This window comes from Herbaspirillum chlorophenolicum (genome assembly GCF_001189955.1).
GTDB classification, from domain to species: domain Bacteria; phylum Pseudomonadota; class Gammaproteobacteria; order Burkholderiales; family Burkholderiaceae_D; genus Herbaspirillum; species Herbaspirillum chlorophenolicum.
This window is the reverse complement of the sequence record NZ_LFLT01000010.1, coordinates 57,237-145,890: the sequence shown is the minus strand read 5'-3', so window position 1 is coordinate 145,890 and position 88,654 is coordinate 57,237. Positions and strand designations below refer to the sequence as shown.

The 88,654-nt window shown below is 61.8% G+C and carries 79 protein-coding genes, 1 tRNA gene and 1 riboswitch (1 of these 81 running past the window's edge); of the genes, 39 read left to right on the top strand and 41 right to left on the bottom strand.

Translation table 11 applies throughout. From position 1 onward, the window contains the following. The first annotated feature begins 87 nt into the window (after positions 1-87). Both AKL28_RS09145 and prmC read left to right on the top strand, forming a co-directional pair. Positions 88-561, top strand: a complete 474-nt coding sequence (locus tag AKL28_RS09145) for a disulfide bond formation protein B (RefSeq protein WP_050467809.1) — start codon at positions 88-90, stop codon at positions 559-561. A 10-nt stretch (positions 562-571) separates the two neighbouring features. Next, on the top strand, positions 572-1,408 hold the full coding sequence (prmC, locus tag AKL28_RS09140; protein ID WP_050467808.1) for a peptide chain release factor N(5)-glutamine methyltransferase: 837 nt from the start codon (positions 572-574) through the stop codon (positions 1,406-1,408). Positions 1,409-1,475: 67 nt separating this feature from the next. Here prmC and AKL28_RS09135 read toward each other — a convergent pair whose 3' ends face one another. The 7 genes from AKL28_RS09135 to AKL28_RS09105 all read right to left on the bottom strand — a co-directional run bounded on the left by AKL28_RS09135 (position 1,476) and on the right by AKL28_RS09105 (position 12,339). Further along, entirely contained in the window at positions 1,476-5,096 is a 3,621-nt protein-coding gene (locus AKL28_RS09135) for an indolepyruvate ferredoxin oxidoreductase family protein (protein ID WP_050467807.1), read from the bottom strand. A gap of 535 nt (positions 5,097-5,631) precedes the next feature. Beyond that, a complete protein-coding gene (gene phhA / locus AKL28_RS09130; protein WP_050467806.1) occupies positions 5,632-6,513 on the bottom strand; it encodes a phenylalanine 4-monooxygenase in 882 nt (293 codons plus the stop codon). A gap of 88 nt (positions 6,514-6,601) precedes the next feature. Continuing rightward, on the bottom strand, positions 6,602-7,342 hold the full coding sequence (locus tag AKL28_RS09125) for a GNAT family N-acetyltransferase (RefSeq protein WP_156226280.1): 741 nt from the start codon (positions 7,340-7,342) through the stop codon (positions 6,602-6,604). Between the two features lie 4 nt (positions 7,343-7,346). Next, positions 7,347-8,585: a multifunctional CCA addition/repair protein gene (locus AKL28_RS09120; RefSeq protein WP_050467822.1), complete on the bottom strand. Its 1,239-nt coding sequence runs from the start codon at positions 8,583-8,585 to the stop codon at positions 7,347-7,349. Then, positions 8,585-9,286: a glutathione S-transferase family protein gene (locus AKL28_RS09115; RefSeq protein ID WP_050467805.1), complete on the bottom strand. Its 702-nt coding sequence runs from the start codon at positions 9,284-9,286 to the stop codon at positions 8,585-8,587. The genes AKL28_RS09120 and AKL28_RS09115 overlap by 1 nt, the downstream gene beginning before the upstream one ends. A gap of 49 nt (positions 9,287-9,335) precedes the next feature. Beyond that, positions 9,336-10,304 carry a complex I NDUFA9 subunit family protein gene (locus tag AKL28_RS09110; protein WP_050467804.1) on the bottom strand — a complete coding sequence of 323 codons (969 nt, stop codon included), beginning with the start codon at positions 10,302-10,304 and terminating at the stop codon, positions 9,336-9,338. A 52-nt stretch (positions 10,305-10,356) separates the two neighbouring features. Beyond that, complete coding sequence (locus AKL28_RS09105; protein WP_050467803.1) at positions 10,357-12,339, bottom strand: lytic transglycosylase domain-containing protein; 1,983 nt, start codon at positions 12,337-12,339, stop codon at positions 10,357-10,359. Positions 12,340-12,380: 41 nt separating this feature from the next. On the opposite strand from AKL28_RS09105, the gene AKL28_RS09100 reads away from it, so the two are divergent. Then, positions 12,381-12,983 carry a 5-formyltetrahydrofolate cyclo-ligase gene (locus AKL28_RS09100; RefSeq protein WP_231602376.1) on the top strand — a complete coding sequence of 201 codons (603 nt, stop codon included), beginning with the start codon at positions 12,381-12,383 and terminating at the stop codon, positions 12,981-12,983. Between the two features lie 72 nt (positions 12,984-13,055). Here AKL28_RS09100 and metF read toward each other — a convergent pair whose 3' ends face one another. The 4 genes from metF to metK all read right to left on the bottom strand — a co-directional run bounded on the left by metF (position 13,056) and on the right by metK (position 17,235). Beyond that, a complete protein-coding gene (gene metF, locus AKL28_RS09095) occupies positions 13,056-13,898 on the bottom strand; it encodes a methylenetetrahydrofolate reductase [NAD(P)H] (RefSeq protein WP_050467801.1) in 843 nt (280 codons plus the stop codon). Further along, complete coding sequence (locus tag AKL28_RS09090) at positions 13,895-14,251, bottom strand: phage holin family protein (RefSeq protein WP_050467800.1); 357 nt, start codon at positions 14,249-14,251, stop codon at positions 13,895-13,897. The genes metF and AKL28_RS09090 overlap by 4 nt, the downstream gene beginning before the upstream one ends. 118 nt (positions 14,252-14,369) lie before the next feature. Next, on the bottom strand, positions 14,370-15,794 hold the full coding sequence (gene ahcY, locus AKL28_RS09085; RefSeq protein WP_050467799.1) for an adenosylhomocysteinase: 1,425 nt from the start codon (positions 15,792-15,794) through the stop codon (positions 14,370-14,372). 29 nt (positions 15,795-15,823) lie between these two features. Next, positions 15,824-15,917, bottom strand: a riboswitch (S-adenosyl-L-homocysteine riboswitch). A 154-nt stretch (positions 15,918-16,071) separates the two neighbouring features. Continuing rightward, entirely contained in the window at positions 16,072-17,235 is a 1,164-nt protein-coding gene (gene metK, locus AKL28_RS09080; protein WP_050467798.1) for a methionine adenosyltransferase, read from the bottom strand. A gap of 194 nt (positions 17,236-17,429) precedes the next feature. Here metK and AKL28_RS09075 point away from each other — a divergent pair, with 194 nt between their 5' ends. The 3 genes from AKL28_RS09075 to dapF are packed head-to-tail and all read left to right on the top strand — an operon-like array spanning position 17,430 to position 20,073. After that, positions 17,430-18,275: a lysophospholipid acyltransferase family protein gene (locus tag AKL28_RS09075; RefSeq protein ID WP_050467797.1), complete on the top strand. Its 846-nt coding sequence runs from the start codon at positions 17,430-17,432 to the stop codon at positions 18,273-18,275. Then, positions 18,272-19,159, top strand: a complete 888-nt coding sequence (locus AKL28_RS09070; protein ID WP_050467796.1) for an LpxL/LpxP family acyltransferase — start codon at positions 18,272-18,274, stop codon at positions 19,157-19,159. Before AKL28_RS09075 ends, AKL28_RS09070 begins: the two co-directional genes overlap by 4 nt. Before the next feature lie 56 nt (positions 19,160-19,215). Beyond that, entirely contained in the window at positions 19,216-20,073 is an 858-nt protein-coding gene (gene dapF / locus AKL28_RS09065; RefSeq protein ID WP_050467795.1) for a diaminopimelate epimerase, read from the top strand. An 83-nt stretch (positions 20,074-20,156) separates the two neighbouring features. Here the strand turns inward: dapF and AKL28_RS09060 are convergent, their stop codons facing one another. Next, positions 20,157-21,782, bottom strand: coding sequence for a tetratricopeptide repeat protein (locus AKL28_RS09060; RefSeq protein WP_050467794.1), 1,626 nt, complete (start codon positions 21,780-21,782; stop codon positions 20,157-20,159). Between the two features lie 367 nt (positions 21,783-22,149). Between AKL28_RS09060 and AKL28_RS09055 the strand changes: the two genes are divergently transcribed. The 4 genes from AKL28_RS09055 (at position 22,150) to AKL28_RS09040 (ending at position 26,024) form a co-directional block, all read left to right on the top strand. Continuing rightward, positions 22,150-23,316, top strand: a complete 1,167-nt coding sequence (locus AKL28_RS09055) for a porin (protein ID WP_050467793.1) — start codon at positions 22,150-22,152, stop codon at positions 23,314-23,316. Positions 23,317-23,615: 299 nt separating this feature from the next. Further along, entirely contained in the window at positions 23,616-24,284 is a 669-nt protein-coding gene (locus AKL28_RS09050; protein WP_050467792.1) for a DUF484 family protein, read from the top strand. A 75-nt stretch (positions 24,285-24,359) separates the two neighbouring features. Then, positions 24,360-25,349 carry a tyrosine recombinase XerC gene (locus tag AKL28_RS09045; RefSeq protein ID WP_050467791.1) on the top strand — a complete coding sequence of 330 codons (990 nt, stop codon included), beginning with the start codon at positions 24,360-24,362 and terminating at the stop codon, positions 25,347-25,349. A gap of 111 nt (positions 25,350-25,460) precedes the next feature. Next, the gene (locus AKL28_RS09040) at positions 25,461-26,024 is read left to right on the top strand and encodes a Fur family transcriptional regulator (RefSeq protein WP_156226279.1); all 564 of its coding nucleotides are present in this window, start codon (positions 25,461-25,463) and stop codon (positions 26,022-26,024) included. Between the two features lie 30 nt (positions 26,025-26,054). Here the strand turns inward: AKL28_RS09040 and AKL28_RS09035 are convergent, their stop codons facing one another. Continuing rightward, complete coding sequence (locus AKL28_RS09035) at positions 26,055-26,798, bottom strand: pyrimidine 5'-nucleotidase (RefSeq protein ID WP_050467789.1); 744 nt, start codon at positions 26,796-26,798, stop codon at positions 26,055-26,057. A gap of 95 nt (positions 26,799-26,893) precedes the next feature. Between AKL28_RS09035 and AKL28_RS09030 the strand changes: the two genes are divergently transcribed. After that, on the top strand, positions 26,894-27,796 hold the full coding sequence (locus tag AKL28_RS09030; RefSeq protein ID WP_082221426.1) for a TraB/GumN family protein: 903 nt from the start codon (positions 26,894-26,896) through the stop codon (positions 27,794-27,796). A gap of 158 nt (positions 27,797-27,954) precedes the next feature. Here AKL28_RS09030 and argB read toward each other — a convergent pair whose 3' ends face one another. The 4 genes from argB to AKL28_RS09010 all read right to left on the bottom strand — a co-directional run bounded on the left by argB (position 27,955) and on the right by AKL28_RS09010 (position 31,464). Continuing rightward, positions 27,955-28,848, bottom strand: coding sequence for an acetylglutamate kinase (gene argB, locus AKL28_RS09025; protein ID WP_050467787.1), 894 nt, complete (start codon positions 28,846-28,848; stop codon positions 27,955-27,957). Positions 28,849-28,958: 110 nt separating this feature from the next. Then, positions 28,959-29,756 carry a hypothetical protein gene (locus AKL28_RS09020; RefSeq protein WP_050467786.1) on the bottom strand — a complete coding sequence of 266 codons (798 nt, stop codon included), beginning with the start codon at positions 29,754-29,756 and terminating at the stop codon, positions 28,959-28,961. Positions 29,757-29,803: 47 nt separating this feature from the next. Continuing rightward, positions 29,804-30,574 (bottom strand): type III pantothenate kinase, encoded by a 771-nt coding sequence (locus AKL28_RS09015; protein ID WP_050467821.1) that lies wholly within the window; start codon positions 30,572-30,574, stop codon positions 29,804-29,806. 11 nt (positions 30,575-30,585) lie between these two features. Then, entirely contained in the window at positions 30,586-31,464 is an 879-nt protein-coding gene (locus AKL28_RS09010; RefSeq protein WP_050467785.1) for a biotin--[acetyl-CoA-carboxylase] ligase, read from the bottom strand. A 147-nt stretch (positions 31,465-31,611) separates the two neighbouring features. Here AKL28_RS09010 and AKL28_RS09005 point away from each other — a divergent pair, with 147 nt between their 5' ends. From AKL28_RS09005 to AKL28_RS08990, 4 genes are all read left to right on the top strand, one after another. After that, entirely contained in the window at positions 31,612-32,748 is a 1,137-nt protein-coding gene (locus AKL28_RS09005) for a VanZ family protein (RefSeq protein WP_169801837.1), read from the top strand. A 107-nt stretch (positions 32,749-32,855) separates the two neighbouring features. Then, a complete protein-coding gene (locus AKL28_RS09000; RefSeq protein WP_050467820.1) occupies positions 32,856-33,176 on the top strand; it encodes a (2Fe-2S) ferredoxin domain-containing protein in 321 nt (106 codons plus the stop codon). 22 nt (positions 33,177-33,198) lie between these two features. Further along, positions 33,199-33,861, top strand: coding sequence for an alpha/beta hydrolase (locus AKL28_RS08995; protein WP_050467783.1), 663 nt, complete (start codon positions 33,199-33,201; stop codon positions 33,859-33,861). 249 nt (positions 33,862-34,110) lie between these two features. Continuing rightward, positions 34,111-35,265 (top strand): D-alanyl-D-alanine carboxypeptidase family protein, encoded by a 1,155-nt coding sequence (locus AKL28_RS08990; protein WP_050467782.1) that lies wholly within the window; start codon positions 34,111-34,113, stop codon positions 35,263-35,265. A gap of 278 nt (positions 35,266-35,543) precedes the next feature. Here the strand turns inward: AKL28_RS08990 and ahpF are convergent, their stop codons facing one another. Both ahpF and ahpC read right to left on the bottom strand, forming a co-directional pair. Next, entirely contained in the window at positions 35,544-37,142 is a 1,599-nt protein-coding gene (ahpF, locus tag AKL28_RS08985) for an alkyl hydroperoxide reductase subunit F (RefSeq protein ID WP_050467781.1), read from the bottom strand. A 142-nt stretch (positions 37,143-37,284) separates the two neighbouring features. Continuing rightward, positions 37,285-37,848 carry an alkyl hydroperoxide reductase subunit C gene (ahpC, locus tag AKL28_RS08980; protein WP_050467780.1) on the bottom strand — a complete coding sequence of 188 codons (564 nt, stop codon included), beginning with the start codon at positions 37,846-37,848 and terminating at the stop codon, positions 37,285-37,287. Positions 37,849-38,219: 371 nt separating this feature from the next. Between ahpC and AKL28_RS08975 the strand changes: the two genes are divergently transcribed. Beyond that, positions 38,220-38,663, top strand: a complete 444-nt coding sequence (locus tag AKL28_RS08975) for an acyl-CoA thioesterase (protein WP_050467819.1) — start codon at positions 38,220-38,222, stop codon at positions 38,661-38,663. A gap of 99 nt (positions 38,664-38,762) precedes the next feature. Here the strand turns inward: AKL28_RS08975 and AKL28_RS08970 are convergent, their stop codons facing one another. Beyond that, positions 38,763-40,631: a phosphoenolpyruvate carboxykinase (GTP) gene (locus tag AKL28_RS08970; protein ID WP_050467779.1), complete on the bottom strand. Its 1,869-nt coding sequence runs from the start codon at positions 40,629-40,631 to the stop codon at positions 38,763-38,765. An 845-nt stretch (positions 40,632-41,476) separates the two neighbouring features. On the opposite strand from AKL28_RS08970, the gene AKL28_RS08965 reads away from it, so the two are divergent. Further along, entirely contained in the window at positions 41,477-42,463 is a 987-nt protein-coding gene (locus AKL28_RS08965) for a D-2-hydroxyacid dehydrogenase family protein (protein WP_050467778.1), read from the top strand. Here AKL28_RS08965 and AKL28_RS08960 read toward each other — a convergent pair. Further along, positions 42,441-43,205, bottom strand: coding sequence for a hypothetical protein (locus tag AKL28_RS08960; RefSeq protein WP_050467777.1), 765 nt, complete (start codon positions 43,203-43,205; stop codon positions 42,441-42,443). The two genes, AKL28_RS08965 and AKL28_RS08960, sit on opposite strands and share 23 nt — an antisense overlap. 327 nt (positions 43,206-43,532) lie before the next feature. Between AKL28_RS08960 and AKL28_RS08955 the strand changes: the two genes are divergently transcribed. Next, positions 43,533-46,130, top strand: a complete 2,598-nt coding sequence (locus tag AKL28_RS08955; protein WP_050467776.1) for a chemotaxis protein CheW — start codon at positions 43,533-43,535, stop codon at positions 46,128-46,130. An 86-nt stretch (positions 46,131-46,216) separates the two neighbouring features. Then, a complete protein-coding gene (locus AKL28_RS08950; RefSeq protein ID WP_050467775.1) occupies positions 46,217-46,705 on the top strand; it encodes an asparaginase domain-containing protein in 489 nt (162 codons plus the stop codon). A 21-nt stretch (positions 46,706-46,726) separates the two neighbouring features. On the opposite strand, the gene AKL28_RS08945 is transcribed toward AKL28_RS08950, so the two are convergent. Further along, a complete protein-coding gene (locus AKL28_RS08945) occupies positions 46,727-47,629 on the bottom strand; it encodes a LysR family transcriptional regulator (protein ID WP_050467774.1) in 903 nt (300 codons plus the stop codon). 133 nt (positions 47,630-47,762) lie between these two features. Between AKL28_RS08945 and AKL28_RS08940 the strand changes: the two genes are divergently transcribed. After that, positions 47,763-48,803 (top strand): YeiH family protein, encoded by a 1,041-nt coding sequence (locus AKL28_RS08940; RefSeq protein ID WP_050467773.1) that lies wholly within the window; start codon positions 47,763-47,765, stop codon positions 48,801-48,803. A gap of 81 nt (positions 48,804-48,884) precedes the next feature. Here AKL28_RS08940 and AKL28_RS08935 read toward each other — a convergent pair whose 3' ends face one another. Next, on the bottom strand, positions 48,885-49,355 hold the full coding sequence (locus tag AKL28_RS08935; protein WP_050467772.1) for an SRPBCC family protein: 471 nt from the start codon (positions 49,353-49,355) through the stop codon (positions 48,885-48,887). Between the two features lie 117 nt (positions 49,356-49,472). On the opposite strand from AKL28_RS08935, the gene AKL28_RS08930 reads away from it, so the two are divergent. The 7 genes from AKL28_RS08930 to AKL28_RS08900 all read left to right on the top strand — a co-directional run bounded on the left by AKL28_RS08930 (position 49,473) and on the right by AKL28_RS08900 (position 57,125). Then, on the top strand, positions 49,473-51,545 hold the full coding sequence (locus AKL28_RS08930) for a UvrD-helicase domain-containing protein (RefSeq protein WP_050467818.1): 2,073 nt from the start codon (positions 49,473-49,475) through the stop codon (positions 51,543-51,545). A 216-nt stretch (positions 51,546-51,761) separates the two neighbouring features. Further along, complete coding sequence (locus AKL28_RS08925; RefSeq protein WP_050467771.1) at positions 51,762-52,568, top strand: basic amino acid ABC transporter substrate-binding protein; 807 nt, start codon at positions 51,762-51,764, stop codon at positions 52,566-52,568. Between the two features lie 71 nt (positions 52,569-52,639). Then, entirely contained in the window at positions 52,640-53,383 is a 744-nt protein-coding gene (locus AKL28_RS08920; protein ID WP_050467770.1) for an amino acid ABC transporter permease, read from the top strand. A 37-nt stretch (positions 53,384-53,420) separates the two neighbouring features. Further along, on the top strand, positions 53,421-54,704 hold the full coding sequence (locus tag AKL28_RS08915; protein ID WP_050467769.1) for a TIGR03862 family flavoprotein: 1,284 nt from the start codon (positions 53,421-53,423) through the stop codon (positions 54,702-54,704). Between the two features lie 29 nt (positions 54,705-54,733). Further along, positions 54,734-54,910, top strand: a complete 177-nt coding sequence (locus AKL28_RS08910; RefSeq protein WP_402700285.1) for a SlyX family protein — start codon at positions 54,734-54,736, stop codon at positions 54,908-54,910. Between the two features lie 35 nt (positions 54,911-54,945). Next, a complete protein-coding gene (locus AKL28_RS08905) occupies positions 54,946-56,100 on the top strand; it encodes a Y-family DNA polymerase (protein ID WP_050467767.1) in 1,155 nt (384 codons plus the stop codon). Positions 56,101-56,198: 98 nt separating this feature from the next. Next, complete coding sequence (locus AKL28_RS08900; RefSeq protein ID WP_050467766.1) at positions 56,199-57,125, top strand: recombination-associated protein RdgC; 927 nt, start codon at positions 56,199-56,201, stop codon at positions 57,123-57,125. An 85-nt stretch (positions 57,126-57,210) separates the two neighbouring features. Here the strand turns inward: AKL28_RS08900 and AKL28_RS08895 are convergent, their stop codons facing one another. Beyond that, on the bottom strand, positions 57,211-57,888 hold the full coding sequence (locus AKL28_RS08895; protein WP_050467765.1) for a TetR/AcrR family transcriptional regulator: 678 nt from the start codon (positions 57,886-57,888) through the stop codon (positions 57,211-57,213). A 315-nt stretch (positions 57,889-58,203) separates the two neighbouring features. Here AKL28_RS08895 and fusA point away from each other — a divergent pair, with 315 nt between their 5' ends. After that, the gene (fusA, locus tag AKL28_RS08890; protein ID WP_050467764.1) at positions 58,204-60,309 is read left to right on the top strand and encodes an elongation factor G; all 2,106 of its coding nucleotides are present in this window, start codon (positions 58,204-58,206) and stop codon (positions 60,307-60,309) included. Between the two features lie 59 nt (positions 60,310-60,368). Here the strand turns inward: fusA and AKL28_RS08885 are convergent, their stop codons facing one another. Then, a complete protein-coding gene (locus AKL28_RS08885; protein WP_050467763.1) occupies positions 60,369-61,181 on the bottom strand; it encodes a class II aldolase/adducin family protein in 813 nt (270 codons plus the stop codon). A gap of 116 nt (positions 61,182-61,297) precedes the next feature. On the opposite strand from AKL28_RS08885, the gene AKL28_RS08880 reads away from it, so the two are divergent. Continuing rightward, on the top strand, positions 61,298-62,218 hold the full coding sequence (locus tag AKL28_RS08880; protein WP_050467762.1) for a LysR substrate-binding domain-containing protein: 921 nt from the start codon (positions 61,298-61,300) through the stop codon (positions 62,216-62,218). Positions 62,219-62,457: 239 nt separating this feature from the next. On the opposite strand, the gene AKL28_RS08875 is transcribed toward AKL28_RS08880, so the two are convergent. Further along, positions 62,458-62,534: transfer RNA gene (locus AKL28_RS08875), tRNA-Asp, on the bottom strand. Positions 62,535-62,633: 99 nt separating this feature from the next. Continuing rightward, the gene (locus AKL28_RS08870; RefSeq protein WP_050467761.1) at positions 62,634-63,227 is read right to left on the bottom strand and encodes a nitroreductase family protein; all 594 of its coding nucleotides are present in this window, start codon (positions 63,225-63,227) and stop codon (positions 62,634-62,636) included. 569 nt (positions 63,228-63,796) lie between these two features. Between AKL28_RS08870 and AKL28_RS08865 the strand changes: the two genes are divergently transcribed. Both AKL28_RS08865 and AKL28_RS08860 read left to right on the top strand, forming a co-directional pair. Continuing rightward, positions 63,797-64,210 carry a hypothetical protein gene (locus AKL28_RS08865; protein WP_156226278.1) on the top strand — a complete coding sequence of 138 codons (414 nt, stop codon included), beginning with the start codon at positions 63,797-63,799 and terminating at the stop codon, positions 64,208-64,210. Between the two features lie 34 nt (positions 64,211-64,244). Beyond that, positions 64,245-64,820, top strand: coding sequence for a hypothetical protein (locus AKL28_RS08860; protein WP_156226277.1), 576 nt, complete (start codon positions 64,245-64,247; stop codon positions 64,818-64,820). A gap of 98 nt (positions 64,821-64,918) precedes the next feature. On the opposite strand, the gene mnmE is transcribed toward AKL28_RS08860, so the two are convergent. The 6 genes from mnmE to AKL28_RS24370 form a co-directional block, all read right to left on the bottom strand. Continuing rightward, the gene (gene mnmE, locus AKL28_RS08855; protein ID WP_050467758.1) at positions 64,919-66,319 is read right to left on the bottom strand and encodes a tRNA uridine-5-carboxymethylaminomethyl(34) synthesis GTPase MnmE; all 1,401 of its coding nucleotides are present in this window, start codon (positions 66,317-66,319) and stop codon (positions 64,919-64,921) included. 174 nt (positions 66,320-66,493) lie between these two features. Further along, a complete protein-coding gene (gene yidC / locus AKL28_RS08850) occupies positions 66,494-68,188 on the bottom strand; it encodes a membrane protein insertase YidC (RefSeq protein ID WP_050467757.1) in 1,695 nt (564 codons plus the stop codon). Positions 68,189-68,204: 16 nt separating this feature from the next. After that, on the bottom strand, positions 68,205-68,552 hold the full coding sequence (yidD, locus tag AKL28_RS25375) for a membrane protein insertion efficiency factor YidD (RefSeq protein ID WP_082221425.1): 348 nt from the start codon (positions 68,550-68,552) through the stop codon (positions 68,205-68,207). Positions 68,553-68,565: 13 nt separating this feature from the next. Beyond that, positions 68,566-68,967 (bottom strand): ribonuclease P protein component, encoded by a 402-nt coding sequence (rnpA, locus tag AKL28_RS08840; protein ID WP_082221424.1) that lies wholly within the window; start codon positions 68,965-68,967, stop codon positions 68,566-68,568. A gap of 29 nt (positions 68,968-68,996) precedes the next feature. After that, entirely contained in the window at positions 68,997-69,134 is a 138-nt protein-coding gene (rpmH, locus tag AKL28_RS23865) for a 50S ribosomal protein L34 (RefSeq protein ID WP_006461360.1), read from the bottom strand. 780 nt (positions 69,135-69,914) lie between these two features. Continuing rightward, positions 69,915-70,244, bottom strand: a complete 330-nt coding sequence (locus AKL28_RS24370) for a hypothetical protein (protein WP_156226276.1) — start codon at positions 70,242-70,244, stop codon at positions 69,915-69,917. A 241-nt stretch (positions 70,245-70,485) separates the two neighbouring features. Here AKL28_RS24370 and AKL28_RS08830 point away from each other — a divergent pair, with 241 nt between their 5' ends. The 4 genes from AKL28_RS08830 to AKL28_RS08815 all read left to right on the top strand — a co-directional run bounded on the left by AKL28_RS08830 (position 70,486) and on the right by AKL28_RS08815 (position 75,990). Beyond that, the gene (locus AKL28_RS08830) at positions 70,486-72,408 is read left to right on the top strand and encodes a PrkA family serine protein kinase (protein WP_050467753.1); all 1,923 of its coding nucleotides are present in this window, start codon (positions 70,486-70,488) and stop codon (positions 72,406-72,408) included. Positions 72,409-72,525: 117 nt separating this feature from the next. Further along, the gene (locus tag AKL28_RS08825) at positions 72,526-73,791 is read left to right on the top strand and encodes a YeaH/YhbH family protein (RefSeq protein WP_050467752.1); all 1,266 of its coding nucleotides are present in this window, start codon (positions 72,526-72,528) and stop codon (positions 73,789-73,791) included. Further along, positions 73,788-75,317, top strand: coding sequence for a SpoVR family protein (locus AKL28_RS08820; RefSeq protein ID WP_050467751.1), 1,530 nt, complete (start codon positions 73,788-73,790; stop codon positions 75,315-75,317). The genes AKL28_RS08825 and AKL28_RS08820 overlap by 4 nt, the downstream gene beginning before the upstream one ends. A 28-nt stretch (positions 75,318-75,345) precedes the next feature. After that, positions 75,346-75,990, top strand: a complete 645-nt coding sequence (locus AKL28_RS08815; protein ID WP_050467750.1) for an LON peptidase substrate-binding domain-containing protein — start codon at positions 75,346-75,348, stop codon at positions 75,988-75,990. 27 nt (positions 75,991-76,017) lie between these two features. Here AKL28_RS08815 and AKL28_RS08810 read toward each other — a convergent pair whose 3' ends face one another. The 4 genes from AKL28_RS08810 to metH all read right to left on the bottom strand — a co-directional run bounded on the left by AKL28_RS08810 (position 76,018) and on the right by metH (position 82,426). Then, positions 76,018-76,707, bottom strand: a complete 690-nt coding sequence (locus AKL28_RS08810; protein WP_050467749.1) for a MarC family protein — start codon at positions 76,705-76,707, stop codon at positions 76,018-76,020. Between the two features lie 124 nt (positions 76,708-76,831). Next, positions 76,832-78,013 (bottom strand): MFS transporter, encoded by a 1,182-nt coding sequence (locus AKL28_RS08805; protein ID WP_082221427.1) that lies wholly within the window; start codon positions 78,011-78,013, stop codon positions 76,832-76,834. Between the two features lie 320 nt (positions 78,014-78,333). Then, the gene (locus AKL28_RS08800; protein ID WP_050467747.1) at positions 78,334-78,630 is read right to left on the bottom strand and encodes a WGR domain-containing protein; all 297 of its coding nucleotides are present in this window, start codon (positions 78,628-78,630) and stop codon (positions 78,334-78,336) included. A 52-nt stretch (positions 78,631-78,682) separates the two neighbouring features. Continuing rightward, positions 78,683-82,426: a methionine synthase gene (metH, locus tag AKL28_RS08795; protein WP_050467817.1), complete on the bottom strand. Its 3,744-nt coding sequence runs from the start codon at positions 82,424-82,426 to the stop codon at positions 78,683-78,685. Between the two features lie 187 nt (positions 82,427-82,613). Here metH and AKL28_RS08790 point away from each other — a divergent pair, with 187 nt between their 5' ends. Further along, a complete protein-coding gene (locus AKL28_RS08790) occupies positions 82,614-83,204 on the top strand; it encodes a phosphorylase family protein (RefSeq protein WP_050467746.1) in 591 nt (196 codons plus the stop codon). Positions 83,205-83,207: 3 nt separating this feature from the next. Here the strand turns inward: AKL28_RS08790 and AKL28_RS08785 are convergent, their stop codons facing one another. Both AKL28_RS08785 and rocD read right to left on the bottom strand, forming a co-directional pair. Next, entirely contained in the window at positions 83,208-84,089 is an 882-nt protein-coding gene (locus AKL28_RS08785; RefSeq protein WP_050467745.1) for a dimethylarginine dimethylaminohydrolase family protein, read from the bottom strand. After that, positions 84,086-85,327 carry an ornithine--oxo-acid transaminase gene (gene rocD / locus AKL28_RS08780; protein ID WP_050467744.1) on the bottom strand — a complete coding sequence of 414 codons (1,242 nt, stop codon included), beginning with the start codon at positions 85,325-85,327 and terminating at the stop codon, positions 84,086-84,088. The genes AKL28_RS08785 and rocD overlap by 4 nt, the downstream gene beginning before the upstream one ends. A gap of 162 nt (positions 85,328-85,489) precedes the next feature. Between rocD and AKL28_RS08775 the strand changes: the two genes are divergently transcribed. From AKL28_RS08775 to AKL28_RS08765, 3 genes are all read left to right on the top strand, one after another. Next, positions 85,490-85,957 carry an Lrp/AsnC family transcriptional regulator gene (locus AKL28_RS08775; protein WP_050467743.1) on the top strand — a complete coding sequence of 156 codons (468 nt, stop codon included), beginning with the start codon at positions 85,490-85,492 and terminating at the stop codon, positions 85,955-85,957. Between the two features lie 138 nt (positions 85,958-86,095). After that, positions 86,096-86,707 carry an isochorismatase family protein gene (locus AKL28_RS08770; protein ID WP_050467742.1) on the top strand — a complete coding sequence of 204 codons (612 nt, stop codon included), beginning with the start codon at positions 86,096-86,098 and terminating at the stop codon, positions 86,705-86,707. A gap of 60 nt (positions 86,708-86,767) precedes the next feature. After that, positions 86,768-87,226 carry a cupin domain-containing protein gene (locus tag AKL28_RS08765; RefSeq protein ID WP_050467741.1) on the top strand — a complete coding sequence of 153 codons (459 nt, stop codon included), beginning with the start codon at positions 86,768-86,770 and terminating at the stop codon, positions 87,224-87,226. 74 nt (positions 87,227-87,300) lie between these two features. On the opposite strand, the gene AKL28_RS08760 is transcribed toward AKL28_RS08765, so the two are convergent. Together AKL28_RS08760 and fmt are read right to left on the bottom strand one after the other, a co-directional pair. After that, entirely contained in the window at positions 87,301-88,206 is a 906-nt protein-coding gene (locus AKL28_RS08760) for a LysR family transcriptional regulator (RefSeq protein WP_050467816.1), read from the bottom strand. Between the two features lie 82 nt (positions 88,207-88,288). Then, positions 88,289-88,654 carry the end of a methionyl-tRNA formyltransferase gene (fmt, locus tag AKL28_RS08755; RefSeq protein WP_050467740.1) on the bottom strand. The gene runs 588 nt beyond the window's last position, so the window shows 366 of its 954 coding nt (coding positions 589-954); the start codon falls outside the window, past its right edge; it ends in the stop codon at positions 88,289-88,291.

Below are 88,654 nucleotides of genomic sequence, written 5' to 3'. Positions count from 1 at the left end.
CATTTGGACGCCCCGGTGAGATCGTGAACAGGTTCTCAGTCTCTACTACAATCCCTGTCAGCCCTCTTCTTTCAAGGTGAACGCCTCATGAAATCATCCAAATCGGTCTTCCTGCTGGTGGCGCTGGTGTGCATCGCGCTGCTCGGTTTTGCCATGTACCTGCAAATCGTCGAAGAAATGCAGCCCTGCCCGCTGTGCGTGATCCAGCGCTACATGTTCGTGCTGGTCGCGGCATTTTCGCTGATCGGCTATTTCATGCCGGCCCCGGCACGCCGCGCCAGCGCCGCGCTCGGCTTGCTGGCCGCGCTGTGCGGCGCCGGCACCGCCATCTGGCACCTGTACGTGAAGGCGCACCCGGGCGTGTCCTGCACCACCGACCCGCTGGAAACCGCGCTCAATCAACTGCCCACCGCCAAACTCTTGCCGCAGATGTTCACCGCCGACGGTTTTTGCTCGGCGCCGTGGCCACCGATATTCGGCCTGCAGATCCCGACCTGGTCGCTGATCTGGTTCGTCGTGCTCGGCCTGGTGCTGCTGCGCCTGGTGTTCAAGCGCAACTGAACCCCTTCCCATGAGCGGACATGCATCCAACCTGGCCGGCTGCAGCCTGGCGACGGTGTTGAAGGTGGCGCCGCTGGATGCGCTCGAAAACCGTATCCTGCTGTGCCACGCGCTCAAGCTGACGCGGGTGCAGCTGATCACCCAGTCTGAACGGCGGCTGGATATCGCCGAGGCGGATGCCTTGGCAACCCTGTTCGAGCGCCGCTTGCACGGCGAGCCGATCGCCTACATCGTCGGCGCGCGCGAATTCTATGGGCTGGACTTCCGCGTCACGCCGGATGTATTGATTCCCCGCCCCGATACCGAACTGCTGGTGGAGCTGGCGCTGGAACGCCTGCCGCCCAATGGCCGATTGCTGGACATGGGCACCGGCTCGGGCGCCATCGCAGTGGCGGTTGCCCACACCCGGCCCGATGCCTGGGTGGCCGCGCTCGACGCCAGCGCCGCCGCGCTGGAGGTGGCGCGCGGCAATGCGCTGGCGAACGGCACACGCGTGGATTTCATGCTGAGCGACTGGTATCAGGCGCTGGACACCGCCGCATCATTCGATGTCATCGCCTCCAACCCGCCCTATATCGTCGAAGGCGACGCCCACCTGTCGCAAGGCGACCTGCGCTTCGAGCCGGTCGATGCGCTCACCGATCATGCTGATGGCCTGTCGGACCTGCGTAGCATCATCAGCGGCGCATCCGCGCACCTGAGGGCCGGAGGCTGGCTGCTGATGGAGCATGGTTACGACCAGGCGGCCACCGTGCGGGCCTTGCTGTCCGGAGCCGGCTTTGCCGAGGTGCAGAGCTGGCGTGACCTGGCAGGAATTGAGCGGGTGACCGGCGGCAGGCTGGCTTAGACGAACAAAAGCCGCCGGGTCCCGACTTCCATCAGGCCCCGGCGGCTTGCAACGGCGCGTCAAATTCTCACGCCGCTTTCTTTCCTCCTCCGTCCGGTCCGGATGGCGCATCCACTATCGCGATGTCCCGTAACTCCGGATGTTCGATCATCTTCAGCAACGACGCTTCCTTCTGCTTCGCCGCCTTCAGGTGGCGTTCCTTCACGTGCCCATAACCGCGAATATCTTCCGGGATGCGCGCCACCGCAATGACCTGTGCCAGGTTACCCGCTGTGAGCTTGCCCAGCAGCCGCGACATAGTCGTGCGGTACTCATCGATCAGCGCCCGCTCCTGCTTGCGCTCGGCGGTATAGCCGAAGGGATCGAAGGCGGTGCCGCGCAGGAAGCGTAATTTCGCCAGCACGCCGAAGGCCGGCATCATCCATGAACCGTACTGCTGCTTGACCAGGTGGCCGTCAACGTCATGCTTGGCCAGCAGCGGTGGCGCCAGGTGGAATTTGACCTGGTAGTCGCCTTCGAACATGGAAGCGATCTTGTCGTGGAAAGCGCCATCGGTGTAAAGCCGTGCGACCTCGTATTCGTCCTTGTACGCCATCAGCTTGAACAGGTATTGCGCCACGGCCTGGGTCAGCCTCAGCCCCTTTCCGGCGTCGCCCAACGCACTCTCGGCGCTGCGCACTTGCTGCACGAAATCGCTGTAGCGGCGCGCGTAGGCGGCGTTCTGGTAGGACGTCAGGAAGCCGATACGACGCTCCACCGTCTCCTCCAGCGTCGGCGCACGCTTGAACTCGATGACCTGCGCCGTCATGCCGTTGCGCTTGGCGGCGTTCAACACGGTATCGATATCGTGCGCGGCCACGCGGCCCCAGGCGAAGGCCTGCTTGTTGAAGTCCACCTGCAGCGCATTGAGCTCGATGGCGCGCAGCAAGGCGGCTTCCGACAGCGGCACCCAGCCCTTCTGCCAGGCGTAGCCCAGCATGAACATGTTGGTAGCGATAGCGTCGCCCATCAGCGCAGTGGCGATATGGCCGGCATCGACCAGCGCCACGTTATCGCGCCCGCAAGCCTTGGAGATTTCCCCTTCGCTGGAAGCGGCCGGGAATTGCCAGTCGGGGTTGCGCACGAAAGCGGCCGTGGGCATCTGGGTCGAATTGACGGCCGCATGCGTGCGTCCTTCGCCCATGCGCGACAAGGCATCGCGTCCGGCGGTGACGATCACGTCGCAGCCGATCACCAGGTCTGCCGCGCCGGTGCCCACGCGGGTCGAATAAAGATGGTCGGGACTGTCGGCCACGCGCACGTGCGACATCACCGGCCCGCCCTTCTGCGCCAGCCCGCTCATGTCCAGCACCGAGCACACGCGCCCTTCCACATGCGCAGCCATGGCGATGATCTGGCCGATGGTGATGACGCCGGTGCCACCCACGCCGGTCACCAGGATGCCGTAGGGATCGGCCAGCGACGGCAGTACCGGTTCAGGCAGTTTGGGCATGGCCGGCGTTGCCTCCGCACCCGGCTGCACCCGCGCCGGCTTCTTCAGCTTGCCGCCTTCGACGGTGACGAAGCTGGGGCAGAAGCCGGTGACGCAAGAGTAGTCCTTGTTGCACGAGGACTGGTTGATCTGGCGCTTGCGGCCGAATTCGGTTTCCAGCGGCTCCACCGACAGGCAATTCGACTGCACGCTGCAGTCGCCGCAGCCTTCGCATACTGCCTCATTGATCACGGCGCGCTTGGCGGGGTCGGGATAGGCATTGCGTTTGCGGCGGCGGCGCTTTTCCGAGGCGCAGGTCTGGTCGTAGATCATGGCCGAAACGCCCGTCACTTCGCGCAATTCGCGCTGCACGGCGTCGAGTTCGCTGCGGTGGCGGATGGTGATGCCTTCGGCCCATTTGGTATCGGCTGGGTACTTGTCGGGTTCGTCGGTGACGACGATGATCGGGCTGACATTCTCCGCCGCCAGTTGCCGCGAGATCATCGCGGGATCGAGCGGGCCGTCGAACTCCTGGCCGCCGGTCATGGCCACCGCATCGTTGTAGAGGATCTTGTAGGTGATGTTGACCTTGGCCGCGACCGAGGCGCGCACTGCCAGCAAACCCGAATGGAAATAGGTGCCGTCGCCGAGATTGGCGAACACGTGCTTCTCGCTGGTGAACGGCGCCTGGCCAACCCAGGTCACGCCTTCGCCGCCCATGTGGGTGAAGATGCTGGACTCGCGATCCATCCAGGTCACCATGTAATGGCAGCCGATGCCGGCCAGGCCGCGGCTGCCGTCGGGCAGCTTGGTCGAGGTATTGTGCGGGCAGCCCGAACAGAAATGCGGGATGCGGTCCTTGTTGGGATCGGGCTTGGTGCTGATGTTGAGCGTGGCTTCCTTGGCTTCAAGGAAGGCGACACGGGCGCGCACACGCTGCTCGACCGGATGGCCGGCGAAGTAGCGCGAGATGCGCGTGGCGATGGCGCGCGCGATCTGCGCCGGGTTCAGTTCGTAGGTGGCCGGCAGCAGCCAGTTGCCATGCCCATCGCGCTGCGAGCCGCTCCATTCGCCGGTGTCGTCGAACTTGCCGACCACGCGCGGGCGCACGTCGTCGCGCCAGTTGTAGAGTTCTTCCTTCAGTTGGTATTCGAGGATCTGGCGCTTCTCTTCCACCACCAGGATCTCTTCCAGCCCCTGCGCGAACTCACGCACGCCTTCGGCTTCCAGCGGCCAGGTCATGCCGACCTTGTAGAGGCGGATGCCGATATCGCGCGCGACCTGTTCATCGATGCCGAGGTCGTCCAGCGCCTGGCGCGTATCGAGGTAGGACTTGCCGGCGGTGATGATGCCGATCTTGGCGCGCGGACTGTCCCAGACGATCTGGTTGAGCTTGTTGACGCGCGCGTAGGCCAATGCGGCATACCACTTGTAGTTGTTCATCCGCGCTTCCTGCGCGAGCACGGTGTCGGGCTGGCGGATGTTGAGGCCGTCCGGCGGCAGCGCGAAGTCTTGCGGCAACTGGATCTGCACGCGGTCCGGATCGATCATCACCGACATGCCGGATTCGACCAGGTCGGTCACGCATTTCATCGCCACCCACAGGCCGGTGTAGCGGCTCATGGCCCAACCGTGCAAGCCGTAGTCGAGGTACTCCTGCACCGTGGACGGATACAGCACCGGGATGCCGCAGGCCTTGAGGATGTGCTCGCTCTGGTGGGCGGTGGTGGATGACTTGGCGGCGTGGTCGTCGCCGGCGATCACCAGCACGCCGCCGTGCGCGGAGGTACCGGCCATGTTGGCGTGCTTGAAGACGTCGCCGCAGCGGTCCACGCCCGGCCCCTTGCCATACCACAGCGAGAACACGCCGTCGTGCTGCGCGCCGGGGAACAGGTTGACCTGCTGCGTGCCCCATACGCTGGTGGCGGCAAGGTCTTCGTTCATGCCCGGATGGAACTTGACCTGGTGGGCATCGAGATATTTTTTCGCCTTCTCGGCGGTCTGGTCAACCGAGCCCAGCGGCGAGCCGCGATAGCCGGTGACGAAGCCGGCAGTGTTGAGGCCGGCGCGGCGGTCGGCCTCACGCTGCAGCATCGGCAGGCGCACCAGCGCCTGGATGCCGGTCATGAAAACGCGGCCGCGTTCGAGGGTGTATTTGTCGTCCAGCGTGACGTCTTCCAGCAATAGACGCTGGCTGGATGGTAGGGGTGCGTTCATGCGGTCTCCGTGCCAAAAATCGTGTTCTTGGTTTCACATGCGCCTGTGCCGCTGAGCTTGGTGTGGGCCTGGCTTCACGGGCGGTCAAAACGCCGGCGCCTTGTGGGCGCAGGTTTATTTCTATTTATGAAATCAAGGTAGCACAACGATGAAGGGCCCGCTACGCGCGTCGCAGCAGGGTTTCCGGCGTTTTTGAGCGTTCTTTTGGCAAGCCGGAAACAATTCCGCAAGTCCTGCGGGAAGAGGGAGTTTGCAAAGAAGAAAATGCCGGAAAGAGGAAAACAACAATATTTCCGGCTGTGAAAAAAGAGGCAAGTTGTTACAACCAAGACGTGAATGTAACAACCGGTAAAAGAAATTGGACGGGCGACGCGACTGGCGTTTAATAAGAATCACTTGAACAGCGATTGAATGGTATCCACTCTCTGTGCAAGGTTCCTCCCCTCTAGTGTTGAAAGCACCACTAGCTCGCGGATCTGGCCTCCCCTGTCAGATCCGCTTTTTTATTCCCGCCGCTATTCTTCGTGCGCCCGGATCAGCGGTTCGGCGGCAAATTGGTCTCGCCCGCCAGCAGCGTATCGGCCGGCAGCGCCTGCCGCGTTTTCAGCCGTTCGTAGAAAGGCGTGAAATCGGGTTCGGTATCGTTGAACAGTTGCTCGAAATCACGGATCACGAAATAGGTTTCCTGATACGAGTCGATCTTGTACTGCGTGCGCATGATGCGCTCGACCTGGAACGGGATGCGGCGCGGCTGGTCGCTGGACAGGCAATACTCGACCTCGCCGCCCGAGGAGAGGATGCCGGCGCCGTAGATGCGCAGCCCCTGCTCGCTCTGGATCAGGCCGAACTCGATGGTGTACCAGTACAAGCGCGCCAGATAGGCCAAACCATCCAGCTTGAGCGCCTTCAGGCCGCCCTTGCCGTATTCCTGCAGATGGTCGGCGAAGATCGGGTTGAACAGCAGCGGCACATGGCCGAAGAAGTCGTGGAAGACGTCCGGCTCGACGATGTAGTCGAACTCACGCTCTTCGCGCAGCCAGACGGTGACCGGGAAGCGTCGGTTGGCCAGGTGTTCGAAGAAGGTCTGGTCCGGCACCAGGCCGGGCACGGCGACCAGTTGCCAGCCGGTCGCCTTGTACAAGGCTTCGGTGGTACGGTCGAAGCGCGGGATGCCTTGCGAGACATCAAGCGCCTTCAGGCTGTCGATAAAGACATCGCAGGCGCGGCCGGGGATCAGTTTGGCCTGGCGCTCATACAGGCGGCGCCAGCGGGCGTGCTGCTCAGGGGTGTAGCTGTCCCAGTTCTGCGCCACCACGTAGTTGGCATCTGCCTGGCTGTAGTCGCCGCGCAATGCGCCGCTGTCGGATTTTGTCGCGACAGTGGCGAAAAAGTCGTCGGTGTTGGGATTGGTGCTCATGGCAAATCCGTTTTGAATCAAAGTGAAGTGGATATTATGCGCCGCATTGCGTCTCCGGTCATGCGGACGACGCAATGCGCTGGCGGAATCAGGTCTTGCCGCCGCTCCCTTTATCCTTGCCGCCAATGCCCGTCACGCGCGCGCCCCATTTGAGCAAAGCCTTGAAATTGGCCTTGATGATGTAGTCCAGCATGGCGGCCTGTTCTTCCATCGCCTCCTGGAACACGGTGGCCGAATTGGCGGGGCTGATCTTAAGGTAGGCATCGGCCTCGCCGTAGTCGCGATGGATGTCCATCCCGGCCTTTTGGGCAATGTGCATCATCACCTTGTTGGATGACAGGCAGTGCATGTAGAGCGTGTCGACGTCGGCGTTGCGGCAGCGCATGGACGCCCGCAGGAACAGTTTGGTGCCCACGCCCAGGCCGCGTGCGGCAGCGGAAACGGAGACGCCGAACTCGGCCACCACCGGCTTGATGGTGGCGCCGCTGATGCGCGAACTCTCGCGCGGCGCGAATGCCAGGTGGCCCACGCCCAGCAGGCGCAGCCTGCGGTCGTACACACCGAACACGGTATCGCGCGCGAAGTCGATGTTCTCCACGTAGCGGGTCACCATGTCGTCCGACAGCTTGGAACCGAAACGCAGCAGCCGGTCCTTGTCCTCCAGTGCCAGGAAGTGGCGCAGCAGGTGGCGGCGCGACTTCGGCGACAGCTCCTTGACGAACACCATCGGCCTTTCGGCCTTGTGCTGCGGGTCGGCATGCGGCGCAACGCCGTCAGCCTCTTGCTTGCCGCCCAGACGCTTGAGCCAGGAGAAAAAGGAATCAGCCATATTCTCAGCCCTGTTCCGGCGGCCGGTGGGCGGCGACGAAAACCTCTACCTTCGCGCTGCGCGCGGCATGGATCGCCTCCTGGATCTTCTGCGGCTGCGCCTGGTACTGGCCTGCGATGGCGCCGGCATCGATGTCTTGCGCCGCCTTCAACGCCCCTTCCAGGTAAGCGGCCTGCGGAAAAGGCTTGCCCTCGAAACCGGTGCGGCCACGGTGGTCGGCTTCCGACGCACGCAGCATATCGGCGAAGCGCTGCGGCTTGCGGAATGCATCGCAGCGCGAAAACAGCGTCACCAGCGTCGCCGGGCGCATCTCGAAAGCGCGGCCGACATTGCCGTGCTCGCGCGCGGTCATCAGCGCCAGGTCGCGGCAGTCGCCCGGCACCTTCAGGCGTGCGCAGACCTGTTCTGCCAGCTGCACGCTGCGCGCCTCATGGCCATGGTGGCGCGGCCACATCTCGGGCGGCGTGGCGCCCTTGCCCAGGTCGTGCATCAATGCGGCGAAGCGGACCGGCAACGCATAGCCTTGTCCGGCCGCCCAATCGATGACCAGCATCACATGCACACCGGTATCGATCTCGGGATGCCATTTCTCCGGCTGCGGCACGCCCCACAAGGCATCCAGTTCCGGCATGATGCGCGCCAGCGCACCGCAGCCGCGCAGCACCTCGAACATGCGCGAAGGCTTGGCCTCCATCAGGCCGCGTGCGATCTCCTGCCAGACGCGCTCGGGCACCAGGGCATCGACCTCCCCATCGTCGACCATCCGGCGCATCAGCGCATTGGTTTCAGGCGCCACGCTGAAATCGGCGAAGCGGGCGGCAAAACGCGCCAGGCGCAGGATGCGCACCGGGTCTTCGATGAAGGCGTCGGAAACATGGCGGAAGATGCGGCGCTCGATGTCCGCCTGGCCATGATAGGGATCGACCAGCGTACCGTCCTCGTCCTGGGCGATGGCGTTGATGGTGAGGTCGCGCCGCGCCAAGTCGTCTTCCAGCGTAACGTCGGGCGCGGCATGGAAAGCGAAGCCCTTGTAGCCGGGCGCGGTCTTGCGCTCGGTGCGCGCCAGCGCGTACTCCTCATGCGTATCCGGATGCAGGAACACCGGGAAATCCTTGCCCACAGGGCGAAAACCCTGCGCCAGCATCTCCTCTGGCGTGGCGCCGACCACCACGTGGTCGCGGTCCTTCACCGGCAAGCCGAGCAAGCCGTCGCGCACTGCGCCGCCGACGGTGTAGGTCTTCATCATTTGTGGTTGGGAAGGATTTCCTTCTCGGCCAATGCCTCGGCAATCCAGCGCGCCACGGCAGGATGCGCCTTGACGCGGTCGGCGTAGGCTTGCAGCGCCGGCGCCAGGGGTACCTGGTAGCTGGTGAAGCGCATCACCACCGGCGCATAGAAAGCGTCGGCAATCGAGAAGTCCCCAAACAGGAATTCATGGTGGCCGAACTGCGACAGGCATTCTTCCCAGATTTCGCAAACGCGGCCGATGTCGGCCTGCGCTTCGGGCGTGCGCCCCTGGCCCGGATAGCGGCCGCGGATATCCATGCTCATGGCGCTGCGCAGGCCCATGAAGCCGGAGTGCATTTCGGCACTGATGCTGCGCGCAATGGCGCGCGCGTCGGTGCGCCCGGGCCACAGGCTGCGGTCCGGGAATTGCTCGGCCAGGTATTCGCAGATGGACAGCGAATCCCAGATCGCGATGTCGCCATCCAGCAGTACCGGCACCCGGCCGGAACCGGTATAGCGGGCGATCTCGGAGACAGTGTCGGGCTGGTCCAGCAGCACGCGCACTTCCTTGAAGGGAATGTCGAAAGCGGTCATCACCACCCAGGGACGCATCGACCACGACGAGTAATTCTTGTTGCCGATCACCAGCGTGGGCATATGGCGGCCAGCCTTGCGCAGCGTTTCGGACAATACCGGATCGAGTTCTGTGTCTTGCATAAGGGCTCTTTTCTTTGGATCGAAAAATGGCGCAAATGGCGCGAATGTCTCAGCGCCTTGCGTTGCTGCGAAAAATGTCGAATTGGCGCTGCGCGTCGCGCGGTGCAAGGCAGGCCTGCGCAACGTCTTCCAGCGCCGTGGGAACCAGTCCCAGTTCCGGCGCGATGGGTCCGGACATGACATTGTCTACCCGCATCGAAGCGACATTGTCGCGGCTCATCAGCTTGCCGGGCAAGTGTTCCAGCATCCAGGCCTGCAACAGGCCCAGCGCCGTCGGCAAGGCGACAATGGGGCGCATATGGCCGCAATACCAGCCGGCCAGCTGTACCAGTTCGCGCAGGCTGTACTGATTCGGCCCGGCCAGCGCATATACCTTGCCGCCGATATGCGGCAGCGTGATCGCTTTCCCGAAAGCCTGTGCCACATCGCCTACGTAGACCGGCTGAAAACGCGCCTCGGCGCTGCCCAGCGGGATCACCGGAAAACGCCGCTGCAGGCCGGCGAACAGGTTGAGAAAATGGTCGTCCTCGCCGAATACGACAGAAGGCCGGAAGATGGCGACCTCCAGGCCGGACGCCGCCAGCGCTTCACGCTCGCCGGCCGCCTTGGAGCGCTGGTACATCGACGGGCCATGCGCATCGGCGCCCAGCGCACTCATGTGCAGGTAACGCGGCACGCCGTGCCGCACGCAGGCGGCGACGATGCGGCGTGGCAGGATCACGTGCTGCCGTTCGAAATCCGGGCCATAAGGCTGGCCGCGGCGTGCCGGCCGCGAATGCAGGATGCCGACCAGGTTGATGACCACGTCCGCCTCGGCCACCAGTTGCGACAGCACGGCATCGTCGTGGATATCGGCCTGCACCACCGACACCACCGGTGACACCAGCAGGTGCTTGGCGCGCTCGTAGCGGCGCGTGGGCACCATGACGCGGTAATCGGTGGTGCTGCCCAACAGCCGCACCAGCCGTGTGCCGATGAAGCCTGAGCCGCCAATGACGAGGATTTTGCGTACTGCCATGTTGCGCCTCCTGTATCCGTACGCCGTCGGCGTTGCTGCGGCCCGGTTCGAATCAGGGCAGGTCGGTGGCGACGTTGGAGTTAGGCGCCACCGTGCCCATGCGTTGCTTGAGCGATTGCGGACGGTTCTCAAACATGGCCGCATAGTACGTCGCATTGGACATCACGTTCTTGACATAGCCCCGGGTTTCGTTGAATGGGATGATCTCGGCGAAGATCGCCCCCTCGACCGTGCGCGGCAACGTCGCGCGCCAGGTGCGCGGACGTCCCGGCCCCGCGTTATAGCCGGCGGTGGCCAAGGTTTCGGAACCGTCCAGGTTGCTCAACACCATGTTGAGATAACTGGTGCCCAGCAGCAGGTTGGTGTTGATATCGTTGACCTGGTCCGAGGTGAATTCGGTCATGCCGATCTTCTTGGCGACGAACTTGGCGGTGGCAGGCATCAACTGCATCAGGCCGGAGGCGCCGACGTGCGAGCGTGCGCTCTTGATGAAGCGCGACTCCTGGCGGATCAGGCCGTAGATCCAGGCATTTTCCATCCCCAGCGGACGCGTCGCCGCGTTCATCTCCGGCAAATGCGGCGCAGGGAAACGCTGGGTGAAGTCGAATTCGGCGCGGGTGCGGTCGGAGGTATTGACCATGCGGTCCAGCACGTCACTCTGGCGCGCATATTCGGCCGCGGCCAGCAGTTGGCGGTCAGTCATCTTGCGCAGCTCCCAGTTCCACTCGCGGATCGCCTCGAAGCGCAAATTGAGCTGGTAGAACCTGAGCGAACGCTGGAAGCCGGCATTCTGCGAATAGAGGGCGATTTCGCCGGCCGTCGGCGGCATCGGCCCCGGCGGGATAGTGATCTTCTGGCCCAACTCTTCCAGCGCCAGCTGGCCATAGAAGCTGAAGTTGGCGGAGATCGATTCGAACAGGCGGCGCGCGGCGTCGTTCTGGCCGTCTTCCTTCAGCGCGCGGCCGAGCCAGTAGACCCAGGTAATATCGTTGCGCAGCGCCACCGGCATGCTCTCGATAGTCGTACGCACGGTCTTCCAGTCACCTGCGCGCAGCGCCATGCGCACCTTCCATTGCAGCGCATCCTGCGTGAGCAGCGCATCCTTGGTCTTGCGCCAGTAATCCGGCGCTTCCGGCGCCAGCTTGTAGGAAGCCGCCAGCGCAATCTGGGCCCAGCCTTGCGCGACTTCCTGTGCCGTCATCTGGCGAGCGCGGTCGCTGAGGTAGGAGGCGGCCTGGGCCGGATTGCTCTTGGCGATACGGCCCAGCGCAATGATGTAGAGCTGGTGGTTGGCAGCGCCGCTGCCGGGGCCCTTGGCCAGCATCAGCGCGGGCTTGTCCATGACCTGTTGCACGGTGACGTCGCCATTGTCGACCAGCACGGAAGCACGGCGCGCGACGGTGGTGTTGCCGTTCTCGGCGGCCTGGCGGATCTGGAACCAGACGTCGGCATCGGTGAACTGGCCGTTCTGCGCCAGCGTGGCGATCAGGTCGCTGCAGCCCTGGCCGTAATCCTTGGGGGATACCAGCAGCGCGCGCGCCTCGTCGGCGACGTTGGCGCCTTTGAGTGCGCGCGAGTTGAGGGCGAAGCATTTGACCTGGACGTCGTCGTCCAAGATGAACTTGGGATACTGCTCGTCGAACAAGGTCCAGTTGCCGGTCTTGCCCAGCGCCAGCAGCCAGTCGTTGCGCAGGCGGTCGACCAGGGCCTGGCCATCGTAACGGGCCATGAAGTCGCGGATCTCCTGCTCGCTGGCTGAATAGTCACGCACGCGCGGTTTGAGCCGATAATAGTCGACATACGACGGCAGGTCGTAGCCCGACAAGCGCCCGGCCAAGTCCTGCGCCAGCGCGCCATTGTCGCTGGCGGCCGCTTGCCGCAGTGCAAGGAAGATGTCATCCGGAGAAGCATCGGGCGACAGACGCTTTTGCGCCTGGGCTCCGGGCATGGCGCCCAACGCCGCGCCGATGGCCACGACCAATGAGACTGCCAGCGGACGCAGGCATTTGCCGAGCAAATAATTCTTCAGGCGCATTCTTGTACAACCTAGTGTGAATGAAACAGACAACGGAACAGATGACGACACCAAGCATAGCATGCGGCACCCACGCGCCGGACCGGGAAAGCGCCTTGGACAAGAAGCTGAAAAAGGCCTTGCGCGCCGACCTGCTGGCACGCCGCAAAGCCCTGGACGCGCATGGCAAGGCGGTCTCGGATGAACTGATCGGCCACCGCGTGCTGGCATGGTGCCTGGCGCATGGCATCGCCAGCATCGGGGTCTATTATCCTATCCACCGGGAACCGGACCTGGTTGCCGCTTATAACGCGCTGGCCGCGCGTGGCGTGCACCTGTCTTTGCCGATCGTCACCGATAAAGATGCGCCCCTGGAATTTCGCCGCTGGCTGCCCGGTGAAGTACTGAGAAAAGACGCACTGGGAACGCTGGTTCCAGGCGAAGAAGCGCCGGTAGTGCAACCGCAGGCCCTGCTGGTGCCCTGCGTCGGCTTCAATGCCGCCGGCATGCGGCTGGGCTATGGCGGCGGATTTTACGACCGCACGCTGGCCGGCCCGCACCGTCCGCTGGCCGTGGGGGTGTGCTATGCCTTTGGGCTGGTGGAGTTCGATGCCGAGCAGCACGACATGCCGCTCGACCTGGTGTTGACCGATGCTGTCAGATAAACATTGCTAATAAAACGACAATAAAAAATCCGGACATCTGTCCGGATTTTTTATTACTGCGGCTTTCCTACCTTACTTGACCAAGCGCTGCCAGACCGCCTGCGTCGGCCCGGCCTGGTTGAGCGAATAGAAATGCAGGCCAGGCGCGCCACCGGCCAACAGTCGTTCGCACAACTGGCTGACCACATCCAGCCCGAAAGCGCGGATGGAGTCGACATCGTCGCCGTAGCTGGCCAGCTTGAGCCGTACCCAGCGCGGGATTTCCGTGCCGCACATGTCCGAGAAACGCACCAGCTGCGAGTAGTTGGTGATGGGCATGATGCCGGCGATGACCGGCACATCGGCGCCCAGCTTGGCAGCGTCTTCCACGAAGCGGAAATAGGCGTCCGCGTTGTAGAAGTATTGCGTGATGGCCGAGTCGGCGCCGGCCTTCACCTTGCGCACGTAGTTCTGCACATCGTCCTGCGGCGACTTGGCCTGCGGATGCATCTCGGGATAGGCCGCCACTTCGATATGGAACCAGTCGCCGGTTTCCGCACGCACGAATTCGACCAGCTCATTGGCATAGCGGAATTCGCTGGAGGCCTGGTCCATCGCACCATAGCCGCTGGGCAGGTCGCCGCGCAGCGCCACCAGGCGCTTGACGCCGTTGGCCTTGTAGTCATCCAGGATGGCACGCAGGCTGGCGCGCGAACTGCCGATGCAAGACAGGTGCGGCGCCGCCTCATGGCCTTCGGCGGTGATTTCGAGCACGGTATCACGCGTGCCCTGCTGGGTCGAGCCACCGGCGCCGAAGGTCACCGAGAAATACTTCGGCTGCAATTCGGCCAGCCTGGCGCGCGTGGCGCGCAGCTTTTCCGTCCCCTCCGGTGTCTTGGGCGGGAAAAATTCAATACTGAAATTATGCTTGTTCATCGGTTCGATCCGGATTTCAGCAACAGTGTAGACAAAGCCCAGGACACGATACTGTAGAGCAGCGCGCCGCCCACCGCCGACCAGAAACCGGCTACGTGGAAGCCGCCCACCAGTTGCGCCACCACCCAGAACATCAGGCCGTTGATGAGGAAGATGAACAGGCCCAGCGTGAGCAAGGTCACAGGCAGGGTCAGCACCACCAGCACGGGACGCACGATGGTATTGACGAAGCCCAGGATCAGCGCGGCCACCAGGGCGGAACCGAAACTGTCGACCTGAACCGAATGCATCAGGTAGGGAACGGCCAGCAGGGCCAGGGCATTGATCAGCCAGGTCAGCAATAACATAAGCATGGCATTTCCTTTCGGGCCTTGTCTGAATTAGGCGGGCTGCCACACGCATAACGACAACGTAATGGCAGCCCGGATGATACAGGCACGATCCGGCCGCAGCCCGACCGTGCACAACCGATCAGTAACGGTAGTGATCGGCCTTGTACGGACCTTCGGTCTTCACGCCAATATAAGCCGCTTGCTCTTCGGTCAGTGTGCTCAGTTGCGCATTGAGCTTCTTGAGCTGCAGGCGAGCGACCTTCTCGTCCAGATGCTTTGGCAAAGTGTAGACGCCGATCGGGTAGTTCTTGGTGTTCACGAACAGTTCGATCTGGGCGATGGTCTGGTTGGCGAAGGACGAGCTCATCACGTAGGACGGGTGGCCGGTGCCGCAGCCCAAGTTCACCAGACGGCCTTCGGCCAGCAGGATGATGCGCTTGCCATCCGGGAAGATGATGTGGTCGACTTGCGGCTTGATGTTTTCCCAGGTGTATTGCTTCAGCGCGGCGACTTCGATTTCATTGTCGAAGTGGCCGATGTTGCAGACGATGGCCTGGTCTTTCATCTTCTTCATGTGCTCATGGGTGATCACATGGTAGTTGCCGGTGCAGGTGACGAAGATGTCGCCGTGTTCGGCGGCGTAATCCATGGTCACCACGCGGTAGCCTTCCATGGCGGCCTGCAGTGCGCAGATCGGGTCGATCTCGGTGACCCAGACTTGCGCCGACAGTGCGCGCATGGCTTGTGCCGAGCCCTTGCCGACGTCACCGTAACCGGCGATGACGGCGATCTTGCCTGCGATCATGACGTCGGTGGCGCGCTTGATGCCGTCCACCAGCGACTCGCGGCAGCCGTACAGGTTGTCGAACTTGGACTTGGTGACCGAGTCGTTGACGTTGATGGCCGGGAAGGCCAGCTTGCCTTCCTTGTGCATCTGGTACAGGCGGTGCACGCCGGTGGTGGTCTCTTCGGTAACGCCCTTGATTTCCTTCAGGCGCTTGGAGTACCACGACGCATCCTTGGCCAGGTAGCGCTTGATGGAGTTGTACAGGCAGACCGCTTCTTCCGAATCCGGCTTGTCCAGCACCGAGATGTCCTTTTCTGCGCGCACGCCCAGGTGCAGCAGCACGGTGGCGTCGCCGCCGTCATCGAGGATCATGTTCGAATAGCCGCCATCGGTCCATTCGAAGATGCGGTGGGTGTAATCCCAGTATTCGTCCAGGTTCTCGCCCTTGACCGCGAACACCGGGGTGCCGTTGGCGGCGATGGCCGCAGCGGCATGGTCCTGGGTCGAGTAGATGTTGCAGGAAGCCCAGCGCACCTTGGCGCCCAGCGCTTCCAGCGTCTGGATCAGCACGGCGGTCTGGATGGTCATGTGCAGCGAGCCGGTGATGCGCGCGCCTTTCAGCGGCTGGGCAGCGGCAAACTCTTCGCGGATCGCCATCAGGCCCGGCATTTCGGTCTCGGCGATCTTGATTTCCTTGCGGCCCCAGTCGGCCAGGCCGATGTCGGCGATGATGTAGTCTTGGGATGCGGTAGTAGACATGGCAACGGCGTTGTTCACGCCCTCCTTTCGATAGAATCAGAAAAAAAGTAACGTGAGCGCGGTTGCTAGGCACCCTGGCGGGTACCTGCTCACCACAAGCAAGCCTGGCAGGATTTCCCTGTCGCAACGCTCCTTGCTGCAGTGAGGCATTGTGGAATCTTGCTGCCGTCCTCCCTGCATGCAATGCCAACGTGCAGGAACGGTGCGGAGGAAACTCCGCGGGAGGTGCATTTTAGCGCGCCGAAGGCGATTGGGAAACCCTTGCGGGCTCCCAATTGCTGCGCGTGAAGAAGAATTACAAGCCGGCGGCAGCGCGCAGTGCGGCGGCCTTGTCGGTGCGCTCCCAGCTGAATTCCGGCTCTTCGCGGCCGAAGTGGCCGTAAGCGGCGGTCTTGGCGTAGATCGGGCGCAGCAGGTCCAGCATCTGCACGATGCCCTTCGGACGCAGGTCAAAGTGCTCACGCACCAGGTGTTCCAGCTGCTCGTCGCTGATCTTGCCGGTGCCGAAGGTGGTCACCATCACCGAAGTCGGCTTGGCCACACCGATGGCGTAGGACACCTGGATCTGGCAGCGCTCGGCCAGGCCGGCAGCCACGATGTTCTTGGCCACGTAGCGGCCGGCGTAGGCAGCCGAACGGTCAACCTTGGACGGATCCTTGCCGGAGAACGCGCCGCCGCCGTGCGGAGCCGCGCCGCCGTAGGTGTCGACGATGATCTTGCGGCCGGTCAGGCCGCAGTCGCCTTGCGGGCCGCCGATGACGAAGCGGCCGGTCGGGTTGATCAGGTAGCGCGTGTTCTTCAGCCACTCGGCCGGCAGTACCGGGCGGATGATCTCTTCGATGGCGGCTTCATGGATAGCGCTTTGCTGCATTTCCGGCGAGTGCTGGGTCGACAGCACCACTGTATCGATCGCGACCGGCTTGCCATCGACGTATTTCAGCGTAACCTGCGACTTGGCGTCCGGGCGCAGCCATGGCAGGCGGCCGTCCTTGCGCAGTTGCGACTGGCGCTCGACGATGCGGTGCGCATAGTAGATCGCGGCAGGCATCAGTTCCGGAGTTTCGTTGCAGGCATAGCCGAACATCAGGCCCTGGTCGCCTGCGCCTTGCTCCAGATCGACGCCACGGCCCTCATCAACCCCTTGGGCGATGTCGGGCGATTGCTTGTCATAGGCGACCAATACGGCGCAGCTCTTGTAGTCGATGCCGAAGTCGGCGTTGTCGTAACCGATGCGTTTGATGGTTTCGCGCGCGACATCGATGTAGTCGACATTGGCGCGTGTGGTGATTTCACCGGCCAGCACAACCAGACCGGTGTTGCAGAGGGTTTCTGCAGCAACGCGGGATTGCGGGTCTTGGGTGAGAATGGCATCCAGAATCGCATCGGAAATCTGGTCGGCTACCTTGTCGGGATGGCCTTCGGAGACGGATTCGGAAGTGAAGAGAAATTCGTTGGACATACTGCAGCCTCTAACAATAAGTGATTAAACCCAGTCGCGGCCAATCATTTGTCGAGCCTGCGACGCTTTAGCGATATTTATACCCCGTCTCGCAAGTTGTCATTAACTCGACGGCATGTGCTATTTTACGCCTCTTGCGATTTTCTGCAATTTGACGGTTGTTTTTACAACCCTGTCCCCTGTTATCGGCACGTATGCTCGTTTCTTTATTCCGCCTGCTGTCTTTTCTTCCCTTGCCGGTTTTACACGCCATCGGGCTGGTAATGGGCTGGCTGGTATTTCTGGCATCGCCCTCCTACCGGCGGCGTTTCATTGACAACATCGAGCGCGCAGGCCACCGCCGCCATTTATATAAGGCGATCGGCGAAGCCGGGAAAGGCATGTTCGAATTGCCCTTCATCTGGTGCGGCAGCCCCGGCCGTGTGTTGCGCACCGCCCGTATCGAAGGATGGGAATTCGCCCAGAACGCCCTGGATGCCAAGTCCGGCCTCATCCTGCTTACCCCGCACCTGGGATGTTTCGAGATCACGGCGCAATCCGTGGCGCAAAATACCCGGCTCAGCGCGCTGTATCGCCCGCCGCGCAAGGCTGCCCTCAAGCCGCTGATCGAAGGGGCAAGGGCGCGCGCCAACCTGCACCTGGCTCCGGCCAACCTGGCAGGCGTGCGTATCCTGCTCAAGGCGCTGAAAAACGGCCAGGCCATCGGCCTGCTGCCCGACCAGGTACCGCAGAATGGCGAAGGCGTATGGGCCGATTTCTTTGGGAAACCGGCCTATACGATGACCCTGTCGGCCAAGCTGCACCAGATGAGCGGCGCGCCCATCGTGCTCGTCTACGCAGAACGGCTGTCGTGGGGGCGCGGTTACGCCGTGCGTTTCGTCCCCTTTGAAAGCGAGCTGGGCGATACTCCGCAACAACAGGCGCGCGCCATCAATGCCGCGATGGAAGCGCTGATCGCCCGATGCCCCGCCCAATATATATGGAGCTATAACCGCTACAAAGTACCGCCGGGCGTGGCAAAACCGGAGGAGATGCAATGAGGGCCCTGATCGGGCTCATGTGGCTGCTGCATTGGCTGCCGCTCCCCATCCTTGGCCGCCTTGGCGAGACACTGGGCTCGCTGCTCTATATGTACATGAGGCCGCGCCGGCGCATCACGCTGATCAATCTGCGCCTGTGCTTTCCTGAAAAGACCGAAGAAGAACGCCGCCAGATTGCCCGCGGGCATTTCCAGGCTTATGCCCGCAGCGCGCTGGAGCGCGGCATCCTGTGGTGGGCTTCCGAAGCGCGCCTCAAGCGCCTGATCCAGGTCGAGCCCGGCGTCCCCTTCGATACGATCAACAGCGGCCCCACCATCCTGCTGTGCCCACACTTCGTCTGCCTGGAGATCCCCGGCATCGCCCTGGTGCTCAACTCGGATTATTCGGTATGCACCATCTATGCCCGCCAGCAAAACAAGGTGGTCGACGATGCATTGCTCAAAGGCCGTTCGCGCTTCCGGCCGGTGACGCTGCTGTCGCGTGAGAAGGGCGTCAAACCCATCATCCGCGCCATGCGCGACGGCCTGCCCTTCATCATGCTGCCGGATATGGATTTCGGCATCCGCGACGCCGAGTTCGTCCCGTTCTTCGGCGTCCCCGCCGCCACCCTGACCTCCACCGCGCGCATTGCGGCGGCCACCGGCGCTAACGTGGTGCCTGTCATCACCACCTTCCTGCCAGGCTACCGCGGCTGGAAGACTACCTTCTACCCGGCCTGGACGGATTACCCGGGCGACGACGTCGTCGCCGCCACTCACCGCATGAACACCTTCATCGAAGAACGCGTGCGCGAAACCCCTGCCGAATACTTCTGGGCCCATAAGCGCTTCAAGACCCGCCCGCCCGGCGAACCCGATCCTTACCTCCGCGATACGGCCGGCTGAATAATCTTTCAGCCGCTCTCCCTGTAAAGGAGCGGCTCTGTCCATATAATGTCTTCATGAAGATCAAATTCACCAAGATGCACGGCGCCGGCAATGACTTCGTCGTGCTGGACGCCATCAACCAAGCCATTTTCCTCAGGCCCGACCAGTGGAAACTGATTGCCGACCGCCGCTTTGGCGTCGGTGCAGACCAGATGCTGGTTGTCGAAAAGGCCCACGGCGATGGCGTGGATTTCCGTTACCGCATCTACAACGCCGATGGCGGCGAGGTTGAGCAATGCGGCAACGGCGCACGCGCCTTCGTGAAGTTCGTGACCGACAAGGGCCTGACCGACAAGCGCGCGATCCGGGTTGAAACCATGTCGGGCATCATCGAACCCCGGCTGGAAGAAGATGGCCGCATCACCGTGGACATGGGCGCCCCGATCCTGACGCCCGCCGAAGTGCCGTTCGACAGCGCCGGCCTTGAGAGCCGCACGGAAGGCCTGGACACCCTGTGGCCACTGGATGTTGCCGGCAAGACAAACTGGATCTCAGTGGTATCGATGGGCAACCCGCATGCCGTGCAGGTGGTGACTGACACCGAAGCAGCCCCCGTCCTGCAGGATGGACCGCTGATCGAGCATCACCCGCGCTTCCCGCGACGGGTCAACGCCGGTTTCATGCAGATCGTCGACCGTCATCATGTGAACCTGCGTGTGTATGAGCGCGGCGCCGGTGAAACCTTGGCCTGCGGCACCGGCGCCTGTGCGGCAGTCGTGGCGGGGATTCGCCGTGGCCTGCTGGACTCGCCGGTAGCCGTGCAAACACATGGCGGTGTGCTCAGCATCGCCTGGCAGGGCGCCGGCCAGCCAGTCATGATGACCGGTCCCGCGGTATCGGTGTTCGAGGGCGAAATCGACTTGCCGGATTGATACCGGCGCAGATGGCTGAGGCCGTCGTGAATAAAAAATGGCTTGCCGAATGGCAAGCCATTTTGCGTAAGGGGGGAGTCTAATTAAGCTTCCGTACCCTGCTCCTCAGCCTCTTCGACGCTCGCCCCAGTATCGGGCACTGCCGCCTTCAAGCGATACAAGCGCTGCCGATAGTTGCCCTCCGGACCGAAAGGCCCGCAGTCCACGTCTTCGAACAAGCGGCCGATGCGGTTGAGCGCGCCGCGCTCTTCACCCGTCTCGACCATGATCAGACGGCGTTTGCTGCGTGCGTACTGGGCGCGGATGTCCACCATCAGGCAATGGCCGCAGTCCGCCTGCTTGAGGTCGAGCAGCAAGGCCTCCGGCCGCGTCAGCTTGAACAAGGCCGCCAGCTCGATGCGCGCCGCCAGGAAAGGGTAGGCATTGATGAGTTCGCGGGTCAGCTGCGCGCGCGCCTGCACCGCCCACGGCGCCGTGCCGGGACGGTCGGCAACCTTCTCCAGCAAGGATTGCGCCTGGACACTGCCCTGGGTAGCCGCCTTTTGCAGCCAGTAAAGGGCGCGCACATCATTGGCCGGATCGTCGCGGCGATTGCGCCAGGCCGTAACGCCGCACTCCAGTTGCGCCGCCATGTGCCCCATCTCCGCCGCACGCTCCAGGTAGTGCTGCACGTCCACCAGATTGCGCTGGGAAAATTCCGGTTTCAGGTAAATGCGCGACAAGGCATACCAGGCCGCCGCCATCCCCTGCTCCCCTGCCAGGGTCAACCAGCGGATCGCCTTCTTATAATTAGCCGAACCTCGCCCCGGGAATTGCCGCTCGCCCTGCTCATCCATCCGGCCATATAACAGCCCCAGCCCCAATTGGGCATCACGGTCCCCTGCCAATGCGGCGAGTTCCAGCAATTGCTGGACATACAACAAGTTGGGCTGCGCCTCCCCCAGTCGCACCTGAGCCAGACGCCTTAACAACCGCACGTTCTGTCCACCAAGGCTGGAAGCCAGCATCTCGGCCGGCGCATTCAGCTGGCTGGCCACTACCTCATATTGCCGGAGCAGTACATCGACCAGGGGCTCGGCGCGCCGGAGAAATCCGGGAATATCCGATTGGCTCCACGCAGCATCGGCCAAGGCATGCTGAGCCTGCTCGATGCCGGCGTCGGCGGCCTTTTGGGTCCACTGGCGGATTTCATCTTGCGGCCGGACTGCGGCAGGTTCCTGCTGCGCCGGCTCCACGCCAGCGGCAGTCCCTTCCTCACCGCTTGGGGCCGACTGCTGCTGCACCTCGGGGCTTTGCTGGGCCAGCAACCACTGGGCATCAGGATTGCCTTCGCGCGCCACTACCTCCAGCGCCCGGATCGCCTTCCTTTTAAGATCGGCGCTGATCTGCGCAACATTACCCAACACCAGCCGGGCAAACACCAGCCCGGCTTTGCTCAGTCCGGCATCGAATGCCCGCTCGTACCATAAGGCCGCATCCTGCGGCTTGGCCAAGGGCATTACCACCTCATAAGGAATATGTTGAGCGATCAGCATCCATGCATCTGCCAGGCCTTGGCGCGCAGCGCGCTCCAGCCAGTGAAATGCCGTCCCCAAACTCTGAGGCAAACCATTACCGCCAAACAGATAACGTTTACCCAGAGTAAGCTGCGCCTCGGCCTGCCCAGCCCGCGCAGCACGGATGATTGCGAGATCTTCTCGATTTGCCATTAGCCTTCCGTGATAGATCAGAAAACCAAAATTATGCCCCACAAATCACATTTTTTTAAAATTGAGAGCGAAACACCATAAATGCATCGTTTTAACAACAATACGACGCACGAAACGAATCGGAGCAAGTTTCTGCTCCGGAGACCGATAATAGGACCTGCTCCGCAAGCGAAAATCTGCCTCCATCGGATCCTTCGCATGGAAAGCGTTTGAAAAAAACAACACTCCACGACGAGTTTTACGCTTTCAACCAAAATTCAAGCCGCCAAACGACCAATCTGCGGCCATGCCAAATGAGAACCCTTAATGTCTCACCATCCGACTAGAAGTACGGATCCTCAAGACTATTTTTATAGAAGGATGTCAAATGAAAAAATCTCTGCTGGCACTGGCCGTTCTCGGCGCGTTCGCAGGTGCTGCTCAAGCACAAAGCTCCGTTACTATCTACGGTATCGTTGATACTGGCGTTGCTTACATTAGCAAGGTCCAAACCACCGGCACCAACACTGGCAGCAAGTTCGCACTGAACTCTGGCGTCATTCAAGGTTCGCGCATCGGCTTCAAGGGCGTTGAAGATCTGGGCGGCGGTCTGTCGGCAGTGTTCAACCTGGAAACCGGCTTCACCAACGACGATGGCGGCCTGCAAGGTGGCGACGCCGTGACTTCCAGCAACCTGTTCCGTCGTAAGTCGGTGGTCGGTCTGGCTGGTGGCTTCGGTACCGTTCTGGTTGGTCGTCAAACCGACTTCGCTGACACCATCAGCGCCTACACTGCTGTTGCTGACTTCGGCGGCCTGATCCAGAACTCCGGCTCGAACCTGAACCGTCTGCAAGGCGTTCGCACCAACAACTCGATCAGCTACACCACCAACAACCTGAGCGGCTTCACCGGTAACCTGATCTACGGTTTCGGCGAAACTGCTGGTAAGACTTCCGCTGGTCAATCCTTCGGCATCGGTGGTAAGTATGAAAACGGTCCTCTGGGTCTGGGCCTGAACTACTACCAATCCAAGGCTGGCTCGACTCCGTCGGACGTTAGCCTGATCCCGGCTAACTCGACCACCGCTAGCGTGTACACCAACGCCGCTAACGCTGGCAACTCCGCTCAGAAGGTCCTGAACGTGATTGGTTCGTACCAGTTCGGCCCGGCACGCGTGTACGCAAACTACTCGCGCGTCAAGCAAGACCTGAACACCTTCGGTACCCCTGGCTTCGCTCCGACTTCGGCTACCCTGGCTGTCTCGAAGAAGGCTGACCTGTACGAAATCGGTACTGCGTACGCTGTGAGCCCGTCGCTGAAGCTGCTGGCTGCTGTGCAACACGCACGTGCTGACTTCGACACCGTTAGCAACAAGGGTAAGCTGACTCAGATCTCCCTGGGTGCTGACTACTGGCTGTCGAAGCGTACTGACCTGTACGCTTTCGTGTCGAACATGCGTGCTTCCAACATGGTTAACCCTGGTATCACCGGTGGTTCGACTGGTTCCGATGCTAGCCAAACCGCTATCGTCACTGGTATCCGCCACAAGTTCTAATTTAAGGATTTGATGCCCGGCATGAAAATGTCGGTCTTCCATACTTGAGTTAAGACTGATTCGGGCTTGCATGAGCAATCATGCAAGCCCGTTTCTTATTCGGCACTACCCCTCAAACATATCTCTTCGGCTTTGATTCTTCATAGCCCACGCAGTCCCATAAAGAAGCACCCTCAGCGATTGTCAGTCTTTCCGATAGCGAGGATAATCTCGCGATACCTCAGGCATTGCCCACCGGCATGGAATGAAAACCATCCCGCCTGAAAAACTGCTGTGACACTCATACAAACAAACTAGCGATGACCACCCAACTGGACTCCGATCTGATTGCCGAATACCTGCTCGATCACCCTGGCTTCTTCGAAGAGCATGCAGAGTTGCTGTCGAAAATCAAATTGACCAGCCCGGTCATGGGCCGCGCGGTTTCCCTGCAAGAACGCCAGATGGAAATCCTGCGCGAAAAGATCAAGGTGCAGGAGCTGCACATGGCCGACCTGATGCGCATCGCCCAGGAAAACGACGAGATCACCAACAAGTTCCAGGCGTGGACGCGTGCCTTGCTGCTGGCGCGCAATGAGACAGACTTGCCGCACACGTTGATCGAACAGTTGAAAGAAACCTTCCATGTGCCGCAAGTCACCCTGCGCCTGTGGAATTTGGCCGAATCGCATTCCGCACAATGGTTCACCCAGTCGGTTTCGGAAGATGCGCAGATTTTCGCCAACGGTCTCTCCGCACCATTTTGCGGCCCCAACAAGGACTTCGAAGCAGCCTCATGGCTGGAAGACGCTGCCTCAGTCAAATCGGTTGCGATCCTGCCGCTGCGCGTCGGCGCTTCGCCGGACTCGTTCGGCCTGCTGGTGCTGGGCTCTTCCGACCCGAATCGCTTCACTTCGGATATGGGCACCGACTTCCTCACCCGCATCGGCGAAACTGCCAGCGCGGCACTGGCCTGCCTGCTGCGCTAAAAATGGGCCGCCCCATGCGGCCGCCTTATTTCGCCACGCCCGGGCAGCGTGGCACAGCCTGAAGAATGAGCGCCGATGGATACCGCCCCGCACTCGCTGATTCAGCAATACCTCTCCACGCTGCGCACCCAGCGCAAACTGTCCGCCCATACGACGGAAAACTATGGGCGCGACCTGCAAGAACTCCACAGCCTGCTGTCCACGTCGGCCAATCCGGCAATCGACGATGGCGCCCTGGATTTCCGTAAAACCAGCCAGGTCCAGATCAGAAAATGCGCGGCACAATTACACGCACGTGGGCTGAATGCACGATCGATCTCGCGCAAATTGTCGGCATGGCGCGGCTTTTTCGCCTGGCTGTCGATGGAAATCGAATTGAAGGCCAATCCGGTGGACGGCGTGAAGCCTCCCAAGAAAAGCAAGCCGCTGCCCAAGGCGCTGGCCGCCGATGATGCCATCCGGCTGGTGTCGCAGGGCAATCCCGGCAAAGATCCCTCTTCCACGATGGCCGCATGCAACCGCGCCATGTTTGAACTGCTGTATTCGAGCGGCCTGCGCGTGTCCGAACTGGCAACGATCGACATCGCCGACACCCGGGAAGGCGCTTATGAGTCGGCCGGCTGGATCGATCAGGAGAACGCCGAAGTCACCGTCACCGGCAAAGGCGACAAAAAACGCAAGGTGCCGGTAGGGCAAGCCGCCCTGCAAGCCATCGCCGACTGGCTGCCGATCCGCGCATCGCTGGTGAAAGCGGATGCGGGGCCTGATCGGCATGCCTTGTTCCTGACCGAGCGCGGCACGCGCATGTCCGCCCGTGTCACCCAATTGCGCCTGAAAATCCACGGCCAGGCGCTGGGCATGGCGAGCGATGTGCACCCGCACATGCTGCGCCACTCCTTCGCCTCCCACGTGCTGCAAAGCTCCGGCGACCTGCGTGCGGTGCAAGAAATGCTGGGGCACGCGTCCATCACCGCCACCCAGGTGTATACCGCCCTCGACTTCCAGCGCCTGGCACAGGTCTACGACCAGGCGCATCCCCGCGCAAAGAAAAACGGTCCCAAATAGGATCCATCGGCCCCTGCTGCACGGCGGCAGGAAACCCCATCATGCATCGGCTAAAATAGAGGATGAATGCTCGTCCCGTTTCCCCTCGTTTCTCATCACGTTAAGCCGCCCATGAAAGCCAAAGCCGCCGATACCCCAGCCAGCAGCCACAGCGCCCAGGCTGCCGCCATGGCCGCGCTGGCCCAAGCGCAGCTGCGCGAGGCCGGCGTACGCGTGACGCAGGCGCGCGTGAACGTATTGGGCGCATTGCTGGAAACCCGCAGCGCGGCCTCGCACCAGGATATCCAGGACCGCTTCGCCGGCATGGACCGCGTCACCCTGTATCGCGCGCTGGATTGCCTGACCGAAGCCGGCCTGGCGCACAAGATCTCCAGCGACGACCGCATCTTCCGTTACAGCGCGGGCGCCGATCATCCCGAACATGGCCTGCACGACCACTCGCACGGCAAACAACACCAGCACGGACATTTCAAGTGCACGCGCTGCGCGCGCGTATTCTGCCTGGACGCCAGCGATGGAACCGACTTCCTGGCCACCGTGCTGCCGGACGCCGACAAGCACCGCTCCACCGCCGCACAATTGCAATCGGCCCTGCGCAAGACACTAGGCAAGGGATTCCAAAGCCACGAAGTGGAATTGACCATCAAAGGCTGGTGTGCGGACTGCGCAGACTGAGTCCGGCAGCCATCCCGAATACCCGCCTTCTCAGCGCCGCGAACGCGCAGCGCCCAGCTTGGCCAGCCGCCGCGGCAGCTGCCTCACCGAACTCACCTTGACGTCAACGTAAGAAGGAAGGCGGCTACGCACGCGCTGCGCTGCCAGATGCCCCAGCATCGCATTGCCGATCAGGTACTGGGTCACCCAGGCAGTACGCACGCCCAGCTCGCGGGCAGTCTTCAGGTTGTCCACCGTATCTTCCACCAGGATGCAGCAGCGCGGGCTGACCTTCTCGCGCGCCAGCAACTTGCGCAGCATCAGGCGCGAAGGCTTGGGACGCAGCTGGCGGTGCACGTGCATGGACTCGATCGAGATGTGGCGCGAGAAATGCCGGTGCAGCCCAAGATGGCGCAGCAGCTCACGGGAATAGCGGCGCGGCGCGTTCGTCAACAGGATCTTGCGTCCCGGAAGCTGCTGCAGCCAACGCCCGATGCCGCGTTCGGCGCGCACCATTCCCAGCAAATCGTCGAACAAGTGCGCCTCGTGCAGGAAATCCTCGATGCGCACGCCATGGTGGCGCACCATTCCCAGCAGCGTCGCACCATACAGTTTCCAATAATGGCGGCGCAGGTGGTTGACTGCCTCCTCATCGCACGGATGGCCGCCCTGCTCCAGCACGCGCGTCATATAGCGGTTCATGTTGGCGTTGATAGCGGGGAAGATTGCGTGCGACGCGTTGTGCAGCGTGTTGTCGAGATCGAACAGCCAGAGCGGTGTAGTATTGGACGCCATAAATCAAACCATCCGCGCCCCGCAATGGGCGCGGCGATAACGATGCAAGAAAAGAAAGGCAAGCAGTGAAAGGCTTTGCGGGACGACTGATTATAGTGACATTGGCTTTGCTGTTCTGCTTTTATCTGCCGCAGGCGCGTGGCGCCGTACCTTCAGCCGCAACCGGCCAGGAACCGCCCAACCGCGGCGCGCTCTACAGGGTTTCCGACGGCCGCCACACGCTGCACCTGTTCGGCACCATCCACGTCGGCGCAAGCGACTTCTATCCTCTGGAAAAGCGCATCGCGCAAGCATTGAAGAAGGCCCCCGTACTGGCACTGGAACTGGACCCGCAAAACGCCGGCGCCCTGCAGGCGGCGGTGCAAAAATACGGCGTCTACCCGCCCGGCCAGCGCTTTGAAGACCATATCGACCCGGCACTGGCCCAGCGCACGATGGCCGCACTCAAACGCTACCAATTGCCCGCTGAGCAGATGCAAGGCTTGCGGCCATGGATGCTGGCCATGGCGCTGACCGTACAGGAATATGCCAGCAGCGGCTATCGCCCCGAACTGGCGGTGGACAACTACCTGGCCGGCGCCGCGCGCGCGCATGGCGCAAGAGTGGTGGAACTGGAAAGCGCCGAGCGGCAGATGTCCATCTTCGCCCGGCTGGACGCCGCGCACCAGACACAATTCCTGGGCGACACGCTCGATGAAATGGATAACGCCGACACCACCCGCAAGCTGACCGAACTGGTCGATGCCTGGCGCCATGCAGACAGCCGGGGTTTCGAGAACGCGCTGCAGGAAATGGAGCAAGACCAATCCTTCGCCAGCACCTTCACCCGCCATGCACTGCTGGACGAACGCAATCCGGACCTGGCTGACGGCATCGCTGCGTTGCTGGCCAAGCATGACAAAGCTGTCGCCGCCATCGGCATCCTGCACCTGGTGGGCCCGCACGGCGTGCCTGCACTGCTGAAAGCAAAGGGACTCAAGGTGGAGCAGCTTTACTGAGCCGCGTAACGGGCAAACCCGCCAGCCGGAAAACAAAAAAGGATGAGCAAGCTCATCCTTTTTCATTCCCGCAACCATTGCACATTGACGCCGGCCGCCGCCGGCGCCTGTGCGCTTAGAACCTGTTGACGATCTCGCCGGGAGTCGTAAACAGGTTCTTAGTGCGAACGGATCATCGTGCCGAAAGCCTGTTCGGTCAGCACTTCCAGCAGCAGCGAGTGCTCGATGCGGCCATCGATGATGTGCACGGTGTTCACGCCCGACTTGGCCGCGTCCAGCGCCGAGGAGATCTTCGGCAGCATGCCGCCGGAGATGGTGCCGTCGGCAAACATTTCGTCGATCTCGCGCGCCGACAGGTCGGTCAGCAGGTTGCCCGCCTTGTCCTGCACGCCGGCGATGTTGGTCATCATGATCAGTTTCTCGGCATGCAGGATTTCTGCGATCTTGCCGGCCACCACGTCGGCGTTGATGTTGTAGGCCTGGCCGTCATCGCCGAAGCCGATCGGCGAGATGATCGGAATAAAGGCGTCGTCCTGCAGCGCCTTGACCACTGCCGGGTTGATCGCCTCGATCTCGCCCACGAAACCGATGTCCAGGAACTGGCCCGGCTTCTCCTTGTCCGGCATCTGCATGCGGCGCGCACGGATCAGGCCGCCATCCTTGCCGGTCAGGCCCACCGCCTGGCCGCCGTAATGGTTGATCAGCATCACGATATCCTGCTGCACTTCGCCGCCCAGCACCCATTCCACCACTTCCATGGTCTCTTCGTCGGTAATGCGCATGCCCTGCACGAAGGTCCCCTGCTTGCCGATCTTCTTCAGCGCGGCATCGATTTGCGGGCCGCCGCCGTGCACCACCACCGGGTTCATGCCGACCAGCTTCAACAGGATCACATCGCGCGCGAAACCATGCTTCAGGCTTTCCTCGGTCATCGCATTGCCGCCGTATTTGACGACGATGGTCTTGCCGTGGAATTTACGGATGTACGGCAGCGCCTCAGCCAGGATTTCGGCTTTGATCTGTGGCGCAACATTGGTGAGGTCGGTGGTCATGGCGGTGTCCTGTGGGTGGAGGTGGGTTCTTGGGAACGCGATTTTACATGGAAAGAGGGATCCGTTTGTGAAGGCTGTGCGTTAATGGCAACGGGCCTGCAACGGAATGATCAGGCCGAACAAGCACGGATTTCCTGGTCCGGGAAGGCGCTCTTGATCTTGTCGAGCGCAGCGCGCGCATCCGGGGTCAGGTCGTGCAGCTGGAACACCTGCTTGCCGGCGCCGGAACGGCGGGCAATGATGCGCGCGCTGCGCACGCCCTTCGAAATCAACTGTCCGATGTAGGCCTTGGCCGCTTCCTCGGTGCGGAAGATGCCCAGCGAGACACCGTAGCGCAGTGCCGGATTGGGAAAGCTCTCGGGAATCACATAGAAGTCGCCGATGCCCAGGCGGCGCAGTTCGGCGGTACGGCGGTCGACGCCATCGCGGCCATCCTGCGGCGGGATGTAGACCATATGGCTGGTGACGTCCTGCGTCAGCTTCTGGACGATCTTGTCGCCCAGGTTGAGGCTGGCCAGTTGCGACGAAAAACGGCGTGCATCGGTCGCGCTGAAATTGCCGACCTCGGTACAGGACGGCGCGACGGCCACGGCAGCACGCTGGGGAGCGGTGGGCGGCGTCGGAGCTGTGGCCGGCGCGGTCGCAGCAGAGGCGACAGACGTGGCGCCGGACGCTTGCTCAGGCTTGGCGGCGTCGTCGGGCTGGGGTTGTGCGTCTTGTGTGCGAACCGGCGGCACCAGTTTCTGGCTGTTGGGCGGCAGGATGGACAGCAACTCCGGGCGCAACTGCTCGACCAGGCGCTGCGGCTCGCGGCGCTCGGAAGCGGCGGCGCCTAAATAGCCATGCTGCAATCCGAACAGGATGCCATTGCCGATCAGCAGTAGCCAAAAAAGCAATTTCAGCTTCATCCGCGCTTCCGTCTTCCTTTTCCTTGTCCAGTGAGACAGCCGGCCGTTCAGCCGCTGTAGACCATGGCCGCATAGAGGCCGATCAAGACCAGATTATCCACCTTTTCCAGCACCGTATCCCCCAGCCTCAGATGAGGAACCAGCACCTTGCCCGCGCCACCGGCCAGCACGCAGCGCAAGGCGCGTCCGGGGGCCAGGCGGCGGCGCTCGTCCAGCGCATGCTCGATGGCGCCGGCCTGCGCCGCGATACAGCCGGACACGATGGCATCCACCGTGTTGTCGGCAAATGGCTGCGCCGGCGGCGAAATGGCCTCGATCTGCGGTAGCTGCGCGGTAGACAACGCCAGTGAAGTCGCCATCGTGCCCAGCCCCGGCAGGATCATGCCGCCAACGAACACCCCTTCTGCGCTCACGGCATCGATCGTGGTTGCCGTGCCGCAAGTCGCAACCACCAGCTCTTGCCCGGGAAACAACGACCGCGCGCCGATGGCCGCGGCGAAGCGGTCGCAACCGAGCTGACCAGGGTTAGCGTAACCATTGCGCAGGCCGGCGCGCTCCGGCACCGAAGCGAACCATTCGACCGCAACATCGGCGCCAAAGGCCTGCGTCAATACGCTGCCCAGGGTCTCGCGCAAAGCCTGCCCCGCGACGTTGGATACGCACACGCGCGCCACTGCCAGCCCCAGTTGCTGCCATACGGTTGCCAACGACGCAGTCTCGCCGCGCGCCACCGCCCCTTGGTGCAGCCAGCGGCCAGTGCCGTCTTCGGCTGGAACCGCCCATTTGATCCGGGTATTCCCGGCGTCGATCAGCAGCATGCCCGCCATGCTTATTCCTGCAGCCGCAATGACAAATCACCGGCCAGCACCACTACTTGGCCGGCATCCGTGTCGATCAGGAAACGTCCCATCGCATCCACGCCCGCGGCGATGCCCTCATGCACGGTACGGCCGTGATCGAGTATTTTCACCGGCTGCCCGGCATACGAATGGAACGCTTGCCAGCGCTCGATGAAAGCACCAAAGCCACGCTGCTCGAACTCCACCAGCACATCGGCGAGCGAACTGGTGATGATGGCCAGCACCGTCTCGCGCGGCTGCTTCTGCAATTCAGGCGCAGCGCCGATGGCGCGGCCCAGTTCGAACTCCAGATCGGGCGGCACGGCCAGATTCAGGCCGATGCCGATGACCGTCCAGGTAGCATCGCTCGAACTGCCATCGGCAGCGGTCTCAATCAGCACCCCTGCCAGCTTGGCGCCATCGCGCAGCAAATCGTTGGGCCACTTCAGTTGCGCCTGTACGCCCAGCACCTGGAGCGCTTCGGCCAGCGCCACGCCCACTGCCAACGGCAATCCCAACAGCGCATGCAATGGCCGCTCGAAACGCCAGGCCAGCGAGAAGGTCAGCGAAGTCTCCGGCGCGGTGCGCCACGGGCGGCCGGCGCGGCCACGGCCGGCGGTCTGGCGATCGGCCACGCGCAATACCGGGAGCGCCAGGGTCGGCAGGCGATGCATCAGGTCGACGTTAGTCGAACCGGTGCACGCCACGGCCTCGACCACGATGCATTTGACGTTGGCGTTATCGGAGCCGGCCAGCAGCTTGGAGACGCGCTCGCCCTGAACCAGCATCTCACCGTCGCCGCGCTCGCGCGGGGCCGGTTCGGGCAAGGCTGCAGCCAACAAATTGGAAGTCTTGTTCATAGGCCGCATTGTAACGGCAGACGGCCACAAATCGCTGCCTGCCGCTCACAGGCAGGCCCGCCACGCAACACTTCCGCGCCATGTAAAGAGCCGCCCACGCAACGGCGATGGCCAATGAAATCGGTTACCCTCTGCCCCATGGAAGCCAAGCCCAACATGACAGCGGCATCGTCCAGCAAGCCGCCCCTCACGGTTCCCGCCGCCTCGTCCTTCGCGCGCGTGAGCCTCTTGGTGTACACGCTGCTGATCGTCTATGCCAGCTGGTATCCATTTTCCGGCTGGCGAGACATGGGCCTGGGGCCTTTCGATTATTTGTGGTCGCGCCTGCCTTATTACTGGACCGGCTTCGACATATGGACCAACATCGCCGGCTACGCCCCGTTGGGCATGCTGCTGGTGTTCGCCATGCATCCGCGCATTGCCCCGGCGTGGGCGATCTGGCCGGCCACGGCCGCCGGCGTCTTGCTGTCGGCCTGCATGGAGGCGGTGCAAACCTACCTGCCTACGCGCGTACCGTCCAACCTCGACCTGCTCACCAATTCCGCCGGCGCGTTTGCCGGGGCCTTGCTGGGCGCGGCTTGCAGCCGCTACTTCCTGCAGGAGAGCCGCTTCCTTTCCATGCGGCGGCGCTGGTTCTCCGGCGAAGCCAGCCGCGGGCTGGTGGTCGCCGGACTGTGGCCGCTGGCGCTGATCTACCCGCAAAACCACCTGTTCGGGCTGGGCCATCTGGTGCCGCCGCTGCTGGCCTTCTTCTCCGACCTGCTCGACACCCCTATCGACCTGGCCACCACCTGGATCAACAATGCCCAGCTCAGTGCCGAACAATACTGGCTGGCCGACGTCATCGTCACCGCCTGCGGCCTGACCGGCGCGGCGCTGCTGCTCTTGCTGCTGCTGCGCAAACAGGCGCCGCGCCGCGCGCTGGTGATGTTCTACCTGTTGGGCTGCATCGCCGTGAAATCCTTGGCCTGCGCACTGTTTTTCGCCCCGCAAAATGCCTTCGTCTGGGGTTCCGCCAGTTCGGCCGGCGGCATCGTGATCGGCGCCATGATGGTCACCGGCCTGTCATTCGCCCCGCCCACGGCACAACGGCGGCTGGCCGCGCTGGCGCTGATCATCAGCCTGGCGGTCACCAACGCGGTACCGGCCAACCCGTATTACATCTCCACGCTGGAGACCTGGGTGCAGGGTAAATTCCTCAACTTCGACGGCGCCGCACAGTTCCTGTCGGTGCTGTGGCCTTTCCTGGCGATCTGGTTCCTCTACCATCCGGTACACCGGAAACAAAAATGATCGGGGTGTATCATTACGCCCTGACATTCGGCCTTTCCCGCAACAGCAAGCGCATCAAGGCTGACAGCGCACTAACGCGCCAATTCCACTCTCGGGCGAACCCGCACATGAGCGACAAACCATTCTACGAACACCACGTTTTCTTCTGCCTCAACCAGCGCAAACCCGGCGAGCGCACCTGCTGCGCCGACAAGGGTGCGCAGGCCGCGCAGGAACATGCCAAAAAGCGCATCAAGCAACTCGACCTGGCGGGCGAGGGCCGTGTGCGCATCAACAAGGCCGGCTGCCTGGAGCGCTGCGAGGAAGGACCGGTCATGGTCATCTATCCACAAGGCACCTGGTACACCTATGTCGACAATGAAGACATCGACGAGATCATCGATACCCACATCGTCGGCGGCAAGACCGTCGACCGCCTGAAGATCTGAGCCTCCCCATTCCAAGCAAGCAATGAACGCACATACCCAGAATTTCATGATTGCCGGCGCCGTCGGCCAGCTCGAATGCGCGCTGGACCTGCCGGACCCAGAGACCTTCGCCGCGCCGGTCGGCCTGGCGCTGGTGGCCCATCCGCATCCGCTGTTCGGCGGCACCATGGACAACAAGGTGGCCCAGACGCTGGCGCGCACCTTCCTCGCATTGGGCTATATCGCCGTGCGCATGAATTTCCGCGGCGTCGGCAAATCCGAGGGCGTGCACGACCACGGCGCCGGCGAGACCGACGATATGGCGCTGCTGCTCAAGCACATGCGCACCCAATACCCGGACCTGCCGCTGGCGCTCGGCGGCTTTTCCTTCGGCACCTTCGTGCAGGCGCAATTGCAACAGCGCCTGCAAAAGGACGATCCGGCCAGCGCCGCCGAGCGCCTGGTGCTGGTAGGCACCGCCGCCGGCAAATGGCCGATGCCGACGGCGCCGGCCAACACCATCCTGATCCACGGCGAGCAGGACGACACCATTCCGCTGTCGGCCGTGCTCGACTGGGCGCGCCCGCAGGAGCTGCCGGTGGTGGTCATCCCCGGCTCGGATCATTTTTTTCACCGCAAGCTGCAACATATCAAGAACGTGGTGGTCGAAACCTGGCATCGCCGTCCGGCCCAGCCACAGGCCTGAGTTTCGGAAGCGCCGGCGGCGATGGGGTAAAACGCCGCCGTATGTGGTTTCCGTGAGGGGATCTTCAGGGAAGTCGATCCATTCAAATTGGGACGGAAGCCGCACGGCGTTTATAATTCCGGGCGTGCAGTTCGTCATGCAATTCCAGCAAATGTCTTTCCACTGCGTAGCAGCAACCGAACCCGCCCATCTTCTTTTCAAACTACAGCAACGATGTTTCCCCCTGCTGGCATTTTTTCTTTGGCACCGATGAAAAAAATATTTGCGGCCCTCGCCGCCACCGTCCTTTCGATTTCCGCCCTGTCCACCTCCGCGCAGACCCTGCCGCCACCGACCGTGGCCGCCAAGTCCTGGCTGTTGCTGGACGCCTCGTCCAATCAGGTGATCGCCTCTGCCGATGCCGACATGCGCGTCGAGCCGGCCTCGCTGACCAAGCTGATGACCGCCTACCTGGCCTTCGCCGCCCTGCGCGACAAGCGCCTGAGCGAGCCGCAGGAAGTCAGCGTCTCGGTGAACGCCTGGAAGGTCGATCCGAGCAGCTCCAAGATGTTCATCGAACCGAACAAGCCGGTGTCGATCGAGAACCTGCTGTTCGGCCTGATTTCGGTCTCGGGCAACGATGCAGCGGTGGCGGTGGCCGAAGCCGTGTCCGGCACCGAAGATGCCTTCGTGCAATTGATGAACCGCGAAGCGCAGCGCCAGGGCCTGACCAACACCCACTTCTCCAATCCGCACGGCCTGCCCAGCCCGGACACGTATACCACTGCGCATGACCTGGCCATCCTGTGCCGCAACCTGATCAACGACTTCCCCGAGTATTACAAGAAGTATTACTCGGTGAAAAAATTCACTTACAACAACATTACCCAGCCCAACCGCAACCGCCTGCTGTGGCTGGACCCGACGGTCGACGGCATGAAGACCGGCCACACCTCCAGCGCCGGCTATTCGCTGATCACCTCGGCCCACCGCCCGGTACCCAACGGCGAACGCCGCCTGATCTCGGTGGTGATCGGCACCGTGTCCGACCAGGTGCGCACGCAGGAAAGCCAGAAGCTGCTGAACTGGGGCTTCCAGAACTTCGACGCCGTGAAGCTGTACGCCAAGGGCCAGCCGGTCGACACGCCTGACGTGTGGAAGGGTTCGCAAGGCAAGATCAAGGTCGGCTTCAAGAACGACCTCTACATCACCATCCCCAAGGGCACTGCCGACAAGGTCAAGACCCACCTGGACCGCAATGACCCGCTGATCGCCCCGATCTCGGAAAACGCCAAGGTCGGTACCCTGAAGGTCACCATCGACGACAAGACCGTGGCTGAATTGCCGGTGGTCGCGCTGGAATCGGTCGGCCCGGCCGGCTTCTTCGGCCGCGCATGGGACTCGCTGCGCTTGATGTTCAAGTAAGCCGCAGTCTGCTTCAAATGAAAACGCCATCGGAGTCCGATGGCGTTTTTTTATGGTCGCCCGGATACCGGTTAAACGCTACTGGGCCTGGCCTTCACTGGGACGATAGAGGAAAATTCACCAATGCAGTTGTCCTCGCGAAAGTCAGGACCCAGCGTCTTGTGCCGCGCCTGACCTGCCATCATTCGTTCCGGCCAAGGGCTCAACCGGGAACCGCAAAAACAAAAACGCCACCGGTTTCCCGATGGCGTTCCCTTGCTGCCTGATGTGGCTGGTACTTACGCGGCGACCGCTTCCTTCTTCTCGGCCGGCGTCTCGTCGTCCACCGACGAGCGGATCAGGTGGTCGAAGGCGGACAGTGCAGCAGTAGCGCCCGCCCCCACGGCGATCACGATTTGCTTGTACGGCACCGTGGTCACATCGCCCGCAGCGAACACGCCGGGGATCGAAGTCTGGCCACGGGCGTCGATCTCGATCTCGCCATGCTTGCTCAATGCGATAGTGCCCTTGAGCCATTCGGTGTTGGGCACCAGGCCGATCTGGACGAACACGCCTTCCAGTTCGATGTGCTTGACCTCGCCGGTTTCGCGTTCCTTGTAGCTGATGCCGTTGACCTTCTTGCCGTCGCCGGTGATCTCGGTAGTCTGCGCCGACGTAATGATGGTCACGTTGGCCAGGCTCTTGAGCTTCTTCACCAGCACGGCATCGGCCTTCAGTTCCGCCGCGAACTCAAGCAGCGTGACATGGCTGACGATGCCGGCCAGGTCGATCGCCGCTTCCACGCCGGAGTTGCCGCCGCCGATCACCGACACGCGCTTGCCCTTGAACAGCGGGCCGTCGCAGTGCGGGCAGTAGGCCACGCCGTGGTTGCGGTATTCGCGCTCGCCCGGCACGTTGACTTCGCGCCAGCGGGCGCCGGTCGACAGGATCACGGTCTTGCCCTTCAGCACGCCGCCGTTGGCCAGCTTCACTTCGATCAGCTTGTCGCCTGCCACCAGTGCTTCGGCGCGCTGCACGTTCATGATGTCGACGTCATACGCCTTGACGTGCTGCTCCAGCGCAGTGGCGAATTGCGGGCCTTCGGTTTCCTTCACGGAGACGAAGTTCTCGATCGCCAGCGTATCCAGCACCTGGCCGCCGAAACGTTCAGCGACGACGCCGGTGCGGATGCCCTTGCGCGCCGCATAGATCGCGGCAGCTGCGCCGGCCGGGCCGCCACCGACGATCAGCACGTCATACGGCTCCTTGGCGCTCAACTCCTCACCCTTGCGGGCGGCGGCGCCGGTATCCAGCCGGGCGAGGATTTCCTCGACGCCGGTACGGCCCTGGCCGAACACTTCACCGTTCATGTAGACGGTCGGCACGGCCATGATCTGGCGCTGTTCGACTTCGCCCTGGAACAGCGCGCCGTCGATAGTCACCGAGCGGATGCGCGGGTTGATGATCGACATCACGTTCAGCGCCTGCACGACTTCCGGGCAGTTCTGGCAAGTCAGCGAGACGTAGGTCTCAAAGCTGTAGTCGCCATCCAGGTTCCTGATCTGCTCGATCACCTTGTCGTCGAGCTTGATCGGGTGGCCGCCGACCTGCAGCAGGGCCAGCACCAGCGAGGTAAATTCGTGGCCCATCGGGATGGCAGCAAATTCGATGCTGATATCGGTCCCGGGGCGGTTCAGTTTGAACGACGGGGTACGTGCGTTCGCGGCATCGCGTTGCTCGACCAGCTTGATGCGGTCTGACAGCAGCACGATTTCTTGCAGGAGTTCCTGCATCTCACGGGATTTGGCGCCATCATCCAGCGACGCGACGATCTCGATCGGCTGGGTGACCTTTTCCAGGTAGGCCTTCAATTGGGTCTTGAGATTGGCATCAAGCATGGTGATTCACTTCCTCTGTTGGGAGATTTCATAGCGTCCGGGCCGCGGCATCCACCTTGTGGGTTTCAGCCGCTTGCCGGGGCTGGCCCGGACGTGTACTTCCTTGGTATTACTTCAGGACTGCAATCGATCTGGCGATCGATTAGATCTTGCCGACCAGGTCCAGGCTCGGCTTCAGGGTTGCAGCGCCTTCTTCCCACTTGGCGGGGCAAACTTCACCCGGGTGCGAAGCGACGTACTGGGCAGCCTTGACCTTGCGCAGCAGTTCGGAAGCGTCGCGGCCGATGCCGTTGTCGTGGATTTCCAGGACCTTGATCTGGCCTTCCGGATTGATCACGAAAGTGCCGCGCAGTGCCAGGCCTTCTTCTTCGATCAGCACTTCGAAGTTGCGTGCCAGGGTAGCGGTCGGGTCGCCGACCAGCGGGTATTGGACCTTCTTGATGGCTTCCGAAGTGTCGTGCCATGCCTTGTGGGCGAAGTGGGTGTCGGTCGAGATGCCGTAGACTTCGACGCCCAGCTTCTTGAATTGCTCGTAGTTATTTGCCAGATCTTCCAGTTCGGTCGGGCAGACGAAGGTGAAGTCAGCCGGATAGAACACGAACACGGACCATTTGCCCTTCAGAGTCGCTTCGGAGATGTCGACGAACTTGCCATCGTGGTATGCAGTTGCCTTGAAAGGTTTGATAGTGGTGTTGATCAGGGACATATTTATTTCCTTTTTAGGGGGTTGAGTGAAGCAGTGGGAACAATAGTAAAACGCCAAACGAAATAGATCAATTTTATTTAATCAATATTTTTGATTGGATTTAACTATCGACATCAAGAGCAATGCTATCGATCCCGGTTGCGCGCGGGCATTGCATGCCCACCCGAATCACATGGCGGCGCAACACGTTTCTGCAAGCCGCCACATCGGTACATTCCGGCCGCGATCGCTTAACATTGAGGCAGCACCCTCCGGAGCTCAACAGCACGGTGGCGATGCCGCAGGACAAGAATCCCGCCGCAATGTTACTGCAAGGAAGCGCATTTTGTGCGCACTGCACCATCCGTCCACCGACCAACACCACGACCACCATGAGCGAGCACAAACCTGTCCCCGGCCATCGCGCCGACTACCGCCACTTCCATGCCATCCAGACGCGCTGGATGGATAACGACGTCTACGGCCACGTCAACAACGTCGTCTATTACAGCTGGTTCGACACCGCGGTGAATCATTACCTGGTGGCAAGCGGCGTGCTGGACATCGAACGCAGCCCGGTGATCGGTCTGGTGATCGAGACACGTTGCAATTATTTCGCTTCGGTGGCGTTTCCGGACCAGGTGGACGTCGGCGTGCGGGTGGCGCATGTAGGACGCAGCAGCGTGCGCTACGAGATCGGCATTTTCAAGGAAGGCGAAGACAGCGCTGCGGCCCAGGGACATTTTGTGCATGTTTATGTCGACCGGGAGTCGCGTCGGCCGGTGGACATCCCGGAGGCGATGCGCATGGCGCTGGCGGCGATTGCCGTCGGTTGAACGGCCGCCAAATGAAAACGCCCGCCGTGCAAACACGGCGGGCGCTCCATTCATCACGGGAAGAAGTGTCGGCACCTACCGGCACATGTCACTGTGCCATCAGGCAGCCAGTTGCTTCTCCAGCTTGCCCTTGACGCTTTCCAGCTCGCCCGGCAGCTTGTGCTTGAGCTTTTCGAACAGCTCCGCGTGCAGCTCCAGTTCCTTCTTCCATGCGGCCTTGTCGATGGAGGTGATGGTAGCGAACTGCTCGGCGGTGAAGTCGATGCCATCCCATTGCAGGTCGCCGAAACGCGGCGTGAAACCGAACAGGTGCTCGGTAGCGCCGGTCTTCACGCCTTGCGGATCTTCAATGCGGTCCAGCATCCACTTCAGCACGCGCATGTTGTCGCCGAAGCCCGGCCACACGAACTTGCCGTCGGCATCGGTACGGAACCAGTTGACGCAGTAGATCTTGGGCAGCTCGGCCGGCGAGGCGGCGATCTTCTTGCCGATGTCCAGCCAGTGCTGGAAGTACTCGCTCATGTTGTAGCCGGCAAACGGCAGCATCGCGAACGGGTCGCGGCGCACCACGCCCTGCTGGCCGACGGCCGCAGCGGTGGTTTCCGAACCCATGGTGGCGGCCATGTAGACGCCTTCCACCCAGTTGCGGGCTTCGGTCACCAGCGGCACGGTAGTGGAGCGGCGGCCGCCGAAGATGAAGGCCGAAATCGGCACGCCGGCCGGATCATCCCAGGCTGCGTCGATCACCGGGTTCTGGGTGGCGGCGACGGTGAAGCGTGCGTTCGGGTGCGCGGCCTTGCGGCCGGTTTCCTTGGCGATCGCCGGGGTCCAGTCCTTGCCCTGCCAGTCGATCAGATGCGCCGGGGCTTCCTTGGTCATTCCTTCCCACCAGACGTCGCCGTCATCGGTCAGCGCGACGTTGGTGAAGATGGTGTTGGCCGACACCGAGGCCATGCAGTTGTAGTTGCTCTTTTCGTTGGTGCCCGGAGCCACGCCGAAATAGCCGGCTTCCGGATTGATCGCGTACAGGCGGCCATCGGCGCCCGGCTTGATCCAGGCGATGTCGTCGCCGATGGTGGTGACCTTCCAGCCGCCGAACGCCTTGGGCGGAATCAGCATGGCGAAGTTGGTCTTGCCGCAAGCCGACGGGAAAGCCGCCGCGACATAGTGCTTCTTGCCTTCCGGCGATTCGACGCCGAGGATCAGCATGTGTTCAGCCAGCCAGCCCTGGGCGCGGCCCATGGTCGAGGCGATGCGCAGCGCGAAGCACTTCTTGCCCAGCAGGGCGTTGCCGCCGTAGCCCGAACCGTAGGACCAGATTTCGCGGGTTTCCGGATAGTGGACGATGTACTTGGTGGCATTGCATGGCCATGCCACGTCTTTCTGGCCGGCAGCCAGCGGTGCGCCGACCGTATGCACACAAGGCACGAAGTCGCCATCGGCGCCCAGCACGTCGTACACGGCCTTACCCATGCGGGTCATGATGCGCATGTTGACGGCGACGTAGGGGGAATCGGACAGTTCGACGCCGATGTGGGCGATCGGCGAACCCAGCGGGCCCATCGAGAACGGCACCACGTACAGCGTGCGGCCGGCCATGGAACCGTCGAACAGGCCGTTCAGGGTCTGGCGCATTTCGGCCGGGTCGGTCCAGTTGTTGGTCGGGCCGGCTTCTTCCTTGGTTTTGGAGCAGATGAAGGTGCGGTCTTCCACACGCGCCACGTCGGACGGGTCGGAGCAAGCCAGGTAGCTGTTCGGGCGCTTCTCCTGGTTCAGCTTCTTCATGGTGCCGGCGGCAACCATCTCGGCGCACAGGCGGTCGTATTCTTCCTGAGAGCCATCGCACCAGTAAATGCGAGCCGGCTTGGTCAGCGCGGCGATTTCCGCAACCCAGTTGATCAATTTCTGATGTTTGACGTACGCGGGTGCGTTGACTGCGGGAACGCCAGCCATGAGGGGTTGGTTCATAGGTTGTACCTCCAATGCCACAAAGTTAAAGAATTCGTCTTGGCACGGCAGGATCGTCGTCTGCTTGTAACTGGCGGGTAGATGTCAGGCGAAGGTTACGCCAGCCAGCGATACGGCGGTCTTGTCGATAGCGGCCACATCCGGGAATGTCGGCCGCAAGGCCCGCAGCCGTCGATGGGTGCGGGCTCCAGTCACTTTTCGACAGTCAAAAGTGAGAAAAAGTGGCAGCGATTGTACCCCGATAAAAAAGAATTTACTGAAATTTGTAGCGAAAAATACCCGAGTTATGTAGTGGGTAATTACAAATTAAAAAAAAACTGTTTTTTCATTACTCAACCGCATAACACGATTTTTCTCAAAATCCGCATGAACACTGGATTCTAGCGGTGTTGCGGGGAATTAGTCATTCACACGGAGAATATCTCACTGAAAAAATCAACAAAAATTTTCATCCAGCCCCGCATCCCGGGTTTTCGCGGCCAGAACATAACGAACCATCGAATTACTGCTCGCCATTCCGCAAATGCCTGTACTCCGCCCACTACTTCACAACGCCAAAGCCAGCGACGCCGGCCTTGGCGCCATTGGCCCGGACTCAATGCGGCCCATCGCTGCTGATTCTCAAAAAATATGCGAGTAAATCTCATTTTCACGAACACACTGCCATCATTGAACAATGCGTATGCCTGTGAAAAATCTCTCTACGGACAAACCGACCAAAGGATGCCTGCGCCGGCCTCAAGGGTCTGCCGAAATCCGGCAATCCCTTTATGATGTTGCCAGTGCGCCTCATCCGCCATTTCTGCGATGGGGCAGGTTCAAAAGGCAAAGCCACGGAGACCCTCATGAAAATTGCCATCCTCGACGACTACCAGGACGCCGTTCGCCACCTCGATTGCTTCCGCATGCTCGACGGCCACGACGTCAAGGTATTCAACAACAGCGTACGCGGCACGGGGCAACTGGCGGCGCGGCTGGCGCCCTTCGATGCGCTGGTGCTGATCCGTGAACGCACTTCGCTGAACAAGATGCTGCTGGAGAAACTGCCGCTGCTGAAACTGATTTCGCAAACCGGCAAGGTCAGCGGCCATGTCGATGTGGCTGCGGCCACCGAACGCGGCATCGCCATCGTTGAAGGCGTGGGCGACCCCACCGCACCGGCCGAACTGACATGGGCGCTGATCATGGCCGCCATGCGCCGCGTGCCGCAATATTGCCTCGCCTTGCGCGCCGGCGCCTGGCAGCAGGTGTCGGCCACGCCTCACCACAATACGATCGGCAGTGCCTTGAAAGGCCGCACGCTGGGCATCTGGGGCTACGGCAAGATCGGCCGCATGGTGGCCGGCTACGGCCGCGCCTTCGGCATGAAGGTGGTGATCTGGGGGCGCGATGCCAGCCGCGAACAGGCCGAAAAGGATGGATACGGCATCGCGGCCAGCAAGGAAGAATTTTTCAGCCAGGCCGATGTGCTGTCGCTGCACCTGCGCCTGAACGATGCCACGCGCGGCGCCGTCAAGGCGGCCGACCTGGCGCTGATGAAACCGACCGCCTGCTTCGTCAACACCAGCCGCGCCGAGCTGGTCGAGGCAAACGCGCTGGAAGCCGCATTGAACCAGGGCCACCCCGGCCTGGCCGCACTCGATGTGTATGAACAGGAACCGCTGCCGGTGGACTCGCCGTTACTGAAGATGGATAACGTGGTGGCGGCGCCCCACCTGGGCTACGTGGAAAAGGATGGCTACGAGCTGTACTTCCGCGCGGCCTTCCAGAACATCCTGGACTATGCCGCAGGCACACCCAAGAACGTACTCAATCCTGAGGCTCTGGGGTAATGCGGTAAGTAGTACGCACGGGCGGGTCGTACCGCAGCAGCGGCGACTTGCCCGATGTCCGCCATATATGCCGCCAGTCAGGCGGCCACGGCAGCGGCGGCCCGGCATATTCAGGCACGTTGCGGCGGATCGGGATGACCGGCAAGTGCTCCGGTATGTTGCCGTTGTCATGCCAGCCCAGGCTGAACGCATAATCGGGCAGCAGCGTGGCGCATACCATCTCGAACCAGTTGCTGTGTTCTTCGTCATTGCCCAGCGCTTGCGCCAGGCCTTGCGGGTCGAACTGCGCCAGCAGGTGCGCCAAGTCTTCCGGCGTTGCGCTGGGCGTATCGCCCCACCCCATCACCGGATTGAAATTGTAGTCGGCCCCCGAGCCGTACCAGCCTTCGCGCCAAGGCCGCTCTATCCATTGCCTCGGTCCGGTAAACAAGTGCCAGCGCCAATGCAGCCCGGAAGGCTTGGGCCAGCTGTACAGATAGAGCCGCTGATAACCGGTACGGTGCAACTCGCGCACCATTGCCATCAGCCGCGCATGCGGCATGCGATCCGGCGGAGCGCGGCGAAACAGGATCGGTGCGCCGTCCGCATGCTGGACCTCGTCGGACGACAGGTTGAGATCGAGCGTACGCACCTCGCTGCCAAAGCGCGCAGAAATCCAGCCCGTCAGCAAATTGACGGACACGATCACGCCATAACCGCGATGGCGATGAAAGATGACGGTGCCGGGCGCCAGTGGTTTCATATCAGTTTCATTATAAGGCTCATTTCCTGATGGGTTTCCCCACTACATCAGCGCCTCGTTCAAGTGACAAGTTGACATCGAAAATCCTGCCGCACACGTGACGCCTCTTCACACATGCCGCAAGGCAATAACGCTGAAGAACGATATAAATAATTCTCCACGTACAAGACAAATCCCGTGAACCGTTACCGGTTGGCACTGCGGGCGCATTGGCACGCAATTTGCAGATCCTCCTGTGCACAACACAAAAAAACAAACAACAGATGTCGGAAGATCCAACATCGCGGTTCGTTGGTCTTGCGGCGCTACCAGAGGGGCTCGACAACCATGCCAAATGCCACGGCCATACAGACGGAAACGTTTTTGCCTTACATGCGCGACGTCGCCAAATGCGAACAGTCGCTCCAGGAACTGAACCTGATGTGGCGCGTCATCGAAGCCTCGGCCAAGATGAACTGCCCCACGGAAGCCAAGACCATCCTCCCCACCATGGCCGCCACCCGCTCGGGATTTTCCCGGCTGGAACGCGAACTGGTGAGCAGCCTGGTGGAAGAAAAAGTACGCAACGTACTGGCCGAAATCGGCACCAAGGCGCAATACGTGATCGACATCGTGGTACGCAACCTGTTTGAGCGCACCGCCGACGTCGGCTTCCTGGCCACCGATCGCGAGCTGTGCAATTTCGTCGCCGGCATCACCGATTCGGCCGAGGCCGCACGCTATCGCCTGCGCGAGTACCGCAACAAATACACGGTATACGACGAAATCATCCTGACCGACACGGACGGCAACGTACTGGTGCAGATCGACCCGGCCACACCGCTGGAGCACACTGCCGATCCCTTGATCCAGCAGACGCTGGAATCCGAAACCTACGTCGAGACCTTCCGCGCGACCGACCTGCGCCCGTCCAAAGATCGTGCATTAATCTATTCGCGCCGCATGCACCATCCCCAAACTGGTGCGGTGATCGGCGTGCTATGCCTGTGTTTCCATTTTGAAGAAGAGATGGCCGGCATCTTCTGCGCACACCGCGATCCGGAAGCGCGCGCCAACATGCTGCTGCTGGACGGCGACAACCGCGTGATTTCAAGCGCCGACGCATTATGGATTCCACCCGGCACCGAAGTACCCGTCAACACCACCGGCCAGGCGCGCCTGATGATGTTTTGCGGCCGCGAATACCTGGTGCGTACCTTCGCCTCCGAAGGCTACCAGGGCTATCCGGGACCGGTGGGCTGGCAGGGGCAAGTCATGATTCCGGTCGAAGTCGCCTTTTCCGGCATCGTCAGCGACGTGCTCTCGCGCCTGTCGCCGGAGCTGGCGGAGGGCCTGCTGTCGCACGCGCATTCGTTCTGCCCGCCGTTGTACGACATCATGACCGCAGCCAAGACCATCCAGCGCATCGTCTGGAACGGCCAGGTGATGACCGCCGGCCAGCGCGGCGAAATGCTCAAGCTCAAGACCATCCTCGACCAGATCAGCGAAACCGGCAACCGCAGCAACGAGCTGTTCGCGCAGTCGATCCACGACCTGTACCAGACCGTGCTGTCGTCCAGCATGCGCGATGCGGAGTTCACGACCAGCCTGCTGGTCGACCTGCTCGACCGCAACCTCTACGAACGCTCGGACGACTGCCGCTGGTGGGCGCTCACGCCGGAGCTGCGCGCGGCGCTGGCGCAGCCGGCAATCGACGAAGCCACCACCGCCAGGCTGGCCGAGATCCTCGCCTACATCAACGGGCTGTACACGGTCTACACCCGCCTGTTCATCTATGACCGCAACGGCCGCATCATCGCCAGCACCGGCGACGATCTCGATAGCGTGGTCGGCAGCAGCATCGATGAAGCCACGCTGGCGCAGGTGGCCTCGCTGCGCAACCAGCAGCACTACCATGTCAGCGCCTTCGGCCCCAGCGCCTTGTACGGAGGGCAGGACACTTACATCTACCATGCGGCCGTGCGGGCACTGGACAATGATGACGAAGTGGTGGGCGGCATCGGCATCGTGTTCGACTCCGCGCCGGAGTTCCACAACATGCTGCGCGCAGGGCTGGCCGGCAAGGAAAAGATGAGCGCGTTCTACGTCAACCGCAGCGGGCGCATCCTCTCCAGCACCGACGATAGCCGCCCGGTAGGCAGCACGCTGGACATCGATCTCGCCATGCTGCAGCTGGCCAATGGCGAATGCAGCTCCGGCGTCACCTCGCATGACGGCCAATACGCCATCGTGGCGTGCAGCGCCTCCAACGGTTATCGCGAATTCAAGGTCAGCGACGGCTACAAGGAAGACGTGATCTCGGTGGTGTTCCAATGCTTTGGCGCGACCAACCAAGGCAGCCAGCAAAGCGCGTCCAGCGAATTCCTGCTGGAGAGCGGTGCCACGTCGTCGGAAGACCTGGAATACGCCACCTTCTTTTCCGACAACAGCCTGTTCGCCATCTCGGCGGCCAACGTGATGGAAGCCGTGCCGTTCTCCTCCGTACTGCCGACCTCGATGGGCAACCGCACCGAGCAGGTCGGCGTGCTCGGCCTGAACCACGACGACCAGCACAAGGAATTCGTCTGGGTATTCGACCTCGGCCACCTGATCCGCGGCACACGCTCGGCGGTGACCAGCAGCAGCCAGGTGATGATCGTGCGCCACGGTGCGCACACCATCGGCTTGCTGGTCGACGAGTTGCATGCCGTACCGCAGTTCAGCCCGGCGCAAATCACCCACACGCCGCTGGCCATGCAGGGCGACTCCATGCTGGTATCGCAGGTGATCAAGGCCAATGGCGGCAAGCTGCTGATCCAGGCCATCGAGGTCGAACGGCTGTTCGCCTACGTGATCGACGGCACCATTCCGCTGCCGCCGCCGGCACAGGAACTGGATGCATCTACTCAGGCCATGCCGGGGGAAAGGCAACTCATGGCGGCATAAGCCGCGACAAGTCTCGGGAGGGGGAGCGAAGGCGCCGTCCGTGTAAGATAACGGGCGGCGCCTTTTTTACTTCTGACAGGACAACCATGAGCCTACGCATCATCGCCACCGGCGGTACCTTCGACAAGCATTACGACGAGATCGCAGGACAGCTCGATTTCGGCGCCAGCCACCTGCCGCAAGTTATTTCCCGCGCGCGCATCACCGCCGAAGTGGCCCTGGAAGAATTGCCGCTGCTGGACTCGCTGGAAATGCAGGACGCGGATCGCCAGCGCATCCTCGCCAGTTGCCGCGATTCGTCCCAACGCGCCATCGTCATCGTGCACGGCACCGACACCATGCAACTGACTGCCCAAGTATTGGGCCAGGCGCAACTGGACAAGGCCATCGTGCTGACCGGCGCCATGATTCCCTACGAAATAGCCAACTCCGACGCACTCTTCAACTTCGGCTTTGCCTGCGGCGTGGCCCAGGTGCTGCAGCCCGGCGTCTATGTCGCCATGAACGGCCAGGTCTTCGCCTGGGACAAGGTGGCGAAGAACCGCAGCGCCGGCGTGTTCGAACAAACCCAATGAACCAAATGAACGGTGCGCCGTTCAGGCGCTCCCATGCATGCGCGCCCACTCGCGGCAGAATTCCAGCAATGCCGCCAGGCTGGGCGACGGCGCCCGGTGGCTGCTGACCACCATGTAGAAATGCCGGCGCAAGATCGGCAACGGCGTCGCCAATTCCACCAGCTTCCCCGATTCGATCAGGTCCTCCACCACCGCGCGCGACAGGCAACTGATGCCCAGGCCTTCGGCAGTGGCGCGCTTGATCGCTTCCGAATTGCCGAACTCGAATGAGGAAGGCAGGTAGTGCAGGTAGGGAATCAATGCATGCTCGACCGCTTCACGCGTGCCGGAACCCGCTTCGCGCAACAGCCAGTCGGCCTCGCGCAGCATCTTGAAACTGATCTTGCGGCCGCCGGCGACGATGGGATGATGCGGCGCGGCCACCACGATCAGCTCGTCAGTCATCCAGGGCTCCACGCTGACATCGCTGGCGTGGCACGGCCCTTCGATCAGCCCCGCATCGACGTCGAAATTGACCACCGCGTCGACGATGTCCGCCGTATTGGCCACCAGCGCACGCACGCGCGCTCCGGCGTGGAGCTTGCGGTAGGCCGCGATCATGGCCGGCAGCATGTAGCTGCCGATGGTGGTGGATGCGCCGATGTGCAGTTCGCTGCCGGAAGCCGGATCGGCGAACTGGCGCTCGATGGTGTGCGCCGCATCCAGCATGTGGCGCGCCTGAGGCAACAACAGCCGGCCGCTGTCGTTCAATACCAGGCGCTTGCCGACGCGGTCGAACAGTTGCACTCCGAGCAGGCTCTCCAATTCATTGAGCGAAGCACTGGCGGCCGACTGCGACAGCGCAACCAGCTCGGCCGCGGCCGTGGTGGAGCCGGACTGCGCCACCGCCAGGAAAATTTGCAGCTGCCTCAGGGTAATTTTCATGATTGCACCGATTGCGGTTGGCCTTGAATTAACCAGATAAACAGGTTGATATTAACAAAATAACGCGTTTTTCTTTTATATCGCCGGAGCGTAAAGTCCACCCATCATCAAAAACATCCAGGCAGAGAGCGAAATGCGTACCGCAAGCCATCTCCAAACCCTCCCGCCGGTCCTGCCCGGCCTCGCCCTGTCGGCCGCCGTGGCCTGGGCCGCCATGCACCTGGGCGATGTCGCCTGGCTGCAAGAGCATGGCTTTTCGGCGCTGACTGTCGCCATCGTGCTGGGGATCGTGCTGGGCAACACCCTTTACCCGCGCATCGCAGCGCCTTGCGGCGATGGCGTGCGCTTTTCCAAGCAAACCCTGCTGCGCGCCGGCATCATCCTCTACGGTTTCCGCCTGACGCTGCAGGACATCTCCCATGTCGGCCTGGCCGGCGTAGCAATCAACGCCGCCATGCTGCTGTCCACCTTCGGCCTGGCCTGGCTGGCGGGTGTGAAACTGCTGAAGCTGGACCGCGACGCGGCCTTGCTGATCGGCGCCGGCAGTTCGATCTGCGGCGCGGCTGCGGTGATGGCGACCGAGCCGGTGCTGCGCGCCCGCAGCGAACAGGTGACGGTGGCGGTATCGACCGTGGTCATCTTCGGTTCGCTGGCGATCTTCCTCTATCCGCTGCTCTACACCCTGCAGAGCGAACCGGCATGGGGCGCACGCTTGCCCGACTTCGGCATCTACATCGGCTCCACCGTGCATGAAGTGGCGCAAGTGCTGGCCGCCGCCCGCTCGATCGACCAGCACACCGCCGACACCGCGGTCATCACCAAGATGGTCCGGGTGATGATGCTGGCGCCGTTCCTGCTGATGCTGTCGATGAAGGCCGGCCCGTCTTCTTCCGGCCAACGCGGCAAGCTGTCCATCCCCTGGTTCGCATTCGCCTTCATCGGCGTGGTGGTGTTCAACTCGGTCATGCCGCTGCCCGCTGCCGTGGCCCAGCTGGTGCTGCAGGCCGATACGCTGCTCCTGGCGATGGCAATGGCCGCACTGGGCCTGACCACCCACCTGTCGGCGATCCGCAATGCGGGGATGAAGCCGATGATCCTGGGCGCCATATTGTTCGCCTGGCTGGTGATCGGAGGCGCGCTGGTCAATGGTGCGCTGGGCCGCCTGCTGGCCTGAACCGCAAGCCAAATGAAAAAGCGCGGGCCATTTTCCGGCCCGCGCTTTTTTTGTCTGCCGCTGCCGGCATGAAACCTCGCCTCAGTGCAAGGCGCCACGCAGCGTCAGTTCGCGAATGATGCGAATGGTGTCGATATCGGCCGCTTCATAGGCCGAACGGCGGAATTGGTTATAGAAGGCTTCGGCGCCGTCTTCGTCCTCGGGATGGCCGTCGTCGTATTCAAAACGCACGAACAACAAGCCGGCCTGCGGCTCTTCGATGGTCATGCTCATGCGTGAAGGCGGGATGTCGCCCTGGGCCGGCACTTCATAGAGCACCTGGATCTGCGGCAGGTAGGTCACGCGGTCATGGATCACCAGGTCGCCATAGCGCAGCTCGCGGCGCACGTTGTCCATGCTCTTGTCGGTCAGGCGGCAATCGTCCAGGTGCGGCATGAACAGCTTGGGCGCCTCGGCGCGCATGACCAGCCCGCGCCACAACTGCTCGCGCATCAGGGGATCGATCAGCGGGTTGAGCGGATCGTTGATCTGGATGAGATGGTTGAATTTCATGGCTCTGCTAATAATTTTCCGTTTACCGGTTTGCGGCATTGTCCCACATCGGGCGCAAACATCGCGACTGATACAATGGCGCGTTCTCCTGCCACCACCCCGCCCACCACGATCCGTATGTCCGCCCCCTCCTTCGGCCTGAACAAGCCTCAAAGCGAAGCTGTCCACTACATGACCGGGCCCTGCCTGGTGCTGGCCGGCGCCGGGTCGGGCAAGACGCGCGTGATCACGCAGAAGATCGCCCACTTGATCGAGAACTGCGGCTACGAATCCAAAAACATCGCAGCGCTGACCTTCACCAACAAGGCCGCGCTGGAAATGCAGGAACGCATCGCCAAGCTGCTCAAGGATCCCAAGCAGGCCAAGCACCTGACGGTCTCGACCTTCCACTCGCTGGGCGTGAAGATACTGCGGCAGGAGTCCCAGCATCTGGGGTTGAAGGACCGCTTTTCAATCATGGACAGCGATGATTGTTTTGCCCTGGTGCAAGAACTGGCAGTCACCACCGACAAGGCCATCATCCGCGGCATCCAGAACAGCATCTCGCTGTGGAAGAACGGCCTGGTCGATCCCGAGATCGCACTGAAAAACGCGCGCACCGAAGACGAGGCACAGGCAGCGCGCATCTTCCGCAGCTACGTCGCCACGCTCAAGGCCTACCAGGCGGTCGACTTCGACGACCTGATCCGCCTGCCGGTGGAACTGTTCCAGGCCAACGAACAAGTGCGCGACCGCTGGCAGCGCAAGCTGCGCTACCTGCTCATCGACGAATACCAGGACACCAACACCTGCCAGTACGAACTGGTGAAGCTGATGGTCACCGGCGTCGGCAAGAAACCGATGTTTACCGCCGTGGGCGACGACGACCAGGCCATCTATGCCTGGCGCGGCGCCACCATCGAGAACCTGAAGCTGCTGGGCGTGGATTTCCCCAATCTTCACCTGATCAAGCTGGAGCAAAATTACCGCTCCAGCACGCGCATCCTGCAGGCGGCCAACTCGGTCATCTCCAACAACCCCAAGCTGTTCGACAAGACCCTGTGGTCCGAACACGGCCTGGGCGACCCGATCAGCGTCATGGCCATGGACGACGAGGAAGCCGAGGCCGACCAGGTGGCGATCTCGCTGTCGGCGCATCGCTTCGAGCGCCACGCCAAGTTTTCCGATTACGCCATCCTGTACCGCGGCAACCACCAGGCGCGCATCTTCGAAAAGGCGCTGCGGCGCGAACGCATTCCCTACGTGATGTCGGGCGGCCAGAGCTACTTCGACCGCGCCGAGATCAAGGACATCATTGCCTACCTGCGCCTGATCGCCAACCAGGACGACGACCCGGCCTTCATCCGCGCAGTCACCACGCCGCGCCGCGGCGTCGGCCAAGCCACGCTGGAAGTGCTGGGCACGCTGGCCGGCCAATGGCAATGCTCGCTGTTCGAAGCGGTCTACAAGGGCGGCCTGGAAGACAAGCTGACCGACCGCCAGTTGCTGCCGCTGCGCAAGTTCTGCGACTTCATCAATGCGATGGAGCCGCGCGCCACCCGGCCCGGCCCCTCCGGCAGCGGCGAGAATGCCGCCAAGGTGCTGGACGACATGATGGAGGCCATCAACTATGAGTTCTACCTCTACGACTCCTTCGAAGAGCGCGCCGCCCAGGCCAGGTGGCAGAACGTGCTGGACTTCACCAACTGGCTCAAGGAACGCGCCTGCGGCGGACGCGACCGCGACGGCGAGGAAAAGAACCTGCTCGAAATCACGCAAATGGTAGCGCTGATGAGCATGCTTGAAGGCAAGGACGAGGAACAGGACGCGGTGCGCATGTCCACCCTGCACGCCTCCAAGGGCCTGGAGTTTCCGCACGTGTTCCTGGTCGGCGTGGAAGAAGGCATCCTGCCGCACAAGGGCGACCCCGACACCCCGCCCGAGGAAGCCGCCGCACGGGTGGAGGAAGAACGCCGCCTGATGTACGTGGGCATCACGCGCGCGCAACGCTCGCTGCACCTGTCCTGGTGCAAACGCCGCAAGCGCGCCAAGGAAATCATCGAGTGCCAGATCTCGCGTTTCGTGAAGGAGATGCGTCTGGACGAAGGCGAAGCAGTACCCCAGGAATCGGAAAAAATCACACCGCAGGCGCGCCTGGCCAACCTCAAAGCATTGCTGGCCAAACCGCGGCCCACGCCGGACCCGATCTGAGCGTGCTTTGCACAAGGGTTTCCCGACACACAACATTTACGCGCGCAGAACCGGAAAAACGTGGCTTTCAGGGCAAGGATCGATGCTTTTTGCCTGTAATTGCCCATCGCGGGTGCTGTCGCGGTTTACAATCTCGCCTGCAAAAAAATCCGGACGTTTCCTTTTGGCAAAAAGATAACGCCCGGCACATACCGACATTCGAATAAGGTTTTGAAGATGAACAACATGTTTTTCCGCCGTGCACGCGCGCTGGCGCTGACCGCCGGCTTCATCGGCATGCTGGGACTGGCCGCTTGCGGCAAGCAAGAAGACAAGGCCGCCGCGCCGCAAGCGTCGGCCCAGCCGCGCGTCTACCTGGTCGGCGTGGAATCGGCCTATGCGCCGTTCTCATCGGAAAACGAGCAGAAGACCGTGGTCGGCTTCGACATCGACGTGATGAAGGTACTGGCCAAGAAGATCGGCATCGAAGTGAAGTTCGTGCCGACCCCGTTCGAAAGCATCTTCAACTCCCTGGCCCAGGGCGACCTCGACCTGCTGATCTCGGCCATCACCATCACCGACGAGCGCAAGAAGTCGGTCAATTTTTCCGAGCCTTACTTCGTGGCGACCCAGGCCATCGCCGTCCTGGCCAATGACACCAAGGTCACCAAGATGGACGACCTGAAAACGCTGACCGTAGGCACCCAGAGCGGCACCTCCGGCGACGAGCTGGTACAGCAGGTGCTGGGCAAGAACAGCGCCAAGATCAAGCGCTTCGAATCGACCCCGCTGGCGTTGAAGGAACTGGAAAGCGGCGGCGTCGATGCGGTCGTGGCCGACGAGCCGGTGGTGAAGAACTACATCGCCAACAACCCCAACAGCAAGCTGCGCACCGTCAACGATCCCACCTTCCCGAAGGAAGACTATGGCATCGCCGTACGCCGCGATGACCCGGAACTGCTGGCCAAGGTCAACAAGGCCCTGGCCGAGATGAAGGCCGATGGCAGCTTCGCCGCCATCAGCACCCAGTATTTCGGCAAGTAAGCAAGGCATGACCCGGCGACGGCGGCGGCATGCCGCCGTCGTGTTTTTCTGACCCACCAATCGAGTCCGACATGGATTTCCGCTGGAGCATCATCCAAGGCTACGCGCCACTGTTCGCCAAGGGCGTCCTGATGACGCTGCAGGTGTCGCTGATCAGTATCGTGATCGGCACCCTGATCGGCCTCATGGTGGGCATGCTGCGCCTGTCGGAAGTCCGCCACGGCGGCTGGAAGTGGCCGCTGAAGCTGGGTCGCTGGATCGCCGGTTTCTACGTCGCCTTCTTCCGCGGCACTCCGCTGTTCGTGCAGATCATGCTGATCCACTTCGCGGTGATGCCGGTGCTGGTGCACCAGGAACACGGACTGATCATTTCCGGGGACCTGGCGCGCGTGATCAAGCAGGACTACGGCGCCTTCCTGTCGGGCACGGTGGCGCTCTCGCTCAATGCCGGCGCCTATATCTCCGAAATCTTCCGCGCCGGCATCCAGTCCATCGAACGCGGCCAGTCCTACGCCGCCGCCAGCCTGGGCATGAACTACGGGCTGACCATGCGCTACGTGGTGCTGCCGCAGGCGTTCCGCCGCATGCTGCCGCCGCTGGGCAACGAAGCCATCACCCTGCTCAAGGATTCCTCGCTGGTCTCGGCCATCGGCCTGGCCGAGCTGGCCTATGCCGCCCGTACCGTGGCCGGCACCTATGCGCGCTATTGGGAACCCTATATCACCATTTCCGTGATCTACTTCGCCATGACCATTTGCCTGGCGCTGGTGGTCGCCCGCCTGGAACACAAGTACAGCGCCCCCCACCGCCGCTGACCGGCCAACCGGCGCGGCCAGCGCGCCCCAAACAAGCATGCACAATTTATCTCCCCCCTCTTCCGGCCGCGCGCGCGTAGCCGTGATCGGCGCCGGCCCGGCCGGCCTGATGGCGGCCGAAGTGCTGGCGCAGCAAGGCGCAGACATAGATGTCGACATCTACGACGCCATGCCTTCGGCCGGCCGCAAGTTCCTGCTGGCAGGCGTCGGCGGCATGAACATCACGCATTCCGAACCGCAGCCGGACTTCCTGCCGCGCTACGGCAACCGCCGCGAACAACTGGCGCCCTTCATCCGCCGCTTCGACTCGGACCGCCTGCGCGCCTGGATCCACGCGCTCGGTATCGACACCTTCATCGGCAGCTCCGGCCGCGTGTTCCCGCTTGAAATGAAGGCAGCGCCGCTGCTGCGCGCATGGCTGCATCGGCTGCGCGAATCGGGCGTACGCTTCCACATGCGGCACCGCTGGCTGGGCTGGAACGAAGACGGTTCGCTGCGCCTGTCGGCGCCCGGAGGCGAGATCAGCGCACAAGCCGATGCCGTGGTGCTGGCCCTGGGCGGCGGCAGCTGGCCGCACCTGGGTTCGGATGGCGCCTGGGCGCCGCTACTGCAGCAAAAGCAAGTCGAAGTAGCGCCGCTGCAGCCCTCCAATTGCGGCTTCGACCTGGCCTGGAGCGAACATTTCCGCGAACGCTTCGCCGGCGAGCCGGTCAAGCCGGTGGTGGCCAGCGTGGCCCTGCCCAGCGGCGGCATGCACAACCGCCGCGGCGAGTTCATCGTCACCGCCGACGGCATCGAAGGCAGCCTGGTCTACGCCTTGTCGGCCAGCCTGCGCGACGCCATCGCCGCCGACGGGCAGGCGCACCTGTACCTCGACCTGTTGCCCGACTGGACGCTGGAAAAGGTACAGGCCGAACTGGCCCACCCACGCGGCGCGCGCTCCATGTCCAGCCACCTGCAAAGCCGTTTGCATCTGAAAGGCGTCAAGGCCGGCTTGCTGCGCGAACTTGTCAGCAAGGAAGACTTCGCCGACACCGCCAAACTGGCGCGCGCCATCAAGGCGCTGCCGCTGGCGCCGACGCGTCCGCGCCCGATCGAAGAAGCCATCAGCAGCGCAGGCGGCGTCAGCTTTGAAGCACTGGACGACGCATTGATGCTGCGCGCCCTGCCCGGCGTATTCTGCGCCGGCGAGATGCTGGACTGGGAAGCGCCCACCGGCGGCTACCTGCTGACCGCCTGCTTCGCCACCGGCCACGCCGTCGGCGCCGGTGTATTACACTGGCTGTCCACCCGAGAGCAGCAAGAGGAGCCACTGACGTGAGCAGCGAAGAACGCATCATCGATATTGAAATGAAGCTGGCGCACCAGGAGCACCTGGTCGACGAGCTCAACCAGGCCGTTTATCACCAGCAAAAGAAGATAGACGAACTGGAAATGCTGCTGGGTGCGCTGGCCAAGCGCTTCAAGGAGCTGGCCGACACCAGCCAGGATCGCGCCGCGGCCAACGAGAAGCCGCCCCACTACTGATCCGCGGGCGGCGTCCTGCCGCCCTTCCCCCCGCCATGCAATCCGATCGCCGCCGCATCGCCCACATCGACATGGATGCCTTCTATGCCTCGGTGGAGCTGCTGCGCTATCCCGAGCTGCGCGGCCAGCCGGTGGTGATCGGCGGCGGTGCGGCCACCAGGCCGGTCGAACTGCCCGACGGCAGCCGGCAATATTTCCGCATGCGCGACTACGCCGGACGCGGCGTAGTCACCACCTCCACCTACGAGGCGCGCGCACTGGGCGTATTCTCCGCCATGGGCATCATGAAGGCGGCACAACTGGCGCCGGACGCCATCCTGCTGCCGACCGACTTCGAGGCCTACCGCAAGTATTCGCGCCTGTTCAAGGAGGCAGTGGCCGGCATCGCGCCGCAGATCGAGGACCGCGGTATCGACGAGATCTACGTCGACCTGTCGGCCTGGCATGACGAAGCGGAAGAGGTCGCTCGCCGCATCAAGCAGGCAGTGCATGCCGCCACTTCGCTGACCTGCTCCATCGGCGTGGCCCCGAACAAGATGCTGGCCAAGATCTCGTCCGAACTGGATAAACCCGATGGACTCACCATCCTCACCCGCGACGACATCGAACGCCGCATCTGGCCGCTGGCCGCGCGCAAGATCAATGGCATCGGCCCCAAGGCCGCCGAGAAACTGGCTGCGCTCGGCATCGAGACCGTGGCCGACCTGGCCCAGGCGCAGCCCGAACTGCTGCGTGCGCACTTCGGCCGCAGCTACTCGGAATGGCTGGGGCGCGTCGCGCAGGGTATCGACGAGCGGCCGGTGCAGACCTATTCCGAACCCAAATCGATCAGCCGCGAGACCACCTTCGAACGCGACCTGCATGTGCGCGCCGACCGCGTCCAATTATCGGAGATCTTCACCGCGCTATGCGTGCGCCTGGCCGATGACTTGAAACGCAAAGGCTATGTCGGACGCACCATCGGCATCAAGCTCAAGTACGCGGACTTCCATGGCGTCACGCGCGACGTCACGCTGCCGGAACCGACCGGCGATGCCGCCGCGATCCGCCAGGCCGCCGGCGAATGCCTGCGCCGCGTTCCGCTGGAAAAGAAACTGCGCCTCCTGGGCGTGCGCGTGGGCACCTTGTCGCGCAAGGACGAGTTGGCTGCAGAACCACGTGCAGCGCAAGGCGAACTCCCCTTCTCCTGAAGCACCTCCGCATCGCGATTTAATCATGCAACGTGGACAATCCGACATCGCTTGGCCTGGGCCAGACGTGTAAAATGGCTGCTTTTGCCCGGAACGTTATGTGGTTTAAGAACCTCCAGATTTATCGCCTGCCCGCACCATGGGCGATCACCGCCGACGAGCTCGAATCCCATCTCGCCCCACAGGCATTCACCGCTTGCTCCAGCATCGAAATGCAGAGCCAGGGTTGGGTCTCGCCCCGCAACAACGAGAAGCTGGTGCACGTCGTGAACCGCCAGTTGCTGTTGCAACTCTCCACCGAAAAGAAACTGCTGCCCTCGACCGTGATCAACCAGGTCACCAAGGCGCGCGCGGCCGAGCTGGAAGAACAGCAAGGCTTTCCGCCGGGCCGCAAGCAGACCAAGGAATTGAAGGAACAGGTCACCGACGAGCTGTTGCCGCGCGCTTTTTCCATCGTGCGCAGCACCTGGGTCTGGATCGACCCGGTCAACGGCTGGCTGCTGGTCGATGCCGGCAGCCCCGGCAAGGCCGAGGAAGTGTTGAAGCTGCTGTTCAAGGCCATCCCCAAGTTCCCGCTGGAAACCTTGCGCACCGCGATGTCGCCCGGCGCCGCCATGACCGACTGGCTGGCCAGCGACGAGGCGCCCAATGGCTTCACCGTGGACCAGGATACCGAGCTGCGTTCCACCGCGGAAAGCAAGGCTACCGTGCGCTATGTGCGCCACACGCTGGAACCGGAAGACGTGCGCCGCCACATCGAATCCGGCAAGCAATGCACGCGCCTGGCGCTGACCTGGGCCGACAAGGTGTCCTTCGTGCTGACCGAGAACCTCTCGGTCAAGCGCATCGCGCCGCTGGACGTGCTCAAGGAAGATGCCGACTTCACCGGCAAGAACGAAGATGAACGCTTCGACGGCGATTTCATGCTGATGACCGGCGAGCTGTCCAAGCTGCTGGCGTCGCTGGTGGAAGCGCTGGGCGGCCAGTTGAAGGAAAACGACGGGACGATGGCGCAGGCAGCATAAGCTGTGGGCATATCGCCATCCGTCGAATGAAAAAGGGAGCAATGATTGCTCCCTTTTTCTTTGGTCCGCGCTGAACGACACGCCCTCAGGCTACCCGTTTCGCCGCCTTGCGCCGAACCGCTACGGCCTCGCCCTTGCGTTCCGCCAGCACGCTCTCCAACGGCAGCATCGCATGCCGCAAGGTAGCCGCCAGCCGCGCGTTGGACACGCCGTCGCGCGCGCCCAGCGCCATCCCGTTCAAAAAACTGGTGTAGAAGTCGCCCAGCGCCGTGACGTCGGCATCGGCGCGGATCTCGCCATCGCGCTGTGCCTGCTGGAGACGCGCGCGGATTTCGTTGCGGCGCTTGTGGCGGCGTTGCGAAAGCGCGTCACTGTGTTCTGCGTTCTCGGGAGCACAGTTGATCGCCGAGATCACCACCAGGCATCCCCTGCCCGCCGGCAATCCAGATACGCTGCTCTTGCCTGAATACATCTGCACGCTGGCGCGCAGCATCGCGTACAGGTCTTCATAAATGCCGTTGCCGGCCTGCAATTCACGCAAAGGTCCGGCGCTGACGGTGCGCGAATAAAAATCCACCGCCTCGCGGAACAATGCGTTCTTGTCACCGAAAGCCGCGTACAGGCTGGGGGCCTTGACGCCGATCGCCTCGGTCAGGTCAGCCATGGTGGTGCCTTCGTAACCCTTGCTCCAAAAGACCTGCATGGCCTGCTGCAGCGCCTGCTCGCGGTCAAAACTGCGGGGGCGGCCGCGTGTTCGTATCATCGGTGTTCCTTTATTGCCTGGTTGCCTTGTTTCTGTTGCGGTAGCTCCCGCAGTGCGCAGTGTAGTTTATTTTAATCTGCATTACAAAAATATCGGGAATTGCTCTTGAAGAAACTCCCGCAGGTTCTTATTATCTAATCCTCGTTACAGAAATGTGGCGGGAATGGCGGCATAGGAGCACAACTCTTGTCCTGCCGCCAACAAGACGGGCGCCGGACCGAAGCAAAAAGGCGCCCTTGCAATCAACTAAAAATCATTTCATCACCATCCACGCAACAGACTGAGGAATGACGGCACCCACTGAAAGGATATGCCATGAGCCGCAAGACCCGAATAGAAAACTACCGCAACATCGGTATCAGCGCCCACATCGACGCGGGCAAGACCACGACCACCGAGCGCATCCTTTTTTATACCGGCGTCAACCACAAGATCGGCGAAGTGCATAACGGTGCTGCCACCATGGACTGGATGGAGCAGGAACAGGAACGCGGCATCACCATCACCTCGGCCGCTACCACTGCCTTCTGGAAAGGCATGGCCGGCAATTATCCCGAGCACCGCATCAACATCATCGACACCCCGGGCCACGTCGACTTCACCATTGAAGTCGAACGCTCGATGCGCGTGCTGGACGGCGCCGTGATGGTGTACGACGCGGTAGGCGGCGTGCAGCCGCAGTCCGAGACCGTCTGGCGCCAGGCCAACAAGTACAAGGTGCCGCGCATCGCCTTCGTCAACAAGATGGACCGCGTCGGAGCGGACTTTTTCCGCGTGCAGCGGCAGATCGAGGAACGCCTGAAGGGCAAGGCCGTTCCCATCCAGATCCCGGTCGGCGCCGAAGACCATTTCTCCGGCGTGGTCGACCTGGTCAAGATGAAGGCGATCATCTGGGACGAAGCCAGCCAGGGCGTGCTGTTCAAGTACGAGGACATTCCGGCCGAGCTGGAGGACAGCGCACGCCAGTGGCGCGACAACATGGTCGAACAGGCCGCCGAGGCCAGCGAGGAATTGCTGGAGAAATACCTCTCCGGCACGCCGCTCTCCGAGGATGACATCAAGCACGGCCTGCGCCTGCGCACCGTGGCCAACGAGATCGTGCCGATGCTGGCCGGCAGCGCCTTCAAGAACAAGGGTGTGCAGGCCATGCTGGACGCGGTGATCGACTACCTACCCTCGCCTATCGATGTGCCGGCGATCGCCGGCCATGCCGAAGACGACTCGGAAATCGAACGCCATCCGTCCGACGATGAGCCGTTCTCGGCACTGGCCTTCAAGATCATGACCGACCCGTTCGTGGGCCAGTTGACCTTCTTCCGCGTCTACTCGGGCATCATCAATTCGGGCGACACCGTGTACAACCCGCTCAAGGGCAGGAAGGAACGCCTGGGCCGCATCCTGCAGATGCACGCCAACGAACGCAAGGAGATCAAGGAAGTGTTCGCCGGCGATATCGCCGCCGCGGTCGGCCTGAAGGACGTGACCACCGGCGATACGCTGTCGGATCCGGAGCACCCGATCATCCTGGAGCGCATGGTGTTCCCGGAACCGGTGATCTCGCAAGCGGTGGAACCGAAGACCAAGGCCGACCAGGAAAAGATGGGCATCGCCCTGAACCGCCTGGCGCAGGAGGACCCGTCGTTCCGCGTGCATACCGACGAGGAATCGGGCCAGACCATCATGTCAGGCATGGGCGAGCTGCACCTGGAGATCCTGGTCGACCGCATGCGGCGCGAGTTCAGCGTGGAGGCCACCGTCGGCAAGCCGCAGGTGGCCTACCGCGAAGCGATCCGCAAGGCAGTGGATGACGTCGAAGGCAAGTTCGTCAAGCAATCGGGCGGGCGCGGCCAGTACGGCCACGTGGTGCTGAAGCTGGAACCGCAGCCGCCCGGCAAGGGGTATGAGTTCGTCGATGCGATCAAGGGCGGCGTGGTGCCGCGCGAATTCATCCCGGCGGTCGACAAGGGTATCCAGGAGTCGCTGAAGGCCGGCGTGCTGGCGGGTTACCCGGTGGTGGACGTGAAGGCCACGCTGACCTTCGGTTCCTACCACGATGTCGATTCCAACGAGAACGCCTTCCGCATGGCCGGCTCGATCGCCTTCAAGGAAGCGATGAAGCGCGCCGGGCCGATCCTGCTGGAGCCGATGATGCAAGTCGAGGTGGAAACGCCCGAGGAGTTCATGGGCAACGTGATGGGCGACCTGTCGTCCCGCCGCGGCATGGTGCAGGGCATGGAAGACATGGTGGGCGGCGGCAAGCTGGTGCGCGCCGAGGTGCCGCTGTCGGAAATGTTCGGCTACTCGACCACGCTGCGCTCGCTGACCCAGGGCCGCGCGACCTACTCGATGGAGTTCAAGCACTACGCGGAGGCGCCGCGCCAGGTGGTGGACCAATTGAGCGGCAGCAAGGCCAAGGGCTGATCTTCTTCGGCACGCCAAAACCGGTGCATCTTGCGATGCATCGGTTTTTTTTCGTAGCGTCAGGTGAACATGTCCGGCTGCGTCGCCACCAGATGCTCGTAGATGGGCTGGAAATGCAGCCAGCCGATGTAGTCGCTGCCGACGTGTTCGCGGCTATAGCGCGCCTTCTCCGGCGGCACCAGCCTGGGTGTCTGGCCGCTGGCGGAAATCAGCAGTTGCTGCTTGCAGCAGCGCTCCAGCGCGATGAACCAGAACGCTGCCGATTCGATGCTGTGGCGGCTGGCGGTGAGCAAGCCGTGGTTCTGGTGGATCGCCGCCTTCACGCCGGCAAACGCGTTCGCCACGCGATGCCCGGCCTTGACCTCGACCGCCACCTGGCCTGCCTCGTCGCCGATCACCACGTGGTCTTCATAGAAAGCCGCGGCATCCTGGCTGATCGGCAGCAGCGGCTGGCCCAGCGCTGAAAACGCGGTGCCGTATTCGGTATGGGCATGGCACATCGCCACAATCTCAGGATGGGCCTCGTGCACGGCGGCATGCAGCACGAAGCCGGCGCGATTGACCGCATAGTCGCCCTCCACCACACGGCCCTCGTGATCGACCAGGATCAGGTTGGACAAGCGCACCTGCGCGAAATGCACGGCCATCGGATTGGTCCAATACAAGTGCGGATGCTCCGGGTCGCGGATGGTCAGGTGGCCGGCAAAGCCATAATCGAAGCCCTGCTGCGCGAAGGCGCGGCAGGCGGCGACCAATCGCTTCTTCAGATGCAGGCGCTGTTCTTCATGGCTCTTGAAATCGGGAATGTCGGGAAATTTCAGTCCCAGCTGCTCGGGCTGGTAGACAGAGGTGCGTTTGACGCTGTCGAGCATGGGGTCTCCTCAGATGTTCTGGTTGTGAAGGCCTATGGTGGCAGTTGCCGCCGGCGTTGACAAAAGACGTGTTTTCACCGATTGTTGAATCAGGCTCAACCATACCTTCATTGCCGATGCGCAAGCTCCCATCCTTCTTTTCGCTGCGCGCCTTCGAGGCTGCCGCCCGCCTGGGCAGTTTCACGCTGGCAGCCGAAGAACTGCACCTGACCACTTCCGCCATCAGCCACCAGGTGCGCGCACTGGAACAATGGTGCGGCAAAGCCCTGTTCATCCGCCAGACGCGGCGCGTGACGCTGACCATGGAAGGCCAGCTGCTGCAGAACAAGCTATCCCCGGCCTTCGATGCCATCGAAGATGCCTGCGCGGCCTTTCGCCCGGGCGATGGCCGCAGCGTACTGGCGGTGCATTGCGCCCCCAGCTTCGCCAGCAAATGGCTCAGCCCGCGGCTGGCGCAGTTCATGCAGGCGCATCCCGACATCACCCTGCAAATGTCTTCCAGCGCCGAACCAGCCGACCTGGCGCGCGATGGCGGCGCCGACATCGACATCACCTATGGCCCGCCCCCGCATCGGGAAGGCGTAACGGTGGAAGCGCTGGGCGATGAAACCACGCTTCCCCTATGCTCGCCGCACCTGCTGGAGCGCCACCCGGTGCAGCAAGCGTCCGACCTGCTGCAGTTGACGCTGATCGAATCCAAACTCAATCCCGTGCGCTGGAAGGATTGGTTCGACCTGCACGGCATTCGCCTGCCGCCGCGCGACCATCCCTCCTTCGACCGCGGTTCGCTGGCAGTGGCCGCCGCGGTGGATGGATTGGGCGTGGCGCTGGAGACGGCACGCTTCGCCGAGGCCGAACTGGCGCGTGGAGAACTGGTGGTGGCCGGGGGTGGCAAGTTCGAGACGATTCGACGGGAGATGCACTTCCTGTGCTATCGGCGGGGAGATGCGGGAGCCAAGGGAATCAAGGCTTTCCGGGAGTGGATTGCACGGGCGGCAGATGGGACGGACGATTTGCCGATGTTGCTTCCGATATGAGCAGAATCCGGACGACAAAAACAAAAAGGGCCTGCTCAATGAGCAGACCCTTTTATCTGGCGAAGCGGACGGGGCTCTCCTACATGCTGCAGGCCGCGGAATCGCTTGCAAGCGATTCCCTTCTCGCCCCGCCGCAAGCCGCGTAAGCGGCTTGCCCCACTCCGCTTCCAATCCGGAAGATTCGCTACGCGAATCAAGGCGTAAACGTAAAAACGCCCGCTTACGCGGGCGTTTTTATCTGGCGGAGCGGACGGGGCTCGAACCCGCGACCCCCGGCGTGACAGGCCGGTATTCTAACCAACTGAACTACCACTCCTAAAACCGTCTTCAGCTGTTGGTTCTCGCTGAAAGACCGCTATTCTATAAGAGGCTTTTCAGAAAATCCAGCGTTTTGTCGCGCTTTCGCCAAAATTATTTACGCCTTGAACTTGCCCTCAAACGCCAGCTTGGAGAGCGGTTCACGCGGGCTGGGCAATTCGCGGGCTTGCAGGCCTTCCGGCAGGATGGATTTGTCACCCAGCTTCCCGATGGCGACGGCGGCTTCCACCGCGTATTCAGGCGGCACGTTCAGTTCCACCCGCGCCTTCTCCTTGTCGAAACCGGCCATGCCGTGCGCATGCCAACCGGAGATGCTGGCTTGCAGGGCCATGTAGCCCCAGGCCGCGCCGGTATCGAAGGAATGGGTGCTGGCCGGCACCGCTTCGGTGGCGCCCGGCGGAACCATCACGGTACGCGACAGGATCACGATCAGCACCGATGCCTTCTCGGCCCAGCTACGGTTGAATTCGTTGAGCAGGCCCAGCAGGCTCTCCCATGCAGGCGTGCCGCGGCGGGCATAAACGAAGCGCCAGGGTTGCGCATTGTAGGCCGAGGGCGCCCAGCGTGCCGCTTCCAGGAAGGTCCGCACGGTTTCTTCCGAAATGTCGGCGCCAGTGTAGGCGCGCGGCGACCAGCGGTTGATGAAATGCGGATCGATGGGGTAATCGGCGAGACGTGGATTGGAAGACATGCGGACTCCTGTGGATGGGTCGTGAAAAAAATGCATCTTAGCAGCGGCGGATCATTCCTGCAGGCGAGCTCTTCAGTGCCCCAATGAAAACGGAGCGCGTGAAGCGTGTCCACCATCCAGGGGGATGCATAGGGACGTAAAAAAGCCCGCGTACCTTGCGGCTCGCGGGCTAAATCCAATTCTCAGGGGTGATGAATTGGAGGGGGAGGAACTTCAGAATATCCATCTCCCTCCTGCACCACTATCGTTTTTACACGCTGTAACATTCGCCGTGAAGTTTTATCAACTAATCAAGCATTTACGTACGGATAGCAACTTCTTGTTACGTCCATCAGTGCTTTGTCAGCATGAACGGTGTCCGTCACTTCAATACGGAATCTGGTGAACCGACGCAAAATCGTGTCGGTTCATGGCTTGTGGAAAGGTGCCATTGATTATAGATCTGGCCGAAGTCCACTCCTTGCCGGGCTGTCGATTGCATGAGCATAATAAGCAAGGGGTTATCGATTCACATGCCTGCCCGAGCAATCCGTTGAATAACCATCAGGCTCATAAGAAAGAAAACTGTTATGCCGTCAAAAAATCCACATTCAAAGCGTGTCATCCTCGCAGTCGTTGCCCTATTTCTTATGGCAGGGCTTTTCCCACAAATGGAGTGGGTTCAATCACATTTCCCTGCCTTTATCTACAAACTCATCGCGGGCCTACTCCTCGGAATGGTAGCCTCAATTTCCTATGCAACTCTCAAGTACGTAGTAGGCGAATACCGTAAGGGTGGAATAGAAGCAATTGAACCAGAGCCTGGGTGGCGCTGGATCACCATCATTTTCTATTCCCTCATCCTCATCATTGGTTTGTTCATTTGGCTGGCAGGTTGGGAAGGTACAAACACTGGCGCCGTCTATGGATTTGGCATATTTCTCGGTGCCTTACTAATTGATGCCGGATTTGGCCCTCTCCTCGAAAAGAGTGAGCAGGCCTAACATTCATTTATGCATTAGAAATCGGGGGTAACTCTTGTCTCATAATAACCATGGCACCCAGAAAGGTGATGGCAGCCTGAATGTCGGCGTAGGCGACTTTCGAGGAGCAAACATAAATGTCGGAGGAAGCGAAAAGCAGGCATTTACCCAGGAACAGATGAGCATTACGCGCCACCCAACTCTTGGGGGGCGCAGCATCAAGAGCGGAAGCCTTAATGCTTTCGGCATCGTCACCGGGATAGCCAGTCTAATTGGACTTTATTTGACCCTGTTCTCGGCTTTTCCGCAACCAAAGTACGCCTCATGGTCAACCTTGTTTTTATTCTCGCTGGCCATAGCGATCACTATGTTTATTATTTCCGCGACCTTAAAGCGAAGGAAATTTGAGCCATTCCTATTCCGGAAGTACTACCTAGAGGCAGATACTCAAGGCGGACTGTATCTCAACAGCTTTACGGCCACCTGCCCTTGGTGCAGCTCTAAAATGAACCTTCGAAATGTCGGCCCGAAGAATGGACCGCGAGATGATCTATTTATTTGCGAACGCAACCCCAAGCAACACACGATATTGCTCGATCCAACTGTTCTATCTGATATTGATGAGCAATGATGCTAAACCATTCTTTCCAGCAGACCGCCCAAAGCTGCACTTTTGGCGGCTGCTAAATCCAAGCAATAAGCCGTCCAGTTCGATGGCTGGAATACTCACTATTTTCCAATACAGAAGCGCGAGAAAATTACTCCCAGCAAATCATCCGGCGTGAACTTGCCGGTGATGCTCGACAACCGCTCCTGCGCCAGGCGCAGCTCTTCCGCGAACAAGTCCAGCGCATGCTCGCCCGCCTCGTTGTCGAGCGCGGCGTGTGCGGCTGCGTGCGCCAGGTGCTCGTCGGCCGCCTTCAGTGCCAGCAGATGGCGTTCGCGCGCGAGATAGCGCGACTCCACCGTCTGCTGCCATCCGGCGATTCGCAGCAGTTCTGCGCGCAGCATGTCCACGCCCTGCCCTTCCGATGCGGAAATATAGACGTGCGTCGCATCCGGCATCTGGTCCACCGCGGCCTTGTGGCCGGAACGGTCGATCTTGTTCCAGATGCGGACGATGGGCACGCCTTCAGGGAAGCGCGATGTGATCTTCTCATCTTCCAGCGTGGGGCCGAGATCGGCGTCGAGCATGTGCAGGATGACGTCGGCCTTGGCCACTTCAGCCCAGGTGCGCTCGATGCCGATGCGCTCGACTTCATCGGGGCCGCTGCCGTCTTCACCCGCCTCGCGAATGCCGGCGGTGTCGATGATGTTGAGCGGCATGCCTTCGATCAGGATGGTCTGCGTGACCTTGTCGCGGGTGGTGCCGGCGATCGGTGTGACGATGGCCACGTCCGATCCGGCCAGCACGTTCAGCAGCGACGACTTGCCCACATTGGGCTTGCCGGCCAGCACGGCATTCAAGCCGTCGCGCAACAGCGCACCTTGGGCGGCATGCTTGAAAACGTCTTCCAGGGTCGCACGAATTCTTGCCAGCTGGCCGCGCGCGTCGGATTGCTTGAGGAAATCGATTTCCTCTTCCGGGAAGTCGAGCGTGGCTTCCACCAGCATGCGCAAACTGGTGACCTGTTCCACCAGTTCATGGATGACTTTGGAGAACGCGCCGCTCAAGGATTCGGATGCCGACTTGGCGGCTGCTTCGGTCGTGGCCTCGATCAGGTCGGCCACCGCTTCGGCCTGGGCCAGGTCGATCTTGTCGTTGAGGAAGGCACGCTGGGTGAACTCGCCCGGCTCGGCCAGGCGCAAACCAATCTCGGCACCGGCCTCCAGGCAACGCGCCAGCAGCATCTGCATCACCACCGGACCGCCATGGCCCTGCAGTTCCAGCACGTCTTCGCCGGTGTAGGAATGCGGCGCCGGGAAGTGGATCGCCAGGCCCTGGTCGATCGGGCTGCCGTCGGCACGGCGGAACGGCAAATAAGTAGCATGGCGCGGCGCCAGGCGCTCGCGGCCGCACAGCGCGGCAATCACCGGCGCCAGGTTCTTGCCGGAAATGCGGACTACGCCGATGCCGCCGCGTCCGGGTGCGGTGGCGATGGCGGCGATAGGAGAGGAATCGAAAGTCATCGTGTGAGTCATTTATTGTCGTAGTGGCTTTTGCGGTGCCCGCCCTTCCTTAAAACTCGGCACAACCACAATGTTAAGGCCTGTGAAGAATTCGCGACCGAAAAAAAACCCGTGATTTCCCACGGGTTTTTTCAGGATCAGTCCCGGCGCACCGGGATTGGCGCAACGATCCGATTACTTGGTCTTGCCTTTTTCGATGTTCTTGGTGATCACCCATTGCTGTGCGATCGACAGGATGTTGTTCGTCACCCAGTACAGCACCAGGCCGGACGGGAAGAAGAAGAACATGAACGAGAACACCAGCGGCATGAACATCATGACCTTGGCCTGGACCGGGTCCGGCGGGGTCGGGTTCAGCTTGGTCTGCAGGAACATCGAACCCGCCATGATGATCGGCAACAGGCCGACCGGCATGTTGAAGTAAGGGATGGTGCCGAACAGCGTATCCGGGGCGGTCAGGTCATGGATCCAGCCCAGCCACGGCGCGCCGCGCATTTCCACCGATGCCAGCAGCACCCAGTACAGCGAGATGAACACCGGGATCTGGATCGCGATAGGCAGGCAGCCGCCCAGCGGGTTGATCTTCTCGGTCTTGTACATCGCCATCATTTCGCGGTTCATGGCCTGCGGATCGCCCTTGTGGCGTTCGCGGATGGCCTGCATGCGCGGCGAGACCGCCTTCATCTTGGCCATGCTGCGGTACGAAGCGGCCGACAGCGGGAAGAAGATCAGCTTGATCAGCACGGTCAGCAGGATGATGGTCCAGCCCCAGTTGCCGACCAGCGCGTGGATGTGGGTCATCAGCCAGAAGATGGGCTTGGCGATCAGGGTCAGCCAGCCATAATCCTTGACCAGTTCCAGGCCGGGAGCGGTGGCTTCCAGCACCTTCGACTCTTGCGGGCCGGAGTACAGGTGGGCGTCCATGGTCACCGAAGCGCCAGGCGCCACGGTGCCCAGCGGCAGGATGGTGCCGACCGCGTACAGGTTGGTGGCGACCTTCTTGGTGAAGATATCGCGCGGCGCCTGCTGCGGCGGGATGAAGGCCGAGACGAAGTAGTGCTGCACCAGCGCGATCCAGCCGTTGTCGGCCTTGGTGGCGTGCTCGGCCTTGCCTTCTTCGATCTTCTCGAAGGTCATCTTCTGGAACTTGCTGGCGTCGGTGTAGACGGCCGGACCGGTAAAGGTGCTGTAGAAGTGCGATTCGCCGCCCGGCTTGTTGCCGTCGCGCAGCAGTTGCAGGTACAGCGAAGGATTGATCGCTGCACCGCTGTCGTTGGTGACGGTGTGCTTGAGGTCGATCAGGTAGCTGTCGCGCTTGAAGGTGTAGGTCTTGGTCAGCTTGACGCCGCCTTGTTCGGCTTCCAGCACCAGTTGCACTTCATTGCCGTTGTCCAGGGTGCGCACACCCGGCTTGGCAGTAAACAGCGACTTGTGGTTGGGGAAGGCGCCGCCGATCAGGCCGGTTTCAGCCAGGTAGGTGTGGGTTGCGCCCGAGTCGAACAGCACCAGGTTCTTGCTCGGGTCGACCACGTCGCGCTGCTTGAGCAGTTCCAGGCGCTTGAGTTCGCCGCCCAGGGTGTCGATGTCGGCCTTGACCACGTCGGTGGTGATGGTGATGGTCTCGCCCTTGCCAGCCGGTGCGGCGGACGCGTCGGCGGGAACTGCGGCAGGCGCCGATGTTCCGGCCTGCGGCACCGGCGAGCCGGACGGGCTGGCGACCGGGGCCGCAGGATTGGCTGCCTGCTCCTGAGTCTGGTTCGCCGATGGGAAGAACATCGACTGATGTCCGTTATGGCGCATCCAGCCATCCCAGAGCAACAGCAAAGAGAAGGAGAATACAACCCACAGGACGGTACGTTTGATATCCATATGCGTATTGGTTAGTTCAGGAGTGACTGCAACCGTCAGCGGCCACAGCAGGGGGAACTCGCGCCGCACTGCTCTGCGGCGAAGAACGTTGGGAAATCAGGGGAGCCTCAATTGCCGCCTTGCCGTCATCCTGGCAATCGGCGGCGCCGGGCGAACCGGGAACAGGATCGAGGCCGCCGGGATGCCAGGGATGGCATTTGCACAAGCGCTTGCCCGCCAGCAAACTGCCTTTGAGCGCACCATGCAGACGTACTGCCTCGGCGGCATAGTCGGAACAACTGGGATAAAAACGGCAATTCTGCCCGAGAAAAGGGCTCACTCCCAGCTTATAGGCACGTAACAGCAGGAGCAAAGGCGTTTTCATCACTTCCGACTTCCTATTTCCTGGCAAACGCTGGCGCGTTCGGCAAAAAGGCGAACAACTGCGTCAGCTCGGCCCGCAAAGCAGTCTTGAGCGCCGAGTTGGTTGCCGCATCCCGTTTGGTGTTCACAGGCCGGGACAAACGCACGATGCAGTCAACCGCCGGCAAGGAAGCCTGGCGGAACAGTTCCCGCGTGGCGCGCTTGATCGTATTGCGCGTTACCGCACGCGGTGCAAAACGCTTGGCCGCCACCACACCCAGGCGGGCATGCGGCAAGTTGTTGCGGCGCGCGTACAACACGAAATGCTCCGTACGATGGACGGGGCGCAAACGAAAAACGGATGAAAACTCATCCGTTTTAACGATTCGCCGATCGCGTGGGAAAAGCGTAGAGAGCGTAGGAAGTACGTCCGTCACGCGATGCAGCAGCGCACTGTCGTAGCTGATTAAACAGCAGCCAGACGCTTGCGGCCCTTGGCGCGGCGAGCGTTGATGACGGCACGGCCGCCACGGGTTGCCATACGAGCGCGGAAACCGTGGGTACGCTTGCGACGCACGACGGAAGGTTGGTAAGTACGTTTCATGTTGGACTCGCTTAGTTGGAATGCTTATTCAGCAAACAGCAAAAATAAATCGGAATTCTGGAACCGCTTTCAATGTGCCTGTTCCGCATCACCGATGCCCTGCTGTCCATTACCACGGCAGCCCCGCATCGCTGACACCATTTGTCGGCCCCTCTTTGTCTTCGCGTCTTCTTGTCTTTATACGTTGGTATTCCGACTCGCTGAAAGCTGAAAGAGCACTGCGACGGCACCGTGCGCAATTCTTCAGATGGTGAACCCTGAATTAGACTGCATTTTCCATTTACCTGTCAATGACTTATCTGCTTTTGGGCGCATCCTGATCGTCCGGCAGGCAGGTCCGGCCATACCGGCGTGGCAAATTTTCCAAACAGGCAATGGCTCACACAAAAAAGTTTCCTCCATGTCATTACTTTTGCACCAACTATCATTACTATCTACTGCGCACGAAAATGATGCATCAAGGAAATACAATCGTGCGGCATGCCATCAAGCCTGAAAGCCGTCCGCCCAATATGTTCTAAAAGATTTCGACAGCACGTCTTCATATTAAAGAACCGCTTTATCGCACAGCAGCATGCATGCCCCGCATATCGACATGCGGAAAAATCCGATGCCGGCCGAAGGCCTGCGATCCGCCAGCGCCGCAGGCATCGCAAATGAGGCTGAACAGCAACACTTGGCGAACCTGCCCTGCCGCGGTTACAAAAAAGGCCCCGCTGTTACGCAGCGAAAAGAACATTGCCCAGGCCGCAGCCGGCCACATCGCGGCACAGCATATCGCTACACGCGCACAAGAAGTCCCCCATCTGGCACGATTCCAGCTATAACTAAAGCGAGGGATGCGCGCGCATATGGGTGACGCAAAAGACCGGCAAAGCGTGCGCGGCTGGAGGGCAGGCCGAAAGCTCCGTTGCTGCGCCGTTTTTCCATATTGGCGGTCAGGTTTTTCCTGGTGGCGTGGTGCGCAAAAATAGCGCACCGTAACGTCAACCGCAACGCCTTGCTGCACATTGAGAGAGCATGGGAGAAAGGGGATTCATCGCGCAATCCGACAGCATGCCGGCAGCCCGTTTCTGCAAGAAGAGATGCAAAACACAGGGTGTTTTCCATTACGTGAAAATAAATCCGGCCTATGCTGAAACAAAGACCATACGAATCGATCAGTAGCAGAAAGAGAAAAGGAATAGAATAAAAACCAAGGTCTTTTGCATCGCGCTGTTGATGCTACGGCTTTCAAAGAACACTTCGGCAATGACGCCTTCCCGAGTCACCGACGCGTTCTTTGATAACCGCAGATGGCAAGTCCAAACATATGAATCTGTTTCGTATTTTCTGAAGCGACGGAGGTGGTATGGATATCTACAGCAGCTTTGCAAGCCGGTTCGACAAGACCAGAGAAGAAGAATGTTCGCTTGAAGAGTATCTGAATCTTTGCAAGAACGATCCGGCGGTGTATGCATCTGCTGCCGAACGGATGCTGATGGCCATCGGCGAACCGGGAAAGGTCGACACCCGGGAAGACCCGCTGCTCTCGCGCATCTTTGCCAACAAGGTGATCAAGGTTTATCCCGCCTTCAAAGAGTTCTACGGGGCCGAGGAAGTCATCGAGCAAGTGGTCGCCTATTTCCGCCACGCCGCGCAAGGGCTGGAAGAAAAAAAGCAGATCCTCTACCTGCTGGGGCCGGTCGGCGGCGGCAAATCGTCCATCGCCGAACGCCTCAAACAGCTCATGGAACAGGTGCCCTTCTATTCCATCAAGGGTTCACCGGTCAATGAATCGCCGCTGGGCCTGTTCGACTACGACGAAGACGGCGCCATCCTGGAAGAACAGTACGGCATCCCGCGCCGCTATCTCAAGCCGGTCCTGAGCCCGTGGGCGGTCAAGCGCCTGCATGAATACAACGGCGACATCCGCCAGTTCCGCGTAGTCAAGCGCTACCCCTCCATCCTGCGCCAGATCGCCATCTCCAAGACCGAGCCGGGCGACGAGAACAACCAGGACATCTCCACACTGGTAGGCAAGGTCGATATCCGCAAGCTGGAGCAGTATTCGCAGGACGACGCCGACGCCTACAGCTACTCGGGCGGCCTGTGCCTGTCCAACCAGGGCCTGCTGGAATTCGTCGAAATGTTCAAGGCGCCGATCAAGGTGCTGCACCCGCTGCTGACCGCGACACAGGAAGGCAACTTCAAGGGCACCGAGGGCTTCGGCGCGATCCCCTTCGACGGCGTGATCCTGGCCCACTCCAACGAATCGGAATGGAAGGCCTTCCGCAACAACAAGAACAATGAGGCGCTGCTGGACCGCATCTTCATCGTCAAGGTGCCGTATTGCCTGCGCGTGTCCGAAGAAATCAAGATCTACGAGAAACTGATCCGCACCTCATCGCTGGCCAAGGCCACATGCGCCCCCGGCACGCTGAAGATGATGGCGCAGTTCTCCATCCTGACACGCCTGAAAGAGCCGGAAAACTCCAGCCTGTTCTCCAAGATGCAGGTGTATGACGGCGAAAACCTGAAGGACACCGACCCCAAGGCCAAGTCGTACCAGGAATACCGCGACTACGCCGGCGTCGACGAAGGCATGACCGGCATCTCGACGCGCTTCGCGTTCAAGATCCTCTCGCGCGTGTTCAATTTCGACAGCACCGAAGTGGCGGCCAACCCGGTGCACCTGATGTATGTGCTGGAACAGCAGATCGAGCGTGAGCAGTTCCCGCAGGAGGTCGAACAGAAATACCTGTCCTTCGTGAAAGACACGCTGGCCTCGCGCTACGCCGAATTCATCGGCAAGGAAATCCAGACCGCCTACCTGGAATCGTATTCGGAGTACGGCCAGAACGTGTTCGACCGCTATGTGACCTACGCCGACTTCTGGATCCAGGACCAGGAATACCGCGACCACGACACCGGCGAGAGCTTCGACCGCGCGGCGCTCAACGCCGAACTGGAAAAGATCGAGAAGCCTGCCGGCATCAGCAATCCCAAGGACTTCCGCAACGAGATCGTCAACTTCGTGCTGCGCGCACGGGTCAACAACGGCGGCAAGAACCCGCTGTGGACCAGCTACGAAAAACTGCGCGTGGTGATCGAGAAGAAGATGTTCTCCAACACCGAAGACCTGCTGCCGGTCATCTCCTTCAATGCCAAGGGCTCCACGGAAGAAATGCAAAAGCACGAAGATTTCGTCAACCGCATGGTCAGCAAGGGTTACACGCCCAAGCAGGTGCGCCTGCTGTGCGAATGGTATCTGCGCGTGCGCAAGTCGTCTTAAGCCGCGTTTGGCGCGCACCGGTTCTTCAGCGACCGGTGTGCGCCGGCAACACATTCGGGCTGTCTGCAAAGACTGCCGCGACAGCCCGCCCGCTGAGGACCAGCAGGAGAACGGACAGTGCTGCATCAGATTATCGACCGTAGGCTAGCTGGCAAAAACAAGGGCATTGCCAACCGGGAGCGCTTCCTGCGGCGTTTCCGTGGGCATATCCAACGCTCGGTGGCGGATGCGATCCGCGACCGCAGCATCACCGATCTCGAACAATCCAAAAGCATCAGCATTCCGCGCAAGGATGTCTCGGAGCCCTTCTTCCATCACGGCAAGGGCGGCCGGCGCGAGGCCGTGCATCCGGGCAACCAGGATTACCTGCAGGGCGACCGCATCCCGCGCCAAAACGGCGGCGGCGGTGAAGGCGGCAGCGCCGCCAGCAACGAGGGCGAAGGAGAAGATGACTTCACCTTCGAACTGACGCGTGAAGAATTCATGCAGTACTTCTTCGAAGACCTGGAGCTGCCGCGGCTGGTGGAAACCAACCTGATGACGCTTCCCAACTGGAAGAACATGCGTGCCGGCTATTCGGTGGATGGGTCGCCCACCAACATCGATATCGTGCGCTCGCTGCGCAGCTCGCTGGGACGGCGCATCGCGCTGGGGGCGCCGCTGCAGAGCAAGCTGGAGGAACTTGAAGAGCAGTTGAACGAACTCAACCGCAATCCGAACGAGCATCTGCCGGAAATCAAGTTGCTGGAAGAAGAGATCCACCATGTGCGCTCGCGTATCTGGCGCATTCCCTTCATCGACCCGTTCGACCTGCGCTACGTCAACCGCGTGCGCCAGCCGCAGCCGTCCAGCCGCGCCGTGATGTTCTGCGTGATGGACGTTTCGGGCTCGATGGACGAGCAGCGCAAGGATCTCTCCAAGCGCTTCTTCATCCTGCTTTACCTGTTCCTGACGCGCAATTACGAGCACATCGAGGTGGTGTTCATCCGCCACCACACGCGCGCCGACGAAGTCGACGAGGAGACCTTCTTCCATTCGCAGGAAAGCGGCGGCACCGTGGTCTCCAGCGCGCTGGAACTGATGCACGACATCATCACCAAACGCTATCCCCCCAGCGAATGGAACATCTACGGCGCCCAGGCATCCGACGGCGACAACTGGAACGACGACTCTCCCAAGTGCCGTGAGCTCCTGGAAAACGCCATCCTGCCGCTGACGCGCTACTTCGCCTACATCCAGGTGGCCGAGCCGGAACAAAACCTGTGGACCGAGTACCTGCAACTGATCGATTCGCACCCGCACTTCGCCATGAAGAAGGTGCAATCGGCTGCCGAGATCTACCCGGTGTTCCGCGAACTCTTTGAAAAACAGGTGCATGCATGAACAGCCGCTTCAAGTACGATCCGCTGCCCTGCCCGTCGGACTGGACCTTCGACCTGATCGAACGCTACAACGACGAGATCGCACGCGTGGCGGCGGGATACAAGCTGGACATCTATCCGATCCAGCTGGAGATCATCTCGGCCGAGCAGATGATGGATGCCTACGCCTCGCACGGCATGCCGGTGAACTACCGGCACTGGTCCTACGGCAAGCATTTCATGCTGACCGAGCGCGACTACAAGCGCGGCCAGATGGGCCTGGCTTATGAAATCGTGATCAACTCCGATCCCTGCATCGCCTACCTGATGGAAGAAAACACGATGACCATGCAGGCGCTGGTCATCGCGCACGCGGCCTATGGCCACAATTCCTTTTTCAAAGGCAACTACCTGTTCCAGCTGTGGACCGATGCCAGCGCCATCATCGACTACCTGGTGTACGCCCGCAACTACATCGCCGAGTGCGAGGAAAGACATGGTTTCGAGCGGGTCGAGGAACTGCTGGACTCCTGCCATGCCCTGATGAACTACGGCGTGGACCGCTACAAGCGCCCGCAACACCTGTCGCTGTCCCAGGAACGGGCGCGCCAGCGCGAGCGCGAAACCTACCTGCAGTCGCAGGTCAATGAATTGTGGCGCACACTGCCGGCGAAGAAGGAAGCGGCCACTGCGCTGGTCGAAGAACGCTTCCCGCCGGAACCGCAGGAGAACCTGCTGTACTTCGCCGAAAAGAATGCGCCGCTGCTGGAGCCCTGGGAACGCGAAGTGGTGCGCATCGTGCGCAAGGTCGGCCAGTATTTTTATCCGCAGCGCCAGACCCAGGTGATGAACGAAGGCTGGGCCACGTTCTGGCATTACACGCTGCTGAATACACTGTACGACCAGGGCCGGCTGACCGACGGCTTCATGATGGAGTTCCTGCATTCGCACAGCAACGTGGTGTTCCAGCCGCCCATCACCAAGCCCTATTACAACGGCATCAACCCGTATGCACTGGGCTTTTCGATGATGAGCGACATCCGCCGCATCTGCGAAGACCCGACCAATGAGGACCGCGAGTGGTTTCCCGACATCGCCGGCCGCGATTGGCTGGAAACCCTGCACCACGTGATGCGCAATTTCAAGGATGAGAGCTTCGTGGCGCAGTACCTGTCGCCCAAGCTGATGCGCGATATGCGCATGTTCGCGGTGCTCGACGACGAGGCCCGCAGCGAAATGGAAGTCTCGGCCATCCACAACGAGCGCGGCTACCAGTATGTGCGCCAGGCGCTCTCGCGCCAGTACGACATCAACCACCGCGAGCCCAATATCCAGGTATGGTCGGTCAACACGCGCGGCAACCGCAGCCTGACGCTGCGCCATTTCCGCAGCGACGGCCGCTCGCTGGGCGACAGCACCAACGAAGTGTTGCGCCACATGGCGCGGCTATGGCAATTCGACGTCTACTTGGAGAGCGTGGACGACAACGGCTATATCGTGCAGCGCTACGAATGCGTGGCGGAAAACCGGTATATGCTGCGCACATGACCGTGCATGCGCTTGCGCGAAACTGACTATGCCCGCCGCACCCCGCCCACCGATTTCGACCCAGACCATCCCGCTGTTTCCGCTGGCCAGCACCTTGTTTCCCGATGGCCGCCTGCCCTTGCAGATCTTCGAAGTGCGCTACCTCGACATGATCGGAAAATGCGTTGCCGAGGGCAGCAGCTTCGGCGTGGTGGCGCTGACGGAAGGTTCCGAAGTGCGCCGGCCGGGCCACATGGAGCGTTTCGTCGGCGTCGGGACGATAGCCAGCATCAACGAATGGTCCACCCCCTCGGCGGGCCTGATGCGCATTGCCTGCAGCGGCGCCGCGCGCTTTCGCATCCTGCAGGCGGAGCAGCAAAAGCATGGGCTATGGACGGCCGAAGTGGAGATGATGGAAGCCGACCATGCGGTGGCAATTCCCGAAGAACTGATGAACACATCGCAAGCGCTGGAGCATCTGCTGCAATCGGTGATGCGCCAGGGCTTGCCGGAGAGTGAGATACCGATCGCCCCACCGTTCAAGCTCAACGATTGCGGCTGGGTCGCCAACCGCTGGGCCGAGATGATGCCGGTGCCGGTCGAGATAAAGCAAGCGCTGCTGGCGCTGAACAATCCCTTGGTGCGGCTGGAACTGGTGCAGGATGCGCTGGATGAACTAGGCTGGCTGAAATAATCAGCCATCAACCCCAGGAACAGGTTCTCAAGGCGCTACGCCACTGATGCCGGCCTCCGCCAGCAAGGCCGCCGCGCCCGACCAGAAGATCTGGATACCGATGCACAACAAGATGAACGCCGACAAGCGCAATACCACCATCGTACCCAGGCGCCCCATCAGGTTCACCAGCTTTTGCGCATAGTTGTAGCACAGGAAAATCGCCAGCGCGGTCAGCGCCGCGCCGAAGGCCGCACTCCCCACCGAAATCACCCAGTCCAGCAAACGCGTGGGCGTGTTCGCGCCCAGCGTGATCGATGCCGCGATGGTGCCTGGCCCGACGGTCAATGGAAAACTCAGCGGATAGAAACTGCGGGCCTTGATTTCCTCATCCGGCAGGTCTTCGTCGTAGGTTTTGGCCACCTGGTTGGGAATGGCCGAGTCCTGGCTGTTGTTGGAGAGCAGTTTCCAGCCCGATACCGCCACCAGCAAGCCGCCGCCGACACGCACGATAGGCAGCGAAATACCGAAGAACGACAGCACGTGCGAACCGATGAAAATCGCCCCCACCAGCATGAACCAGCAATTGATCGCCACCTGGCGCGCGATCTTCTTTTCCGTCTTGCGGCTGACATTGCCCAGCAAGTTGGCGAACACCGGGGCGATGCCAAGCGGGTTCAGGATCGGCAGCAGCGTGATCGGGATCAGGATGGCCGCTTTGAGGAACAGGATCAACATGCTGGACGCAGGGAGGGTGGCAAATCGTTATCGGGATGGCGCAAATTTCTCGCCATCCACAAGCGTAGCGGAAAGCCGCCAGGATGCCAACCGCAACGGACGGCCCCCGCCCCCTGAACGGCGCTCAGGCCGTCTTCAGGCGAGCGCCGCGCACCCGCATGAGCAACAGGAATGCAATGGAAAGGTTGACCAGGTTCCAGCCTATGCCATTGGCAAACGCCGCGTGATAGGAACCGGTGAGGTCGAAGATCTTGCCCGACATCCAGCCGCCCAGCGCCATGCCGAACATGGTGCACATGATGACCGCGCCCACGCGCTGCCCGGCCTCGGCCGCCGGGAAATACTCGCGCACGATAATCGCATAGGATGGCACGATGCCGCCCTGGAACAGGCCGAACAGCGCCGAAATCACGTACAGGGAAGCCAGCCCGTCAAACGGCAGGAACAGCAGCAGCGACACGCATTGCAAGACAGAACCCAGCAGCAGCGTGCGCAAGCCGCCGATCCGGTCGCAAATCGCACCCGACACCAGCCTGCTCACCACCCCGCAGGCCAGCATCAGCGACAGCATCTGCGCGCCGCGTGCAGGACCGAAACCGAGGTCGCCGCAATAGGCGACGATATGCACCTGCGGCATCGCCATCGCCACGCAACAGGCCACGCCGGCCACGCACAACAGCAGTTGCGCCTGGCGGGTGGACAAGCCGAAGGGTCGGTTGCCGGCGCCGGCGCGCGCGGTATTGACGCCCGTCGCCAGCGACGGCGGACGCGCACGCATCAGCAAGGCCAGCAAGCACATGACAACGGCGCAGAAGATGCCCAACCCGATATAGGTTTGCCGCCAGCCCACCACGCCGACGAAATGCTGCACGATCGGCGGCCAGATGGCGCCGCCCAGATAATTGCCGCTGGCGCATACCGCGACAGCAATGCCGCGCCGCTTGAGGAACCACAAGGAGGTATCGGCCACCAGCGGCGAAAAGGTCGCCGACGTGCCGAGCAGGCCGATCAGGATACAGTGCGCCGCCATGAAGGCCCAGATATTGGGCGCCAGCGCCGCCACGATAAACCCGCCACCGAGACAGGCGCCGCCCAGCATCAGCGGTACGGTAATGCCGGCCTTGTCGGCCAGGCGTCCCATCATCATGCCGCCTACGCCCACCCCCAGCATTGTCAGCGTGTACGGCAACGAGGCCATGCCACGCTCGACGCCGAAATCGGCCTGCACCTCCGGCAGCACCACCGCCACTACATACATGCCGCTGGCGCCGACGATCATCAGGATCAGCGTGATGAAGAGCCGCATGGCGGCGTAAGGCGAATCGACCTGATGCAGGCTTGCCGCCTGGATGGATGGACTGGAATCCACTGTTTTTCTCCGTATTCTTATATTGAAGATGAGGCCGGCGCGCTTGTTGTTTTTATCGTTTCGACATCATGCCGCCCGGGTGGCGGCGTGAGCTGCACAGACTAACACGGTGGCATTTTGGCTGCAGGCGCCACATCAGACTGCGCGCAACAGCAAGCAAAGCACTGGATCGCATCTCCGCCAAGGCCATGCGGAAGAGGCCAAAAAAACAAAGGCCGCCCAACGGACGGCCTTTGTCAGAAGCTGACGGCGAAGCGTTACAGCCAATGCGAACGCACATGATACGGATGCACCTGGTCATAACCGTTGCGCTCTTTCTTCTGCGCGATCTTCTGCAGCATCAGCAGGCCCGCTTCATGGCCGTCGACCACGATGCGCTTGCCGCCGCCGCGCTGCATCTGCGTGCCGCCCCAGGTCTGGGTCAGAATCCAGTCGCCCAGCAAGTCCTGGCCGAGGTCTACCGTAAAGGTGCTGCGCGAGGCATCTGAAAAGTGCAGGCGCGTGGCCCCGGTCACGGGCAGCGGATGGGTGGCGTTGTCGGCGGAATCGATCATGGCGCAGGATGATAGCAGGACGGTATACGAATTCAATAGCGCATTCAGGTTCTTAGAGATTGGGCGCCAGCCAGCGCTCGATCTCTTCCTTGGGCACGCCGCGCCGTTGGGCCATGTCTTCCACTTGGTCTTCGCCGATCTTGCCGACCACGAAGTACTTGGACTGCGGATGTGCAAAGTAGAAGCCCGACACCGCCGCGCCCGGGAACATGGCGTACGACTCGGTGAGCTGCATGCCGATTTCCTCGCATTGCATGACGCGGAAGGCATCCACCTTGACCGTATGCTCCGGACAGGCCGGATAGCCCGGCGCCGGGCGGATGCCGAGGTATTGTTCCTTGATCAGTTCGGCGTTGGTCAGCGACTCGTCCGGCACATAGCCCCACAAATCCTTGCGCACACGTTCGTGCAGGTATTCGGCAAAGGCCTCGGCCAGGCGGTCGGCCAGGGCCTTGAGCATGATCGAGGAATAATCGTCATGGGCATCCTCAAAACGCTTCTCGTACTTCTCGATGCCCAGGCCGGCCGTCACGGCGAACATGCCGATGTAATCGGCAACGCCCGACGCCTTGGGTGCGATGAAGTCCGACAGGCACTGGTTGGGACGCGCCACGCCATCCACCACCGGCTTCTCGGTCTGCTGGCGGGTGCCGTAGTAAGTGAAGGCGACCTGGCTGCGCGAGTCGTCGGTATAGATTTCGATATCGTCGTCGTTGACGGTATTGGCCGGCAGCAGCGCCACCACGCCGTTGGCGGTCAGCCAGCGGCCATCGATCACCTTCTTGAGCAGGGCCTGGGCTTCCTCGAACACCTTGGAGGCGGCTTCGCCCACCACTTCATCCTTGAGGATGGCAGGGTAAGGCCCGGCCAGATCCCAGGTCTGGAAGAACGGGCCCCAGTCGATATAGTTGGCCAGCATCCCCAGGTCGACGTTCTTGAACACGCGGCGGCCGATGAACTTTGGCTTGACCGGCGCGAAATCCAGCTGGGTCTTGTTGGCGCGTGCGGCCGCCAGCGCCAGCATCGGCACTGCCTTCTTATTGGCGTGCTGCTCGCGGATGCGCTCGTAGTCGGTATTGATATCGGCAATGTACTGGTCCTTCTGCTCGGGCGTGAGCAGCGATTGCGCCACCGACACCGCGCGCGAAGCGTCCGGCACGTAGACCACCGGGCCTTCATAATTCGGCGCGATCTTGACTGCGGTGTGCGCACGCGAAGTGGTGGCGCCGCCGATCAGCAGCGGCATTTTCACGCCGCTGAAATACGGGTCGCGCTGCATTTCCTTGGCGACGTAGGCCATCTCTTCCAGCGAAGGCGTGATCAGGCCGGACAGGCCGATGATGTCTGCATTCTCTTCCTTGGCCTTGGCCAGGATCTGCGAGCACGGCACCATCACGCCCATGTTGACCACCTCGAAGTTGTTGCACTGGAGGACTACGGTGACGATGTTCTTGCCGATGTCGTGCACGTCGCCCTTGACGGTGGCGATCACGATCTTGCCCTTGGGCTTGGCCACCACGCCGGTTTCGATTTCCTGCAGGCGTTTCTCTTCCTCGATGAAGGGGACCAGGTGGGCCACCGCCTGCTTCATCACGCGCGCCGACTTCACCACCTGCGGCAGGAACATCTTGCCCTGGCCGAACAGGTCGCCGACCACGTTCATGCCGTCCATCAGCGGGCCTTCGATCACGTGGATAGGGCGGCCGCCTGACTTGAGCAGGTTCTGGCGCGCCTCTTCGGTGTCTTCCACGATCCACTGGGTGATGCCGTGCACCAGCGCATGCGCCAGGCGCTTTTCCACCGACTCGCCGCGCCACTCCAGCGTGGCCTCTTCCTTCTTGTCGCCAGCCTTGAGGGTGGCGGCGATCTCGATCATGCGTTCGGTCGCATCGGGGCGGCGGTTGAGCACCACATCCTCGACCGCCTCGCGCAGTTCGGCCGGCAGGTCGTCGTAGACGCCGATCATGCCGGCGTTGACGATGCCCATGGTCATGCCGGCCTTGATGGCGTGGTACAGGAACACGGTGTGGATCGCCTCGCGCGCCGGGTCGTTGCCGCGGAAACTGAAGGACACGTTGGACACGCCGCCGCTGATCTTGGCATAAGGCAGGTTGTCGTGGATCCACTGGGTGGCTTCGATGAAGTCCACCGCGTAGTTGTTGTGCTCTTCGATACCGGTAGCCACCGCGAAGATGTTGGGGTCGAAGATGATGTCTTCCGGCGGGAAGCCGACCTTGTCCACCAGCAGGCGGTAGGCGCGCTCGCAGATCTCGGTCTTGCGGGCGAAGGTGTCGGCCTGGCCGACCTCGTCGAAGGCCATCACGATCACGGCCGCGCCGTAGCGGCGGCACAGCTTGGCCTCATGCAGGAACTTCGCCTCGCCTTCCTTCATCGAGATGGAATTGACGATGGACTTGCCTTGCACGCACTTCAGGCCGGCTTCGATGACTTCCCACTTGGAGGAGTCGATCATGATGGGCACGCGCGCGATGTCGGGCTCGGAAGCGATCAGGTTGAGGAAGCGCGTCATGGCGGCGACCGAATCGAGCATCGCCTCGTCCATGTTGATGTCGATGATCTGCGCGCCGTTCTCGACCTGCTGGCGCGCCACGGCCAGCGCCTCGTCGTACTGCTCGTTGAGGATCAGGCGGGCGAAGGCCTTGGAGCCGGTGACATTGGTGCGTTCGCCGACGTTGACGAACAGCGATTCGTCATTGATGGTGAACGGCTCCAGGCCCGACAGGCGCATTTCATGCGTGGTCTCGGGAATCTTGCGCGGCGCGATCGACGCCACGGTTTCGGCAATCGCCTTGATGTGCGGCGGCGTAGTACCGCAACAGCCGCCGGCGACGTTGACGAAACCGCTTTCGGCGAACTCCTTCAACAGCGCAGACGTGACGTCCGGCGTCTCGTCGAAGCCGGTGTCGCTCATCGGGTTGGGCAGGCCGGCATTGGGGTAGATGCAAACGTAGGTGTCGGCGATCCTGGACAATTCTTCCGCGTAGGGACGCATCAGCGCCGCACCCAACGCGCAGTTCAGGCCCACCGTCAGCGGGCGCGCGTGGCGGATCGAGTTCCAGAACGCGGTCACGGTCTGGCCGGAAAGGATACGGCCGGAGGCATCGGTGACGGTGCCGGAAATCATGATCGGCAGGCGCTTGCCTGACTCTTCGAAGAAGGTGTCGATGGCGAACAGCGCGGCCTTGCAGTTGAGCGTGTCGAAAATGGTTTCGACCAGCAGCACATCGGAACCGCCCTCGACCAGCGCGCGGGTCTGCTCCAGATACGAGGCCACCAACTGGTCGAAGGTGACGTTACGCGCGGCCGGGTCGTTGACGTCCGGCGAGATCGAGGCGGTCTTGGGCGTGGGGCCGAGGGCGCCGGCCACGAAACGCGGCTTGTCGGGCGTCGAATACTTGTCGCAGGCGGCACGCGCGAGCTGGGCCGACTTCAGGTTCATCTCGTAGACGAGATGGGCCATGTGGTAATCGTCCTGGGCGACGCCGGTGGCGCCGAAGGTATTGGTTTCGATCAGGTCGGCACCGGCCGCCAGGTACTGCTCGTGGATTTCCTGGATGATGTGCGGCTGGGTCAGGGACAGCAACTCGTTGTTGCCTTTGACGAAAAGCTCCTTGTCGGGAACGCTGAAGTCGGCGAAACGCTCGCCACGGTAATCTTCCTCGGTCAGCTTGTACTGCTGGATCATGGTGCCCATGGCGCCATCGAGGATCAGGATGCGCTTGGACATCAGGTCGCGCAACAGCAATTCGGTCTGGCAGAGTTCGTTTGGCTTCATCTGGCTGGTTCTCGTCTTGGAGCGGAAATGCGCCATGTCCCGGAGCCGGGACAAAAAAAACGGCCGTCGCAGGGCCGGTTTTAGGGCGAAAAAATATGGCTAAATTATACGCCAAAGGGGCTATCCTTCCCCAGCGGCGGGCGCTTGCGCCCGGCAAGATCGCAACATTTCAAAACAACAACATCCCATGTCACAGCCTTCGAACCCGTTCTCCCGCATCGTCATCCTCGCCGCCCTTGAAAGCGAACTCGACGCCGCCGATGCCCCTCCCAACGTGGAAGTGGTCTACTGCGGCGTCGGCAAGGTCAATGCCGCCCTGCACACGGCCCAGCGCATCCTGGCCGGCAAACCCGAGCTGGTGATCAACTTCGGCACCGCCGGCAAGATCGACCCTCTGCACGATGGCCTGCTGGAAGTGGCCGCCGTAGTCCAGCGCGACATGATGGCCATGCCGCTGGCGCCGCGCGGCGTCACGCCCTTGGTGAGCGAAACCGAGCAGCCGGCGCGGCTGGAATCGGGCTATCCCGGTGTGGTGTGCGGCACCGGCGACAGCTTCGTCACCGCCACCGACGACTGGCTGCTGCAGCAGAAGATCGACCTGGTGGACATGGAGCTGTTCGCCATCGCCCGCGTGTGCCGCCACTTCGGCGTGCCCTGGCGCGCCTTCAAGTTCATCACCGACGGCGCCGACGACGATTCGGCCAGCGACTGGCAAGACAAGGTGCATCTGGGCGCGGAACTGTTCTGGCGCCACCTGCCGCTGGTGATCGGCAGGTAAGCCTTACGCCGACAAGCGCACCGTCCCCTCCGCCAGCCGGCCGGCATTGGCCGCGCGCCGGCGCGGTTCCGTCAACTTGAGGGTCAGGCACTTGGCGGCGCCGCCAGCCTTCATGAATTCGGACAACGGTGTCTCATGCACCTCGAATCCCTTGTCCTCCAGCTGTGTGCGCAATGGCGGCGAGGCCCGGTTCAGGAACACATGGCGGCCGGCATTGACGGTATTGCAGGCGAAATCCAGTGCATCCTGCTCGCCGACGACAATGCGCCGCTGCTGCGGCACCCGGCAGGAGATCGCCTTTTGCGAAGCGGCATCGAACGCGGCCGGGTAGTACATCACATGGCCGCCTTCGAGCGGACAGAAACAGGTATCCAGATGATAGAAGCGCGGATCGGCCAGTTGCAGCGATTGCACTTCGATGTCCAGCCAGCCGGCGATCAACGGCGCAGCACGCACGTCGGTGCGATGGCCGTACCCCATCCATAGCAGTTCGGACTGCCGGTCCAGCAAGGCGTCGCCGGCGCCTTCGAAGGCGATCGCATCAGGCATGCGCAGCACGCGCAAACCCTGTTCCGCGAACCATCCGGCGAAATGCGCTTCCTCCCCCTGGCGCTCGGCATGGCGAAAGCGCGACAGCACCACCTTGTCCTCCAGCACCAGGCCGCCGTTGGCGGTAAATACCATGTCCGGCAGGCCGGCGGCGGACGGCATCTCGCGTACCTCGGCCACCTGCCCCAGCCCGTCGCGCAGCGCCTGCCACTGCCGGGCGGCCAGTGCCTGGTCGCCAAGCGCGACATTGCCTTCCATCCAGGGATTGATCACATAGGACACTTCGAAGTGTCCTGGCGGGCACATCAGGAAGACCTCGTGGCGTTGCGGCTTCATGTTGATTCTCCTTGTGGTTGGACTAGCGGGATTTCATGGAAAACCTCGCCGATGGCGCGCAAGGCGGTATCGATCTGTTCGTCGTCGATCACCAGCGGCGGCGCGAAGCGCACCACGGTTTCGTGGGTTTCCTTGGACAGAATGCCGTGCGCCATCAGGCGTTCGCAAAACGCCCGCGCACCGATCACATGGGGATCGAGATCCATGCCGATCAGCAAACCCTTGCCGCGCACCTCGCGGATCGCCGGATGGCCGATGGCGCGCAAGCCCTCGCGCAAACGCCTCCCGAGCCGCTCGGCATTGGCCGCCAGGGCGCCATCCTGCAGCAGCTCCAGCGCCTTGAAGCCGACTGCCGCCGCCAGCGCGTTACCGCCGAAGGTACTGCCATGGTCGCCCGGGGAAAACACATCCATCACCTCGCTCGATGCGAGGAAAGCCGACACCGCCAACAAGCCGCCGCCCAGCGCCTTGCCCAGCACCAAGCCATCGGGCCGGACGCCTTCGTGGTCGCAAGCCAGCAGCCTGCCGGTACGCCCCAGCCCGGTCTGCACCTCATCGCAAATCATCAGGACGCGATGGCGCGTACAAATTTCGCGGCATTGCCGCAGGTAACCCTCGGGCGGCACGATGATGCCGCCTTCGCCCTGGATGGGCTCGACCAGGAAGGCGGCGGTATCGGGCGTGATGGCCGCTTCCAGTGCGGCGGCATCGCCGAACGGCACGCTGTCGAAGCCGCCGTCGAAAGGGCCGAAGCCGTCACGGTACTGCGCCTCCGACGAGAAACCGACAATGGTGGTGGTGCGGCCTGCGAAGTTGCCGCGGCACACCACGATGCGCGCACGGCCATCGGCCACGCCCTTGCGCTTGTAGGCCCATTTGCGCGCAGCCTTGATGGCCGTCTCCACCGCCTCGGCGCCGCTGTTCATGGGCAGCGCGCGTTCCATTACTGTCATCTCGCACAGGCGTTGCAGGAACAGCCCCAGCCGGTCGCTGTAGAAGGCGCGCGAAGTCACCGAGAGACGCTGCGCCTGCTGCGTCAACGCTTCCACCAGCGCGACGTTGGCATGGCCGAAGCTGACGGCCGAATAGGCCGACATCATGTCCATGTAGCGATGCCCCTGGTCGTCCCACAGCCAGACACCGTGCCCCCGGCTAAGCACTACCGGCAGCGGTGCGTAGTTGTGCGCGCAATAGCGTTGTTCCAATGCGATGTGCAGGTTACCGATGCGGGCATTCATATTGCCTCCCATGCACATTGGCGCAGCCTTTGCGGCAAGATCCGCCCGGCACCGCCAATTGATTCCATGGATACATGATAGTTTCAACAGAATGAAATTACTGTTCGTTTTTATTCCTTTAAATACTAAAATATGAACGATTCATTCTAAAAATCCATCATCATGGAAAAATTCGATCGTTTCGACCGCATTATTCTGGAAACCTTGCAGCAGAACGGCCGCGCCAGCAATGTCGAATTGTCGGACAAGGTGAACCTGTCGCCTCCGCAGTGCTACCGCCGCGTGCAGCGGCTGGAGCAGGAAGGCGTGATCCGCGGCTATGCGGCCCAGGTCGAGCCGGCCGCGCTGGGGCTGGGCGTGATCGCCTTCGTCAGCCTCTCGCTGGCGCGCGAACAATTCAAGCAGGTGCGCAGTGTGGAAAAAGCGATCCGGCAATTCCCGGAAATCCTGGAGTGCTACACCATTTCAGGCGACTTCGATTACCTGCTCAAGGTGGCCGCGGTCGACCTCAAAAGCCTGTCCTCCTTCCTTACCGACCGCCTGATGCAGGTGCCGGGCGTGGCCGGCGTGCGCTCGATGGTGTGTATGGAGGAGATCAAACCGGCCAGCCCGCTGCCGATCCCCGACTGAGGCAAAGCCCCTCCTTCCTGAAACCCGTCCTTCCTGATTTGTGCGTTTTCAGCACAGGTCTTGTCGTGTGCAGCTACTGTGCGGCACGCGAGCGCCTGACTATGCTGCGTCCTGTCGTCAATCAACCAGGAGCAGAACATGTCGCATCCCACCATCCGCAGCATCGCCGGCGCACTCGTCCCGGTGTCGCTTGAGGCCGCCAGCACCGCCCTGCTGGTCATCGATTTCCAGAACGAATACTTCACCGGCATGATGCCGATCCCCGATGGCCGTGCTGCGCTGGCCAACGCCAAGCGGCTGGTTGCCATGGCCGACCGCCACCGCATGCCGGTGTTCCATGTGCAGCATGTAACGCCGGCCGGCACGCCGATCTTCGCTGAAGACGGCGCCACCGTCGCTATCCACGCCGACATCCAGCCGGCAGCGCATCACCACCTGGTCAAGAAAGCCAATGTCAGCGTCTTCCAGGGCACCGATATCGACGCACAACTCAAGGCTGCCGGCATCAAGACCTTGCTGATCACCGGCCTGATGACCCATGCCTGCGTGGCAGGTGCGGCCCGCGATGCGGCGCCGGCCGGATTCGAAGTAATCGTAGCCGCCGATGCCTGCGCCACGCGCGACATCGCGTCGCCGGACGGCAGCGTCATTGCACACGACGCGCTGCACCGCGCATCGCTGGTCGGCATCGCCGATACCTTCGGCAGCGTGCTCAACACCAACGACATCCTCGACATGGACGTGGCCTGACCCGAACAGGACGTTGTCTTTCTTCTTGTTTTATCCACCCAACTGAAGGAGTACACCAACATGAAACGTATCGTTACCGCAACCCTGCTGATCGCCGGCCTCGCTGCCGCTTCCGCCACCGTGGCCGCCGACGCCAGGAAAGCCGAAGCCAAGGCGCAACCGCTGGTCTCGTTCCCCGCATCCGAACTGCAATGGCGCGAACTGCCTGGGACCGGCGGCATCAAGGTTGCCGACGTACGCGGCAGCATCACCGGCAAGGGTCCTTACGACGCCTTCGTGATCTTCCCGGCCGGCAAGGACAATCCTTACCACCTGCATACGCAGAACCTGCCGACGGTGGTCCTGAAGGGCACCTTCTACGCCGTGATCGATGGCAAGCGTATCCAATACCCGGCTGGTTCCTTCTATAACCTGCCGGCGCGCATGCCGCATTACAGCGGCTGTGAAAAGGGCGACGATTGCGTGCTGTTCCAATATCAGGCGGATCATTTCGACCTGGTGCCGGTCGAAAAGAAGTAAACGCATTCCCCAAAATAAAAACCCGCTGCAACGACGTTTGCAGCGGGTTTTTATTTGTGCCGGATAAGCGATATTCAGAACGCCCAGCAGTTCCGGGCATAGTAGTCGCCGACGAAGTCGACGAAGGCGCGCACCTTGGGCGACATGTGGCGGTTTTGCGGATAGAGCGCATACAGGTCGCGTGAGTGCAACTGGTAGTCGGGCAAAAGCTGCACCAGGTCGCCACGCCGCAGGTCTTCACATACGACGAAGGTAGCCGAGGCGGTAATTCCCATGCCGGCGCGTACCGCATCGCATACCACCATGCCGGTATTGGACTGCAAATTACCGTTGACGGCCACATTGGACAGCGCACCGTCCGGACCGGAAAAAGTCAGTTCGGTAGTCTGCAGCGCCAGCGAATACGCCATGTAGTTATGGGCCGCCAGGTCAGCGGGAGTGCGCGGCGCGCCGTACCGTTTCACGTAGGCAGGCGCGGCGACCAATACCATGTCGCTGGCGCACAGGCGTTTGGCGACCAGCGTGGAATCCGGGAGCGTACGCGTGATGCGCAACCCGACGTCGAACTCTTCGGCAATCAGGTCCACGAAACGGTCATTGCACACGAAGTCGACCTTGAGGTCGGGATAGCTGCGCATGAATTCCGGCAGCCACTTGCCGGCTTCCATGATGCCGAACACCATCGGCGCATTGATGCGCAGCAGGCCTGAAGGGTGGCTCTGGTGGTGGTGCACCATTTGCGCCGCATCCTCGATCTGGTCCAGGATCTGTACGCAGCGCTGATAGTAGGCCTGCCCCACTTCCGTCAGGGCGAAGCGGCGCGTGGTGCGGTTCAGCAATTGCGCGCCCAGCGCCTGCTCCAGCTGGCTCACCTGGCGCGACACTACGCTGTGCGACATGTCCAGCACCAGCGCCGCTGCCGAGAATCCCCCGGCGTCGACTACGTGACGGAATGTACGCATTGCCGTCAATTGATCCATGATTTCCCCCTTTTGGAAAAGCACTCCCTACCCTGCGTCCCGCTCTTGCGTCGGGTATTGCCTCAACCTGAAGCTGCGGCATTCAGGCGAAGCGTCCGCCCTCCAGCGCGAAGCCCTTGAGGAATTCCGATGCCGGCAGGCGTTTGCCGCCCGGCTTTTGCAACTCGGTCAGCAGCAGCGCACCGTCGCCGCAAGCCACCACGATGCCGGCCTGGGCATCGGCCGACAGCACCTGGCCCGGCTCGCCCCGCAGCGCGACGCTTACCGGCTGCGCCTGCCAAAGCTTGATGACGGTGTCGCCGAAGCGCCCACTGGCTCCGGGGAAGGGATTGAAAGCGCGGATCTTGCGCGCCAGCTCGGCAGCCGGTTGCGAGAAGTCGAGCGCGGCCTCTTCCTTGGCGATCTTGGCGGCGTAATTGGCGCCCTGCTCCGGTTGCGGCGTGGCGGG

Coding starts and splice junctions, on each gene's coding strand:
- AKL28_RS09145 (WP_050467809.1), top strand. CDS start 88: ATGAAATCATCCAAATCGGTCTTCCTGCTGGTGGCGCTGGTGTGCATC.
- prmC (WP_050467808.1), top strand. CDS start 572: ATGAGCGGACATGCATCCAACCTGGCCGGCTGCAGCCTGGCGACGGTG.
- AKL28_RS09135 (WP_050467807.1), bottom strand. CDS start 5,096: ATGAACGCACCCCTACCATCCAGCCAGCGTCTATTGCTGGAAGACGTC.
- phhA (WP_050467806.1), bottom strand. CDS start 6,513: ATGAGCACCAATCCCAACACCGACGACTTTTTCGCCACTGTCGCGACA.
- AKL28_RS09125 (WP_156226280.1), bottom strand. CDS start 7,342: ATGGCTGATTCCTTTTTCTCCTGGCTCAAGCGTCTGGGCGGCAAGCAA.
- AKL28_RS09120 (WP_050467822.1), bottom strand. CDS start 8,585: ATGAAGACCTACACCGTCGGCGGCGCAGTGCGCGACGGCTTGCTCGGC.
- AKL28_RS09115 (WP_050467805.1), bottom strand. CDS start 9,286: ATGCAAGACACAGAACTCGATCCGGTATTGTCCGAAACGCTGCGCAAG.
- AKL28_RS09110 (WP_050467804.1), bottom strand. CDS start 10,304: ATGGCAGTACGCAAAATCCTCGTCATTGGCGGCTCAGGCTTCATCGGC.
- AKL28_RS09105 (WP_050467803.1), bottom strand. CDS start 12,339: ATGCGCCTGAAGAATTATTTGCTCGGCAAATGCCTGCGTCCGCTGGCA.
- AKL28_RS09100 (WP_231602376.1), top strand. CDS start 12,381: ATGACGACACCAAGCATAGCATGCGGCACCCACGCGCCGGACCGGGAA.
- metF (WP_050467801.1), bottom strand. CDS start 13,898: ATGAACAAGCATAATTTCAGTATTGAATTTTTCCCGCCCAAGACACCG.
- AKL28_RS09090 (WP_050467800.1), bottom strand. CDS start 14,251: ATGCTTATGTTATTGCTGACCTGGCTGATCAATGCCCTGGCCCTGCTG.
- metK (WP_050467798.1), bottom strand. CDS start 17,235: ATGTCCAACGAATTTCTCTTCACTTCCGAATCCGTCTCCGAAGGCCAT.
- AKL28_RS09075 (WP_050467797.1), top strand. CDS start 17,430: ATGCTCGTTTCTTTATTCCGCCTGCTGTCTTTTCTTCCCTTGCCGGTT.
- AKL28_RS09070 (WP_050467796.1), top strand. CDS start 18,272: ATGAGGGCCCTGATCGGGCTCATGTGGCTGCTGCATTGGCTGCCGCTC.
- dapF (WP_050467795.1), top strand. CDS start 19,216: ATGAAGATCAAATTCACCAAGATGCACGGCGCCGGCAATGACTTCGTC.
- AKL28_RS09060 (WP_050467794.1), bottom strand. CDS start 21,782: ATGGCAAATCGAGAAGATCTCGCAATCATCCGTGCTGCGCGGGCTGGG.
- AKL28_RS09055 (WP_050467793.1), top strand. CDS start 22,150: ATGAAAAAATCTCTGCTGGCACTGGCCGTTCTCGGCGCGTTCGCAGGT.
- AKL28_RS09050 (WP_050467792.1), top strand. CDS start 23,616: ATGACCACCCAACTGGACTCCGATCTGATTGCCGAATACCTGCTCGAT.
- AKL28_RS09045 (WP_050467791.1), top strand. CDS start 24,360: ATGGATACCGCCCCGCACTCGCTGATTCAGCAATACCTCTCCACGCTG.
- AKL28_RS09040 (WP_156226279.1), top strand. CDS start 25,461: ATGAAAGCCAAAGCCGCCGATACCCCAGCCAGCAGCCACAGCGCCCAG.
- AKL28_RS09035 (WP_050467789.1), bottom strand. CDS start 26,798: ATGGCGTCCAATACTACACCGCTCTGGCTGTTCGATCTCGACAACACG.
- argB (WP_050467787.1), bottom strand. CDS start 28,848: ATGACCACCGACCTCACCAATGTTGCGCCACAGATCAAAGCCGAAATC.
- AKL28_RS09020 (WP_050467786.1), bottom strand. CDS start 29,756: ATGAAGCTGAAATTGCTTTTTTGGCTACTGCTGATCGGCAATGGCATC.
- AKL28_RS09015 (WP_050467821.1), bottom strand. CDS start 30,574: ATGCTGCTGATCGACGCCGGGAATACCCGGATCAAATGGGCGGTTCCA.
- AKL28_RS09010 (WP_050467785.1), bottom strand. CDS start 31,464: ATGCGGCCTATGAACAAGACTTCCAATTTGTTGGCTGCAGCCTTGCCC.
- AKL28_RS09005 (WP_169801837.1), top strand. CDS start 31,612: ATGACAGCGGCATCGTCCAGCAAGCCGCCCCTCACGGTTCCCGCCGCC.
- AKL28_RS09000 (WP_050467820.1), top strand. CDS start 32,856: ATGAGCGACAAACCATTCTACGAACACCACGTTTTCTTCTGCCTCAAC.
- AKL28_RS08995 (WP_050467783.1), top strand. CDS start 33,199: ATGAACGCACATACCCAGAATTTCATGATTGCCGGCGCCGTCGGCCAG.
- AKL28_RS08990 (WP_050467782.1), top strand. CDS start 34,111: ATGAAAAAAATATTTGCGGCCCTCGCCGCCACCGTCCTTTCGATTTCC.
- ahpF (WP_050467781.1), bottom strand. CDS start 37,142: ATGCTTGATGCCAATCTCAAGACCCAATTGAAGGCCTACCTGGAAAAG.
- ahpC (WP_050467780.1), bottom strand. CDS start 37,848: ATGTCCCTGATCAACACCACTATCAAACCTTTCAAGGCAACTGCATAC.
- AKL28_RS08975 (WP_050467819.1), top strand. CDS start 38,220: ATGAGCGAGCACAAACCTGTCCCCGGCCATCGCGCCGACTACCGCCAC.
- AKL28_RS08970 (WP_050467779.1), bottom strand. CDS start 40,631: ATGAACCAACCCCTCATGGCTGGCGTTCCCGCAGTCAACGCACCCGCG.
- AKL28_RS08965 (WP_050467778.1), top strand. CDS start 41,477: ATGAAAATTGCCATCCTCGACGACTACCAGGACGCCGTTCGCCACCTC.
- AKL28_RS08960 (WP_050467777.1), bottom strand. CDS start 43,205: ATGAAACCACTGGCGCCCGGCACCGTCATCTTTCATCGCCATCGCGGT.
- AKL28_RS08955 (WP_050467776.1), top strand. CDS start 43,533: ATGCCAAATGCCACGGCCATACAGACGGAAACGTTTTTGCCTTACATG.
- AKL28_RS08950 (WP_050467775.1), top strand. CDS start 46,217: ATGAGCCTACGCATCATCGCCACCGGCGGTACCTTCGACAAGCATTAC.
- AKL28_RS08945 (WP_050467774.1), bottom strand. CDS start 47,629: ATGAAAATTACCCTGAGGCAGCTGCAAATTTTCCTGGCGGTGGCGCAG.
- AKL28_RS08940 (WP_050467773.1), top strand. CDS start 47,763: ATGCGTACCGCAAGCCATCTCCAAACCCTCCCGCCGGTCCTGCCCGGC.
- AKL28_RS08935 (WP_050467772.1), bottom strand. CDS start 49,355: ATGAAATTCAACCATCTCATCCAGATCAACGATCCGCTCAACCCGCTG.
- AKL28_RS08930 (WP_050467818.1), top strand. CDS start 49,473: ATGTCCGCCCCCTCCTTCGGCCTGAACAAGCCTCAAAGCGAAGCTGTC.
- AKL28_RS08925 (WP_050467771.1), top strand. CDS start 51,762: ATGAACAACATGTTTTTCCGCCGTGCACGCGCGCTGGCGCTGACCGCC.
- AKL28_RS08920 (WP_050467770.1), top strand. CDS start 52,640: ATGGATTTCCGCTGGAGCATCATCCAAGGCTACGCGCCACTGTTCGCC.
- AKL28_RS08915 (WP_050467769.1), top strand. CDS start 53,421: ATGCACAATTTATCTCCCCCCTCTTCCGGCCGCGCGCGCGTAGCCGTG.
- AKL28_RS08910 (WP_402700285.1), top strand. CDS start 54,734: ATGAAGCTGGCGCACCAGGAGCACCTGGTCGACGAGCTCAACCAGGCC.
- AKL28_RS08905 (WP_050467767.1), top strand. CDS start 54,946: ATGCAATCCGATCGCCGCCGCATCGCCCACATCGACATGGATGCCTTC.
- AKL28_RS08900 (WP_050467766.1), top strand. CDS start 56,199: ATGTGGTTTAAGAACCTCCAGATTTATCGCCTGCCCGCACCATGGGCG.
- AKL28_RS08895 (WP_050467765.1), bottom strand. CDS start 57,888: ATGATACGAACACGCGGCCGCCCCCGCAGTTTTGACCGCGAGCAGGCG.
- fusA (WP_050467764.1), top strand. CDS start 58,204: ATGAGCCGCAAGACCCGAATAGAAAACTACCGCAACATCGGTATCAGC.
- AKL28_RS08885 (WP_050467763.1), bottom strand. CDS start 61,181: ATGCTCGACAGCGTCAAACGCACCTCTGTCTACCAGCCCGAGCAGCTG.
- AKL28_RS08880 (WP_050467762.1), top strand. CDS start 61,298: ATGCGCAAGCTCCCATCCTTCTTTTCGCTGCGCGCCTTCGAGGCTGCC.
- AKL28_RS08870 (WP_050467761.1), bottom strand. CDS start 63,227: ATGTCTTCCAATCCACGTCTCGCCGATTACCCCATCGATCCGCATTTC.
- AKL28_RS08865 (WP_156226278.1), top strand. CDS start 63,797: ATGCCGTCAAAAAATCCACATTCAAAGCGTGTCATCCTCGCAGTCGTT.
- mnmE (WP_050467758.1), bottom strand. CDS start 66,319: ATGACTTTCGATTCCTCTCCTATCGCCGCCATCGCCACCGCACCCGGA.
- yidC (WP_050467757.1), bottom strand. CDS start 68,188: ATGGATATCAAACGTACCGTCCTGTGGGTTGTATTCTCCTTCTCTTTG.
- yidD (WP_082221425.1), bottom strand. CDS start 68,552: ATGAAAACGCCTTTGCTCCTGCTGTTACGTGCCTATAAGCTGGGAGTG.
- rpmH (WP_006461360.1), bottom strand. CDS start 69,134: ATGAAACGTACTTACCAACCTTCCGTCGTGCGTCGCAAGCGTACCCAC.
- AKL28_RS24370 (WP_156226276.1), bottom strand. CDS start 70,244: ATGGAAAACACCCTGTGTTTTGCATCTCTTCTTGCAGAAACGGGCTGC.
- AKL28_RS08830 (WP_050467753.1), top strand. CDS start 70,486: ATGGATATCTACAGCAGCTTTGCAAGCCGGTTCGACAAGACCAGAGAA.
- AKL28_RS08820 (WP_050467751.1), top strand. CDS start 73,788: ATGAACAGCCGCTTCAAGTACGATCCGCTGCCCTGCCCGTCGGACTGG.
- AKL28_RS08815 (WP_050467750.1), top strand. CDS start 75,346: ATGCCCGCCGCACCCCGCCCACCGATTTCGACCCAGACCATCCCGCTG.
- AKL28_RS08810 (WP_050467749.1), bottom strand. CDS start 76,707: ATGTTGATCCTGTTCCTCAAAGCGGCCATCCTGATCCCGATCACGCTG.
- AKL28_RS08805 (WP_082221427.1), bottom strand. CDS start 78,013: ATGCGGCTCTTCATCACGCTGATCCTGATGATCGTCGGCGCCAGCGGC.
- AKL28_RS08800 (WP_050467747.1), bottom strand. CDS start 78,630: ATGATCGATTCCGCCGACAACGCCACCCATCCGCTGCCCGTGACCGGG.
- metH (WP_050467817.1), bottom strand. CDS start 82,426: ATGAAGCCAAACGAACTCTGCCAGACCGAATTGCTGTTGCGCGACCTG.
- AKL28_RS08790 (WP_050467746.1), top strand. CDS start 82,614: ATGTCACAGCCTTCGAACCCGTTCTCCCGCATCGTCATCCTCGCCGCC.
- AKL28_RS08785 (WP_050467745.1), bottom strand. CDS start 84,089: ATGAAGCCGCAACGCCACGAGGTCTTCCTGATGTGCCCGCCAGGACAC.
- rocD (WP_050467744.1), bottom strand. CDS start 85,327: ATGAATGCCCGCATCGGTAACCTGCACATCGCATTGGAACAACGCTAT.
- AKL28_RS08775 (WP_050467743.1), top strand. CDS start 85,490: ATGGAAAAATTCGATCGTTTCGACCGCATTATTCTGGAAACCTTGCAG.
- AKL28_RS08770 (WP_050467742.1), top strand. CDS start 86,096: ATGTCGCATCCCACCATCCGCAGCATCGCCGGCGCACTCGTCCCGGTG.
- AKL28_RS08765 (WP_050467741.1), top strand. CDS start 86,768: ATGAAACGTATCGTTACCGCAACCCTGCTGATCGCCGGCCTCGCTGCC.
- AKL28_RS08760 (WP_050467816.1), bottom strand. CDS start 88,206: ATGGATCAATTGACGGCAATGCGTACATTCCGTCACGTAGTCGACGCC.